At 33.3% G+C, this 115343-nt stretch carries 110 protein-coding genes, 2 tRNA genes and 2 pseudogenes (1 of these 114 running past the window's edge); 70 read left to right on the top strand and 44 right to left on the bottom strand.

What is annotated here, in order from left to right; genetic code table 11:
• Together DKT72_RS04035 and DKT72_RS04030 are read left to right on the top strand one after the other, a co-directional pair.
• Positions 1–1036: the 3' portion of a circularly permuted type 2 ATP-grasp protein gene (locus DKT72_RS04035; protein ID WP_111307440.1), read on the top strand. It extends 1520 nt beyond the left edge of the window; 1036 of the gene's 2556 nt are visible here — the last part of the coding sequence; its start codon lies off the left edge, out of view; it ends in the stop codon at positions 1034–1036.
• Between the two features lie 2 nt (positions 1037–1038).
• Positions 1039–1932: a transglutaminase family protein gene (locus DKT72_RS04030; protein WP_111307439.1), complete on the top strand. Its 894-nt coding sequence runs from the start codon at positions 1039–1041 to the stop codon at positions 1930–1932.
• A 136-nt stretch (positions 1933–2068) separates the two neighbouring features.
• Here DKT72_RS04030 and DKT72_RS04025 read toward each other — a convergent pair whose 3' ends face one another.
• The 5 genes from DKT72_RS04025 to DKT72_RS04005 form a co-directional block, all read right to left on the bottom strand.
• Positions 2069–3292 (bottom strand): ATP-binding cassette domain-containing protein, encoded by a 1224-nt coding sequence (locus tag DKT72_RS04025; protein ID WP_235841599.1) that lies wholly within the window; start codon positions 3290–3292, stop codon positions 2069–2071.
• Positions 3293–3535: 243 nt separating this feature from the next.
• Complete coding sequence (locus DKT72_RS04020; protein ID WP_111307615.1) at positions 3536–4402, bottom strand: N-acetylglucosamine kinase; 867 nt, start codon at positions 4400–4402, stop codon at positions 3536–3538.
• Between the two features lie 79 nt (positions 4403–4481).
• Positions 4482–5486, bottom strand: coding sequence for a type I glyceraldehyde-3-phosphate dehydrogenase (gene gap, locus DKT72_RS04015; RefSeq protein ID WP_111307438.1), 1005 nt, complete (start codon positions 5484–5486; stop codon positions 4482–4484).
• Positions 5487–5503: 17 nt separating this feature from the next.
• On the bottom strand, positions 5504–6490 hold the full coding sequence (gene pfkA, locus DKT72_RS04010; protein ID WP_111307437.1) for a 6-phosphofructokinase: 987 nt from the start codon (positions 6488–6490) through the stop codon (positions 5504–5506).
• Between the two features lie 154 nt (positions 6491–6644).
• Entirely contained in the window at positions 6645–11063 is a 4419-nt protein-coding gene (locus DKT72_RS04005) for a translocation/assembly module TamB domain-containing protein (RefSeq protein WP_235841598.1), read from the bottom strand.
• A 246-nt stretch (positions 11064–11309) separates the two neighbouring features.
• Between DKT72_RS04005 and tsaD the strand changes: the two genes are divergently transcribed.
• The 6 genes from tsaD to DKT72_RS03975 all read left to right on the top strand — a co-directional run bounded on the left by tsaD (position 11310) and on the right by DKT72_RS03975 (position 16840).
• A complete protein-coding gene (gene tsaD, locus DKT72_RS04000; RefSeq protein WP_111307435.1) occupies positions 11310–12332 on the top strand; it encodes a tRNA (adenosine(37)-N6)-threonylcarbamoyltransferase complex transferase subunit TsaD in 1023 nt (340 codons plus the stop codon).
• 291 nt (positions 12333–12623) lie between these two features.
• Complete coding sequence (locus DKT72_RS03995; protein ID WP_111307434.1) at positions 12624–13328, top strand: 16S rRNA (uracil(1498)-N(3))-methyltransferase; 705 nt, start codon at positions 12624–12626, stop codon at positions 13326–13328.
• 1 nt (position 13329) lies between these two features.
• A complete protein-coding gene (locus tag DKT72_RS03990) occupies positions 13330–13980 on the top strand; it encodes a DUF4159 domain-containing protein (RefSeq protein ID WP_111307614.1) in 651 nt (216 codons plus the stop codon).
• A 62-nt stretch (positions 13981–14042) separates the two neighbouring features.
• Positions 14043–14543 carry a TrmH family RNA methyltransferase gene (locus DKT72_RS03985; protein ID WP_111307433.1) on the top strand — a complete coding sequence of 167 codons (501 nt, stop codon included), beginning with the start codon at positions 14043–14045 and terminating at the stop codon, positions 14541–14543.
• Positions 14544–14565: 22 nt separating this feature from the next.
• The gene (locus tag DKT72_RS03980) at positions 14566–15654 is read left to right on the top strand and encodes an AI-2E family transporter (protein WP_111307432.1); all 1089 of its coding nucleotides are present in this window, start codon (positions 14566–14568) and stop codon (positions 15652–15654) included.
• A 7-nt stretch (positions 15655–15661) separates the two neighbouring features.
• Positions 15662–16840 (top strand): class I SAM-dependent methyltransferase, encoded by a 1179-nt coding sequence (locus DKT72_RS03975; RefSeq protein WP_111307613.1) that lies wholly within the window; start codon positions 15662–15664, stop codon positions 16838–16840.
• A 9-nt stretch (positions 16841–16849) separates the two neighbouring features.
• On the opposite strand, the gene acs is transcribed toward DKT72_RS03975, so the two are convergent.
• Genes acs through DKT72_RS03960 form a run of 3 tightly spaced genes read right to left on the bottom strand, consistent with a single transcriptional unit; the run spans position 16850 to position 20795 of the window.
• Entirely contained in the window at positions 16850–18757 is a 1908-nt protein-coding gene (acs, locus tag DKT72_RS03970) for an acetate--CoA ligase (RefSeq protein WP_111307431.1), read from the bottom strand.
• Positions 18758–18817: 60 nt separating this feature from the next.
• Positions 18818–20518: a sodium:solute symporter family protein gene (locus tag DKT72_RS03965; protein ID WP_111307430.1), complete on the bottom strand. Its 1701-nt coding sequence runs from the start codon at positions 20516–20518 to the stop codon at positions 18818–18820.
• 19 nt (positions 20519–20537) lie between these two features.
• Complete coding sequence (locus DKT72_RS03960; protein ID WP_111307429.1) at positions 20538–20795, bottom strand: DUF4212 domain-containing protein; 258 nt, start codon at positions 20793–20795, stop codon at positions 20538–20540.
• Positions 20796–20942: 147 nt separating this feature from the next.
• Here DKT72_RS03960 and DKT72_RS03955 point away from each other — a divergent pair, with 147 nt between their 5' ends.
• The 10 genes from DKT72_RS03955 to DKT72_RS03910 all read left to right on the top strand — a co-directional run bounded on the left by DKT72_RS03955 (position 20943) and on the right by DKT72_RS03910 (position 30566).
• Complete coding sequence (locus DKT72_RS03955; protein WP_111307428.1) at positions 20943–22031, top strand: heparan-alpha-glucosaminide N-acetyltransferase domain-containing protein; 1089 nt, start codon at positions 20943–20945, stop codon at positions 22029–22031.
• 86 nt (positions 22032–22117) lie between these two features.
• Positions 22118–22540, top strand: coding sequence for an META domain-containing protein (locus tag DKT72_RS03950; RefSeq protein WP_111307427.1), 423 nt, complete (start codon positions 22118–22120; stop codon positions 22538–22540).
• Positions 22541–22556: 16 nt separating this feature from the next.
• Entirely contained in the window at positions 22557–23015 is a 459-nt protein-coding gene (locus DKT72_RS03945; RefSeq protein ID WP_111307426.1) for a hypothetical protein, read from the top strand.
• A 9-nt stretch (positions 23016–23024) separates the two neighbouring features.
• Positions 23025–23933 (top strand): NADP-dependent oxidoreductase, encoded by a 909-nt coding sequence (locus tag DKT72_RS03940; RefSeq protein ID WP_111307425.1) that lies wholly within the window; start codon positions 23025–23027, stop codon positions 23931–23933.
• Positions 23934–24318: 385 nt separating this feature from the next.
• Positions 24319–25755 (top strand): nucleoside hydrolase-like domain-containing protein, encoded by a 1437-nt coding sequence (locus DKT72_RS03935; RefSeq protein WP_111307424.1) that lies wholly within the window; start codon positions 24319–24321, stop codon positions 25753–25755.
• A 170-nt stretch (positions 25756–25925) separates the two neighbouring features.
• A complete protein-coding gene (locus tag DKT72_RS03930) occupies positions 25926–28217 on the top strand; it encodes an nSTAND3 domain-containing NTPase (protein ID WP_111307423.1) in 2292 nt (763 codons plus the stop codon).
• A 60-nt stretch (positions 28218–28277) separates the two neighbouring features.
• Entirely contained in the window at positions 28278–29231 is a 954-nt protein-coding gene (locus tag DKT72_RS03925) for an alpha/beta hydrolase (protein ID WP_111307422.1), read from the top strand.
• A gap of 97 nt (positions 29232–29328) precedes the next feature.
• Positions 29329–29580 (top strand): type II toxin-antitoxin system ParD family antitoxin, encoded by a 252-nt coding sequence (locus tag DKT72_RS03920; RefSeq protein ID WP_111307612.1) that lies wholly within the window; start codon positions 29329–29331, stop codon positions 29578–29580.
• Complete coding sequence (locus DKT72_RS03915) at positions 29573–29872, top strand: type II toxin-antitoxin system RelE/ParE family toxin (RefSeq protein WP_111307421.1); 300 nt, start codon at positions 29573–29575, stop codon at positions 29870–29872. The genes DKT72_RS03920 and DKT72_RS03915 overlap by 8 nt, the downstream gene beginning before the upstream one ends.
• Before the next feature lie 397 nt (positions 29873–30269).
• Positions 30270–30566 carry a GIY-YIG nuclease family protein gene (locus DKT72_RS03910; RefSeq protein WP_111307420.1) on the top strand — a complete coding sequence of 99 codons (297 nt, stop codon included), beginning with the start codon at positions 30270–30272 and terminating at the stop codon, positions 30564–30566.
• Between the two features lie 417 nt (positions 30567–30983).
• On the opposite strand, the gene DKT72_RS03905 is transcribed toward DKT72_RS03910, so the two are convergent.
• From DKT72_RS03905 to DKT72_RS03890, 3 genes are all read right to left on the bottom strand, one after another.
• Positions 30984–31931, bottom strand: a complete 948-nt coding sequence (locus DKT72_RS03905) for a phosphoribosylaminoimidazolesuccinocarboxamide synthase (protein WP_111307419.1) — start codon at positions 31929–31931, stop codon at positions 30984–30986.
• Between the two features lie 279 nt (positions 31932–32210).
• Positions 32211–32729 (bottom strand): hypothetical protein, encoded by a 519-nt coding sequence (locus DKT72_RS03895; RefSeq protein ID WP_111307417.1) that lies wholly within the window; start codon positions 32727–32729, stop codon positions 32211–32213.
• A gap of 281 nt (positions 32730–33010) precedes the next feature.
• Positions 33011–33967 (bottom strand): PhoH family protein, encoded by a 957-nt coding sequence (locus tag DKT72_RS03890; protein ID WP_111307416.1) that lies wholly within the window; start codon positions 33965–33967, stop codon positions 33011–33013.
• Between the two features lie 246 nt (positions 33968–34213).
• Here DKT72_RS03890 and DKT72_RS03885 point away from each other — a divergent pair, with 246 nt between their 5' ends.
• From DKT72_RS03885 to dnaN, 5 genes are all read left to right on the top strand, one after another.
• A complete protein-coding gene (locus tag DKT72_RS03885; protein WP_111307415.1) occupies positions 34214–35101 on the top strand; it encodes an SAM hydrolase/SAM-dependent halogenase family protein in 888 nt (295 codons plus the stop codon).
• A 56-nt stretch (positions 35102–35157) separates the two neighbouring features.
• Entirely contained in the window at positions 35158–35877 is a 720-nt protein-coding gene (gldF, locus tag DKT72_RS03880) for a gliding motility-associated ABC transporter permease subunit GldF (protein WP_111307414.1), read from the top strand.
• Entirely contained in the window at positions 35874–36359 is a 486-nt protein-coding gene (locus DKT72_RS03875) for a hypothetical protein (RefSeq protein ID WP_111307413.1), read from the top strand. Before gldF ends, DKT72_RS03875 begins: the two co-directional genes overlap by 4 nt.
• Positions 36352–38019, top strand: a complete 1668-nt coding sequence (gene gldG, locus DKT72_RS03870; protein ID WP_111307412.1) for a gliding motility-associated ABC transporter substrate-binding protein GldG — start codon at positions 36352–36354, stop codon at positions 38017–38019. Before DKT72_RS03875 ends, gldG begins: the two co-directional genes overlap by 8 nt.
• Before the next feature lie 173 nt (positions 38020–38192).
• On the top strand, positions 38193–39311 hold the full coding sequence (gene dnaN, locus DKT72_RS03865) for a DNA polymerase III subunit beta (protein ID WP_111307411.1): 1119 nt from the start codon (positions 38193–38195) through the stop codon (positions 39309–39311).
• A gap of 96 nt (positions 39312–39407) precedes the next feature.
• Here dnaN and DKT72_RS03860 read toward each other — a convergent pair whose 3' ends face one another.
• The 11 genes from DKT72_RS03860 to DKT72_RS03810 all read right to left on the bottom strand — a co-directional run bounded on the left by DKT72_RS03860 (position 39408) and on the right by DKT72_RS03810 (position 50786).
• The gene (locus tag DKT72_RS03860) at positions 39408–39746 is read right to left on the bottom strand and encodes a DUF4870 domain-containing protein (RefSeq protein ID WP_111307611.1); all 339 of its coding nucleotides are present in this window, start codon (positions 39744–39746) and stop codon (positions 39408–39410) included.
• A gap of 67 nt (positions 39747–39813) precedes the next feature.
• Positions 39814–40002, bottom strand: coding sequence for a YgaP family membrane protein (locus DKT72_RS03855; protein ID WP_111307410.1), 189 nt, complete (start codon positions 40000–40002; stop codon positions 39814–39816).
• A 6-nt stretch (positions 40003–40008) separates the two neighbouring features.
• The gene (locus tag DKT72_RS03850) at positions 40009–40320 is read right to left on the bottom strand and encodes a hypothetical protein (protein ID WP_111307409.1); all 312 of its coding nucleotides are present in this window, start codon (positions 40318–40320) and stop codon (positions 40009–40011) included.
• Positions 40321–40324: 4 nt separating this feature from the next.
• Positions 40325–43558 carry an efflux RND transporter permease subunit gene (locus tag DKT72_RS03845; RefSeq protein WP_111307408.1) on the bottom strand — a complete coding sequence of 1078 codons (3234 nt, stop codon included), beginning with the start codon at positions 43556–43558 and terminating at the stop codon, positions 40325–40327.
• 194 nt (positions 43559–43752) lie between these two features.
• Positions 43753–44826 carry an efflux RND transporter periplasmic adaptor subunit gene (locus DKT72_RS03840; protein ID WP_111307610.1) on the bottom strand — a complete coding sequence of 358 codons (1074 nt, stop codon included), beginning with the start codon at positions 44824–44826 and terminating at the stop codon, positions 43753–43755.
• Between the two features lie 8 nt (positions 44827–44834).
• The gene (locus tag DKT72_RS03835; RefSeq protein WP_111307407.1) at positions 44835–46145 is read right to left on the bottom strand and encodes a TolC family protein; all 1311 of its coding nucleotides are present in this window, start codon (positions 46143–46145) and stop codon (positions 44835–44837) included.
• 545 nt (positions 46146–46690) lie between these two features.
• The gene (gene cydB, locus DKT72_RS03830) at positions 46691–47767 is read right to left on the bottom strand and encodes a cytochrome d ubiquinol oxidase subunit II (protein WP_111307406.1); all 1077 of its coding nucleotides are present in this window, start codon (positions 47765–47767) and stop codon (positions 46691–46693) included.
• Position 47768: 1 nt separating this feature from the next.
• Positions 47769–49100: a cytochrome ubiquinol oxidase subunit I gene (locus tag DKT72_RS03825; protein ID WP_111307405.1), complete on the bottom strand. Its 1332-nt coding sequence runs from the start codon at positions 49098–49100 to the stop codon at positions 47769–47771.
• A 58-nt stretch (positions 49101–49158) separates the two neighbouring features.
• Positions 49159–49455 (bottom strand): thioredoxin, encoded by a 297-nt coding sequence (gene trxA / locus DKT72_RS03820; protein WP_111307404.1) that lies wholly within the window; start codon positions 49453–49455, stop codon positions 49159–49161.
• A gap of 10 nt (positions 49456–49465) precedes the next feature.
• A complete protein-coding gene (locus tag DKT72_RS03815) occupies positions 49466–49924 on the bottom strand; it encodes a cytochrome c family protein (protein WP_111307403.1) in 459 nt (152 codons plus the stop codon).
• Between the two features lie 10 nt (positions 49925–49934).
• Entirely contained in the window at positions 49935–50786 is an 852-nt protein-coding gene (locus tag DKT72_RS03810; protein WP_111307402.1) for a universal stress protein, read from the bottom strand.
• 184 nt (positions 50787–50970) lie between these two features.
• Between DKT72_RS03810 and DKT72_RS03805 the strand changes: the two genes are divergently transcribed.
• From DKT72_RS03805 to DKT72_RS03790, 4 genes are all read left to right on the top strand, one after another.
• On the top strand, positions 50971–51735 hold the full coding sequence (locus tag DKT72_RS03805) for a DUF3108 domain-containing protein (protein WP_111307609.1): 765 nt from the start codon (positions 50971–50973) through the stop codon (positions 51733–51735).
• A 12-nt stretch (positions 51736–51747) separates the two neighbouring features.
• Positions 51748–52089, top strand: a complete 342-nt coding sequence (locus DKT72_RS03800) for an FUSC family protein (RefSeq protein WP_111307401.1) — start codon at positions 51748–51750, stop codon at positions 52087–52089.
• Positions 52090–52216: 127 nt separating this feature from the next.
• Positions 52217–53272 carry a M28 family peptidase gene (locus DKT72_RS03795; RefSeq protein WP_111307400.1) on the top strand — a complete coding sequence of 352 codons (1056 nt, stop codon included), beginning with the start codon at positions 52217–52219 and terminating at the stop codon, positions 53270–53272.
• 45 nt (positions 53273–53317) lie between these two features.
• Complete coding sequence (locus tag DKT72_RS03790; RefSeq protein ID WP_111307399.1) at positions 53318–54334, top strand: M28 family metallopeptidase; 1017 nt, start codon at positions 53318–53320, stop codon at positions 54332–54334.
• A gap of 68 nt (positions 54335–54402) precedes the next feature.
• Here the strand turns inward: DKT72_RS03790 and DKT72_RS03785 are convergent.
• Together DKT72_RS03785 and bshB1 are read right to left on the bottom strand one after the other, a co-directional pair.
• Positions 54403–54478 (bottom strand) — tRNA-His (locus tag DKT72_RS03785).
• A gap of 114 nt (positions 54479–54592) precedes the next feature.
• The gene (gene bshB1 / locus DKT72_RS03780; protein WP_111307398.1) at positions 54593–55315 is read right to left on the bottom strand and encodes a bacillithiol biosynthesis deacetylase BshB1; all 723 of its coding nucleotides are present in this window, start codon (positions 55313–55315) and stop codon (positions 54593–54595) included.
• A 367-nt stretch (positions 55316–55682) separates the two neighbouring features.
• Between bshB1 and pckA the strand changes: the two genes are divergently transcribed.
• Positions 55683–57314: a phosphoenolpyruvate carboxykinase (ATP) gene (gene pckA, locus DKT72_RS03775; RefSeq protein ID WP_111307608.1), complete on the top strand. Its 1632-nt coding sequence runs from the start codon at positions 55683–55685 to the stop codon at positions 57312–57314.
• Positions 57315–57383: 69 nt separating this feature from the next.
• Here pckA and DKT72_RS03770 read toward each other — a convergent pair whose 3' ends face one another.
• A complete protein-coding gene (locus DKT72_RS03770) occupies positions 57384–57965 on the bottom strand; it encodes a TMEM175 family protein (protein WP_111307397.1) in 582 nt (193 codons plus the stop codon).
• Between the two features lie 39 nt (positions 57966–58004).
• Positions 58005–59269, bottom strand: a pseudogene (locus DKT72_RS03765) (MATE family efflux transporter).
• A gap of 339 nt (positions 59270–59608) precedes the next feature.
• Between DKT72_RS03765 and DKT72_RS03760 the strand changes: the two are divergent.
• Entirely contained in the window at positions 59609–60265 is a 657-nt protein-coding gene (locus DKT72_RS03760) for an HAD family hydrolase (RefSeq protein WP_111307396.1), read from the top strand.
• Between the two features lie 31 nt (positions 60266–60296).
• Here the strand turns inward: DKT72_RS03760 and DKT72_RS18350 are convergent, their stop codons facing one another.
• The 3 genes from DKT72_RS18350 to DKT72_RS03750 all read right to left on the bottom strand — a co-directional run bounded on the left by DKT72_RS18350 (position 60297) and on the right by DKT72_RS03750 (position 64216).
• Positions 60297–60461, bottom strand: coding sequence for a hypothetical protein (locus DKT72_RS18350; RefSeq protein WP_220628077.1), 165 nt, complete (start codon positions 60459–60461; stop codon positions 60297–60299).
• A 13-nt stretch (positions 60462–60474) separates the two neighbouring features.
• Positions 60475–63663, bottom strand: coding sequence for a cytochrome c biogenesis protein CcsA (gene ccsA, locus DKT72_RS03755; RefSeq protein ID WP_111307395.1), 3189 nt, complete (start codon positions 63661–63663; stop codon positions 60475–60477).
• A 163-nt stretch (positions 63664–63826) separates the two neighbouring features.
• On the bottom strand, positions 63827–64216 hold the full coding sequence (locus tag DKT72_RS03750) for a group III truncated hemoglobin (RefSeq protein ID WP_111307394.1): 390 nt from the start codon (positions 64214–64216) through the stop codon (positions 63827–63829).
• Between the two features lie 185 nt (positions 64217–64401).
• Here DKT72_RS03750 and DKT72_RS03745 point away from each other — a divergent pair, with 185 nt between their 5' ends.
• From DKT72_RS03745 to DKT72_RS03705, 10 genes are all read left to right on the top strand, one after another.
• Positions 64402–65172 carry a Rossmann-like and DUF2520 domain-containing protein gene (locus DKT72_RS03745; RefSeq protein ID WP_111307393.1) on the top strand — a complete coding sequence of 257 codons (771 nt, stop codon included), beginning with the start codon at positions 64402–64404 and terminating at the stop codon, positions 65170–65172.
• On the top strand, positions 65153–65662 hold the full coding sequence (locus tag DKT72_RS03740) for a KdsC family phosphatase (RefSeq protein WP_111307392.1): 510 nt from the start codon (positions 65153–65155) through the stop codon (positions 65660–65662). The genes DKT72_RS03745 and DKT72_RS03740 overlap by 20 nt, the downstream gene beginning before the upstream one ends.
• Before the next feature lie 102 nt (positions 65663–65764).
• The gene (locus tag DKT72_RS18485) at positions 65765–66016 is read left to right on the top strand and encodes a UbiA prenyltransferase family protein (RefSeq protein WP_235841597.1); all 252 of its coding nucleotides are present in this window, start codon (positions 65765–65767) and stop codon (positions 66014–66016) included.
• Positions 66017–66037: 21 nt separating this feature from the next.
• Positions 66038–66487, top strand: coding sequence for a UbiA family prenyltransferase (locus DKT72_RS18480; RefSeq protein ID WP_317048420.1), 450 nt, complete (start codon positions 66038–66040; stop codon positions 66485–66487).
• A 192-nt stretch (positions 66488–66679) separates the two neighbouring features.
• Complete coding sequence (locus tag DKT72_RS03730; RefSeq protein ID WP_111307391.1) at positions 66680–67261, top strand: Maf-like protein; 582 nt, start codon at positions 66680–66682, stop codon at positions 67259–67261.
• Positions 67262–67351: 90 nt separating this feature from the next.
• Positions 67352–67894 carry a mechanosensitive ion channel domain-containing protein gene (locus DKT72_RS03725; protein ID WP_111307390.1) on the top strand — a complete coding sequence of 181 codons (543 nt, stop codon included), beginning with the start codon at positions 67352–67354 and terminating at the stop codon, positions 67892–67894.
• 20 nt (positions 67895–67914) lie between these two features.
• Positions 67915–68982, top strand: a complete 1068-nt coding sequence (corA, locus tag DKT72_RS03720; RefSeq protein WP_111307389.1) for a magnesium/cobalt transporter CorA — start codon at positions 67915–67917, stop codon at positions 68980–68982.
• 189 nt (positions 68983–69171) lie between these two features.
• The gene (locus DKT72_RS03715) at positions 69172–71697 is read left to right on the top strand and encodes a PIG-L family deacetylase (RefSeq protein ID WP_111307388.1); all 2526 of its coding nucleotides are present in this window, start codon (positions 69172–69174) and stop codon (positions 71695–71697) included.
• 105 nt (positions 71698–71802) lie between these two features.
• On the top strand, positions 71803–73515 hold the full coding sequence (locus DKT72_RS03710) for a sodium:solute symporter family protein (RefSeq protein WP_111307387.1): 1713 nt from the start codon (positions 71803–71805) through the stop codon (positions 73513–73515).
• On the top strand, positions 73493–74485 hold the full coding sequence (locus tag DKT72_RS03705) for a Gfo/Idh/MocA family protein (protein WP_111307386.1): 993 nt from the start codon (positions 73493–73495) through the stop codon (positions 74483–74485). Before DKT72_RS03710 ends, DKT72_RS03705 begins: the two co-directional genes overlap by 23 nt.
• A 79-nt stretch (positions 74486–74564) precedes the next feature.
• Here the strand turns inward: DKT72_RS03705 and DKT72_RS03700 are convergent, their stop codons facing one another.
• Positions 74565–75416: a DUF2911 domain-containing protein gene (locus tag DKT72_RS03700; RefSeq protein ID WP_111307385.1), complete on the bottom strand. Its 852-nt coding sequence runs from the start codon at positions 75414–75416 to the stop codon at positions 74565–74567.
• A gap of 106 nt (positions 75417–75522) precedes the next feature.
• On the opposite strand from DKT72_RS03700, the gene DKT72_RS03695 reads away from it, so the two are divergent.
• Positions 75523–76167 carry an MIP/aquaporin family protein gene (locus DKT72_RS03695; protein ID WP_220628076.1) on the top strand — a complete coding sequence of 215 codons (645 nt, stop codon included), beginning with the start codon at positions 75523–75525 and terminating at the stop codon, positions 76165–76167.
• A gap of 513 nt (positions 76168–76680) precedes the next feature.
• Positions 76681–77583 carry an alpha/beta hydrolase gene (locus DKT72_RS03690; protein ID WP_111307383.1) on the top strand — a complete coding sequence of 301 codons (903 nt, stop codon included), beginning with the start codon at positions 76681–76683 and terminating at the stop codon, positions 77581–77583.
• A 17-nt stretch (positions 77584–77600) separates the two neighbouring features.
• Here DKT72_RS03690 and DKT72_RS03685 read toward each other — a convergent pair whose 3' ends face one another.
• Positions 77601–78026, bottom strand: a complete 426-nt coding sequence (locus DKT72_RS03685; RefSeq protein WP_111307382.1) for an MgtC/SapB family protein — start codon at positions 78024–78026, stop codon at positions 77601–77603.
• Between the two features lie 227 nt (positions 78027–78253).
• Between DKT72_RS03685 and DKT72_RS03680 the strand changes: the two genes are divergently transcribed.
• The 8 genes from DKT72_RS03680 to DKT72_RS03645 all read left to right on the top strand — a co-directional run bounded on the left by DKT72_RS03680 (position 78254) and on the right by DKT72_RS03645 (position 84760).
• Entirely contained in the window at positions 78254–78469 is a 216-nt protein-coding gene (locus DKT72_RS03680; protein WP_111307381.1) for a hypothetical protein, read from the top strand.
• A 184-nt stretch (positions 78470–78653) separates the two neighbouring features.
• Positions 78654–79193 (top strand): glutathione peroxidase, encoded by a 540-nt coding sequence (locus tag DKT72_RS03675; RefSeq protein ID WP_111307380.1) that lies wholly within the window; start codon positions 78654–78656, stop codon positions 79191–79193.
• Positions 79190–79651 carry a TspO/MBR family protein gene (locus tag DKT72_RS03670; RefSeq protein WP_111307379.1) on the top strand — a complete coding sequence of 154 codons (462 nt, stop codon included), beginning with the start codon at positions 79190–79192 and terminating at the stop codon, positions 79649–79651. Before DKT72_RS03675 ends, DKT72_RS03670 begins: the two co-directional genes overlap by 4 nt.
• A 3-nt stretch (positions 79652–79654) precedes the next feature.
• Entirely contained in the window at positions 79655–80116 is a 462-nt protein-coding gene (locus tag DKT72_RS03665; RefSeq protein WP_111307378.1) for an SRPBCC family protein, read from the top strand.
• A gap of 3 nt (positions 80117–80119) precedes the next feature.
• Positions 80120–81424, top strand: a complete 1305-nt coding sequence (locus DKT72_RS03660; protein ID WP_111307377.1) for a cryptochrome/photolyase family protein — start codon at positions 80120–80122, stop codon at positions 81422–81424.
• Between the two features lie 178 nt (positions 81425–81602).
• Positions 81603–83366, top strand: a complete 1764-nt coding sequence (locus DKT72_RS03655; RefSeq protein WP_111307376.1) for an SLC13 family permease — start codon at positions 81603–81605, stop codon at positions 83364–83366.
• 12 nt (positions 83367–83378) lie between these two features.
• The gene (locus DKT72_RS03650) at positions 83379–83705 is read left to right on the top strand and encodes a DUF202 domain-containing protein (RefSeq protein WP_111307607.1); all 327 of its coding nucleotides are present in this window, start codon (positions 83379–83381) and stop codon (positions 83703–83705) included.
• A 152-nt stretch (positions 83706–83857) separates the two neighbouring features.
• Positions 83858–84760: a poly(ethylene terephthalate) hydrolase family protein gene (locus DKT72_RS03645; protein WP_111307375.1), complete on the top strand. Its 903-nt coding sequence runs from the start codon at positions 83858–83860 to the stop codon at positions 84758–84760.
• Between the two features lie 393 nt (positions 84761–85153).
• Here the strand turns inward: DKT72_RS03645 and murA are convergent, their stop codons facing one another.
• The 3 genes from murA to DKT72_RS03630 form a co-directional block, all read right to left on the bottom strand.
• The gene (murA, locus tag DKT72_RS03640) at positions 85154–86464 is read right to left on the bottom strand and encodes a UDP-N-acetylglucosamine 1-carboxyvinyltransferase (protein WP_111307374.1); all 1311 of its coding nucleotides are present in this window, start codon (positions 86462–86464) and stop codon (positions 85154–85156) included.
• Between the two features lie 9 nt (positions 86465–86473).
• Positions 86474–87133 carry a DUF4290 domain-containing protein gene (locus DKT72_RS03635; protein ID WP_111307373.1) on the bottom strand — a complete coding sequence of 220 codons (660 nt, stop codon included), beginning with the start codon at positions 87131–87133 and terminating at the stop codon, positions 86474–86476.
• A 66-nt stretch (positions 87134–87199) separates the two neighbouring features.
• Positions 87200–87493, bottom strand: a complete 294-nt coding sequence (locus DKT72_RS03630; protein WP_111307372.1) for a DUF493 domain-containing protein — start codon at positions 87491–87493, stop codon at positions 87200–87202.
• A 134-nt stretch (positions 87494–87627) separates the two neighbouring features.
• Between DKT72_RS03630 and DKT72_RS03625 the strand changes: the two genes are divergently transcribed.
• From DKT72_RS03625 to DKT72_RS03605, 5 genes are all read left to right on the top strand, one after another.
• Positions 87628–88170, top strand: coding sequence for an AAA family ATPase (locus DKT72_RS03625; RefSeq protein WP_111307371.1), 543 nt, complete (start codon positions 87628–87630; stop codon positions 88168–88170).
• Positions 88170–90074 carry a RecQ family ATP-dependent DNA helicase gene (locus DKT72_RS03620; RefSeq protein ID WP_111307370.1) on the top strand — a complete coding sequence of 635 codons (1905 nt, stop codon included), beginning with the start codon at positions 88170–88172 and terminating at the stop codon, positions 90072–90074. Before DKT72_RS03625 ends, DKT72_RS03620 begins: the two co-directional genes overlap by 1 nt.
• A complete protein-coding gene (gene fmt / locus DKT72_RS03615) occupies positions 90071–91018 on the top strand; it encodes a methionyl-tRNA formyltransferase (RefSeq protein ID WP_220628075.1) in 948 nt (315 codons plus the stop codon). The genes DKT72_RS03620 and fmt overlap by 4 nt, the downstream gene beginning before the upstream one ends.
• A gap of 183 nt (positions 91019–91201) precedes the next feature.
• A complete protein-coding gene (locus tag DKT72_RS03610) occupies positions 91202–91474 on the top strand; it encodes an HU family DNA-binding protein (RefSeq protein WP_111307368.1) in 273 nt (90 codons plus the stop codon).
• A 122-nt stretch (positions 91475–91596) separates the two neighbouring features.
• Entirely contained in the window at positions 91597–92157 is a 561-nt protein-coding gene (locus tag DKT72_RS03605) for a YqgE/AlgH family protein (protein ID WP_111307367.1), read from the top strand.
• Here the strand turns inward: DKT72_RS03605 and DKT72_RS03600 are convergent.
• Both DKT72_RS03600 and DKT72_RS03595 read right to left on the bottom strand, forming a co-directional pair.
• Positions 92154–92996, bottom strand: a complete 843-nt coding sequence (locus DKT72_RS03600; RefSeq protein WP_111307366.1) for an aminotransferase class IV — start codon at positions 92994–92996, stop codon at positions 92154–92156. The genes DKT72_RS03605 and DKT72_RS03600 overlap by 4 nt on opposite strands.
• 68 nt (positions 92997–93064) lie before the next feature.
• Positions 93065–93454, bottom strand: coding sequence for an START-like domain-containing protein (locus DKT72_RS03595; RefSeq protein WP_111307365.1), 390 nt, complete (start codon positions 93452–93454; stop codon positions 93065–93067).
• A gap of 131 nt (positions 93455–93585) precedes the next feature.
• Here DKT72_RS03595 and DKT72_RS03590 point away from each other — a divergent pair.
• Positions 93586–93659, top strand: a tRNA-Met gene (locus DKT72_RS03590).
• 144 nt (positions 93660–93803) lie between these two features.
• Here DKT72_RS03590 and DKT72_RS03585 read toward each other — a convergent pair.
• Complete coding sequence (locus DKT72_RS03585) at positions 93804–94784, bottom strand: D-cysteine desulfhydrase family protein (RefSeq protein ID WP_111307606.1); 981 nt, start codon at positions 94782–94784, stop codon at positions 93804–93806.
• Between the two features lie 583 nt (positions 94785–95367).
• On the opposite strand from DKT72_RS03585, the gene DKT72_RS18170 reads away from it, so the two are divergent.
• From DKT72_RS18170 to DKT72_RS03555, 6 genes are all read left to right on the top strand, one after another.
• Positions 95368–95784 (top strand): response regulator transcription factor, encoded by a 417-nt coding sequence (locus DKT72_RS18170; RefSeq protein WP_162623231.1) that lies wholly within the window; start codon positions 95368–95370, stop codon positions 95782–95784.
• A gap of 252 nt (positions 95785–96036) precedes the next feature.
• A complete protein-coding gene (locus DKT72_RS03575) occupies positions 96037–96873 on the top strand; it encodes an RteC domain-containing protein (protein ID WP_111307363.1) in 837 nt (278 codons plus the stop codon).
• A gap of 243 nt (positions 96874–97116) precedes the next feature.
• Entirely contained in the window at positions 97117–97407 is a 291-nt protein-coding gene (locus DKT72_RS03570) for a helix-turn-helix domain-containing protein (RefSeq protein WP_111307362.1), read from the top strand.
• The gene (locus tag DKT72_RS03565) at positions 97404–98054 is read left to right on the top strand and encodes a hypothetical protein (RefSeq protein WP_111307361.1); all 651 of its coding nucleotides are present in this window, start codon (positions 97404–97406) and stop codon (positions 98052–98054) included. Before DKT72_RS03570 ends, DKT72_RS03565 begins: the two co-directional genes overlap by 4 nt.
• Entirely contained in the window at positions 98038–98694 is a 657-nt protein-coding gene (locus DKT72_RS03560; RefSeq protein WP_111307360.1) for a P-loop NTPase family protein, read from the top strand. The genes DKT72_RS03565 and DKT72_RS03560 overlap by 17 nt, the downstream gene beginning before the upstream one ends.
• 12 nt (positions 98695–98706) lie before the next feature.
• Positions 98707–99813, top strand: a complete 1107-nt coding sequence (locus DKT72_RS03555; RefSeq protein ID WP_111307359.1) for an exonuclease/endonuclease/phosphatase family protein — start codon at positions 98707–98709, stop codon at positions 99811–99813.
• A gap of 88 nt (positions 99814–99901) precedes the next feature.
• On the opposite strand, the gene DKT72_RS03550 is transcribed toward DKT72_RS03555, so the two are convergent.
• The 4 genes from DKT72_RS03550 to DKT72_RS03535 form a co-directional block, all read right to left on the bottom strand.
• Positions 99902–100903 carry a PD-(D/E)XK nuclease domain-containing protein gene (locus DKT72_RS03550; RefSeq protein ID WP_111307358.1) on the bottom strand — a complete coding sequence of 334 codons (1002 nt, stop codon included), beginning with the start codon at positions 100901–100903 and terminating at the stop codon, positions 99902–99904.
• On the bottom strand, positions 100900–101349 hold the full coding sequence (locus DKT72_RS03545; protein ID WP_111307357.1) for a response regulator: 450 nt from the start codon (positions 101347–101349) through the stop codon (positions 100900–100902). Before DKT72_RS03545 ends, DKT72_RS03550 begins: the two co-directional genes overlap by 4 nt.
• Positions 101346–104840 (bottom strand): hypothetical protein, encoded by a 3495-nt coding sequence (locus DKT72_RS03540; RefSeq protein ID WP_111307356.1) that lies wholly within the window; start codon positions 104838–104840, stop codon positions 101346–101348. Before DKT72_RS03540 ends, DKT72_RS03545 begins: the two co-directional genes overlap by 4 nt.
• 187 nt (positions 104841–105027) lie before the next feature.
• Positions 105028–105651 (bottom strand): N-acetylmuramoyl-L-alanine amidase family protein, encoded by a 624-nt coding sequence (locus DKT72_RS03535; protein WP_235841596.1) that lies wholly within the window; start codon positions 105649–105651, stop codon positions 105028–105030.
• A gap of 234 nt (positions 105652–105885) precedes the next feature.
• Here DKT72_RS03535 and DKT72_RS03530 point away from each other — a divergent pair, with 234 nt between their 5' ends.
• The 9 genes from DKT72_RS03530 to DKT72_RS03490 are packed head-to-tail and all read left to right on the top strand — an operon-like array spanning position 105886 to position 113120.
• On the top strand, positions 105886–106173 hold the full coding sequence (locus DKT72_RS03530; protein WP_100612823.1) for a hypothetical protein: 288 nt from the start codon (positions 105886–105888) through the stop codon (positions 106171–106173).
• Between the two features lie 34 nt (positions 106174–106207).
• Positions 106208–106480 carry a hypothetical protein gene (locus DKT72_RS03525; RefSeq protein WP_111307355.1) on the top strand — a complete coding sequence of 91 codons (273 nt, stop codon included), beginning with the start codon at positions 106208–106210 and terminating at the stop codon, positions 106478–106480.
• Positions 106473–108869: a TraG family conjugative transposon ATPase gene (locus DKT72_RS03520; protein ID WP_111307354.1), complete on the top strand. Its 2397-nt coding sequence runs from the start codon at positions 106473–106475 to the stop codon at positions 108867–108869. The genes DKT72_RS03525 and DKT72_RS03520 overlap by 8 nt, the downstream gene beginning before the upstream one ends.
• 53 nt (positions 108870–108922) lie before the next feature.
• Positions 108923–109495, top strand: a complete 573-nt coding sequence (locus DKT72_RS03515) for a TrbJ/VirB5 family protein (RefSeq protein WP_111307353.1) — start codon at positions 108923–108925, stop codon at positions 109493–109495.
• A gap of 2 nt (positions 109496–109497) precedes the next feature.
• A complete protein-coding gene (locus tag DKT72_RS03510) occupies positions 109498–110340 on the top strand; it encodes a hypothetical protein (RefSeq protein WP_111307352.1) in 843 nt (280 codons plus the stop codon).
• 17 nt (positions 110341–110357) lie between these two features.
• Positions 110358–110975 (top strand): conjugal transfer protein TraK, encoded by a 618-nt coding sequence (locus DKT72_RS03505; protein ID WP_111307351.1) that lies wholly within the window; start codon positions 110358–110360, stop codon positions 110973–110975.
• A gap of 2 nt (positions 110976–110977) precedes the next feature.
• Complete coding sequence (traM, locus tag DKT72_RS03500) at positions 110978–111907, top strand: conjugative transposon protein TraM (RefSeq protein ID WP_111307350.1); 930 nt, start codon at positions 110978–110980, stop codon at positions 111905–111907.
• A 10-nt stretch (positions 111908–111917) separates the two neighbouring features.
• Positions 111918–112751 (top strand): DUF4138 domain-containing protein, encoded by an 834-nt coding sequence (locus tag DKT72_RS03495; RefSeq protein WP_111307349.1) that lies wholly within the window; start codon positions 111918–111920, stop codon positions 112749–112751.
• Positions 112752–112757: 6 nt separating this feature from the next.
• Positions 112758–113120, top strand: coding sequence for a nuclear transport factor 2 family protein (locus tag DKT72_RS03490; RefSeq protein WP_111307348.1), 363 nt, complete (start codon positions 112758–112760; stop codon positions 113118–113120).
• A 5-nt stretch (positions 113121–113125) separates the two neighbouring features.
• On the opposite strand, the gene DKT72_RS03485 is transcribed toward DKT72_RS03490, so the two are convergent.
• The 3 genes and pseudogenes from DKT72_RS03485 to DKT72_RS03475 form a co-directional block, all read right to left on the bottom strand.
• Complete coding sequence (locus tag DKT72_RS03485) at positions 113126–114106, bottom strand: nucleotidyl transferase AbiEii/AbiGii toxin family protein (protein WP_111307347.1); 981 nt, start codon at positions 114104–114106, stop codon at positions 113126–113128.
• 89 nt (positions 114107–114195) lie between these two features.
• Positions 114196–114921 carry a DUF6088 family protein gene (locus tag DKT72_RS03480; protein WP_111307346.1) on the bottom strand — a complete coding sequence of 242 codons (726 nt, stop codon included), beginning with the start codon at positions 114919–114921 and terminating at the stop codon, positions 114196–114198.
• Between the two features lie 151 nt (positions 114922–115072).
• Positions 115073–115343 (bottom strand): annotated as a pseudogene (locus DKT72_RS03475) (invertase); the annotation flags it as partial.

Below are 115343 nucleotides of genomic sequence, written 5' to 3'. Positions count from 1 at the left end.
CAATGACTTACCAAGCAATACCGCAGAAAATTTGTATTGGTCGGGTAGATACCTTGGAAGAGCAATTGTAACTGCAAGGTTTATACGGATGGTTCTCAACCAAATGAGTAATTCCCAGTTTAGTGTTCAAAAAACTGAATCTGAAAATTTACATTTCTTGTTTCAATCGCTGACATCTATTACCTACACCTATCCTGGATTTGTTGGTGAAGAGAATGAAGAAGCCCTAAAAAATCCATTAAAGGAGATTCTTTCCGTGGTGATGGATGAAAAACGTCTTGGTACGTTAGCACAAACCCTAAATAGTTTTAACAACTCTTATTATTCATTAAGAAACTTATGGTCTAAAGATATGTGGCGTGTTTTTGATGGGATTCAAAAAATTTGGGGACGCTTTATAGACGAAAAAAATTATGCGCCTACAGACATCATAAAATTATTAGACAGAATCATTACGCGCTTAATAGCTTTTATGGGGCTTATTGAAGAAAGTATTTTGGTAGACCAAGGACTTTTGCTATATTTTATTGGTTTACAAACTGAACAAGCGATGATGACGATTTCTAAATGCAGATCGCTTTTAGTCTTTAATTTGGAAGAGCATTTACAATATGATATATTGGAGTCCCTTTTAACAAGTCATGAGAGTTTGAATATTTACAGATACAGTTACAGGTCATATCTTAGTGTAGAAAATGTTATCAATCTTATTTTACTTGACAAAGACTATCCAAAATCGTTAACTTATCAGCTCAAAAGAATTCAAAAAGATATTGACCGATTACCACATTCTAAAAATACAGCTGCTATTACAGAATGCCAAAGGTTGGTTAATGAAGCTAACTTAAAAATTGAAAGTTTAAATATCAGTAAGCTGATTGCATTGAATGGCGACAATACATTACGTGAAAATCTTGATAATGAGCTTTCAGACCTTGGTGATCTATTACACGAGATGTCGCTTTCCATATCAGATACTTATTTTAATCACACCTATCAACAAACGCAATTGGTTAATCAAAACTTCCCACTTTAATCATGGTATTTCAAATATCACATACTACCAGTTATTTATATGAAAGTGGCGTCACCTTTTGCCATAATATTGCCACTTTAAAACCAAAAGATATGGTGGGTCAAAAATTATTGGATTATCATTTGGACATAAGCCCCACGCCAAGTGAAATTTCTGAAAAACTAGACTTTTTTGGAAATACAGTAACTCGGTTCTCTATACAAAAATATCATAATGAACTAAAGGTAACCACTAATAGTATAATAGAAAGAAATTTTAGTTTACAACCTAATATCCATGATTCGGTTGTAGGTAACACCATCACGCTAACACAAGCCTTGTTAGAATTAAAAAGTTATGATGAAGAGATACTGGATGTACGGCAATTTACATTGGAATCTATACTTATTGCCAGAATAACACCCGAAATTAAAGCCTACGCCGAGGTATCGTTTAAACCAAACAGACCCATTTTTGAAGCAGCTTTTGAATTGATGCAACGTATTTATACTGAATTTGAATTTGATCCTGAATTCACAAACGTAGCTACGCCCATTCATGATGTGATGAAAGAAAAAAAAGGGGTTTGTCAAGATTTTGCTCAAATTGCCATTGCTTGTGTACGCTCGGTTGGGTTACCCGCCAGATATGTGAGCGGTTATATCGAAACCTTGCCGCCTCCAGGCAAAGAGAAACTTATTGGTGCAGATGCCTCACATGCATGGTTTTCTATATATATCCCAAAATTTGGCTGGATAGATTTTGACCCTACCAATAACCAAATACCAAAAAATCAACACATCACTGTAGCTTGGGGACGCGATTATTACGATGTACCTCCCTTGAAAGGTGTTATTTACAGCACTGGTAAAAACAAAATGAAGGTGGCTGTGGATATTCGACCTGCTACCGTTTAAAATTTAAATAAACTTACCGCCTTTTCATAAGTGAATTTATGAAAAAAAATCATCTAACTTCTTTTAAGGTTTGATGTAAAACATCTTTGCTAAACTTGTTTTCAACATCAAAGTTAATTGAAAATATTAAAACAGACTATTTTATCCGTTTCCCAACAGAACCACTTTCACTCGGCACCAATTCATAAACAAAATCAGGTTTCAATCCAACCTCTTTTCTGTGCGATACATACAAAATAGCGGTATCACTTTCTGAAGCAATTTTGTTGATTAACCGTACAAACAAATTGGCATCCACATCGTCTAGTCCGTTAGTGGGTTCGTCCAAAATTAACAATGGTGGATTTTTAACCATCGCTCTGGCAATCAACACCAAACGTTGATTACCAGCAGATAATGATAAGAAATTCTTGTTTTTAATTTGATACATGTCTAATATCCGCAACCACTTATACGCTATTATCTTTTGGTTTTCAGTTCGGTATTTATACAAACCAATAGAATCAAAAAAACCAGAAATAATCATATTTTCAATAGAATCTGAACGTAAAAAACCTCTTAGCATCTCCGATGAAAAATAACCAATATGTTTTTTAATATCCCAAACCGTTTCACCACTCCCCTTTTTCATACCAAACAAGGTGATATCTTGCAAAAACGCTTTTGGGTTATCGCCCGTTATCATGGACAAAATCGTGCTTTTTCCAGAACCATTAGGTCCAATGAGTTGCCAAAATTCTCCCGATTGTATTTCCCAATTAATAGTATTTAAAATTGGTCTGCCTTCATACTTAACAGAGACGTTTTTAAACGTTACTAACGGATTGATTTTGTTTAATGTTGGGTTGTAATGTTTTGGCAAAGAATCTATAAATACTTCACCAGAATGAGTATTTAAACGATCTATATCATCAATCAATACAAGTCGATTTTCTTGTAATTGGTACACCTTATCAATAAACGAAAGTATCTCTCCTTTCCTTGTTGTAATCTGAATTATGGGAGCTTTTAAGCTTAACTCCTTTAATAAATGTTCAATTTCAGTTTGGGCAGCTACATCTAAATTCCCAAAAACATTATCTGCAATAATATACTCTGGACTCTGTGAAATAAGATGATTTAGTAAAGCTTTTTTTCGTTCGCCTTCAGAAGATTTTTGAAGACTGTTTTTGGTTTTTGTTACAACATCAAAATGTCCATGAATCATTTCTTCTTCTATAAACTTATTCAATGTTATTTCGGAAAAAAGAACACCTTTTAAATTTGAAAATTCTTGAAAAAAGTAACCTTCTATAATCTGTTCAATAAGTAGATGTTTATCATCCTTATTTGAAATGTATATGGCAATATGTGGATTCAAATTATTTATTTTTAGTTATCCTTATCAGTTTGAGTAAAATACGAAGGCACGGTATATTTTGTATCGAGAACCATTTCAAGTTGTATGACGTCTCGATACCTTTTCCATGCTTCAAAAATCACTCTCAGGGACAATTCATATTAATTGTTTATTAGAATGCCCGTTCCAACTAACCTGCAAAATAAAAAAACCTTTAAACAACATATGGTATTTAAAGGTTTTTTCTCTAATAAACTAGACTATTTATTCCGATAAATTTTTGGTATGGAAGGCTACCAAACCTTCAATAGGTCGGCGTTCAAAATTCCCAACGACAAAGCCCATTTCTAAACCTACTTGTTTAATTTCTTCTTGTGAAAAATAAGCAATGGAGCCTGCAAAATGTACTGGAACGGTTTTAAGTTCTTCCTTGTATTGCATAATCATATTTTTTGCAAATATGCGGATCCCTTTTTTAATAAGTTCTACAATATATTCTGAGTCTTTGTTTAAAAACATAAACTCAGCAAAGTTTGCCAAATAAGCATTTGGGTTGGGTTGCTTGTAAATATTATATTTTATATAATCGGGTTCTAAGTTATATTTACTACCAAAAGCAATTTTAATAGATTCGGGCATTTGATTGAAATAATAATCCCTGATGAGTTCCTTACCATAATAATTTCCTGCAGCATCATCCATTAAAATATAGCCTAGAGATTGTACACGCTGATGTAATTTTTGTCCATCAAAATAACTGCAATTAGAACCAGTTCCTAAAATACAAACTACCGCAGCTTCCGTATCGTGGTTAATGGTTCCATACACAGCAGCCAACGTATCTTCTTCAACTTTTACAACAGCATTTAAAAACACCTCTTTTAGTACATTGCGTACCATCTCTTTACCTCTTTCCGTCCCGCAACCAGCACCATAAAAAAACACATGGCTCACCTCTTTTCTATGAGCTTTTAAATCTGGGTTCTTTTTTATTATCTTTTTAAGTTTGTCTTCTGTTAAGATTTCCGGATTAAGACCTTTTGTCCTTAACTTTTCTAAAAGTTGTTTTCCATTATTATCTACAGCAATCCAATCACTTTTTGTAGAGCCACTATCAACAATTAAAATCATGCGTTCTAAAATAAAAAACTCCACAGAATCTTGTCGTTACAATAAATCTGTGGAGTTATTAATACTATTATTTATTGAATTATATTTTACTGATATATTCAGCTAAGTCAACTAATTTAGTTGAATACCCAAATTCATTATCGTACCAAGATACTAATTTAAAGAAATTATCATTTAATGCAATACTTGCGTCTGCATCAAAAATACTTGTCATGGGCTCTGAAACGAAATCTTGTGACACAACAGCTTCTTCTGTATATCCTAAAACACCTTTTAAATCTCCAGATTCAGACGCTTTTTTCAAGGCAGCTTTAACTTCTGCCCAAGTTGCTGATTTTTCAGTTCTAACAGTTAAATCTACAACAGATACATCGGCTGTAGGCACTCTGAATGCCATACCTGTTAATTTTCCATTTAATTCCGGAATCACTTTACCAACTGCTTTGGCTGCTCCAGTTGAAGAAGGAATGATATTGATTAAAGCACTTCTTCCACCTCTCCAATCTTTTCTTGAAGGACCATCAACTGTTAATTGTGTAGCAGTAGTAGCATGAACAGTTGTCATTAACCCTTCTACAATTCCGAAGTTATCATTAATAACTTTAGCTAAAGGGGCTAAACAGTTTGTAGTACAAGATGCATTGGAAACAATCGTATCTGCAGCTGTTATTTTTTTGTTGTTTACACCCATTACAAACATCGGAGCATCTGCAGATGGTGCAGAAATAGCCACTTTTTTAGCTCCAGCAGTAATGTGCTTTTGGGCACCTTCCAATGTGGTAAAAATACCAGTACAATCTAATACAACTGTTGCACCGATAGCATCCCATTTTAAATCTTCTGGATTACGCTCAGCTGTAATTCTTATTTCTTTTCCATTTACTACTAAGTGGCCATTTTTAACTTCAACAGTACCATCAAAACGACCGTGAGTAGAATCATATTTTAATAAGTAGGCTAAATGTTCAACATCTAATAAATCGTTAATACCTACTACTTCAACATCTGGTCTACTAACTGCTACTCTAAAAGCAATTCTACCTATTCTACCAAATCCGTTAATTCCTAATTTTAATTTTGACATAATTTTGTTTATAAATGTTAAGTGCTCATAATATCTGAGACACGCAATAATTCTAAATTTATTTTTGTTTTTCCTTTAATAGCTCTTTCTAGTGGCGTTAACTCCATAACACCATTTAAAAGTCCAACCATATAATTGGTTTTGCCTTCTAATAGAGATTCTACAGCTTTAACTCCCATTCTGCTAGCCAAAACACGGTCGAAACAAGATGGTGAGCCACCACGTTGCATGTGTCCTAAAACAGACACTCTAACATCGTAACCTTCCATATTTTGATCCACATAATCTTTAAGCTCAAAAATGTTTTTCCCTATTTTATCTCCTTCAGCAACTACAACGATACTTGATGTTTTACCAGACTTTCTACTTTTATTAAGGGACTCGACAAGTCTATCTAAACCTAAATCCTCTTCAGGAATTAAAATTTCTTCGGCTCCACCTGCTATTCCTACATTCAAAGCAATGTGACCAACATCACGTCCCATAACTTCAACAAAAAATAATCGGTTATGAGAACTCGCCGTATCTCTAATTTTATCAATAGCATCTACAACGGTATTAAGTGCCGTATCAAACCCTAAGGTATGAGAGGTACCAACGATGTCATTATCTATGGTTCCTGGAATACCTATCACAGGAAAATCGAATTCTTCATTAAAAATCATGGCTCCAGTAAATGATCCATCACCACCTATCACGACAAGTGCATCAATGTTAGCTTCTGTCATTTTTTGAAATGCTGTTTGTCTACCTTCTTTAGTTCTAAATTCTTTAGACCTTGCAGACTTTAACATGGTACCCCCTTTGTTTATAATACCCCTAACGCTTCTAGCATCCATTTCTTCAAAATCGCCTTCTATAAGCCCTTCATAACCACGATAGATTCCAACACATTTGATGTTATGATATGCACATGTTCTAACTACCGAGCGAATAGCTGCATTCATACCGGGAGAATCACCCCCAGATGTTAAAACTCCTATTTTTTTTATTGTTTTTGGCATCTAATTTTTTTAATTATAGGTAAAATTACTAAAGAAAAATCAGATATCAGTAGCATTTATTCTATTTTAATGGGAGATATAAAACTATAACGTTTTAGTTAATAAAAAAGCGATTATTTTAATATATCTACAAAAAGATGCTTTTTTTACTAAATTATTTCTCTTTTTTAGGTGAAGCTTTCTGTGTAATAAAACCAGGTAACGAACTTTCTTTTTCTGTCCCTGTTTTTTCCTCTTCTTCTTGTGTTACACCTTCGGGATGGTCTTCTTTTTTAAACAAACTTTGAATTAATTCTTTAAAGGTATCAAAATCTACATTATAAGAAAGTCCTACACCTTGCGTATAACCAATCTTATCTCCAAAATTTCTAATACTGTTTTCTCTATTAAATACATTTGCTGTTAAAGTACCGTCTTCATTTAATAGAAAGCTTATTTCAACATCACCAGCGATCACAGTTTCATTGGCTCCTGAGCCTCCAACTGGAACCCCTACTTTACCATTTATAAGGACACGGTCACTTATTTGTGTTTGTAATTTTAAATCAAACCTACTATCTGTTTGATAGTCGGGTCTATTGGTTCCAGCTTCATAATTTAGACCTATATTAAGTTTACCATCTCCGTTTGAAAAAAAGCTATTAATAATCCCATTGAGTCTCTCTGCAATAGTTCCAGAAAAATTAAGTTCACTTAATCCTCTTGAAAAAGAGCCAGTAGATAATAGATATAGTGCTTGATTTTGCTTATCCTCATCGGACTCTAATCGGTATTGAAGTTCTGATTTGATAGTAGAATTTACATTTGGAAATTCAAACTGATAAAACGGAATAGGTTGTTCCAATTCTCCCGTTAAGCTTATATTAAGTTCTACAGGAATACTTCTGTTAATAGGATTATCCAACAAAGGAGACGGATTCGTTTCAGTTTTATAGACGGCTAGCATATTGATACGTGCTTTTAATGGTTCTCCATCCCAAGCAATCGTTCCTCCAGGTTTTACTAAAAATTCTTTTCTAATCAATCCTCCATACGCGAAATTATAAACTCCTTCAAACACCGAAAAATCTCCCCACATATTAAACTTCCCTTTCGTGTTGATTTCTATAAGAATATTTCCATTACCTCGACCTTTTAAGGCGTGGCCAGTATCTTTATTAATTATTATTTCCAACTCTGCATCTTCAGTAATATCTAAATCAAAATCCAATTCAAGACCCTTCACTTCGTTGAAAACCAAATCGACGCCTTTCTCTTTGGCTTCCTTCTCTTCTTTTGTTATGAAATGTATGAATGAATTATCTCCAAAAGATTCAGTATTATTTAAAGGTATTTTGAATACAGTCCCTTGTTTGGTTTCTCCTTCAACACTAATCACCAATTGATCTGTTGGCCCAACAATACTGGCAGTACCACCTATAAAACCTGTACCATAATACAAGGCTTCTTCCGTATCTTTAGTATCTAAAACCAATAATCTTGGAGTGCTGAGTTGCAAATCCAATCCCCATTTAGAAAAATTTGTATGGCTTAAACTACCATTCAACTGTCCTTTTGACTTAAATTTAGTATCTGTTAATTGAATTTTATTGAAAATAAAACTTTGGTCTTTTAATGTCACAGAAGATTTATCGGCAAAACTATAATCTACATTAAGATATGGAATACCAAATCCCGACTTGTTCATTATTAAATCCCCATTGATACCCGGTTTGCTTAAATTTCCTTTTACGCTAACATCTCCAGAAACACTTCCTCTAATATTGCTTAGAATATCTTGCAGTAATGGGTTTAATGGTTGCAAATTAAAATCATTTAAAACAACATTTACATCAATATTAGATTGTTTCCCTAAAACACTGATATCACCTGTAGCTCTAAATGTTTTTTTAATATCATCTTTAATGGAAACATCCACATTATAAGCAGTCAGGTTTTCATTTCCTGTAATGTTCGCATCAAAAGATCCTAAATCAAAATCATTGACCTTAAAATCATTTATTACAATGGTAGAATTTGGTAAATAATTGCCATTCTTTTGTAAAAGATCTAATTTACCATTTACATTTCCTGCTAACGACAAACTATCTATATCTGGAGTGATTTTAGCCAGATCCACATTTTTAAAACTTAGTTTTAAATCTTTTTGGGTAGAATCTTTTATGAATCCAGAAAGCCTTAATTCCTGATGGTCGTGATTGACATAGAGCTGATCTATATCAAAAAAGGTAAAACTATTATTAAATGTAAATTTATTAAATCTATCTTGCTTTTCATTGATATACCATTTCGTATCTTTTATGGTTATATCAGATTTTTTAAACCCGACCACCGATTGTTTTTCTTTATTAATGGTGTGATAAAAGCTTAGATTATAATTATCATTATTCTGTTTTCCACCTTTAAATTCAGCTCGCATAAATAAGGTATCACGAAGGGTTACATTTATCAAATTGAATTTAGAGGCGTTATAGTATTTGGTATTGATACTATCTACCTCTACAAACGTATTGAAAAGAGGATTGCTGTTATCTATTTGTAATTCTATATTATTAGCAAAATAATCATATACTTTTATTTCAGGAGACTTGAACGTCACCCTGAATTTTTCTTCGTCGGTTTCAACCCTTCCTTTTATAAAAGTATTTTTTCCGAGTTCAATTTCTGGATAGAACACCTCTATAATTTTATTGTAAATTTTAAAATTGAAATCTACATATTGGTTTGCTGCTACTTTACTGGGAACAAAATTTGTATAGATATGTCCTAATGAATTTTGCATTAATTTAGGCAAATCTTTAAATACAAAATGTCCATTTAAATTACCTTCTAAAATATCTGGCGAGTTAATTTCTACAAAATGAACTTGGTCTTCAAATCGAGAAGAAATGTCAAATTTGTCAAAATAATAGGTGTCGTTCTGGTTTTGATAAGAGGAGTTGTTGAATAAAATTTTACCATAGGCATCATCTAAAGTGCTACCATTAACATTCATTTTAACATCACTTTTAAAAATAGAAATACTGTCTTTTTTTATAAAGTTTAATGCATTTAAATTGGCGTAGGCAATATTCGCTTCAAAATCGTATTTATTTATTTTTCCCGAAAAATCTACTAACCCATTAAAATTGAGTCTTAAATTTTCATCATTAGAAACAAGATTTCCATCAAATATCTTGTTTTTCACATTTCCTTCAACCTTTATAGACTTGTAATTATATTTATTATATTCTATTTCAAAAATATTACCAACCACTTGTGTGTTAATTGTTTCCGGAACAAAACCTTTTCCCTTTACATCAAAATTTAAAGACGCCATTCCAATATTGGGGTCGTCTAAAAAGGTTCCAAAATCAAAATTTTCAAATACAACATTTCCTTTATAAAGGGCATTGTCGATATCGTTGATTTTTGTTATTTCTAATTTGGAATCTACATAACCTAAATCGGTATCTATTTGAATATTAGCATCCACGCCAGACGATGTGACCTGGGTTTGGCCTACAACATTAAATTTGCCAAGATTGTCAAAAGAGCTTGGAATAACCTCTCCCAAAACATTAGGCAATAATGCTTTTAAATCTCTATAGGTTGATGAAAGTCTTGAAAAAGAGCCATTCATATAAAAATTATCTGGCTCTTTATTAAATAAATTTTTAAAATTGATATTCCCGTAAACTTGGGTATTTGTACTTGTTTTTAATTCTAAATCACCAACCTTTAAATCATTTAAAGTCCCTGTTAAATCCACATTAAAAGCAGTATATTGATTTTTTCCAAATTCATTGTAAAATATATTTAATTCATCCAACAAGATGTTTGAATCCTTAAAATTGGCAATAATGTTTACTTTATCTGTAAACTCTTTAAAGTCTTTTCTATCATACGAGAATTGTAAATAGCCCTTTAATACAGAATGGGGCGTTTCAATATCCAAATTAGAAAAAATCATATTTGTTAAGGTATATGAAAAATTTGTAGACATATTTTTCATCTCAAAACCTCTACTATCTTTAAAAGCTAGTGTATTTATTCTAGCGCTTACATCACTACCATTAATTAAAAAATTAGTAGCATTAATATTCAAATTTTCAAATTCCAATAACTTAGTAGTTTCCTTGTTTTCATCCGTCATCCTAAAAACGCTGTTGTAAATAGACACATCACTAGAAGACAATAAAAAGCTACTGTTTTCTTTCCTTGGGTTATCGTCTTCAAATTTGGCTACAAAAACATCTAAATTGGTGTCACTTTCCCCTTTGTAGGTTTTAATATTAAACACCAATTCCATGATATCAATATCACCGAAATTCAACTTACCGTTAACTAAATTCCTGACACTTAAAATAGAGGTATTTAATTCGGCGATACTAATAAGCGTGTGTTTTTTGTAATCTTCAATATAAATTTGCTTAAGCTCTACATCACCATTAAATTGCAATCCTACTCTATCAATATAAATATGAGTACCAAATTCGTCATTAACACGCTTGGTTGCATATTTTCCGAGCTTAGTCTGTATGGCAGGAATAGATAATATTAACACCAAAATGATGAACAGAAGTAGCAGCACGGCCACAATTTTCGATGCTATTTTTAAGGCTTTTTTGATATATTTAAAAGATATTATTTTATTAAGAATGCATTACATTTTCTTGGCAAATACTCATTTAAATTAAAATGTTTAAGGAAAACTACTTAAACTATTTTACACATTCATTAAAAAAATAAATGAGTAGTTTTGCATATACGAACAATTGAAAATCATTGGATTTTAATTGTTTTCAAAATTAACAATTATTGTGCCTAATTTTAACTAATGTCTTCACAAAATATTTATATACTAGGAATTGAGTCTTCTTGCGATGATACAGCGGCTTCTGTAATACATAACGGGCGTATTTTAAGCAACGTTATTGCCAACCAAAAAATACATGAAGAGTATGGTGGTGTGGTACCAGAACTAGCTTCTAGAGCACATCAACAAAACATTGTTCCTGTAGTAACTCAGGCTCTTAAAAAAGCAAATATCACTAAAGATGAACTTCATGCTATTGCGTTTACACGTGGACCAGGACTTATGGGGTCGCTTCTTGTGGGAACTTCGTTTGCGAAATCTTTAGCTTACGGTTTAGATATTCCCCTTATTGATGTGAACCACATGCAAGGCCATATTTTGGCACATTTTATTGATGAAGACGGTTATAACAAACCCCCGTTTCCATTTTTGGCCATGACTATTTCTGGTGGCCATACACAAATTGTTAAAGTATCTGGTTACTTTGACATGGAAGTGATTGGGGAAACCATTGACGATGCCGTGGGTGAAGCATTCGACAAAAGCGGAAAAATACTGGGATTAGGGTATCCTGCCGGACCTGAAATTGATAAAAGAGCGCAATTAGGTAATCCAAAAGCTTATTCTTTTACAAAACCGAAAGTAGATGGTTTAAATTTTAGTTTTTCAGGATTAAAAACAGGGATTCTTTATTTTATCCAGAATGAAACCAAAGCCAATCCGAATTTTGTTGAAGAAAACCTAAATGATATTTGTGCGTCCATTCAATACACTATTATTGGTATTTTAATGGACAAATTGAAACTTGCCGTTAAGCAAACAGGAATAACCCATATTGCTATTGGAGGTGGTGTTTCGGCAAACTCAGGCATAAGAAAAGCGTTAAAAGATGGGGAACAAAAATTTGGATGGACTACCTATGTCCCTAAATTTGAATTCACTACCGATAATGCGGCCATGATAGCGATTGTAGGTTATTTAAAATATTTAGATAAGGATTTTGCTGAACAAAATGTCGCTGCTTCAGCCCGGTTGAAAATTTGATTAGCCACAAATACACGAATCTTTCAAATGACTTTTACAAAACCTCATGCTTATTTTTGGATAATTGCTCTTATCAGTTTACTCATTGGTATATTAATGTCAATATTAGATAAAAGCATGGTCATAAATATTCATGACACCTATTTTGTGATATCCTACTTTGATGTTTGTATCGTAATCTCTTTTTTATCTTTAATTATAGGAATTATCCTTTGGAGGATTTATAAGATTAAAAATCATTCCAAAAAAAATTGTAAATCGTAATTCCAAAATCATTTCTATCTTAGCCCTATGCAACTTTTTTACAATCCAGACATTACTGAAACCACCACTGAATTTTCTTTTTCAAAAGAAGAAAGCAATCATATTGTAAAAGTACTACGTAAAAACACAGGAGATACGTTAGATATTACAAACGGACAAGGTTGGTTGTTTCATGCAGAAATCACATTGGCAGATATTAAAAATTGTTTGGTTAAAATAGTTTCTAAATCCTTTCAGCCGAAAAAAAGCTATCATCTACATTTAGCGGTGGCACCTACAAAAATGAACGATCGTTACGAATGGTTTTTAGAAAAAGCGACCGAAATAGGGATCGACACCATCACTCCTATTATCTGCGACCACAGCGAACGTAAAATTGTAAAAACAGACCGTTTTGAAAAGATATTGCAATCGGCCATGAAGCAATCTTTAAGTTGTTATATGCCAAAACTAAACGCCCCTATACCATTTAAAGATTTTATAAATCAGGACTTTAATGGCGATTTATTTATTGCCCATTGTGAGGAATCAGATAAAAAATCTTTAAAAAATGAGCTTAAGCCACATTCCAATATCACCATTTTAATTGGTCCAGAAGGTGATTTTAGTGTTAAAGAAATTGAAATGGCTCTTAAAAACAAGTTTATTCCCGTAACTTTGGGAGACACCAGATTGCGAACAGAAACCGCTGCCATTGTGGCTTGCCACTCTGTAGCGTTTATAAATGAGTAATATGAAACATTTTATCATACTTTTCACTTTTAACTTTTCACTTTTAACTTTTAACTTATTTGCACAAGACATTGCTTTATTAAAATACAAAGGTGGCGGTGATTGGTATGCGAACCCCACATCCTTACCAAACTTGATTGCGTATTGCAACCAACATATCAATACCAAAATAAATCCTAAGCCACAAGAGGTCGAAGTTGGTAGCCCCGATATTTTTCAATATCCATTTTTACACATGACGGGGCATGGCAATGTTTTTTTTAGCGACACAGATGCCGAAAATTTGCGTAATTATTTAATCTCTGGCGGCTTTTTACATATTGATGACAACTATGGTATAAAACCCTATTTAGTAAGGGATTTGAAAAAAGTATTCCCAGACAAAGAATTAGTTGAATTGCCGAGCAATCATAAGTTGTTTAATATGGCTTATAAATTTCCTGAAGGCTTGCCTAAAATTCATGAACATGATGGCAACCGTCCTCAGGCATTTGGTATCTTTCATGAAGACCGCTTGGTATTATTATTCACCTTTGAAAGTGATTTAGGTGATGGTTGGGAAGATGAAGAAGTCCATAACGATCCTGCCGATATTAGAGAAAAAGCTTTGAAAATGGGGGCTAATATTGTTGAATATGTTTTTGAAAATTGAATTGACTTACGATTCAAGTGCAAAACAACTAAACAATTACACAATTAAACAACTCAACATCAGTGCAATTAACCCACTACAATACAACTTTTAAAAAACGTAATTTCCCTATAACCTTGGTTTGCGACAATGTAACCAATGCACCAAATATTGGGAGTTTATTTAGAATTGCTGATGCCTTTGGCGTTGAAAAACTAATCCTTTGTGGAGCAAACATAGTGCTAGGCAGAAAAATCACAAAGACATCGAGAGCCACAGAAAAATTTGTGCCTTATGACATTCACGAATCCGCTTCAGAAGTTATAACTGATTTAAAAACCAAAGATTATCACATCATAGCTCTTGAAATCACAAATTCCAGTCAACCCATTCATACCTATAAATTTTCAGGAGAAAAGCCTATCGCCTTAATTATTGGAGATGAGAATTTCGGGATTTCAGAATGGATTTTAAAAAATGCCGACGCCATCATTCATATAGATATGTTCGGACAAAACAGTAGCATGAATGTGGCGCAAGCCACAAATATTGCTTTATATGAAATCACGAAGCAATTTTTGTAATCGGTTTTATTATATTTACTAGATGAATTCCAAAACAATATCCAACGGTATTTTAAGGGCCTTTTCTATGATTATAGGAATCGCTTTATTGCTCTTTTTCTTATATAAAATACAATCGGTGATTGTTTATTTACTCATTGCCGCTGTTATCTCTTTAATAGGAAGACCCATTGTGCTGTTTTTAAGAAGTCGTTTAAAGTTGAAAAATATTTTAGCGGTTATTGTCACCATGCTTTTACTTGTTGGCATATTTATAGGTATTATGAGTTTGTTTATTCCGCTGGTCATTGAGCAAGGTCATAATTTATCTTTATTGAACATCGATAGTTTGCAACAAAGTATAGAAGATTTGTATATGCAAATTATTAGGAATTTCAAACTCAATGAAATGGAAGTTAAAGAGTCTTTAAAAGATTACGATTTACTATCTAAAATTGATTACTCCATCATTCCTGATTTTTTAAATTCGATGATTAGCGGGTTGGGCAGCTTTAGTATTGGGTTGTTTTCTGTACTTTTTATATCATTTTTCTTTTTAAAAGACAGTCAGTTATTCGAAAATGGCATACTCATGTTCATTCCTGAAAGCAAAGAAAGTAGATGGAAAAAGTCGACAATCAAAATAAAAGATTTGCTATCCAGATATTTTGTTGGGCTTATTCTTCAAATTTTAATTCTCTTTATTATTTATACCATAGTGCTTTTAATTTTCGGAATCAATAACGCCATCGTAATTGCTTTTTTATGTGCACTGCTAAATTTAATCCCTTATGTAGGCCCTTTAATAAGTGCTGTTTTAATGGTTATTTTAACCATGACAAGTAATTTGGGAGCCAGTTTTAGCGACGTTACTTTACCTAAAACCATCTATGTTATGATTGGTTTCATTATCGGACAATTGGTGGATAATTTCTTTAGCCAGCCTATTATTTTTTCAAAAAGCATGAAATCGCATCCCTTGGAAATTTTTTTAATCATCATTATGGCAGGGATTCTTTTTGGAGTAATTGGTATGATAGTAGCTGTACCAAGTTATACCGCTATTAAAGTGATTTTAAAAGAGTTTTTATCAGAAAACAAAATTGTTCAAAAACTCACTAAAGACCTTTAGTTTTACTTTGAATAAACTTATTTTAAATACTGATATACAAATTTTTATCAACAGTCATTTACATGCAAACATTTCTGAAATTCTATTAAAAGGAACCACATTTGAATCCGTTTCTACCAAAGATATTGTTGAGCAAATTGAAGCCAAAATAAAGTGCGAAAAGAAACTCCCTACTTGGTTTCAAACCCAAAATATTTACTATCCCAACAAGTTAAATATTGAACAAACCTCTTCTGAAATCACCGCAAAATATAAAGCCGGTTTAATAAGCGGAAAAACAATTATCGATTTAACAGGGGGATTTGGTATAGATAGTTATTATTTTTCAAAACGATTTGATACTGTAATTCATTGTGACATCGATGAAAATCTATCGGATATGGTTTCCCATAACTATAAACAACTTCAAGTTACAAATATTAAAACCATATATGGTGATGGATTGAAATATTTAGAAAACAGGAAGGAAATAGTAGATTGGATGTATGTCGATCCTTCCAGACGACATGATAGCAAAGGCAAGGTTTTCTTTTTAAATGATTGCTTGCCAAATGTTCCCGAGCATTTGGAGTTGCTTTTTAAGCATTCAAAAAACATCATGATTAAAACATCGCCGCTCCTGGACTTGTCTGTGGGTATTAGCGAACTAAAACATGTAAAAACAATTCATATCGTAGCTGTAAATAATGAAGTAAAAGAATTGCTTTGGATTTTGGATCGAGATTTTAATGGTGACATTCATATAGAGACCGCTAATCTAAAAAAAAAGGATGCTGAATATTTTAAGTTTTTATTGGACGACGAAAAAGTAACAGAATCTGCATACAGCAAGCCTCTCACCTATTTATACGAACCCAACGCAGCGATTTTAAAATCTGGTGGTTTTCACTCCTTATCAAAGAAATTAAATGCTTTTAAGCTTCATAAACATTCCCATTTGTACACCAGCACATCGCCTTTGGATTTTCCTGGCAGATGCTTTAAAATTGAACACATCATTCCTTATAATAAAAAGGATTTGAAGCAATTAAGAATATCGAAGGCTAACATCACAACCAGAAATTTTCCTGAAACCGTTCAGCAAATACGAAAAAAACTAGCCATTAAGGATGGTGGTGACTCTTATTTGTTTTTTACAACAGATGCAGACAATACAAAAATTGTTATTATCTGCATCAAATTGTAAATAATTATATCACAAAGCATTATCTATAATTTCCTGAACCACTTCTGGATTCAACAAGGTACTCGTATCACCCAAATTAGAGATATCTTTACAAGCAATTTTACGTAAAATACGGCGCATGATTTTTCCTGAGCGCGTTTTTGGTAAACCACTAGTAAATTGGATTTTATCCAGTTTAGCAATCGGCCCAATATGTTCCGTAATGATTTGGTTGATTTCTTTACGCACATTATCGTGTACACGAGATTCACCAGTATCTTTTAAAATCACAAAACCATACAAGGCATTTCCCTTGATATCATGTGGAAAACCTACAATCGCTGATTCCGCTACGGCTGGGTGCTCATTAATAGCGTCTTCAATAGGTGCTGTCCCTAAATTATGACCAGACACAATAATCACATCATCGACACGTCCTGTAATTCTATAATACCCCACTTCGTCACGCAAAGCACCGTCTCCTGTAAAATATTTATTTTCAAAAGCTGAAAAATAGGTGTCTTTATAACGCTGATGATTGCCCCAAATGGTTCGTGCCATACTCGGCCAAGGGAATTTAATACACAATCGTCCGTCTACCTGATTTCCTTTAAGTTCCAAACCAGTTTCATCCATTAAAGCGGGTTGTATTCCTGGAAATGGTAAGGTGGCATACGTTGGTTTTGTCGGTGTTACAAATGGTATAGGACTTATCATAATACCACCTGTTTCAGTTTGCCACCAGGTATCTACAATCGGGCTATTCTTTTTCCCAATATTATCATTATACCAATGCCAAGCCTCTTCATTAATAGGCTCTCCAACAGATCCTAATACTTTTAAAGAAGATAAATCATGTTTATCTACAAAATCCATTCCTTGTTTTGCTAAGGCACGGATGGCTGTAGGTGCGGTGTAAAATTGGGTCACTTTATGTTTTTCAACCACCTCCCAAAAACGTCCAAAATCAGGGTAACTGGGGACACCTTCAAACAAAACCGTTGTGGCTCCATTGGCTAATGGGCCATAAACGATATAACTATGCCCGGTAATCCATCCTATGTCTGCAGTACACCAATACACATCATTTTCTCTATACTGAAACACGTTTTTAAACGTGTAAGCCGTATAAACCATATACCCTCCTGTGGTATGTACCATCCCTTTTGGTTTTCCCGTAGAGCCAGACGTATATAAAATGAATAATGGATCTTCTGCATCCATGATTTCAGCTTTACAAACATGAGAAGCATCATCTAATAAAGGTTGTAACCATTTGTCCCTACCTACTTTCATGTCTATATCAGAATGGGTTCTTTTGGCGACCAATACTGTTTTTATGCACGGACAATCTTCCAGGGCATCATCTACAATCCCTTTTAAATCAATAGATTTTTCGCCGCGATACGAACCATCGCTGGTAATAACCATTTTACAATCTGAATCATTGATTCTGGTAGAAAGTGCCGTGGATGAAAAACCTGCAAACACCACAGAATGGATCGCTCCAATCCTGGCACAGGCCAACACCGAAACAGCCAACTCGGGAATCATGGGTAAATAGATACAAACTCTATCCCCTTTGGTAATACCTTCCGCTTTTAATACATTGGCAAACTTATTAACCCGTTCGTGTAATTGATTATAGGTAATATGTTCCGATGGATCATTCGGATTATTAGGTTCGAAAAGAATCGCTGTTTTATCACCACGAGTGGCTAAATGCCTGTCTATACAGTTTTCTGTAATGTTTAATTTAGCGCCTTCAAACCATTTTACTTCCGGTTTACTAAAATCCCAACTCAATACATTGTCCCATTTTCTCTGCCACATAAAATGTTCTTCAGCGACTTCTTCCCAAAAATTTTCAGGCTCCCTAACGGATTTTCTATAAACTTGATAATATTCTTCTAAATGTTTTATATGGTAATTACTCATTTAATTTACTGTTGATTTGTTTTATTGTTTAATGGATATCTTGTTTTAATAATTGTCTGTTTAATGTCCTGTGGCTTCTCCTGCACCGCTAGGAATCCTGATATTTTCAACGATGTCTTGAACATCTTGTGGTGGTGCTGGTGTAAATTTCATAATGGTAATAGAGACTATAAAATTTAAAATCATAGCTATACTGCCAAAACCTTCTGGTGATATCCCAAACCACCATTCACTTTTATCTGGAAGCACCTCATCAAACCAACCTAATTTATATTTCATCATATACAGCAACATAGAAATAATACCAACGACCATACCGGCAATCGCTCCTTCTTTATTCATTCTCTTATAAAAAATTCCAAGGATAATAGCAGGAAAAAACGATGCTGCTGCCAAACCAAAGGCTAACGCTACCACAGCGGCTACAAATCCTGGTGGATTGATTCCAAAATAACCAGCCACACAAACAGCTCCTACAGCAGATAAACGTGCCGCTACTAATTCCCCATTTTCGGATATTTTAGGGTTGATGATTTTTTTAATCAAATCATGGGACACAGAAGATGAAATCACCAATAACAATCCAGCGGCTGTAGATAAGGCTGCTGCCAAACCACCTGCGGCTACCAAACCAATAACCCAATTAGGCAAACTAGCAATTTCAGGATTTGCTAAAACCATAATATCGTTATCTATAGTGAGTTCATTTTGTTCTTTATTGGCAACGTATTGGATTATACCATCCTTATTTTTATCGGTAAAGACAATCAAACCTGTCTTTTCCCATTTTTTAAACCACTCGGGTACGGTGGCATAAGGCTGATTTGAAACCGTTTCAATTAAATTAGTTCTAGCGAAAACCGACACTGCTGGCGCTGTTGTGTACAGTATGACAATAAGCAACAAGGCAAGTCCCGCCGATTTACGGGCATCCTTAACATTTTTAACTGTAAAAAAACGAACGATAACATGAGGCAAACCTGCCGTACCAACCATTAATGCTAACGTGATGGCAAATACATCTATTACCGATTTTGAACCTGACGTATATTCAGCAAAACCAAGTTCGGTACTTAATCCATCTAATTTATCAAGTAAATAGGTACCTGAACCGTCTGACAACTGACTCCCAAAACCTAATTGGGGAATCGGGTTTCCTGTCATTTGAAGAGAAATGAATATAGCCGGTACCATAAACGCAAAAATCAATACACAATACTGAGCTACTTGCGTATATGTGATGCCTTTCATCCCTCCCAAAACAGCATAAAAAAGGACAATTATCATTCCTAAAATAACACCTGTATTAATATCGACTTCTAAAAAACGGGAAAATACAATGCCTACCCCACGCATTTGTCCCGCGACATAGGTAAAGGACACAATAAGCGCACAAAACACAGCGACCACACGGGCCGTTTTAGAATAATAGCGATCCCCTATAAAATCGGGTACGGTAAATTTTCCGAATTTCCTTAAATAAGGTGCTAACAATAAGGCCAAAAGCACATAACCGCCTGTCCAGCCCATTAAATACACGGCACCATCATAGCCTGCAAAACTAATAATACCCGCCATGGATATAAAGGAGGCCGCACTCATCCAATCCGCTGCCGTCGCCATTCCGTTCGCTAATGGAGACACACCGCCACCCGCAACATAAAATTCATTGGTAGAGCCTGCTCGAGACCAAATAGCAATACCTATATATAAGGCAAACGTTAAACCGACTAAAACATAGGTCCATGTTTGAACACCCATAGCTTCTATTAAAAACAAACTAGTCCTCATATCCGTATTTTTTATCAAGTTTATTCATAATACGCACATAAACGAAAATCAAAATCACAAATACGTACATAGAGCCTTGTTGTGCAAACCAAAAGCCAAGCTTAAAACCTGCAATTTTTATAGTATCTAAAGCATCTTTAAATAAAATACCGGCTCCATAAGAAACCAGAAACCAGATGGTTAATAAAATGATAAGGTATTTAATGTTTTCTTTCCAATAGGCAGTCGCCTTTTCTTGTTCGGTCATATTTAGTTTGGTTATAGGCTACTAATATATAAATTAAATTGTTTACATGAAAAGTGATATTTTTAGTTAAAAATCAATAAATTATAATTTTGCTACAAATAATTTTTAAAACTATCTTTATACCAGTAAAACTATAACTGAAACCTATTGCATTCTAATCGTCTTTACTTTATTGATGCTGTAAGAGCTTTTGCCATATTGATGATGTTACAAGGACATTTTATTGATACGCTTTTAGACCCTATTTATAGAGATGATACTAACATTTTTTATAATATTTGGTCGTATTTTAGAGGGGTTACCGCCCCTACTTTTTTTACTATTTCTGGACTTGTTTTCATGTATTTGCTATTAAAAGCAAAAGAAAAAGGGAATGATAAGGTAAGAATACGTAAAGGTCTTTATAGAGGCTTACTGCTTTTATTTATTGGCTACACCTTAAGAGTCGATTTTTTTGACTGGTTTCAAGGAAAGTTTTATCCTTACTTCTTAGTCGTGGATGTGTTACAATGCATTGGTTTGTCTCTCATTCTCATGGTTGCCTTATACTACGTTTTTAAAGCTAATACATATGTATTATCGATTGTTTTAGTTATCATAGGCTGCACCATATTTATAACTGAACCTTTATATAGAAACATTGTTTTACCAGATACGCCTTTAGTGTTTGCCAACTATATCTCTAAAAAAAATGGTTCTGTTTTTACCATTATACCGTGGTTTGGCTATTCGGCTTTGGGCGCCTTTTTTGCAACAGTATTTTTTAGGCATGTTCATAGAAAGGCCTTTAAAGCTCTAACCATCTGTACGTTTTTTACGTTTGGTTATCTACTAATCTTTCAATCTTCTGGATTTCTTCATAAAATAGGCGATGTTACTGGCTTAACTCTTTTTCATGCGGCAGCAAATTACAATTACTTGTTTTCTCGTTTGGGTGATGTTCTGGTACTTTTTGGTTTGTTTTACACCTTCGAACATTTTTTAAAACAATCTATCATTACCAGAATTGGCGAAAAAACATTGTCCATTTACACCTTTCACTTCATTATTATTTTTGGAAGTTACACAGGTATTGGATTAAAACATTTTTACTACAAAGCTTTAGACCCTTATCAAGCCATTTTTGGTGCCTTGGCTTTTATTCTTGTGGTGGTGGTTATCTCATTTTATTATGCCAAAACCAATGCTTTTTTGTATAATTTATTTCTGAAAATAGTAGATAGATTTAAATCTTGATCGTCTGTCATTAATAAAATTGTTTTTTATTCTTTTTAAAGACTTTAAAAGCTAAATTAGCTAACACGATTTCTAGATTAATAAATATGAAACAATTAAAGCTCTTTTGTTTATTTACCGTTATTTTAATGCTTAATGCCTGCAAGTCCACCAAAACCATGGGCAACACATTATATAATACCACTTGGGAATTAGAATATATTACGGGCCCTCGAATCGCCTTTAATGGATTGTACCCTGATAAAAAACCACAAATCACCTTCAATAAAACCACTAATAAAGTAGAAGGACATTCGAGTTGCAATGGTTATTCGGCGGACTTTTCCATACACGGTAATAGTATCACTTTTGGTGAACCTGGGCCTACCACCATGATGTATTGTGGGCAAGGCGAACAAGTATTTTTAAATACTATCAAAAAAGTAAACACATATAGTCTTGATGAAGAAGGTAAATTAATTTTAATCCTTGATGATGTTGCCATGATGCGATTCAAAAAAGTGAACTAATTTTAAATCATTAAAAATGAAAAAATTAATTATTCTATGCCTAATAACCTCTGTTTTCATCAGTTGTAAAAATAAATCAGAAACGGACAACACTAGGGAAACCGTTGATACCAATGTCCCGAGTCCCTTTTTAGAAGTTGGTTGCTATGCCTATAAGGGACATAATAATTCCATTGAATTAAAAATCACCGAAATGAATGACATGGTTGCTGGATACCTCAATTATCATTTAGCTGAAAAAGATGCCAATACAGGTACTTTTAGGGGGATTGTAGATGATGATGTCCTTTTGGCCGAATACACCTTTCAATCGGAAGGAACGACCAGCAAACGCGAGGTTATCTTTAAAGTCATAAACGATGAACTGATAGAAGGTTATGGAGAGATGGATGCCGAAGGGACACATTTCCGAAACACCGATCATGTCTCGTTTTCATCTACCATGCCATTAACCAAAACAGATTGTAATCATTAATAAACCAACATGAAAGCAGTAAGGATTTACGAAAAAGGAGCCATTGATAATATTAAAATTGAAGATATACCAAAACCCACAATAACACCAAACCAAGTATTGGTAAAAGTAAAAGCCTGCGGTATCAATCCAGTCGATTGGAAAAGTACCATACATGGTTATTTTGAAATGCCCTATACGGTAGGCACCGATATTGCTGGAATCATAGAAGCTGTTGGAACAGACGTTCACGATTATAAAGTTGGTGATGCCGTGATTGGTTCTTTGGAATGGGCCAAACAAGGTGCGTTTGCCGAATATGTAGCAACCGAAACCAAATATATTGCCTTAAAACCAAAAAACCTTAATTTTCAAGAAGCTGCAGCAGTGCCACTAGCAGCCTTAACTGCTTGGCAAGGTTTATTTGATAAATTGAGCTTAAAAAAAGGACACAAAATACTGATTCAAGCAGCTGCCGGTGGCGTTGGCCTGTTTGCGGTGCAATATGCCAAATGGACAGGAGCATTCGTGGTAGGTGTGGCGTCTCCAAAAAATGAAGCCTTTTTAAAATCAGTGGAGGTGGATGCTATTATTGATTACAAAACAGCCGACTTCTCTAAAATTACAGCCGATTTTGATGCCGTATTTGACAGTATGGCCAGTTCTGAACTCACGATCCCATTGCTTAAAAAAGGGGGGAACTATGTGTCTATCACCGCTAAACCTTCTGAAGAATTAGCTCAAAAACACGGTGTTACAGCTACCAACTTCCTGTTTCATTCGGATGCCGAACAGTTAAAAACCATTGCTTACCTTATTGAACAAGGACACGTTAAAGTCTTTATAGATAAACAATTTCCACTTTCCGAAGCTAAAGACGCTCTAGCCTACCAACATCAAGGACATTCCAAAGGAAAAAATATATTGATTGTTGATTAGAGTTGTCATTGACTTCGTCGAATCTTCGATTTCATGAGAAAGCAGGAATCCACATAAAACGTCATTGCGAACACGGTGAAGCAATCTCATAATACAGAACTATTGATAAACAGATTGCTTCACCGTGTTCACAATGACGATTATAAATATTGGCAAATACCAACATACACCTCCCTAAAAGCTATTAAAGTTAGTTTTTACCAACATATATTTTAGAAACAAAACCATAAATATTAAAAAATCGGAGCAAATCATATCTGAAATAAACAATACCGTACAACGCTGGAATGATTATGCAGATGCCGTACAGGTAAATACCAAATTGAGAGATGCTATTAAAAAAACATTACTAAATTTACAATAATAACATACCAACTAACCTATCATGAAACTATCTGCTTTATTTTTAAATCTAATACTATCCTCTCTTTGTATTAACTCTATAGTAGCTCAAGAAACCACAAAACACCGCGTTATTATTTTAACAGATATTGAAGCCGATCCAGACGATACCCAATCTATGGTGCGGTTACTGTTATACGCTAACCAAATAGACATTAAAGGTATTATTGCCACCACCTCGGTTTGGCAAAAGACCAAAGTACATCCTGAATCTGTTATAAAAATCATAAATGCTTATGGCAAGGTACAAGCGAATTTAAATAAACACGAAACTGGTTTCCCCGAAGCTAGCTCGCTGTTGGCCTTAGTCACACACGGACTTCCAAAATACGGCATGCTAGGCGTTGGCAAAGGACAGGATTCCGAAGGCTCCAATAGAATTATTAAAGAACTTGAAAAGAACGACCCTCGCCCACTCTATATCTCGGTGTGGGGTGGCGTGAATACCTTATCACAAGCACTTTACACCTTAAAAGACACCAAATCGAAGGCAGAACTGAAACGATTGCTGGATAAACTAAGAGTCTATACCATTTCAGACCAAGATGATAGCGGGATTTGGATACGCAATACTTTCCCCGAGTTATTTTACATTGTCAGTCCGGGAGACGATTATGGCACCTCTACATGGTCGGCCATAAATTCCGAAATAAAAGGCCTTCCTAATACGGAAATAAGCAACTCGTGGCTTGCAGAACACATTCAACAAGGCCATGGCCCATTGGGTGCTGTATATCCCGATGTGGCTTGGGGCATGGAAGGCGACACTCCCTCTTTTTTAAGCTTAATTCCCAACGGACTTAACAATCCGGAACACCCCAATTGGGGCGGTTGGGGCGGTCGTTACGAATTATACAAACCCGATGTTTCTAAACTTAAAAAAGGCCCTTCCGATGTGCCTTTAGCACCTGAAACCAGAGCCATTTGGACAGATGCCAGCGATGATTACATCCCTTTTGGCTTTAGTGAGTTTGGCAGAGTCGTTAAAAAAGATTCCACCAAAACCTATCATGATAATAAAGCCACCCTTTGGCGTTGGCGAACCGATTTTCAAAATGATTTTGCGGCACGTATGGACTGGTGTTTGGCAGATTACGCCCATGCCAACCATGCGCCCGTACCTGTACTGAGTAGCCCTGAAAACATTACGGTAAAATCTGGAGAATCCTTTAGTTTTGATGCCTCCAACTCCTACGACCCCGATGGTGATAGCTTTGGCTTTGTATGGTATCATTACCCCCAAGCAGGCACATATAAAAAAGAAGTGGTAATAACCCCAGAAAATTTTCCGGGCTTTACAGCGACTGCACCCATCGTAGATAAACAAGAAACGCTACATATTATTTTAAAAATGACCGATAAAGGCACGCCGAACTTGACTCGATATAAGCGGATGATTGTTACCGTGGTGCCGAAGTAAATTTACTTGTATTTATTGTACTACATGTTGATTTTGTGATTTTAAAAAACTAAATTCGCTTATTGACTGATTTAAATATTTGAAACGATTCATTGTAAATGTTGGCTTAAATTTAAACCAATCTCTATTTATATTAAGTAATCTAAATTTGAAAAAACTGTAGTAAAAATATGGAGTATGATTTTTCAAAACTTAATGACAGAGAGTTTGAAGCTTTAGGAGCGTCTATAATTGGAAAAATTTTAGGTAAAAGGGTTGAAGTATTTAAAGCTGGTAAAGATGGTGGTGTTGATGGCAGATTTTGGATTGATAATACCAAAGAAGGAATTATTCAATGTAAGCACTATGTTCAAACACCATACAGTAATCTAATTTCTAAATTAAAATCAGAAGAATTAGCAAAAGTTATTAAACTTAAACCTGATAAATATATTTTTATTACTTCAAAAAATCTATCTAGACAAAATAAACAAGAAATAAAAACGATATTTAATCCTTTCATAAAAAGAGAGGATGATATATTGGGGAAAGAAGATTTAAATGACTTTCTTTCAAAGAAAGAAAATCAAGACATTGTTGAACAAAATTACAAATTATGGATTACAAGTTCTTCCATATTAGACTTAATTTATAATAATGCTATTAAGGGTAGAAGTAAAAGTACAATAGGTGAAATTAAAGATAATGCATATAAATATGCCATAACAGAAAACCACAAAAAAGGGTTAAATATTCTTAAAGAAAACAATGTAGTAATAATGACTGGTGAACCAGGAATTGGTAAAACCACTCTTGCCGATAATTTAGCACTTTATTATACTGCCAAAGGATATGAATTTTGTGACATTGAAGAAAATATTAGTGAGGCTGAAAATATATTTAGAGAAAGTGAAAAAAAGAAAATCTTATTTTACTGTGATGATTTTTTAGGAAGCACTTTATACGATGCCATAAATAACAAAAGAGATTCACATATTGTTAAATTTATTAATAGAGTTCGTAACGATAATTCTAAAAAATTCATTCTAACGTCTCGAACAAATATTCTAAATAAAGCATATAGTTTAAGTCATAGATTCCAAAATGGGAAAATTCGTGATAATGAATTTTTGCTTAGAGTTGAAAATTTAACCAATATAGATAAAGCTAAAATTTTATATAATCATATTTATCATTCAAAATTAAATTATGAATATATTGAAAAGATATACCAAGATAAAAGATATAAAGAGATAATAAATCACCGGAATTTTAATCCTCGAATAATAGAATTTGTTACTGATAATATCAGAATTGGAAATGTTTTACCTAATGAATATTGGAAATACATTAAGAATAACCTAGACAATCCTGAAGATATTTGGTCAGACTATTTTCAAAACCAGACCGATGATTGTGTTAGGGCTCTTACATTTCTGACCGTTTACAATAATGGTAAAATCTTGGAGGAAGAACTAAGAAGCTCCTATTATACATTTCTTAAAACACATCCTGTAAATTTAGGTGATTTTACGGATAAGAGTTTTGAAGCTGTTAGAAAATTAGCTATAAAATCCTTGCTTAATAGAAATCAAATAGATAAAAACAAATATGAATATGTTCTATTTAATCCATCTATTACGGACTTTGTTCTTTATTCATATTCTGAAGAGATTGACTTAATTTCAAATATTTTTAAATCTTTAGAAACAGTGGCTTCTCTAGATTATTTACAAACCCTTTCTACATCCAAAAAAATTAATAGTCAATCCTCAAAAAGGATTCAAGAAAATTTATTTGATTGTTTTTTTGACAAAAAATTAATAGAAGAAGATTGGGATTTCTTAATTACACTTTCTTATTTAGACTTATTGAATGAAAAATTAAATAAGAGAATAGAACATTTTTTAAAATCCTTAATAATTTCTGATAAACCTATTGGAAATAGATTACGGGAACTTTTAATAATATTAACTGAATTTGAACCAAAAATAGAATATAGTGATTTTAAATTTTTATATGATTTTATTGAATACCCCCTAGATGAAGACACTTTAAAATATCTTCTAAATTTTATTGATAAATTTAATATTGAAGACGAACACATTTTATCTGAAGTAGAAAATCATATTGAAAATTATTTGGATGATGTTCTAAATAATAATGATTTAGGTATTGATTACAGAAGCTATATTAACCAGTATCATTACCCTGATGGTTATCCCGAATTTGATATTGACATACATGGGATAGAATCTGAAGTTTATGAAAGTCTTAATTCATTTTTAGATGGTTTTAATATAAATGTTTTAGATAAAATTGGATTCGATAAATCAAGAATTGTGTCAAACTTAGATCTGGAAAGAATGGCAATCTCCTATTTTGAAAGTTATGAGCCTGATGATGACAATGAATTAGAAGGAGGTTACCATTCGAATTTCTCATCTGAAGATGACATTGACGCAATTTTTGAACGCTCTTAAAATAATTAAATTATAGCTTTATAAATCATTTTTTATACCAACTAAACTAAAACCACCACCATGAAATTCTCATTAATACTGTTTTTATCTTTTTTAACATCCACATCCATGTTTAGCCAAATGGACATTAGAACCACTGGTTTAGAATTAACGGCAGAGCATTTTCCACAAGCAGGTGTGCCTAAAGGCGACTTTAAAGGGCCTTTTGAGTTTCATAGCAAGATTATTACGGGTACCGTTCGCCAATATTGGCTGTTTGTTCCTGCTCAATACAAACCAGACCAACCGGCCAGCGTTTTGGTATTTCAAGATGGTTTTCGTGCTAGTAATCCACAAGGGAGTATTAGAGCACCTCAAGTCATGGAAAATTTAATAGCCAAAGGCGATATGCCCGTAACCATAGGGATTTTTATAACCCCAGGAAACCGTTCTGAAACCTACCCCGATAATTTGGGGTCTTCCAACCCCAATAACCGAGCCAATGAATACGATGCCATGGATGACACTTACGCTAGATTTATAGTAGAAGAAATGCTTCCTTTAATTGGCAAAGATTACAATCTTACCAACGACCCAGAACAACGTGCCATTTGTGGGACAAGTAGCGGTGCCATTGCAGCCTTTACAGTCGCATGGCATTATCCCAATATGTTTCGAAAAGTGTTTAGTGCTATTGGTAGCTATACGTCCATTGGTTTCAGACCCAATGAAACACCTATTAAATTGGGTGGTCAAGATTATCCCGCATTGATTCGTCGGGAACCTATACGGCCCATGCGTATTTTTTATCAGGATGGTAGCCATGATTTGACTAACGAATGGGGCGATTGGTTTTTGGCGAATCAGCAAATGGTTTCAGCCATGACCTATGCCAATAAACATGCCGATGACATGAAGACTCCAGGCCCAAGATATGCCTTTAAAAAGGTTTGGACCGATGGCGAACACAGCGACAAACACGCTGGGGCTTTATTTCCGGAAGCTTTACGATGGTTGTGGGAGGATGGTAAATAAAGTAGCTTTAATAAGAATGAGTTTGAATACTTGTGTTTAGTTTGAAAATTTGGCAAACATACCAATTTTTGGTATATTTGAATCAAATGGTATTAAAATGAACAAAAACACATCCATATCACTCGGAAATTATTTTGATGAATTTGTACAGAGCCGAATAAAAGAAGGGCGATTTAAAAATGTTAGTGAAGTAATCAGAGCAGGATTAAGACTTTTAGAAGAAGAAGAAAACAAAGTAATGGCGTTGAAAAATGCCATTCAGGATGGAATCGATAGCGGAATTGACCACGATTTTGACCACAAAAAACATCTGGAATCTCTAAAAGCTAAAAAACGCTCAAATGGCTGAATTTAAATTAACGAATAAAGCTGTTGAGGATTTATCTAAAATTTGGGAATATACTTTTGAGGTTTGGTCTGAAAGTCAAGCGGACAACTATTATGAAATGCTAATTTCAAACTTTCAAGACATTGCAGATAATCCTCAAATAGGAAAAAACTATGATGGAATTACTCAAAGTCTACTAGGACTAAAAACAAATCGACATATCATTTTCTACAGAACTTTGAACGAAAATTATATTGAAATTACGAGGATTTTACACGAAAGAATGGATTTAAAAAAAAGAATAACTGAATAAAAATTATTGATATACTAGAATGTCACTTCGAGTAATTTTCGAAGTATGAGAAAATGGTGTCGAGAAGCAAAACTAACCAAAAGTTCTCGATACGATGCTCCTGCGTCGCATCACTCGAACTGACGAGCTAACTAAAAATTATATTGGTTCCCTAAATGTCACTTCGAGTGAATTTGTGTAGCCAAAGCGGAACAAATTTGTATCGAGAAGCAAAACTAAACAAAAGTTCTCGATACGATGCTCCTTGCGTCGCATCACTAGAACTGACGAGCTAACTAAAAATTATATTGGTTCCCTAAATGTCACTTCGAGTGAATTTGTGTAGCCAAAGCGGAACAAATTTGTATCGAGAAGCAACTCGAACTGACAGTATAAAAGAAACTATTATATTTAACCAATGAAAATCTACTACGTTTATATTTTAAAGTGTTCTGATGAAACCTATTATACAGGGTTCACTTCTAAACTTGAAGGTAGGTTTATAGAACATCAATCTGGCAAACATAAAGATAGTTACACCTACTCTAGAAGACCTCTGAGTTTGGTTTTTTATGCTGAATTTACAGACCCTAATATCGCTATTGAACATGAAAAGCAAATCAAAAAATGGTCGAAAGCAAAAAAAGAAGCTTTGATACGAAATGAGTTTGATAAGTTGCCTAATCTTGCCAAGAAAAAGTTTAATACTGAATAGTTCTCGATACAATACTCCTACGTCGCATCACTCGAACTGACGAGCTAACTAAAAATTATATTAGTTCCCTAAATGTCACTTCGAGTGGTTTTCGAAGCATGAGAAAATGGTGTCGAGAAACAAAACTAACCAAAAGTTCTCGATACGATGCTCCTGGGTCGCATCACTCGAACTGACGAGCTAACTAAAAATTATATTGGTTCCCTAAATGTCACTTCGAGTGGTTTTCGAAGTATGAGAAAATGGTGTCGAGAAGCAAAACTAACCAAAAGTTCTCGATACAATACTCCTACGTCGCATCACTCGAACTGACGAGCTACCTAAAATTTATATTGATTTCCTAAATGTCACTTCGAGTGAATTTGTGTAGCCAAAGCGGAACAAATTTGTATCGAGAAGCGATGATAAACTAATAGTTTATTTATTCAAATAAGCCAACACATTAGCTTCAATACGCTCTTGTATGTTACTAACATCAGCTTTAATAAACGTGTCGCCTGTAATGTTTTCGTAAAGTTCTATATAACGCTCACTAACAGTTTCAATATAATCGTCGCTCATAAAAGGCACGGTCTGCCCTTCCAAACCTTGAAAATGATTGGAAATTAACCATTGGCGAACAAACTCTTTACTAAGTTGTTTTTGGGCTTCACCCTTATCTTGACGGTCTTGGTAACCTTCAGCATAAAAATAACGGGATGAATCTGGTGTATGTATTTCGTCAATCAACACAATCTTCCCATCTTTGGTTTTTCCAAATTCGTATTTGGTATCTACTAAAATTAAGCCACGAGATGCCGCAATCTCACTTCCTCTCTGAAATAATTTTTTGGTATAATCTTCCAACACTACATAATCGGCTTCACTAACAATACCTCGTTTTAAAATGTCTTCTCTAGAAATATCTTCATCGTGGTCGCCCATCTCAGCTTTAGTCGCTGGGGTAATCATCGGCTCAGGAAATTTATCATTTTCCTTCATACCTTCTGGCATGGTCACTCCACACAACATGCGTTTGCCTGCTTTGTATTCGCGTGCCGCATGTCCACTCATATACCCACGAATCACCATTTCAACCTTAAATGGCTCGCATAAATGCCCCACGGCTACATTCGGATCTGGTGTGGCGACTAACCAATTAGGTACCAAATCTTCGGTATCTTTCATCATTTTAGTCGCAATCTGATTCAGTATTTGCCCTTTGTAGGGAATACCTTTTGGCATGACAACATCAAAGGCCGAAAGCCTATCGGTAGCGACCATCACCAACAGATTATCATGGATATTATAAACCTCTCTTACTTTTCCTTTGTAAACACTTTTTTGACCTGGAAAATTGAAATTTGTAGAAGTAATGGTGTTCATGATAAGGTAGTCTATGGTTTATTATGCAAATGTAATTTGTTTACTAATAATGCCAAACAAAAAAAGGAGAAATAAACTTTCTCCTTTTTTAATTCAAAATGCTTTTATTTTGAAAATTGTAAATGTGCGTTTTATAACGCTACTAACTGAGGTTCTCGATACAAAATACTCCGTGCCTCCGTATTTTACTCGAACTGACCCATAGGAACTAAACTGTCCCTTCGAGTGGATTTGTGAAGGGCAACGGAACAAATTTGTATCGAGAAGCCTTATTTTAATTTATTTAAATCGGATGTTATAAGTAACACCTACACCAACGGTTTGTAAATCAAGATCGTTTTCGGCAAATGTATTTTGGAAATAGCCATAAATATTCCAATCTCTATTGTGGTAACCAATTTGTGGGTTAACATATAGACCCCCAGAATTATTCACAACATTTGTTAAAAAACCATAACCTAAATCGGTACCTATAAATAAGCCTTTAGGTGCAAAATAATAACGTGCAAATCCAGCAACAGGAATCACTCCAAAATCATCTAAACCATCTTTACCAAAAAAATGGTTATAACCAGAAGCCACACCAATAGCAAAATTTGGATTGAACAAATATTGCCCTCTTAAATCTACACCTAAATTAAAAGATGACACATCGCTCGCATCACCTACGGGAACGCCAGCAGTTAGTCCTGCTTTTAGCCAAGAATTTTTTGGGGTGATATTTATCTCCGTTTTTTGTTGCGCAAAGATTGGACTTAGTCCTAATGATAATCCGATAATTAAAAATACTTTTTTCATTTTGTTTTTTTTAAATGTTTATGGTGCAAAACTAGACGATTTAAGTCTATAATCTTTACATAATTTTTGTTAATTTTTATAGATAAAACAGGCCATTTCAGCATAAAAACACTTAACTATTTGATTGTGTGACGAAAGCATATATTTAAATAAAAAAGCCAATTAAATTAATAATTGGCTTTAAACTTTATTCGGCATTATTAAGGAATGTAAAACCGAAATCATCTATTTATGTTTAGCTCAAAAATCGTGAGATGACTTCGCTTGGTCCACCATGACAATTACTGCTCCACGTTTTCAATATGCTTGTAAGCATCAATAATCTTTTTAACCAAACGGTGACGAAGGACATCTTTATCATCTAAAAAGATCATCCCCACACCTTCTATGTTTTTTAAAATCAATAAAGCTTCTTTCAATCCAGAAATGGTACGGCGTGGTAAATCGATTTGCCCAGGATCTCCCGTCAATAAAAACTTCGCGTTTTTCCCCATACGGGTTAAAAACATTTTCATTTGGTTATGGGTGGTGTTTTGGCCTTCATCTAAAATCACAAAAGCATTATCTAACGTGCGGCCACGCATAAACGCTAATGGCGCAATTTGAATGGTGCCATTTTCTATATACAAGGCTAATTTTTCAGCAGGAATCATATCACGTAACGCATCGTAAAGGGGTTGCATATAAGGATCCAACTTTTCTTTTAAATCGCCCGGTAAAAACCCTAAATTTTCACCAGCTTCTACCGCAGGTCGTGTTAAAATAATACGCTTAACCTCTTTGTTTTTTAAAGCTTGTACAGCTAAGGCGACACCTGTATAGGTTTTACCGGTTCCAGCAGGACCAATGGCAAAAACCATATCGTTTTTACGCATAAGCTCAACCATTTTACGTTGGTTAGCCGTTTCGGCTTTTATAAGTTTGCCACCAACGCCATGCACCAAAACCTCTCCACTTTTTTGTGAGGTAGTGTATTCATCACTACTTTGGCTGGTTAAAACACGCTCGATCACATTTTCGTCCAACTTATTGTATTTTGTAAAATGTTTTACAAGCATAGTAACGCGGCGATCGAATTCCTCTAGCAATTCATCATCGCCAAAAGCTTTGACTTTATTACCTCGTGCTACAATTTTAAGTTTAGGAAAGTACTTTTTTAGAAGTTCAATATGGACATTTTCTGGTCCAAAAAATTCTTTTGGAGTGATTTCTTCAAGTTCAATAACAATTTCGTTCAAAGGCAGTTATTTTAGTTTTATTATCAGCTAAGATGAACAAAAAGGATGTTTACCCAGATGACATGATTTAATTAGTTGTATTCCGTATTCTTTATTTTATCAAATAAGACTAGATGAACCCACATTTTTCATTTAAATTATAAAAACCAAAACGAAAATTTATGTAGGTTTGTAAAACAATCTTGTAAAACTCAAAAATACTAATTTTGAGTAACCAAACATTAAAAACATATCAACAATTTGCCAATGGCGATTATCACATTAACTTCAGATTTTGGTGAAAAAGATCACTTTGTAGGTGCTATAAAAGGCGCTATTTACTGTGAATTGCCAGAAGTGAAAATTGTTGATATCTCACATTTTATCTCACCCTTTAACATTCCTGAAGCGGCGTATATTATCCAAAATGCCTATAGAAGTTTCCCGAAAGGCAGTGTGCATATTATTGGGGTAGATTCTGAAATAAATCCTGAAAACAAACATATAGCCATCAAGTTAGATGAGCATTATTTTATTTGTGCCAATAATGGAATTATGAGCATGCTGTGTAGTGAGATTGCCCCTGAGAAAATTGTTGAAATCAATATACATAATAAAATACAAAGTAGTTTCCCTGTGTTAGATGTATTTGTTAAAGTGGCTTGCCATATTGCCAGAGGTGGCACTTTAGATGTTGTTGGAAAAACTATTGGCACCATAAAACCTATAAAAAATCTGGTGCCTTTTATAAATGAGGAGAAAACCCAAATCATAGGAAGCATTATTTATATTGATAATTATGGAAATGTAGTGACCAATATTAAGCAAGCTTTTTTTGAAAACGTACAGAAAGGACGTGATTTTGAAATTTCGGCACGTAATCATAAATTTAAAACCGTATTTTCAAAATACAGCGATGTGGTTAATTTTGATATCCCTGAAGATAAACGCCATGATGAAGGCAGAGGTTTGGTGGTTTTTAACTCTGGTGGCTTTTTAGAAATTGCCGTATATAGAAGCAACCCAACCACGGTGGGTGGCGCCTCAAGTTTGATGGGCTTAAATTTGATGGATACGGTGAGTGTTAATTTTGTAGCAACACCCCTAATTCCTAAAGGAAAAGAAAGTGTCAGCAGTTTTCAAGACTATGAATAAATAATTTTTAGATATTTGTCATCAATAAATCCATACCTTAAACTTTAAAAGTATTCATGTTCGCCATTTTAAAAAAAGAAATCAATTCATTTTTTGCTTCCCCCATAGGGTATTTGGTCATCGCTATCTTTTTAGTTTTAAACGGGTTGTTTTTATGGGTTTTTAAAGGTGATTTTAATGTATTGGATTATGGTTTTGCTGATCTATCCTCGTTTTTTTTATTAGCCCCTTGGATATTGATTTTCCTGATTCCTGCTGTGACCATGCGGAGTTTTTCAGATGAAAAAAAACAAGGAACTTTAGAGCTGTTACTCACGAAACCCATCTCGCATTTACAAATTGTCCTTGGTAAATATTTTGGATCGCTCATTCTTATCATCATGGCACTTTTACCAACCTTACTGTATGTATATACGGTTTACGAACTTGGAAATCCTGTTGGTAACTTAGATATGGGAAGCACCTTAGGTTCGTATTTCGGATTGTTATTTTTAGTGGCTTCATATACTGCTATTGGCCTTTTTACTTCTACGGTATCCGATAATCAAATCGTGGCTTTTATACTCTCCGTTTTTCTATGCTTTCTATTTTATATAGGTTTTGAAGGGATTTCGGAATTTTCATCTAGTACATTTATAGAAGCATTAGGCATGAGTTACCATTTTAAGAGTATGAGCCGAGGGGTACTGGATACTAGGGATATTGTTTATTTTTTAAGTGTTTCCATATTCTTTTTAATGCTTACTAAACTCAATTTAAATAGAGAAAACAAATGATTATTACGCCACTTTTTGTTATTTTTTTATTGCTTGTTTTTATACTCGTATGGATATTTGCCAACACAATTGACAAACGTAAATGGGTAAGTTTATTAATCAGTTTAATAGCAACACCTATTGTTTATTTTTATGTATTTTATCCTTTTATAAATATCTTTTTTAGTTACCACCATCAAAAACATTTTGATTCGGAAGCATGGAAAGAAAAACCAGCTTTGCGATATGAAATGAGCACCGAAGTCGTAACTAAAAACCTGTTTCTTGGGAAAACAAAAGACCAAGTAAAACAAGTTTTAGGGAAAAGTGAATGGTACAGTTGGGATGATTCTATTAAGGCCAACTCCCCAGAAATGTGGAACTATAATTTAGGTTTTAAACCAGGCGCCTTTAACATGACCCAAGAATGTTTGGAGCTTGTTTTTAAAGACAATAAAGTAACGCGTATTTCGCAATACCAAATGGAAAAAAAGTTTGAATAAACACATAAAATACATACTAATTCTTTTAGTGGTCTTAATAGGTATTAACTATGTAAGCAGCAAAGCTTTTAAACGTTTTGATTTAACCGAAGACAAACGCTACACATTAAGCGAAGCGGCCATCAATACCATTAAAGACGTAGAATCGCCTATGGTGATTGATGTGTTTTTAAAAGGGGATAACTTCCCTTCGGAAATTAGACGCCTTCAAAATGAAACCAGACAGCTTCTTGAAGAGTTTTCAGCAAAAAACAGCCATATTGTTTTCAGTTTTATCAACCCTTTGGAAGATGAATCGACGCGCGATCGCAATATGCAACAACTCATGGAACGCGGATTAACGCCCATGCAATTGAGTGTTCAAGAAACAGGAAAATCCTCCCAAGATGTTATTTTTCCTTGGGCTTTGGCTAGTTATAATGACCAAACCGTTATCATTCCACTCGTGAAAAGTAAAATTGGAGCGTCCCAGCAAGAATTAGTCATCAATTCTGTTCAGCATTTAGAATACGCTTTTGCCGATGGTTTTAATAAATTGACAAAACCTAAAAGTAGAAAAATAGCCATTTTAAGAGGCAATAAAGAACTGGAAGATAAATACATTGCAAACTTTGCCAAAAAGCTAGGTGAATACTACTATTTAGCACCCTTTACTTTAGATAGCGTTGCCACCAATCCACAAAAAACACTTAAAGATTTAGAAGTTTTTGATTTAATAATTGCTGCAAAACCTACAGAAGCATTTACTGAAGAAGAAAAATTAGTGTTAGACCAATACACTATGAACGGTGGAAAAAGCCTGTGGTTGATTGATGCCGTAGCTATGGAAAAGGATAGTTTATATAATGACTCTGGCAGCAATTTTGCGGTGACCAGGGATTTAAATTTGACTGATTTCTTTTTTAAATATGGCATTCGTATTAATCCTGTGTTGGTAAGCACCCTCTACTCTGCCCCCATAACTTTGGCCATGGGAGACGGAAGTGAATCGCAATTTCAACATTTAAGATGGCCGTATTCCCCATTAGCATCATCAAAAAACAACCACCCTATTGTTAATAATTTGAATTTGGTAAGGTTTGATTTTGCCAACCAAATCGATACTCTTAAAAACAGTATTAAAAAAACCATTCTTCTACAAACCGAACCACTTACAAAACTAGAAGGCACCCCTAGGCAAATCAGTTTAGAAGTGGTTACCCAAGAACCTGATCCAGCCTTATTTAACAAAGGCAATCAAACTCTGGCTGTCTTATTGGAAGGTGAATTTTCATCTGTCTATCAAAACAGGATAAAACCTTTTAAATTATCTGGAGAAAAAGATAAAAGTACACCAACCAAAATGATTGTGATTGCCGATGGTGATGTGATTAAAAATGATGTTTCAAGAAATGGCCCACAAGAATTAGGCTTTGATAAATGGACAGGACAAACCTATGGAAACAAGGAATTCTTACTGAATGCCGTCAATTATTTATTGGACGATGACGGACTTATAAACATTCGTTCCAAAGAAATAACGGTAGCCTTTCTAAATCAGGAAAAAATTACCGATGAAAAAACAACTTGGCAACTCATAAACATCGCATTCCCACTGGTATTATTAAGTCTTTTCGGTTTTGCTTTCAACTACTTCAGAAAGAAAAAATACAGTGCCTAAATGTTAATAAGTTTGTTTCCTATTTTAGGATGTATGGGATATATTTGTAAGTAGTATATTTTCAATCAAAAACGTATTAATTTTCAGCGAACAAAGTCTTATTTAGCTTTTTATAAAGAAAACGAATGAGGCTTCGTTACACCTAATCAACAACAAAAAATAAAAATTTTCAAATGAAATTTATAGTATCAAGCACATATTTATTAAAACAATTACAAGTTTTAGGCGGTGTTATTAATAGTTCGAATACCTTACCTATTTTAGATAATTTCTTATTTGAATTAAATAAATCTAAACTGACGGTATCTGCCAGCGATTTAGAAACGACCATGTCGTCCTCTCTTGATGTTGAAAGCGATAGTGCAGGCAGCGTAGCGATTCCTGCTCGTTTATTATTAGATACTTTAAAAACATTTCCAGAACAACCTTTAACCTTTGTTGTTGAAGACAATAATACCGTTGAGATCAGCTCTAACCATGGTAAATATGCATTGGCTTATGCGAATGGTAATGAGTTTCCAAAAGCAGTAGCTCTGGAAGACCCAAGCACCACCATTGTAACAGGAGATATTTTAGCAACTGCCATCAGTAAAACCATTTTTGCGGCAGGAAATGATGATTTAAGACCCGTTATGAGTGGGGTGTTTTTTCAATTTTCAACGGAAGGATTGACTTTTGTGGCAACCGATGCCCATAAATTAGTGAGATACAAACGTGAAGACGTTAAAGCCAATCAAGTAGCGGAATTTATCATGCCTAAAAAACCTTTAAATCTTTTAAAAGGTATTTTAGCCGCTAGTGAAGATGACGTGAAAATTGAATACAATGATTCTAATGCGAAATTCACCTTTGAGAATTCAGAATTGATTTGTCGTTTAATAGATGGCAAATACCCAAATTATGAAGCGGTGATTCCAAAAGAAAATCCGAATAAATTAACGATTGACAGAACCCAGTTTTTAAATTCTGTACGCCGTGTGAGCATCTTTTCAAACAAAACAACGCATCAAATCCGACTTAAAATTGCGGGTGCTGAATTAAACATTTCTGCGGAAGATATTGATTACAGTAACAAAGCAGAAGAACGTTTAACTTGTGATTACCAAGGTGACGATATGCAAATTGGATTCAACTCTCGTTTCTTAACTGAAATGTTGAACAACCTAAGTTCAGATGACGTACAATTAGAAATGAGTTTACCAAATAGAGCTGGTATTTTAACCCCTGTTGATGGCCTTGATGAAGGTGAACAAGTTACTATGTTGGTGATGCCTGTAATGTTGAACAGTTAAGTATTATTTATTGACTAAAAAAATCCCAGCCTTGGCGGGAATACAAATAAAAAAGCTCACCAAATTGGTGAGCTTTTTGCTTATCTCGTCACTAAACTAACTAATAAAATTAAGAGATAAAGGATATTTTGGAGTTTCCCCATGACTCGCTTTTATGGCATTAATAATAGGAAATACGATGGATATGATACCTAAAACGATAAAGCCTAAAATACCAAGTCCTAAAAGCAAAATTAATGGAATACATATAATAAAGTAAAGAATAAGGCTTAACTGAAAGTTTACAATATTTTTACCGTGTTCGTCCATATGATATACTTTTTCTTTTTGGGTGATCCAAAGTATCAATGGAACGATTAAGCTTCCAAAACCAGTAACCAATGTGATTAATTGGCTCAAATGGGTAATGACTATTAGTTGATTATCTTGTCTCATGGTTGTTGTGTTTTGATTGATACCAATATGACGCACAAGACCTTAAAATGTTACAAATAGTTTTCAATTAATTTTTAACTTTAAAGACCTTCTCTAAAATAGTATCCATCAAACACCATTTGGTTAAAGAAGATTGCAACAAATTAGCACCCACAAAAGCAGTAAACCAGAGCCAATTTGGGCTGACATATATAGCAAGTAATAAACTAATAAGTATAAAAGTTCCCGCAATACCCCTAACGATTCTATTTTTCATTGTTATTTAGTGTTCATTTGATTTTTCTATGTTTATTACTGCCACATGAATCTGTGACAAAGTCTTTTGCTGGCTATTGAAATCACTAATCAATTCAAAGAGCCTATCGACATTTTCCTTTTTAACAAAAGCATAAAAAAGAATAGAGTCCATTTGATTCATTTCACTCGAAAACCAATTCGATTCCACAGCATCTTCAGTGCTATCCCTATATCCCGTAACGTCTCTAAATGAAAAGGTTTTAACATCTGCGCTTTTCAATTGAAGTTTAATATCTTTTTCAAATGCTTTAATGGCCGTAATAATAACTAGTTTCATGGGCTTATGTATTTATGTCTTCTTTATTGTCTTGAATAGCGGCATCTTTTTCCCATTTTTTACGTTCAACGATGTAATAAATTAATGGGACGACGAGTAATGTCAGTATGGTTGAAACAATCGCTCCAGCGACTAATGAAATGGCCAATCCTTGAAAAATAGGATCGAACAATATAATAGATGCCCCAATAACCACAGCACCAGTTGTTAGTAAGATGGGCGTCGTTCTCACGGCTCCTGCATCAATAATCGCCTGTTTTAAAGGAACCCCATCATTCAATCTAATTTCGATGAAGTCAATTAACAATACCGAATTTCGCACCATAACACCCGCCAGAGCAATCATACCAATAAACGACGTTGCCGTAAAGAAAGCTCCCAAAATCCAGTGTCCTAAAACAATACCCACTAACGAAAGCGGAATGGCTACCATCATAACCAACGGTGTTTTAAAGTTTTGAAACCATCCCACAATCAACATGTAAATGATAACAATTACTATTAAAAAGGCAGCCCCTAAATCACGGAACACTTCCAACGTTATTTGCCATTCGCCATCCCATTTTACGGTAAAATCAGTTTCTTCTGTAGGGGCATCCATGTACAGTTCGTTGATTTTATATCCTTTGGGAAGTTCTATCTGTTGAAGCTTTTCTTCCATGCCTAAAATAGCATATACTGGACTTTCCAAGGCACCAGCCATATCTGCCAATACATACACCACTCGTTTTTGGTCTTTTCTGTAAATGGTTTTTTCTAAGGTTTCTTTCTTAACAGAAACCAAATCCCTTACAGGAATCATATGACCCTGGAGTCCTTTAATTTTTAAATTCTGAATATCTTGAAGTGAGGTTTTGTCTTTATCATCCAAAGAAAGCACGATGCTCACATTGTCGTTGGAAGTTTCATCATACAAATTAGAAATAGGATATTCTTGAAGCAAATAGGTTAAATTACCAACCACTTGTTGGGGCACTATGCCATACAACATGGCTTTTTCTTTATCTACTTCCAAGCGGTATTCAATTTGAGCGTCTTCAACCATCCAATCGGTATCTACCACATCACTGGTGTTTTCTAAGATGTTTTTAACTTGGTCAGCCACTTTAATCTGCTCCTCATAATTAGGCCCGCCATACACCTCCGCAACCAAGGTTGAAAGTACTGGTGGCCCTGGTGGTACCTCAACAATTTTCACATTGGCTCCAAATTTTTTAGCTATTTTTTGAATGTTTGGACGCACTATTTTTGCAATATCATGACTTTGTAAATCCCGTTCTTCTTTATGTAAAAGATTCACTTGTATATCGGCCATATTACTACCGCCACGTAAATCGTAATGGCGTACCAAACCGTTAAAAGTTATGGGAGCCGACGTACCAATATAATTCTGGTAATCAACCACTTCTGGAACTGTTTTTAAATATTGTGTAATTTCTTGGGTAACCACTGCTGTTCTTTCCAAAGTAGTGCCTTCAGGCATATCAATCACTACCTGAAACTCATTCTTATTATCAAAAGGCAGCATTTTAACGGCAACCGATTTTGTAAAAAACATCAATACAGAACCCACAAGCAGCAACCCTGTAATGGCAAACATGAGATTTCGTTTTTTGGAACTATCTAAAAAAGGCTGCTCCATTTTTTTGTATATCTTATAAATCTTGCTTGTTTCGATACCTGTGTCTTCTTTATGAGCTTGCTTGTCTTTTTCCTGTAATAAATGGTATCCCAAATAGGGCGTGACCGTTAGAGCCACAAATAATGACAATAGCATGGCAATAGATGCTCCAATGGGCATGGGACTCATATAAGGCCCCATCATTCCCGATACAAACGCCATAGGTAAAATAGCGGCAATAACTGTGAAAGTGGCTAAAATGGTAGGGTTACCAACTTCGTTAATGGCGTAAATAGCCGCTTGCTTAAATGGCAATCGCTTCATCTTAAAATGACGGTGCATATTTTCGGCAATAATGATACTGTCATCTACCACGATACCAACCACGAACACCAAGGCAAATAGCGTGATTCTATTTAAGGTATAGCCCAACATATAGTAGGCAAATAAGGTCAATGCAAATGTTAATGGGACGGAAAAGAAAACGACCAATCCACCACGCCACCCCATGGCAAGCATCACTAAAATAGTCACCGCTAATATGGCAACCCCTAAATGCAATAACAACTCCCCTACTTTATCTGAAGCGGTTTCCCCATAATTTCTGGTGACATCTATATGAACATCTGATGGGATTAAGGTTTCTTTTAATTTGTCTACATGCAACAATATCTTTTCCGAGATTTTCATGGCATCAGCACCTTTTACTTTTGAAATGGAGATGGTCACGGCTGGATATTCTGATGTATTATTTTCATAGTCTTCATTAGCTTGTCCGTAACCAAAAGACACATACGAACTTGGAGATTCTGGGCCATCTTTTATAGTGGCCACTTGTTTTAAATAAACAGGCCTGTTTTGATTGACCCCAATCACTAGATTCTCAACATCTTCAGCGGTTTCAAGAAATTTACCTGTGGTAATTAAATACTCTGTATCGTTATTTACAAAACTTCCAGATTGTGAGCTGCTGTTATTGGCTTGAACCATTTGCATAATACCCAATGCATCCACGCCATTTCCTGCCATTTTATCTTTGTCTAAAACCACTTTCAGTTGTCGGTTTCTACCTCCAATGACTTTGGTGATGGATACATCTTTTACTTTTTCAATTTCAGAAGTCACTTCTTCAGCAATTTGACGCAGTTGAAAATCATCATAATTTTCACTCCAAAGTGTTAATCCCAACATGGGGACATCATCAATAGAACGTGTTTTTACCATGGGTTTGTAAACGCCTTCTGGAAACATATCCTCATGTTTCATCAACTCGTCGTATAATTTCACATAAGAGCGTTCGGTATCTTCACCAACATAAAACTGAACCACAAGCATGGCTTGTCCGTTCATGGCCATACTGTGGACATGCTCCACACCTTTAATATTCGAAATAATCTTTTCCAAAGGTTTTATGACCCTACTTTCAACCTCGGTTGGATTTGCTCCTGGATACCCGACCATGACATCGGCCATGGGCACGTTTATTTGTGGTTCCTCCTCTCTTGGAATGAGAAACGAACTATATACCCCAATAATCATCAAACCAATCATCAACAAAATGGTCAGCTTGGAGTTGATAAAAAAATGGGCGATTTTACCCGAAATTCCTTCTTGCATGTTTATTATTTTTTGGACGTTTTAACAGGCTGTTCGTTACAATCTTTTTTTGATTTGTCATTGCGAAGTAAATTTTTCATTTACTGTGGCAATCTGTCTAATAACAAGCAGATTACTTCGTCGCTATTGCTTCTCGTAATGACGTTTCTATTTCAAAAAAAGGATTTCCACGACCATCCTTAACGCATTTAATTTTATTTAATACTTACTTTTACACCATTATATAATTTCCCATCGGCTGAAATAATATAAGTTTCATAAGCCGATAATCCTGATAACACTTCTACTTGATTTCCAAACGTTCTACCTACACGTAACCAACGCAACAAGGCTGTATGGTTTTCACTCACGGTGTAAACACCCGATAGCTGTCCATTAGTAACCATGGCACTTACCGGAATTAAAACCATATCCGTTTGACCTTGTTTCTCAATAGGAAATTGAACGGTAACAAACATGCCCGATAAAACAGGAACATCCGTTTTATCTAAAGCTACGTTTACCAAGTATTGCCCGCCTGTGTTTTTAGCTGAACTACTCACTTCTGAAACTTTCCCGTTCACCGATTTATTCATTGATTTTATTAGAACCGTTACAGAAGTTCCTAATGCTATCTTTGAAATGTCACTTTCTGGAACATTTGTGATGACTTCAAAACTCGAAGGCATTTCCATAGCCACTAAAGGCATCCCAGGATTCGCCATATCTCCTTTTTTAATAAATGTGCCTGTGATAACACCATCAAATGGTGCACGGATATTAATGTAAGCAAATTGAGCATCTACCTCGTTTTTCATTTGTTTGGCTCCTTCCAATCTGGCTTTAGCCATGTTGTAATTCGCTGTCATATCGTCTAATTCCTTTTGTGACGCACTGCTTTCTGCAAACAAATTTTTAAATCTATTGTAATCTTTTTCAGCATTTGTGAAAGCAGCGGTTGCTTCCATAATGCCCGCATTTACTTGGGAGAGTTTAGCTTGTAAATCGGAATTGTTTATAGACACCAACAACTGCCCTTTTTTCACCTTATCGCCCACATTTACGGGAATATTGGTGACAAATCCCATCATGCGGGTACTTAAATTCGCGCTGTTAACCGCTTGAATCGTACCGCTTGCTGTTAAAAATGGATTGTTATTGTTTTCGCTAATTGAGCTTACTTTTACAGGAATAACAGTTGTATCTGCCATGGCTTTTTTTTCATCGTTACCACAACTTGTAACTAAAAAAGTTAGAGCTAAAAAGGCTATGGTATATGTAGTTTTCATCTTTTTCATTAGGCTTTAGTTAAAAAATTTAAATATGCTTGGGCATAGTTATACTCAAAAATGGTTTGATAATATTCTAATTGTTTTTGTGCAAATTGTGTTTCGGTTATTAATAAATCGGATGTTTTTTCTAGGCCTTCTTCAAAACGGTTCGTTCTAATCCTTAATGATTCTTGAGATTGCTCCATCGCCAATTTTGTAAGCTTTAATTTATTTTCGGCATCTATAAACATACGTTTGGCTTTATTTAATTCTAACTGACTTTGCGACACATATTGTTCGTATTGCAGTTTAGACTTTTCATAATCCGCCTTACTTTTTTGTGATTTTCCGAAACGTTTAGTACCATCTAAAATAGTCCAGCTTAACTGTGCCCCCACTACATACCCACTGGCGTCAGCTTGAAACGCTTTATCATCATACAGTTCGTAACTTCCAAAAGCATTTAAGGTTGGCAAAAAGCTCATATGATCTGCCTTGTGCATACTTTCATAAGCATGTGAAGCTAATTGCATGGCTTTAATGTCTGAACGTTCGGTTGAAATTTGAGAAGAAACCTCTGCATACAGATTATCAATCATCAAACTATCAGCAGGTTTGTAAATGGTACTATGGGTATCATTCATCAAAAAAGACAAGTAATTGGATGCGTTCTCCACATTACTTTTAGCCGTTTGCAGTTGGTTTTTAACCTCTGTAACCCTTACTTCTACAGCCAACACATCGGCACGTTGTAAATAACCTTGTTTAAAACTGTTATCAGCTAATTTTTTATTGGATTCGGCAGCTTTAAGTGCTTTCTCCATAACGTCCACTAATTTATAAGCCAATTGCAACTGCATGTAAGCTTTATCCACTTCAAAAACCAAATAATCCGTCGTTCTCTCGGTTTGTAAAGTCATAGCCTCCATCTTACTTTTAGCTGCTTTACGTTGTAAAAAACCATCCATATTAATCAATGGTTGTTTTACTTCGATTAATGTTGCAAAATTTTGGGTTTGTTTTGGATTGTTCAACAATGTTGGATCAAAATCAGCAGCCGTCAATATACCTTGATTTAATTTTGAACCAAAAGCCATTAAAGGATTGGTTGTAGAAATGCCTGTATGAGATACCGTGATATGTGGTAAAAAAATGGCGTTGGTTTGTCTATAATCTGCTCTAGCCGCATTAAAATCTTCATTAGAAATTTTAATAGTTTGGTTGTCTTCTGCTACCCTACTTAAAACCTCTTGTTTGGAAATTTTAATAATCTCTTGAGCATTGATGACAGATAAAAAGCTAAAAAAACCAACTGTTATAGTGTATAATTTGTTCATTGTTTTAAATTTTACATGACAAATTTAGGATAGATAAAAAGTATAGTTGGTAACTTATGTTACGGACTACTTATGTATAAAAATTGAAAATCGTTCTTTTTGTGATTTAAAATGGGTCGACTACAAGTGTGCTATGCCATCCATTCGCTTTTTTAATGGGCTTCCTTTCTGGGTTAATAAGCCTATAACAAAACCCTAAAATAAAAGGCATGGTCCACATAATGACTATCCATTCCCAAAAAATAGGGTTTTGCATTTTCACCATATATCAGCCAATGGTTTGATGCTGATATTCATGTGAATTCTAATTGAATTTACATGAATATTTAAAACAGGCTTATTCTATCTGTAGCTAGTTATTTGAAGGGTTCGGATGTTATTTTCCAATAAACCTTTTGTTATGATAGCGATCGAAAGGGTACCAACATGGTTATGCACATTTTATAAGGGACATATTAAGGCTATATTTAACTTATAACCATATATCAAACTATGGTATTTATATACTAATGATCAATACAAAAGATGATTTTACATATTTGATTTCAATGTTCACCATACCCCACATCGTCCATTTTACCTTTGAAAACTTTATATTGAATGGTAAAATAAATAATCACTAAAACAATGGCCACTATAAACCAATATATTCCTACTGACAAACCATAATCATCGGCAGCGACATTATAAATGGTTAAATCTGGATTCACGTCGTTTGTGGAAGGTAATACTTTAGGGAATATAGATGCTACTGTAGAGGTGATGCCTCCAAAAAGAAATAGTGAAGAGAAGAAAAATCCCATTCCATCCTTTTTAAATGCTTTAACTTTAAATAACCCAAAATGCCCAATAAAAAAAATGATTGGAAAAATAAATAACCAAAGATGCTTAAAAAAATTATGGAATGGTTTAGGCTCTATAATATGCCAAATTAACAATGAACATATTATAAGTGCTAAAAGTGCCAAATTTAAAACAAACACTACTTTTTTAAGCGTTGCATTTAAACTGGAATTCGTTTTAAAAATAATCCAGTTGGCACCATGAATGGTTAATGCTACAACGCCTATAACTCCCAATAATAAAGTAAACCAATCGATGATTCCTAAATGTTCTGCTTGTGGACTAAATGTTGGATTCCAAAGTGGCAAAAAGAAATAATGGGCTTCTTGCGTAGAAACACCATTAGTTACCATACCTAAATTAACGCCTCTTACAACATTCCCTAAGGCAATACCGAAAAATAAAGCTAAAAGCAAACTTGCTATTCCAAAGGCTTTATCCCATACAGCTTCCCACATCTTATTGTGTACTTGACCTCGTAATTCCAATCCTATAGCTCTAAAAACAAGCAGCCATAAAATCATAATCAAAGGCAAATAAAACCCGCTAAAAGATGAGGCGTACAAGGTTGGAAACGCAAAAAACAAGACACCTCCCGCTGCTATTAACCAAACTTCATTGGCATCCCAAAAAGGGCCAATAGCACTAGTTATGGCTTTTTTATCCTTTTCGGTTTTAGCAAAAAATAAATGAATGATGCCTGCTCCAAAATCGTAACCATCTAAAATCACATAAATGGCTAACATAGTCATTAAAACAATATACCAAAATAATTCCATATTAGTGTTTTATAAGTTCAGGTCCTTTATTGATAATTTTTCCAACAAGCAATAAAAAAAGAAGTCCTAGTAATAAATACAATCCAATAAATCCTAATAGCGTAAATAACGTATTTCCTGCAGAAACGGTGGGCGATGCTCCTGTTGCAGTTCTTAGCAAATTATAAACCAGCCAAGGCTGCCTACCTAATTCTGCTGTGTACCAACCTGTCGTATTGGCTATATAGGGAAACGGCAACATAAACAATAACGACCATAAAATCCACTTGGTGTTATATAATTTTTTTCTGAATAGTTGAACCGAAGCAATTAACAACAACCCAATAAAGATGGTTCCCAATCCCACCATAATATGATACGCATAATACAAGCCTGGAATATTTGACGGATATACATCTTCATCAAATTCATTCAATCCTTTAATGGTAGCATCCCATTTTTGATAGGTCAAAAAGCTTAATATATTTGGAACGGCTATTTTGTTGTCTAGTTTTTTTTCTAATGTATTAGGCTGCCCAATAAGTACAATTTCAGAACCTCCATCAACTGTTTCAAAAAGACCTTCCATTGCCGCAAAAGTCACCGGCTGATGTTTTACCACGTTTTTGGCAACCATATCCCCTGTTGGAAACGCTACAACAATACTCGATACCAATCCGAAAACAACCCCTGTTTTTACAAATAATTTTCCAAATTCATGGTGTTTATTATTTAGAATGTAGAATGCTCCAATAGCGGCAACCACAAAAGAAGCGGTGACTAACGATGCGGCTTGATTATGTAAATACGACGGCCACAACCATGGATTTGTAAACAACGCAGTGAAATTATTCAATACAAATTTTCCATTCTCCAAAATTTCGTAGCCGACAGGATGTTGCATCCATGAGTGGGTCGCAATAATTAAAAATCCGCTTGCCCATGAACCCAGAAACACTAAAAACCCTGTGATAAAATGAAGTTTATGCCCTAATAATTTCTCTCCAAAAATAAAAAGTCCCAAAAAAGAAGATTCCAAAAAGAAAGAGAACATGCCTTCCATAGCCAGCGTCTGCCCAATAATACCACCTGTTAACTCCGAGAATTTAGCCCAATTGGTTCCAAATTGAAATTCCATAGGAATCCCCGTAACAACGCCCATCGCAAAATTAAGAGCAAAAATCTTCATCCAGAATTTTGCAGCATCATTGTATTTTTTGACCTGTGTCTTTAAGAATTTCCATTTAAAATAGACTATCATTAATGATAATCCCATGGTCAACTGAGGAAATAAATAATGGAATGTGATGGTAAATGCAAATTGCATTCTATCATAAAAGAGCATGTCTTCCATGTGAAACTATTTTGTTTTCAAAAATACAACACAAAAAATGAAAGACGGGTAACTTTTATTACTTATTACTATTTAAGAGGCTAATTAAATCATTTTTTTGAACCACTCCAGATTGCCTCCAAAGCTGTTTCCCTTTTTTAAAAAGAATAAGTGTTGGAACACCCCTAACCTGATATTGAGAAGCCAAGGGTTGGTTTTTGTCTACATCTATTTTTATAATAGAAACGGTTTCTCCTAAACTATCTTTTACTTCTTTTAATATGGGTGCCATCATTTTACAGGGTCCACACCATTCAGCAAAAAAATCGACCAAAACGGGTTTATCTTGATTTATAATTTCTAAAAAACGACTCATAAATTATAATTTATTGACGCATCATCTGTCCTTTATTTTGATTGTAATGCTCTTTAAACCATTCTGGTTGTTCTATATCATTATCGAACATATAATCTGCAATTTGTTCTATAACGTCTTCTGGGTATGGTAAATTTTGCATGATGCCAAAACGTTTTACAGCACCGTACATTTTAACATTACTTTCAACAGGATTTTTTATCCAATTTTTCATACTGGCAATAAACTGTTTTTTGGTTGTATTTCCATTAATATATCGCATTTTAATGGCTATCATAGGCGGTGCAATTCGGTTGGCTTCACTTGTAGTAGCATTATGGCAAATATAACAATTGGTTTCCATTAGTTTTTTACCTGGATGCGTTTGATTTTTTGTTACCTCTAAATTTTTTGCATAATAAGTTTTATCAGAATTGTTACAATTAATAAACAATAAAACAAGGACAAGAACTATTGAAATAGTTTTCATTTTTATAAATTTAAGAAGTATGCTCCTTTTTATTCATAACCAAAAAAGGAGTATGCATTTTAAAACCAAAGGTTTCTACATAATGTGTTACAAACAAACGTTCAAAAAACGAATGTTTTTTATTAACCATCGCTATTAATTTAACATTGTTGTCAACAATATATTGATTAACAGATTTAAATAGATCATTAGAAGTTGAGTGTATATATTTTAGTGTTGGATTGAAAAAATGGGATTGAAAAAAGTCAATATCCTTGTCCATTTCTTCAGCATAATCAGTATCACATATGATATGCAAAATGCTTAAATGACTATGATTTAATGTGATCAAACTTTTTAATGGCTGCAAATCTTCAATATTGTATAGACTTTCAAAACTGGTAGTAAATGTAATTTCCTCTAAATTAGAATAAACACACTTGTCTGGAATGGCTAGAACAGAAACATTACAGCGTTGTATCACATGAACCGTATTGCTTCCAAAAATAGCTTTCTCCAGTCCAGAAGCACCTTTAGTTCCCATAATTATTAAATCTATATTATTGATTTGACAGATTTGGTTAATGGAATCAATCAAATTATCATAATCCACAACAGAATGAAAATGATGCTTCTCATTATGGTACTTTGTTTTTATTTTTGATATGACATTTTCAATAGATTTTTTAGCCGCCGAAATTAAAGTTTCATAAATAGTGGTTGAAGAAGACATCGCCATCATATCATCGGAAATAAATGAGGATGCTTTTTGAACATTTAGCAAATAAAAATCACACTCTACATCTTGAAACATATTCATAGCATACTCAATGGCATTGATAGAATTTTTAGAAAAATCCGTAGGAAGTAATATGGCTTTCATTTCAGAAAATATAAAATTACATGTAAATATAGATTAACATATCAAAAAAAACTATGACATATGTCAGTTATAGAAAAACCTAATTTCACAAAATAAAAAAATTAGAATAAGACCGAAAAGGTTTGTAATTTCGGCACGATAAATGATTAATTTTACCAGTAGTAAAACCTTTATTTTTTTTAAAATGCGTATAATATTCTTCCTTGTTTTTTTAACAACTATTTCTATTAAGGCTCAGAACAATGCTGTTGGTAAAACAGAGAAGCTTGTATTTACAGCTTCATACAATATGTCTGGTGTTCTTAATAATATAGCAGAAGTCACCATGGAAACTAGTGAAGCTAAAACTTCTAAAGCAACATTGTTAAGATTAAAATGTACTGCTGCCACATATAGTAAATGGGATAATTTTTTTAAAATTAGAGATTTATATGAAAGCTATGTAAACCCTAATAATTTAAAGCCATATCTACATAAAAGAGATGTTAACGAGGGAAGGTACTACAAAGCTATGAAGTATACATTTGACCCAAAAAGCAATACCGTTAAATCTGTGCAAACCAAAAGAAATAAACCAGAAGAAAACAAAAATCTTACCATACATACTGGCACTAAAGATATTGTATCTACTATATATAGCTTACGACTAATTGACTTTAAAAATATGCCAGTGGGAACTAAAAAAACCTTTACAATACTTTTTGATAGAGAAGAAATGAAAGGTATGTTTACCTATTTAGGGAAAGAGACAATACCTACAGCTGTTGGAAAAAAAGAATGTTACAAATTAGCTATAGGATCAAATCAGCCAGATGTACTTAAGGGTACCAATAGCAATTTTTTATGGCTTACAGCAGACGAAAACAAAATTCCAGTTTATGGGAAATTTAAAATTCCTGTTGGTAGCGGAGAGCTAAAAATAAAATCCGTTTCTGGATTAAAAAACTAAACTTATCCACTTATGAAACAAGTATTTATAATTTTAGGTCTTATAGCAGCTATATTAACAACTATTTTAGCCGTGTTACCCCTTTCCAATCTGGCTATATTTCCAGCAATAGCGGCTCTGATTTTTGGTTTGATTGCCTTTTACTTATCAAAAAAAGCTGGTTATGTAAAAAAAATAATCCAATTCACTTTTTTGCTAACTATTATATCTATTTCAATAACCATATATAAAGCCATATTCACTAAAGTTGAAGTTGAAAATACTGAAGAACTCCTTAATAAGGAAGTAGAATCTAAGCAAGAAGCAATAGAGGAATTGGAAGATTTAGATTTGGAAGATATAAATATAGAGTAGTCGTTTTATTACTTAGTTTTTTTTATATTTGGATTTGATTTTTTATGAAACGAACGTTCTAATAGTTTTTATCCATTTAAAATACTGATTATTTGCAAGTTACACATGAAACAACCTTAAAGAACACATGAAAACCCTTTGCATTCTCTCGGCATTCGCATTGGTTGGTACTTGTGCCACAACTAAATACACCACTAAAATTCAAAATATTAAAGATGGCATTCAAATTGTTGATAGTACATTAGTTGTAAATTATTTAAAAACTATAACAAGCCAAGAATTAAAAAAAGAACTTTATGAGTTTTCATCCGATACCTATGAAGGACGTGAAACTGGAGAAAAAGGACAGAAATTAGCAGCTCAGTTTCTTAAAGATTATTATATTAAAGAAAACATAGCCTCTCCTTTTGGAGAGGCCATGTATTACCAAATCATACCAGAATCTTTCTTCTCAAATAATATTAAAGCTTCTGAAAACGTATTAGCATATATTGAAGGCTCTGAAAAACCAAATGAACTTATAATAATTTCGGCGCATTTAGACCATCTAGGGAAAGATGATATTGGCAATATTTATCATGGTGCAGATGATAATGGCTCTGGAACGGTTGCTATTATGGAAATAGCACAAGCCTTTAATCAAGCCAAAAAGGAAGGACATGGTCCCAAACGAAGTATTTTATTTTTGCATTTAACTGGGGAAGAAATTGGTACAAGAGGTTCATTGTATTACATTCAAAACCCTGCATTTCCTCTAGAAAACACTATTGCCAACCTTAATATAGATATGATTGGTCGTGTTGACAATATCCATGTAAATAATAAAAATTATGTTTATTTAATTGGTGCTGATAGACTCAGCCAAGAACTTCACTATCTTTCTGAAAAAGTAAATAATGCATTCTGCCACATAAATTTAGATTACAGATATAATGCTGAAAATGATGAAAACCATTATTATTTCAGGTCCGATCATTATAATTTTGCCTCCCAGGGTATTCCTGTTATTTTTTATTTTAATGGAGAACATAAGGATTATCACAAAATTACCGATACTCCAGATAAAATAGATTATCAATTGTTAGAAAATCGAACTCGCTTGATTTTTGCAACCGCATGGCAATTAGCCAATCAATCACATACTTTGTTGGTTGATAAGAAGAATGAACTTCTTTTAAATTAAAATAATACATATATTTACGCACTTACCATATTATATAGAATTCAAATGAAAAAAATAGTATTCCTATTAAGCATCATGCTTTTAGTTACTAGTTGCTGTACCTCACAAACTGCTAGTCCAAAATCAAAAAAATCAACTCCAAATGTTTTAGAATTTGCTAAAACCATAACGGCTAAAGATTTAAAAGATATGTTATATACGTATGCTTCCGATGAGTTTGAAGGTCGAAAAACGGGAGAACCCGGTCAAAAAAAAGCCATCCATTTTATTAAAGAACATTATGTAAATATGGGGATTCCTTCACCAATTGCAGATGGAGATTATTTTCAAGAAATTCCAGAGGCATTTTTTAAAGGAAGAGCCAAAGCTTCGGAGAATGTCGTTGCTTATATAAAAGGTTCGGAAAAACCAGATGAAGTTCTAATTATTTCAGCACATCTTGACCACATAGGGATCAGTAACAATGGCGATATAAATAATGGTGCTGATGATGATGGATCGGGGACGGTATCTGTTATTGAAATAGCTAAAGCATTTAAAGTCGCTGTTGATGAGGGATTCAGACCAAAACGAACCATATTGTTTTTACATGTTACGGGAGAAGAATTAGGTCTTTTTGGTTCGCAGTATTATGCTGACGTAGACCCTATCTTTCCACTGGAAAATACGGTAGCCGACTTAAATATTGACATGATTGGCCGTGTTGATGCTAAGCATGAAAACAATCCTAATTATATATACTTAATAGGGTCTGATAAATTAAGTACAGAACTCCACGAACTATCGGAAGCGGTAAACAAAAAGCATTTCAATATGGAGTTTGATTACACTTATAATGATGATAAAGACCCTAACCGTTTTTATTACCGTTCTGACCATTATAATTTTGCAAAAAATAATATTCCTATTATTTTTTACTTTAATGGGACACACGAGGATTATCATAAACCAACAGATACTCCTGATAAAATCCAATATGAATTGTTAGCAAAACGTGCTCAAGTGATTTTTTATACAGCTTGGGAAATAGCAAATAGAGACGAGAGAATAAAATTGGATTAACTAATTTTAGTTCAACACTTTTGTAATACAAAAAAAGCCTTTCAATTTCTTGAAAGGCTTTTACTTTTGGGTGGAAGACCGGGCTCGAACCGGCGACCCTTGGTACCACAAACCAATGCTCTAACCAACTGAGCTACAACCACCATGTAGCACGCATCTTAAATGCGAGTGCAAATGTAACTGATTTCTGTTTTTCTACAAAACCTTTTTATAATATTTTAATCAATAAATTCTAAAATAAATAAAGCTAAAAACTAACTACTTCAAATTAAACAAACTATCAACAGCTACATGACGTTCTACAGTAAAGCCTTCACCGTATTCGACCCCTATCAATCTACCTAAATCATTTGCCCTATAACGTACACTATCAGCAAAATTCTTACTCGAAATGGGTGTTTGTGGCTCTTTACTGGTTTCGTCATAAAATTGTGTTTTATATGCAAAAACGGCACTTAATTTGGCATCCATAAATCCTGATACATCAACAATAACATCTGGCTGCAAATTTTTCCATTGAATGTAATGATATACTTGTTTTGGCCTCCATATCTCTTGAGCTTTAACATCATTCTCTAAATAGGTTTCAATTTTTATCAATCCGCTTAAAAAACAAGCATCACTAACCAATTTACTACCTTTACCATGATCTATATGTCTATCGTCAACGGCATTACAAATCACAATTTCTGGTTGATATTTACGAATCATTTTTATAAGTTCTAGTTGATGTTTTTTATCATTAACAAAAAACCCATCATCAAAGCCCATATTTTCTCTAACAAATACTCCTAATATTTTAGCAGCATTGGCAGCTTCTTGATGCCTTGTTTCAGCACTACCCCGCGTTCCTAACTCCCCTTGAGTTAAATCTACAATACCAACTTTTTTACCATTTGCTATTTCTTTCGCTATAGTGGCACCACATCCCAACTCTACATCGTCAGGGTGTGAACCAATAGCAAGTATATCTAATTTCATTTTAATTATTTTTTATTTAAAACTTACGTTTTAGGTGTTTTTTTTATGAATTTATTAAAATTTTTCCTTTTTAAACTTGATATAAAATCTAAAATAACGAAAAAGCATATCAAAATATTAAAACTTAATATTACGAATACGTTTTCGTGAAAACTTTCTTCACTTAAAATAATAAAACATTATGAATTGTTGAAAAATACTGTGTTTCAGCAAAGTATGACATTAGTCATAATTCCTAAAGTTCTTCGGCAGTAATTTTACTATATCATAAAAGCATTCATATTTAGTGCATGCAAATGTAAAATTAATTAACAAGAAGTAAACATATACATTAATACTATTAATGGGAACCTTAAAATTTAATAAAATGAAAGATTCAGCAACACTTAAACAAAAATCAGGATTAGAACCATATGGTTTGAAAGATGTGACAGCACATTGGAATTTATCTCCTGAAAAACTTCAAAAGATTACAGTAGAGAAAAAAATGGGTCGAGAAACCAAAAACGGTACTTTAGCTGTTAATACAGGTAAATTTACTGGTAGATCTCCGCAAGACCGTTTTCTTGTAAAAGATGAGTATACAAAAGATAAAGTATGGTGGGGAAAAGTAAACATTCCTGTATCTCCAGAAAATTTTGACAAACTAGAAAAAGAAGTTACCGAATATCTTTCTGGTAAAGAAATTTATGTAAGAGATGGTTATGTGTGTGCAGAACCCGAGTACAGAACAAATATTAGAACAGTTACCGAATTACCTTGGTCTAATCTATTTGTCTATAACATGTTTTTACGTCCAAGTGAAAAAGAACTTGAAAACTTTAAAGAAGATTGGTTGATTCTTTGTGCTCCTGGATATGTTTGTCCAAATCCAGAAGCTTACGGCATTCGTCAAGGAAATTTTTCAATCTTAAATTTCACTAAAAAAATAGCTTTAATAGGTGGATCTGCTTATACTGGTGAAATGAAAAAAGGGATTTTTTCTGCATTAAACTTAATTTTACCAACAGAGAAAAATGTATTACCAATGCACTGTTCTGCTAATGTTGGAAAATATGGTGATACCGCCATTTTCTTCGGATTATCTGGAACTGGTAAAACAACACTTTCAGCCGACCCAGACAGAAAATTAATTGGTGATGATGAACACGGTTGGACTGCGGATAATACGATTTTCAACTTTGAAGGTGGCTGTTACGCAAAAGTAATAGACCTTACTGAAGAGAAAGAACCAGACATTTTTAGAGCAATTAGACCAGGCGCTTTACTTGAAAACGTCGTATTTAAAGCTGATGGTGAAGTAGATTATATGGACGGCAGCATTACTCAAAATACTCGTGTTTGTTACCCAATTTATCATATTGATAACATACAAGAAACCCTTTATGCCAACAATCCGAAAAATATATTTTTCTTAACCTGTGACGCATTTGGTGTATTGCCTCCAGTATCAAAATTAACTCCAGGTCAGGCTGCTTACCACTTTATCTCTGGATATACCGCAAAAGTAGCTGGTACAGAAGCTGGGATTACAGAACCTGTTCCATCATTCTCTGCTTGCTTTGGAGCTCCTTTTATGCCACTTCATCCAACAGTTTATGGTGAAATGTTAAGCAAAAAAATGAGTGATGCCGGAGTTAATGTATGGTTAATTAATACTGGTTGGAGTGCTGGTCCTTATGGTGTAGGTTCTAGAATCAAACTAAAATACACAAGGGCTATGATTACTGCCATCCTTAATGGAGAATTAGATCATGTAGATTTCGAGCAAAATCCAATATTTGGTTTATTTATGCCTAAATATTGTCCTGGTGTTCCTACTGAGATTTTAGATCCTATGAATACTTGGTTGCAAAAAGGAGCTTACATTGGTAAAGCTATTCAATTAGCACATTCATTCCATCTAAACTTTGAAAAATTCGCAAATGAAGCTTCCAAACAAATTATGGAAGGTGGCCCTTTAATTGATGAACATCATCACTTAGAAGAACACATTTAATAAGATTTTTTTCAACCAAAAAAAAAGGAATTCCGTTTGGAGTTCCTTTTTTGTTATAGTCATAAGTGACTAGTTCTCATTCTTAAGTGCTTTCTCAATTCTTCTATCTGGAATGAGCCATATTATAGCGACACCTATAAATGCTATACCACTTATCCAAACATTAAAAAAAGATGCCACAATGCCTATAACATATAGAATTGGTGATATTTTCCCTTTAAAATCATTCCCCAGAGCTTTTGCTAAAACAGATTCCTTACCATGGCTTTTTATTATTAAAAACTGTAGCAAAACGTATGAAATAGCCGCACCCAAAAGTACGATTCCATATAAAAATACAGACGCACTGGTAAAATGGTTCTCCCCCATCCAACTAGTTACAAATGGCACCAATGACAACCAAAACAACAAGTGCATATTAGCCCATAAAATACTCCCAGTAACATGTTTGGCAGTTTGCATCATATGGTGATGGTTATTCCAGTAAATGGCTATATAAATAAAACTTAACACATAGCTTAGGAATATAGGCAACAATGATTTTAAATCCTCAAAACTACCTCCATGGGGCACCTTTAATTCCAATACCATAATAGTTATTATGATGGCCAACACACCATCGGTAAAGGCTTCCAATCTTCCTTTTGTCATAAAATGAATTTATTAAGGTTCTAAAATACTATTTTTAAACTAAACGTTTATTGTTTTCCAAGTTCCTTTTTTAAACCAAACAACGGCTATAATAGCGATTAAAACTTCAGCCAATGTAATTGCCCAAAACACACCGGAAGGGCCAAACTTCAATGTAATAGCCATAAAATACGCAAATGGCAATTGCAGTAACCAAAAGCAAACGAAGTTAATATAGGTTGGTGTTTTAGTATCTCCTGCACCATTAAAAGCATTAATAACGACCATACCGTAACCATAGAAAATATATCCCGAAGCCAAAATACGTAAACATAAACTACCATACTTTACAACATCGGGTGTGGTATTAAATAACACAATTATTTGAGAAGCAAAGACTAAATAAACAACAGAAACTATTCCCATAAAAATAGCACTATAACGCCCTGTTTTCCATACAGATTGTTCGGCCCGATCGGGTTTTTTTGCCCCTAAATTTTGTCCAACTAGCGTTGCTGCTGCATTACTTAACCCCCAGGCAGGCATCATAGTAAACATCATGACTCTAATGGCTATGGTATAACCCGCCAATACTTCACTACCAAATTCACTCATAATACGCATTAAAAACACCCAACTGGACGTTCCTATTAAAAACTGACCAATACCTCCTAAAGACAGTTTAATTAAGTTAAACATGATTCCAACACGAAACACCAAGTCTTTAAAGCCAATCTTAATTTTACTATAACCATAAAATAAAATGACCAATTGAAATAATACAGCACTACCCCTACCAATGGTGGTGGCAATAGCTGCTCCTTCAACGCCATAGGCTTTGATGGAACCGAATCCGAAAATAAAAATAGGGTCTAAAATAATATTGAGGGCGTTAGATAAAATAAGTGTCCACATAGCCACAGAGGCATTTCCCGCTCCACGAAAAACAGCATTAATCAAAAATAGCAGCATAACCGTCATATTGCCGCCTAATAGCACTTTTGTATATCCACAACCTTCAGCAATCAAATCGGGTTCCGCGCCCATTAGCCTCAAGATCTCTTTTGGATACATCATACCAAACACGCTAATTATAATAGACACAAAAGCACCAAGAAAAATGACTTGGACAGCAGCGTAGATGCGCCTTTTATATCATGTTCACCCACACGCCTCGCAACAATGGCCGTTGCAGCCATACTTAAGCCAATGGCTAAGGCATATACCAGCGTGATAACAGATTCTGTTAAACCAATAGTGGCTACAGCATTTACACTCACTCTAGATACATAAAGAATATCTACCAAAGCAAAAATAGATTCCATAAGCATTTCCAAAATCATGGGAATTGCCAGCATAAAAACCGCACGACGAATGCTACCCGAGGTAAATTCTTGTTCTTTTCCGGTAAAGGCTATTTTAAAATATTGAAAAAATTGTTTAAATGATATTTTATTTGATTGCATTTTGAAATGTATTAAAAGATAAACATAACCAAGCATACCAAATGCTCAGTTTCCTTTTTCGAGAGAATCTCGATGTCTGCCGTGAAGTCTATTTAAACAATCATAATAGCAAATATGTAAATTTTATTTAAAACTACAAACAGGTTTTTAGGGTATTATTTTCTATTAATCTATCTTCGCAAAAAAAAAAAAAATCAAATGCTTAAAGCTGTAATATTTGACATGGATGGGGTTATCATTGAAAGTGAGCCTTTACACTATATCGCTTACCATAAAATGTTTAAAGATGTTAATATAGACGTGCCCGATTCACTTTATGAATCATTTACAGGAAAATCTACACTAAATATTTGCAAACAACTGTGTGATATTTATAAACTAGAAGCATCACCAGAAACTTTAGTGGCTTTAAAAAGAAAGCATTTTGATTACGTATTTGAAAATGACACCACTTTTGATTTAATTGAAGGTGTTTTGGATGTGATAAAAGATTATCATAAAAATGGACTTACACTCGTTTTAGGCTCATCGGCTACCATGCCAAGTATTGAACGTATTTTTAAACGGTTTGATTTAAACCCATATTTTAAAGCAAAATTGAGTGGTGCTGATTTAAAAGAATCGAAGCCACATCCAGAAATTTTTATCAAAGCTGCCGAAGCCACTGGCTTTTCACGAGAGGAATGCATGGTTATTGAAGATGCCACAAATGGTATAAGTGCCGCAAAAGCAGCGGGCATATTTTGTGTCGCTTTTGATAGTTTTCATTCTAAGAACCAAGATTACAGTCAAGCTGACTTAGTCATAAAAAAGTTTGATGAGATTCTTTATAATAAGGTTAAAGACTTACTATAACTGCCTATAAAAAAATTACAGCCTTGCAGAACTAAAGCTTATTCCCTTTATGTTGTTCTTTGGCTTTTGTAATAATGGCCTTTAGTTTTTCTTTACGTAATTGCTCTTCTTCCTTCTTTTTATTCTTTTTTTGAGCCATCAACTTAGAGTGCTTTGCCTTATTTTTAGTGTTTTTATCTCGCCCCGTTTTCGCCATACATCACAGGAGGTTACTTTTTATAATATTTTGCATAACCACGATATGCAAAAAAGCCTAGGATAGCTACTAATCCAACTGATATTGCAATGGCATTAAAACTAGCAATTTGTTGCCCCGATTGGTAAGAATGTAATCCTGATAAATAAAAATTAACCCCAAAATAAGTAAATATAATAAACGGATAAGCTATGATAGATGATAGATTATACCACCAAACACTACGTAATCCAGGAATCAATCTCATGTGGATAACAAAGGCATAAATCATAATACTAATTAAAGCCCAAGTTTCTTTAGGATCCCAACCCCAATAACGTCCCCAACTTTCGTTAGCCCACATACCTCCCAAAAAGTTTCCAATAGTAAGCATCACTAAACCAACGGTTAAAGCCATTTCATTAATAATGGTAAGCTCTTTAATATTAAGTGCCATTTTCTCCTGATTTTTTTTATTTGTTAAAATCATAAGCAATAAGGTTACAACACCTAATATCATTCCCAACGTAAAAGGGCCATAACTCGCTACTATAACCGCAACGTGGATCATGAGCCAATAACTGTTCAATACAGGTTGTAAATTGGCAATAGCCGGATCCATCCAGTTCCAATGGGCAATCATTAAAAGCATGGCGGTTACAAAAGCAGTAGATGCAATCGTTAAATCACTCTTTCTGCCAAAAGCCAACCCAAAAAACATACTGGACCAAGCCACGTAAAGCATAGACTCGTAGGCATCACTCCAAGGGGCGTGGCCAGAAATATACCATCTAACTATCAATCCTGCGGTATGCAGAATAAATAAGCCAAGAACAACAAACTTAAAGACAGTAGCTAAGGTTTTTAGTGTTTTATTTTTATCTTTAAATATTTGAATGATAAGCACAATAAAAAGCAATGTCCCAGCATATAAATACCAACTAAACAGCTTTTTGAAAATATCATATTTGTTATATAATATCTCTGTATTTATTTTTTTATCAGAAAGCATAACGGATGCACCGTAACGAGTTTGTGTTTTCTTAAAAGCATCTAAAAACTTATTAGCTTCAGAGAAATCACCATTCTGCTTAGCTGTATTAACCATGTACAAATAAGTCTTAAAACCATTCGTTATAAAATTTCTATATAATGAATCTTGAACTTTTATAGTCTCATCATGTTTTAAATCGTATTCAGAAATCCATTTATTATTTTCGTCGTTTGGTAAAGGGAAAATTTTCAATGGCATCCCCTCCAGCGTATTGTACAGCAAGGTTACTCGCTGATCTGTTTCTTTTATTTGACTTTGATAACCATTTGGGGTGTTTGTTTTATAGACTTCTTCTAAATAAGGTGATAATTTATATTCCCCACTATCTGTAAAAAAGTCTGATAACATGACATAATTTTCAGTATTATCAACTCCAATAATGTGTCTAATGGAATCACCCTTTTTAAGAGCTAAATAAATAACAGGCACATTGTACCAAAGCAGAGGACTTTCTTGCATGGATAGAAAGACCTGATTGGCATCAAATTCTTCATAATCATCATGCTTGCTTAATTTACGAAGCATTTCTGAAGCATAGGTATTTACGGGCATCATACGCCCACCAATATCTTGAATGACCATGTGACCAAATGCTTCGGCATGTTCTTTAGGGGTTATATTTGCTTCTAATATAGAATCTATAACTGTTTTTTCAGGTCTATTATGATTGTGACCATCATGCTCGGTATGTTCTTGTGAAAACCCATTCAATCCAAAACACAAAAATAAAACCGCAAGTAGTTTCGCCTTTTTAGCCTTCACTTTTTCCAATTGTTTTTTTAAATCACCAAAACGAGAATGTTTAGCAAACAAAATAGCCATCAAACCAAAATACAATAAGAAATACCCTATATAAGTGATTAAAGAACCCCAGTAATCATGATTTACAGAAAGAATAGTTCCCTTTTCATCGGGATCAAAACTTGACTGAAAAAACTTGTAGCCACCATGATTTAAAATATTGTTCATAAATATTTTATAATCATAACTTCCTTCTTTTTCATCAATAACAGTGACTTCGCTTGAAAAAGAAGAATAGCCTTTTTCAGTTCCAGGATAACGTTCGGCTTCAAAATCATTTAATTTAATTTGAAATGGTAATTCCATCTCTTTAGAACCATATTTCAGGGCAAAATCCAATCCACCAACTTGCACCTGTTTAAAGGCATTTTGCATTCCTTTACCGCCAAGTACACCCACTCGTTTGGTTTCTCCCTTGGTTGTTATTTTAAATACCGCACCATCTTCATCATTCTTTAATATTTGTGATTTTTGAACAATATCAAAAACACCTTTTACAACAGGTTTTGGGAATACCATTTGCATATCGCCAATGATATAACGGGAACGCAATATTAAAGGTTGTAAACTATCTTTAACCAAAGTACCTTGGGTCATGGTTGCCATAGTTAAATACTCCCCTTCAAAAGGGGATTTTATGGTAAGTTCATCATTATTGTAAGTGATATTAATAGCGCCCTCAGTTGGCTTATTTAATGCAAACAAAACATTATGAATGCTTTGCACCTCACCTACTTTTAAAAAATGATTATGTGGCCCTCCTCCTCCAGATTCAACAACTTTTAAATAAGATTCACCAGTATCATTTGGAATAATATCTTCTTCTGCACCTTGTATGAATTTCTCTAATTCAATGGTCACGGGTTGTTGATTATATTTGGTTTCAATCTTAAAATCGTTATCCATTCGAGCAGAAAAATCCACTTCTTTTTCTATAGGTAAACGTTGTGGTATGCCATCAATTTCATAATCGCCATCAATATATGCGGTTACATAGGTTTTTTGAGATAAGAACGTGTTACTTGTTTCTCCTTCGCGAATAGCCATCATGCCTTCAAAACTGATATATCTTGTAATACTTGCTCCTATTAAGATAAAAATAAATGCTAAGTGCAAGATTAAAGTAGCCCATTTTTCTTTTTTATAAAGTCTAAACCTTGCAATGTTCCCTAAAAAATTAATTACAAAAAACACCATAATCGCCTCAAACCACCAAGCATTGTATATTAAGTTTCTGGTATATGCAGTTGGTGATGTTAATTGTCCTGCATCTAAAAAAGTACCTGTTACCATGGCGGCAGCAAATACGATAAATAAAATAGCAGTAAGACGCGTAGAAAAAAGAATATTGGCGAGTTTAGTTTGCATGATATAAGCCCTTTTAAGGTGGGGCAAATTTAAGTATTAAAGTTTATTTTAATGTGTTAAAGTTTGTGAAAAAGACTGGAAATTAGTTTCTGTTTAATCATAAACAAAGACTTTAATAAATTGAAAAACTATAAATTAGGTAAGTTATAAAACTTAAAACAAATTATTTAGCCTGCCTAGCTTCAAAAATTTTTAAATATAAAAATGTTCCCATTTTCCGAGCGCGTCGTTTTGCATTTTCGGCATGTTCACCTTCAAAAAGTTCATCAATAGTTTGAAACCATAGGTTTAACCATAGTCCGAAATGCAACTCGGTGATAATATTATTGTTTTCTTTATCAACCTTAACATGAGCTTCCAAAGGATTTCCCAAGTATTTGGTTTTTAAAAATAAACTCGATTCCCAAAAAGTGGTCAATCGGTCTAAATGAGTGTCCCAATCTACGATAACATCATTAAAAAAAGGACCTAAAACAGCATCTTTTCTAACTTTTTCATAGAAAGACGACACTAATAAAAATACGTCGTCCCTAGTTTTAATATCGTTCCTCATGGCATCAAATTTACGCTATTTTTTTTCAAATAAGTGGCAAAGTAGCAAAGAGACAAAAAAGTGTTTCATGTGAATTGCAAACCTCAACAGCATTTTGTCAACTTAAAAGCTTTGTAACTCAGAAACTTTGAAACTTTGGAACTTTTAATTTTCAACTTTCCACATATCTTCTGTATTTTAGCACCATGATTTCAGTAACTATTCTTGGTGCTGGTAATGTCGCCACACATTTATTTAAAGCTTTTCAAAAAACGGAACAAGTCTCTGTAAAACAATGGTATAATAGACATTTAAACCCTATTAAAGCATTTAAAACAGATGTAGATATTATAGATAACTTCAATCAACTTAAAGAAGCCGACCTGTACATTTTAGCGGTTAGCGATGATGCTATTAAAAGTATATCACAAAAACTACCTTTTGAGAACAGATTGGTAGTACACACTTCTGGAAGCGTCAGTCTTTACGATATCGATAAAAAAAACAGACGCGGTGTTTTTTACCCCTTACAGACATTTAGTAAAGAAGCTACTATCGATTTTGCCAATGTGCCCCTTTGTATTGAAGCCATAAAGAGTGAAGATTATCATACCTTAAAAAATTTAGCCATAAGTATCGGTAGTCCTACCAAACGAGTCAATAGCGACCAAAGACGTGTATTGCATTTAGCGGCCGTTTTTGTGAATAATTTCACCAATCAACTTTACAGAATCGGGCATGAAATTACTGAAAGTGAAGGCGCTGAATTTGATGTTTTAAAACCATTGATACTTGAAACTGCCAAAAAAGTTCAAGAATTATCACCTTATATGGCGCAAACAGGACCAGCGAAACGACATGACAAAAAAACGATCAAAAAACATTTAAAACTTTTAAATAACAATCCGCATCATAAAGCGATTTACGAATTACTAACCGAATCTATACAAATCACACATGGAAGAAAAAAGCTATAAAGAATACCTACAACATATTACTACTTTTATATTTGACGTTGATGGCGTTTTAACGGATGGCTCTTTACACGTCACCAATTCGGGGGAACTTTTAAGAATGATGAATGTAAGAGATGGCTATGCACTTAAATTTGCCGTAAATTCTGGATATAATGTCGCTATTATCTCGGCAGGCACTAATGATGGAGTTAAAATTAGGTTAGAAGGTTTGGGTATTAAAACAGTATATTTAGGAGCCTATAATAAACTTGAAAAGTTTTATGAATACATAGAAACCAATAATATTAAGCCAGAAAACGTACTCTATATGGGCGATGATATACCAGATTACCCTGTTTTGAAAGTAGTTGGATTACCTTGTTGTCCTCAAGATGCGGTCGCTGAAATTAAAGGCGTTTCTAAATACATCTCACATAAAAATGGTGGACAAGGTGCTGTGAGAGATGTTATTGAACAGGTGTTAAAAGTTCAGGATAAGTGGAAGTTTTAGTTATTGGTTGTTGGTTGTTGGTTGTTGGTTGTTGGAAATAAACAAAAATGCTTTTAACGATTCTATGAGTTTTTAGTTTTTTCACTTTTAATTATGAAGTAAATGCGTAGCATTTTAATCCTCATCCGTTGGAAAAACTTGCTTATGATTGCCTTGACGCAATTACTTATTAAGTATGCTTTGCTGGAACCTTTTGGAGCAACCACCAGCTTAGACACTTTTCACATGATTCTTTTAATTATGTCCTCCATATGTATAGCCGCTGCTGGAAACATTATTAACGTCATCAATGATGTAGAAACCGATTTCATTAATGAACCAAACAACATCATTGTTGGCAAGACCATTTCATAAAAAACAGCTTATAATCTTTTTATCATTTTTAATATTATTGGTGTTGGTATTGGATCTTACTTATCAAATGCTGTTGGCAGAAGTGGATTTTTCTCCTTGTTCGTTATCATTTCCGTCCTACTTTATGTCTACTCGACCTATTTAAAGCACCTGTTTTTAATAGGTAATTTGGTCATTTCTGTATTAGTTGCTTTAAGTATCGTATTGGTAGGTGTCTTTGAATTGATTCCAAATATTACCGAACAAAACCAAACCATTCAACTTATCTATTTTAAAACCATCTTAAACTATGCCTATATGGCTTTCATATTAAATTTAATGAGGGAAATAGCTAAAGACATGGAAAATATGGAAGGTGACGCCAAAACAGGCATGCATACCTTCCCCATAATTATCGGTATAGAAAAGGCTAGATATATGTTGTTTATTTTATCATATTACCCTGTTTATATTGGGATATTATGTTATTGATTCTTTATACAAAAACCTAGTAGCAGTTATTTATTTCTTGTTTTTCATTATTGCCCCACTACTCTATTTAAGCATTCAAATAGTAAGTGCTAAAACAAAAAAAGACTACACACATATTAGTAACATTCTTAAATTAATTATGCTTTTTGGAATGCTTTCCTTACTTTTATACAAGTATATTTTAATTAAATAATGCTAAACGAAAAATTAAAAAACCATCATATCATCCTCGCTTCGGGATCTCCAAGAAGACAACAATTTTTTAAAGAATTGGGATTAAATTTTGAAATTCGTTTAAAACCCATAAAGGAAGAATTTCCTTCCAGACTGAAACATTTTGAAATCAGTGATTATTTAGCACAGTTAAAGGCAATTCCTTTTAAAAACGAATTAAAAGAGCCTGATATTCTTATAACAAGTGATACCATTGTTTGGCATCAAGGAAAAGCCCTCGGGAAACCTTTAGATGAAATGGATGCCTTTGCGATGCTGAAATCTTTAAGCAATGTCACCCATGAAGTGATTACATCGGTTTGTTTTACTACTACTAAATTTGAGAAAACCTTAAATGATACCACTAGAGTCACTTTCAAAAATTTAACCGATCAAGAAATAGATTATTATATAAAAACCTGTAAACCTTTTGATAAAGCTGGAGCTTACGGCATACAGGAATGGATTGGACAAATTGGTGTTGCCAAACTAGAAGGGTCTTACTTTAATGTTATGGGCATGCCTACACATCTGGTATATCAAGTTTTAAATAGTTTTTAGGCTCTTTTTTGATAGCAAAGCATAACCTAAACCTTTCAATTAAATTGTCTCAGTTAATTTTGTAATGTATCTTTACAAAAAATCGTTACAATGAGAATTTTTAAGTTTTTTGAAAACCATCAAGAAGAATTCATTATAACCGGATTCGTTCTCATCTTTTTATTAATTGTTCGTTTTATCTTAACAACACTTATCACTAAAATATCAAGAAAAAACGGTATCAATTTAGCTCGTATCCATTTAATTAATAGATATGTTTCAGTAACATTGCTTTTAATAGGTCTCATAACCATCCCGTTTGTTTTTGGTACCGAAGTCCATGATTTAGTGGTTCTTTTCTCCTCCATTTTTGCCGTTATTGGTATTGGTTTATTTGCTATTTGGTCTATTTTAAGTAACATTACTTCAGGCATCATCATGTTCTTTTCATTTCCTTATAAAGTAGGTGACAAAATCCAAATACATGATAAAGACTTTCCGCTTGAAGGCATCATAGAAGATATTAGAGCGTTTCAACTCCATTTGCGATTAGATAATGGTGATTTGGTAACTTACCCGAACAACCTTATGCTACAAAAAGCCGTGACTTTAATTCAAAAGGATGCGATTGATGATGGTCTTGATTTTATGTAACTATTCCATACATTTATAACATGAGTAAGCATAAAAATAAAAAACGTTATAAAAAGTCAGGACTAGCGCCTGGCAGTGTTATTTATACAGGAGACAAATCATCAAAAAAATTATTTATTGAAGTTTTTGATTATAATAGTGAGCAATGTATTGATAAAGAACTAAATAATATTGAAGACATTTTTGATTTCAAGCATTCAGACTCTATGTCCTGGATCAACCTTAATGGCTTAAACCATGTTAATGAAATTGAAAAATTAGGAAATCATTTCAATTTACACCCTTTAGTTTTAGAAGATATTGTAAGCATTTCACAACGTCCAAAAATTGATGAATACGATGATTATTTATTCGTTGTTTTAAAAATGCTGTATCATGACAAAGAAGAAAACATCATTTCTGAACAAATAAGCTTTATCTTGGGTAAAAACTATGTACTGTCTTTTCAAGAAGCTGATGGAGATGTGTTTGATGCTGTTAGAGATCGCATTCGACAAGGGAAAGGTCGAGTTCGTACCATGCAAGCCGATTATTTACTGTATATTTTAATGGATGCTATTGTGGATCAGTATTTCAGTATTATTGAAACATTGGGTGACAAAATTGAAGATTATGAAACTCGCATTTTTTTAGGTGACGTCGATGAATCTATCAATAAAGATATTCAAGATTTAAAAAGGGAAGTATTGCGTGTGCGTCGTGCCATTTTCCCGCTTCGCGAAGTTATCAACCGTATTGAAAAACATGAGAGCCCCTTAATTCTAAAAAAAACAAAAACCTATTACCGCGATATTTACGACCATTTAATTCAAGTTACTGAAAATATTGATATTTATAGAGAAATGATCTGGAGTTTAATGGATATGTACATGACAACTATTAGCAATAAAATGAACGAAGTCATGAAAGTGTTAACCATTATGGCTTCCATATTTATTCCTTTAACTTTTATCGCCGGTATTTATGGTATGAACTTCGATTACATACCTGAACTCCATTACAAATACTCTTATTTTATTCTTTGGGGGGTCATGATTTTGCTATTTGTTGGAATGCTCATTTACTTTAAACGTAAAAAGTGGCTTTAGTTATGGCTGATGGTTAGTGGTGATTAATAGTTGATGGTTGGTAGTTGTGGTTTTTAGTTTTGGCGATTTCATTGAGTTTATATACAACCAATAACATAAACCAACAACAATTTTAACGTTAAAGAAACATTAAAACAATCACATTCCCCTATATAGTTTTATATATTTGACTATCAACTAACAAAATTTATGAGAAAACAGATACTCATTGTATTTTTATGTGCCCTTTTTTCCAGCATTATTCACGCACAACAACCTAAAAAACCTTCAACAGCCGACATTTATCAATCTATACAAAAACTAAATTTTTTAGGATCTGTTTTATATGTCGCAGCACATCCAGATGATGAAAACACATCGCTCATTTCCTATATGTCCAATCATGAAAAAGCTCGAACTGGTTATTTAGCCATGACACGAGGTGATGGCGGACAAAACCTTATTGGACCAGAGATTAGAGATTTATTGGGCGTTATAAGAACTCAAGAATTATTGGCTGCCAGGCGTATCGATGGTGGTGAACAGTTTTTTACAAGAGCTAACGATTTTGGTTTTTCAAAAGAACCAGACGAGACTTTAGCTATTTGGAATAAAGATGATGTATTAAGTGATGTGGTTTTAACCATTAGAAAATTTAGACCAGATATCATCATTAACCGTTTTGACCATAGAACTCCAGGCACCACCCACGGACACCACACCAGTTCTGCAATGTTAAGTTTTGAAGCTTTCGATTTAGCAAATGATACATCTTCTTATCCAGAATTACTTAAAATTGCTGATGTTTGGCAACCAAAACGCTTATTTTACAATACAAGTCCGTGGGCGTATTCCAGTCCAGAAGCTTTTGAAAAAGCCGATAAAACCAATTTAATAACTTTTGATGTTGGTGCATACTATCCGCTGAAAGGCTTATCCAATAACGAAGTATCTTCATTAGCGAGTAGTCAACACTTAAGCCAAGGATTTGGCAGGCTAACCAATAGAGGTTCACAAAACGAATATATTGAGTTTTTAAAAGGCGATACTTTAGCAAATAACCAAGATATTTTTGCGGGAATAGACACCTCTTGGAATCGTGTAAAAGGCGGAAAAGCCATCGGCGATATTCTACATAAAGTTGAAAAGGAATTCAATTTCACAAATCCATCGGTACATCTTACGGATTTAATGAAAGCTTACCAATTACTTCAAAACATTGAAGATGAGCATTGGAAAACTATAAAAACAAAAGAATTAAAATCAATTATAGAGGCTTGTGCAGGATTGTATTTAGAAGCCTCAGCTGAAACGAATTCAAGCACCCCAAACAGCCATATCCATATCAATATTGAAGCAATAAATAGAAGCAACGCTGCTATCGAACTGGTAAGCATTTCACAAACTGATGGAAAAACAGTTTCAAAAAATACAACACTAAAACCAAACGTTAGAGAAAATTTCAAAACGGACTATAGCATTTCAAAAGATGAAACCTATACTTCACCTTATTGGTTAAAAGAAAAAGGTACACTAGGTATGTACCAGGTGGATGATAAAAATTTAATAGGTTTACCAGAAACACCACGGCACGTCTCTGTCGATTTCAATTTAAAAATAAACAACTTGCCCATTCGCATTACCAAACCTGTTATTTATCGATATGGCAAGCCAGATAAAGGCGAATTGTATCGTCCATTTGAAATTGTTCCTGAAGCATCGGCAAAAATCCATGAAAAAGTTATCATTTTTGAGAATGACAAACAAAAAAATGTGGAAATCATTGTAAAAGCTGGAAAAGATAATTTAACGGGGTTTGTTGAAATCAATCATCCAAAAGATTGGAGTGTGTCTCCTGAAAAACAAAATATTTCTATTGCCCACAAAGACGAAGAACAAACATTGATTTTTACTATCATTCCACCAAAAAATCAAAGTGAAGGTTACATCCATCCTATCGTTCATGTTAATGATAATATATATACTAAAGAACTTATAGAAATTGATTACGACCATATCCCATTCCAAACGGTTTTAGAACCAAGTGAAAGTAAAATTGTACGATTAGACATTAAAAAGAAAGGGGATAATATCGCTTATATAGCTGGTGCGGGCGATGTCGTTCCAGAAAGTTTAAAACAAATTGGCTATAATGTATTAACAATCAATCCTGAAGATATTAATGCCGACATGTTAAGTCGGTTTGATGCTGTTGTAATTGGGGTTAGAGCTTATAATACGGTTGATGAATTGAAATTCAAACAACAATTATTATTCGATTTTGTGGAAAAAGGTGGCAATATGATTGTTCAATACAATACCAATTCTAGATTAAAAGTTGATAAATTGGCACCTTATGAGTTAAAATTATCTAGAGATCGGGTTACAGATGAAAATGCAGAGGTTCGTTTTTTAAATCCTGAAAACCCCTTATTAAATTATCCAAATAAAATAACCCAACAAGATTTTGAAGGCTGGACACAAGAGCGTGGTTTATATTTCCCTAGTGAATGGTCAAAAGAATTTACACCAATCTTATCTATGCATGACAAAAATGAAGCCCCTTTAGATGGTAGCTTATTAGTTGCCAAATATGGAAAAGGCTATTATATTTATACGGGATTAAGCTTTTTTAGAGAATTCCCCGAAGGTGTTTCCGGAGCGTATCGATTATTTGCTAACATGCTATCTATTGGTAAAGAAGATTTAAAACTAAAAGAAAATCTAAAACAATAAAACGGATGAAACATTATAAATGGAATAAGATGTATACCTTGGTTTTAGTAGCCAATGCTGTTTATATCATCTTATTTTATTTTTTAACAAAATCCATTTAAAACAATGCAAAAACTCTACTGGATAGATTGGATTGTTTTATTAGTCACCTTATTGGGTATTGTGGCTTACGGTACCTGGCAAACACGGGGAAGCAAAAATGTACAAGATTATTTAAAAGGCGGGAAAACGTCTAAATGGTGGACCATTGGTTTATCAGTCATGGCGACACAAGCCAGTGCTATTACATTTCTTTCTACCCCAGGTCAAGCTTTTAATGACGGGATGGGGTTTGTGCAATTCTATTTTGGATTACCCATAGCCATGATTGTTATTTGCATGGTTTTTATTCCTTTATATCACCGCTTAAATGTTTATACAGCTTACGAGTTTTTAGAAAATAGATTCGATTTAAAAACCAGAACGCTGACTGCTATTTTGTTTTTAATTCAACGTGGATTGGCTGCAGGGATTACCATTTTTGCTCCGGCCATTATTTTGTCCGTTGTACTAGGTTGGAATCTCATGCTTCTTAATATCATCATTGGAATTTTGGTTATAATCTATACGGTTTCCGGTGGTACTAAAGCTGTTAACGTGACTCAAAAGCATCAAATGGTCATCATCTTTTCAGGAATGTTGGTTGCTTTCTTTATCATAATCAGCAAATTGCCGCAAGATATTACATTTAACAAAGCACTGGAAATTGCCAGTGCCAGTGGAAAAATGAATATTTTAGATTTTTCATTTGATTTTAATAACCGTTATACTTTTTGGAGTGGTATTATTGGTGGTACATTTTTAATGTTATCGTATTTTGGAACGGACCAAAGTCAAGTGCAACGTTATTTATCTGGAAAATCTGTTAAAGAAATGCAATTGGGCCTCCTATTTAATGGTCTGCTAAAAGTCCCGATGCAATTTTTTATTCTTTTGGTCGGTATCATGGTATTTGTATTTTATCAGTTCAATCAAGCACCTATCAATTTTAATCCCAATGCCACGGAATTTGTATTACATTCTGAGTTTGCTAACGATTATAAATCGCTTCAGCAAGAAAGTGACGTCATTTTCAATAATAAACAAAAGCATATAACCTCTTATATAAATTCTGAAAATCCTGATTCTGAAAAATATATTGCATCAACAAATAATGCGAATGATGATGTTCGAAAAAAAGCGAAGTCATTGATTGCCAAAGCGGCTGAAAAACAAAATATTAAAATAGAAAATAATGATGTTGATTATGTATTCATTTATTTCATTTTAAATAATTTACCTAGGGGACTTATTGGGCTTTTACTAGCCGTTATTTTGAGTGCAGCCATGTCTAGCACCTCTAGCGAATTAAATGCTTTGGGCTCTACTACCACCATGGATTTATACAAGCGAAACACAGGCGAAAAAACCGAGGAAGAGATGGTAAAAGCCTCTAAGTGGTTTACATTTGCTTGGGGCATTTTAGCTATTTGCGTTGCTTGTATTGCCAATCTTGCCGAAAATTTAATACAGTTAGTTAACATTATTGGCTCCATATTTTATGGCAATGTGTTAGGCATCTTTTTATTGGCATTTTTCTTTAAATTTGTAAAAGGAAAAGCCGTATTTATAGCGGCATTAATCACGCAAATCATAGTCATTTCACTTTATTTTTTAGATTTATACGAATTTATTAATCTTCCTTTTTTGTGGTTAAATTTTGTGGGATGTGCTATAGTTATTACTATTGCAATGATATTACAACTAACTCATAAAAATGACAGAACAATCACAACTTAAAAAAATTAAATGGGGCATTATTGGCTTAGGAGGTATTGCAAATAAATTTGCTAACGACCTTTTAACCATTCAAGATGCCGAACTATATGCTGTAGCTTCAAGAACACAAGAAAAAGCAGATGAATTTGCTGAAAAATACGGGGCATCTAAAGCCTATGCATCTTATGAAGATTTGGCAAACGACCCTGATATTGATGCCGTTTATATAGCAACACCTCATGCCTTACATAAAGAAAATGCCCTGATGTGTTTAGAAAATGGCATCGCTGTTTTAGGTGAAAAACCTTTTGCGATGAATGCGCAAGATGTTGACATCATGATCGCAAAAGCAAAAGAGAAAAATGTACTTTTAATGGAAGCCCTTTGGACCTATTTCTTGCCTCACTATCAATACGCCTTAACAGCTTTAAAAAATAAAACCTTTGGTCATATTTTAAAAATTGAAAGTGATTTTGGTTTTAAAAGACCTTATAACACAAATGAAAGACTTTTTAATAAAGACGTTGGAGGTGGCAGTCTCTTAGATATTGGCATCTACCCTATTTTTGTGAGTTTATCAACATTAGGCATGCCTAATCATATAGATGCCAATGCTACTTTTTTTGAAAATGGAACAGATGCTTCTTGCGATATGACTTTCGATTACAACAACCTTGTAAAAGCTTATTTAAAAAGTTCCCTAAAAGAAATATTACCAACCGAAGCTATTTTTTATTGCGAAAAAGGGACCATCAAAATTAATAGAGAATTTCATTGCCCGAGTACGGTGACTTTAATTTCAGATGGCAGAGAAGAAACCATTGATTTCGGATATGATAACCATATTTTCGGTTATAAATACGAAACCATTCATTTCAATAAATTGCTTCAAGAAGGGAAAAAAGAAAGCGATATTATGACTTTTGATTTCAGTAGAAACCTTATCAAACTACTTGATGATGTTAGGGAAATCATTGGCCTAAATTATTAAGAATTAAAAAGCCTAACAAAATAAGTCTGTTAGGCTTTTTAATTTATATGAACAACTCTAAAAATTTTAAAAATCTAAATTACATGGCTCCCCACTCTTTTAAAGAGTCTTTATTCATTTTTACATAATCACCATTACCAGCAGTTTCAGCAGCAGCTAACGATTTTTTAGCAATAGCTATAGCTCCTTTTTTATCGCCTGCTTTAGCATAAATTAAAGATTGTTGTCTCAACTGATAATATGGCACTTTATCACCAGCCATGTTTATAGCTTTATCCATCCAAGTTTTAGCTTGTTCAATATCTTTATTTTCTTGTAAATAATAAACCGCTGCATTATAATAATCATTAGCAGTAGGTGTCGCATTCATAACATCATTGATACTAGCTAACACCATATCATCTGTTGGCACTTCAATTTTAACACCAACATAGACTTTTTCCCAAAGTATACCCAAAGTAGCACTTCCACTAGTTAAATCATCAAATGTCATAGTAAACGTTTCAACATCCATAGGCATTGGATATATTTCTGAAGTTACTTTTGCAGCAACTTTTGAATCGTCCCATTTAGATGGATTCCCCCAATTTGTTGTATCTGTATAAAATATAATATCCCAAGCTTTAGCATTTGGTATGGCATAAACCGCATAAGATCCTGATTTTAGTTTAGTACCACCAATGGTTACATCGGTACTAAAAGTAATCTTTGTATTCTCATTGGCTCCTAAACGCCAAACTTGACCATAAGGTACTAAATCACCAAAAATGGTTCTTCCTTTCATACTTGGTCTACTGTACTCCAAAGTCACATCTGTTAATCCAACTTTTTGTTCAATTTTAGAGTGCGGGCTTGGTTGTGGTGTTACAATTTGTGCATTAACCATATACACCGTAGTCATGGTTAGCAATAATACTAATAGTTTTTTCATCGTTTTTTTTTAGATTTTTAATGGTTTTAAAATTAAACATTCTTAAATTCTAATTTGTTAACAAAACCTTAAATTAAGGTATTGTATATTTACCCAAATTCCTGAAATGAAAAAATATTACGCTGAAATAATAGGCACCTTTGCTATGGTGTTTTGTGGCTGTGGTGCAATGACTATCAATGAAATAACCAATGGCGGCGTATCTCATGTTGGTATTGCTATTACTTGGGGACTAATTGTGATGTCTATGATTCTTGCTTTTGGTGAAATTTCTGGAGCCCATTTTAATCCTGCGGTCACCATTGGATTTGCTTTCGCAAAAAAATTTGATTGGAAAGAAGTCCCAAAATACATGTTAGCTCAAGCCATAGGTGCCATTTTCGCTAGTTTTATGCTTTGGTTTTTATTTCCTGAAAGTCAGTTTTTAGGTGAAACCACACCTGCTATAGGTTTTGAATCATACAAAGCCGCTATTTTAGAATGCATCATGACTTTTTTTTTAATGTTAGTGATTCTAAACGTATCTTCTGGCAGCAAAGAAATAGGAGTATTGGCAGCCTTTGCGGTTGGCGGTGTTATTTTATTAGAAGCTATGTTTGCTGGCCCCATGACTAAAGCCTCTATGAACCCCATTCGTTCTATAGCTCCTGCCCTTTTTACCTGGCATTTCCAATATTTATGGCTTTATATTATAACTCCTACTGTAGGTGCCATTCTGGGTGTTTATAGTTATAGATTATTAAAAAATTAGGTCTTGTTTTTTTTAATTGTTTCATAATACCTTCCATCATTTCAATTTGGACTTTTGAATATTAAGCAACTATCCTTTTCATACCATATTCTAATTTTCGCTTCCGATTTTTAATTCACCTATTTTCAACTGCTGTCAAAAGCAGTAATATTATCTACTAACCATTGGTCAAAAAGTGAATATTTTTGTCGATAAGGCATCTTGATTAAAGGATTTCAAAACATCTTTTTGCAAATCATCTCATTCCCTACTTCCCTAACCAAATAACTCGCAATATAATTTTGTCTGTATTGATTTAATTCTGATATAGACAAAATATCCCTTTGCATCAAAATCCGGATAATTTATTTTATCAAATTTAAAATAGACTTTCTAATACTTTCCTTGAAACCTTTTCATTTTCAAAAATTTATTTCTTTAAAATACTGTTAACAAATGCTTTCATAGTTCCTTTTTTAACACTTACTTTGGCGATTATTTTCATTCTTATAATTATTCAATCTATATCATAATATGAACAACAAGGTAGCAACATTTATATTGTTATTTTTTTCTTTTATTGCTCTATCGCAAACAAGATATATTGATCCTATATTCGAGACCGTTACAAGTAAAACTTACAATTATTCAGTTAAAGGAAAAGATACATTGAAATTGGATGTTTACGAACCTGAAAACGATTCATTAGTCGAAAAAAGGGCGCTATTTGTTATTGTACATGGTGGCGGTTTCAATTCTGGAAAAAGAAACGACCTATCTTTAATTAATTTAGCTGAAAATGTGTCAAAAAAAGGATATGTAGTTACTTCTATTGACTACAGACTATTAGGTAAAGGCGATTATTTTGGCTGTAATTTATCTGCTAACAAAAAAATAAAAATATACCAGAATGCGGCTGACGATTTACTAAGTGCCTTACAATATTTGGTTAATTATAAAGACAATTTTAGAATTGATGATTCAAAAATTGTTCTATTAGGGGTAAGTGCTGGTGCCGAAACAGCTTTAAATGTCGTGTACAATAGAGAATTGGTCATTAAAAATTCAGATAGATATGCCGATATTAAACCTGCTGCTGTTATCGCTGTTTCTGGAGCTATATTAAATGCCGATTTAATAAATAAAAACACAGTACCAAGTGTCTTTTATCACGGTGTTAATGATAAAGTTGTCCCTTATGGAAAAGGGGCGCACCATAATTGCGATTTAAAAAGTAAAGGTTTTTTAATTATTGATGGCTCAAAACGAATCGCCGAAAAATTAGAAAGTCTCAATTCTAGCTTTATACTTTACAGTTATCTAAAACAGGAACATAACGATTTCGACATTCCTAATGATGATATTAAGGAAGCCTTTGTTTTTGTTAAAGATATCGTATTCGAGAAAAAATTCTACCAAGCTAAAATTACTCAGTAATACAAATTAAAGGGTTTTTATTGTTTTCTATTTTTTAACCAAGTATCCAAAGGTTCTAAAAAAGAATTTACAAAAACCACTAAAACAGTACATATTAAAGTCTCTATAAGATAACCCGTTGCGGCCATACAACCAATAGCGGCACTACACCAAATGGTAGCTGCCGTAGTTAATCCGTGTACACTAGTCCCTTCTCTAAAAATAACGCCTGCTCCTAAAAAACCTACTCCAGTTACTACCTGAGCTATAATTCTGGTGACATCAATAGTTGGTTCAGCTACGGCCATTTTAATAGAAAGCAAAACAAATATGGCACTCCCCGTAGACACCAACATATTTGTTTTTAAACCTGCCGATTTGTGATGCCATTGACGTTCAAAACCTATAATTAAACCTGCTGCTAAAGCAATTCCTAAACGAACTATAAAATCCTTTAAACACATCTTGCCTTTTTATTTAAAAATATTAAAATTAATAATCAGCATCAAATACCCACAATTTTACACAATATATTTTCCGACTTAAAAAAGGAATTAAACTTATACAAATGCTAATATTTACTTAATATATCCATAAAAACAAAGAAAATATCGTGTAATTTATTATATTGTTACATTGTGGCAAAATGCCATTTTTATATCAAAATAAATAATATTTTAGACAAGAGCATATGGAAATTGTTAGTAAAGCACTAGAATTTGAACAACGCAAGCAAGTATTTAAAACAACTAGTGAGCGTATAGAAGCATCAAGAGAAGTAAAAGAACTTATTTTAGATTTGAATTCAGTTTATAAAACCGAAAAAGATCCAAAATTAATGGATCTCATGAAACGCCTTACAGCTATAAAACAAAAAATTGAAAAGCGTCTGAAAGGACGTCCATAAACAAATAAATCAAAGAATCATAAAATGGTTGAAGAGATTATAGAATGCCTTCCTCTTAAAAAAATCTTAAATTCTAATAAAGTTACATAAATGGCAGTATTTTTACTATGAGAAAAGGCTGCATCTATCTCTGGTAACGTGTTACAAATAGATTGTGGACTGTTATCATTTAAAATCTAATCCTATGAAAAAAATACTCTTATTAAGTTTAATTCTATTGGTCTCCACAAAATCTATGGCCCAATCAAAATCACAATCTATTTATGATATTAAATTAACAGCTTTAGATGGAAGTCCTATCGACCTAGCTGCTTTTAAAGGGAAACACATTTTGTTCGTTAATGTAGCTTCTAAATGTGGTTTTACACCGCAATATGCCCAATTGCAAGAGCTATATAATAAATACAAAAGCGATCTTATGGTAATTGGTGCCCCTTCTAATCAATTTGCGAATCAAGAGCCAGGAACGGCTAAAGACATAAAAGAATTTTGTACAGCTAATTATGGCGTTACTTTTTTAATGACCGAAAAATTAGATGTCAAAGGCGACAATCAACATCCATTATACCAATGGTTAACAAAAGCATCTAAAAATGGTAAAGTCGATTCTGAAGTGAAATGGAATTTTCAAAAATATTTAGTGGATGGTAAAGGTAATTTAGTAGATTATTATTTATCTGCCGTAACTCCTATGGATGCTAAAATAACTAAAAACCTATTGTGAAAATTCTAAAACCCTTATCTGTATTTTTAATCATCAATTTTAGTGCTTTAGGACTAGGCATTTTGTTGATGAACAATGGGCCTTTAACAACCTGGTACACCAATTTAAACCAAGCACCTTGGACACCACCAAACTGGGTTTTCGGGACTGCTTGGTCGTTTATAATGGTTTGTTTTTCGGTATATATGGCTTATTTGTATACGGCATTACCAACCAGTAAAGTAAAAACATTGTTCACCATTCAGTTTGTACTTAATGTATCTTGGAATTTTATATTCTTTAATCAACATTTAATAAGTTTCGGACTTTTGGTTATTGTATTACTCACCATAGTAATTGCCCTCTTTTTATTCACTTACATACATACATTAAAGTTAATAAGCATTTTAATACTTCCCTATTTTATTTGGCTGTGCATTGCGACGTCTCTTAACGCCTATATTCTTTTTAATAATTAATTAATGAAAGTCTATACGCTTCATAAAAAACAGAAGTTACCCATTTCAAGAGCGCAGGCTTGGGCCTTTCTATCAGATCCAAAAAATCTAAAAACCATAACACCAGATTATATGGGTTTTGATATTTTATCTGGGGCAGACAGACCCATGTTTGCGGGGCAAATTATTCAATATATTGTGACGCCTATTTGGGGCATTAAAACCAAATGGGTCACAGAAATCACTCATGTTGTTAATGACGACTATTTCGTTGACGAACAACGTTTTGGACCTTATGCCTTGTGGCATCACAAACATTTTATTAAAGAGATTGATGGTGGTATTGAAATGGAAGACCTTATCGATTATAAAGTGCCTTTTGGAATTTTAGGGCAACTCGTCCATCCTATTTTAGTGAAACCCAAATTAGAAGAAATTTTTAATTACCGAACCATTAAACTAGAAGAACTGTTTGGTAAATTTTAAATTATGAAAGCACCTATCAGCATTTTTTGGTTTAGGCGTGATTTACGTCTAGATGATAACAAAGGTTTTTATGAAGCTTTAAAACACCAAGAAAACGTACTCCCTATTTTTATTTTTGATAAACACATTCTTGAGGTACTACCAGAAGATGATGCACGTGTTAGGTTTATTTTTGAAACCCTTCAGAACATGCGAGACACTCTTAAAAATAAATATGAAAGTAATCTTGCTATGTATCATGGGAATCCTATTGATGTTTACAAGCAATTAATAGCTGATTATAACATTAAAGCGGTTTATACCAATCATGATTACGAACCGTACGCCATTAAGCGTGATGCGGATATTAAATACTTATTAGAAAAACACAACATCGCTTTTAAAAGCTTTAAAGACCAAGTTATTTTTGAAAAAAGTGAGATTGTAAAAAGTGATGGGAGTCCGTATGTGGTATATACACCATACATGAAATTATGGAAATCTACTTTTAAAACCATTACATTAGAGCATTACAATCCTTTAGAATATTCAAAAAACTTACTTAAGAATACCGAATTGCCCAATGTTTCCTTAAACAAAATGGGCTTTAAAACAGCCTCACAAACCATCGCAGCTTATAAAGTACCCCCAAGTTTAATTCAACATTACGAAGCCACCAGAAATTTCCCTGCACAAGATTCCACTTCCAAACTAGGAGCACATTTACGATTCGGAACGGTGAGCATTCGAAAGATAATTCAAAAAGCTGTTTCAGAAAAAAATGAAATCTTTTGGCAAGAACTTATTTGGCGCGAATTTTTCATGCAGATTCTTTGGCATTTCCCACAAACGGCAACACAAAGTTTTAAACCGCAATACGACCGCATTGTTTGGCGTAATAACGAAACAGAATTTAAAGCATGGTGCGATGGTAAAACGGGGTATCCCTTGGTGGATGCCGGAATGCGGCAACTGAACCAGACTGGATTCATGCATAACCGAGTACGTATGTTAGTTGCTAGTTTTTTGTGCAAACATTTATTGATAGACTGGCGTTGGGGCGAAGCCTATTTCGCTGAAAAATTACATGATTATGATATGGCTAGCAATGTGGGCAATTGGCAATGGGTTGCCGGTTGTGGCGTAGATGCTGCTCCGTATTTCAGAATTTTTAATCCAACGACACAAATAGAAAAGTTCGATACAGATTTAAAATACATCCATACTTGGGTACCCAACTTTCAAGAACTCACCTATCCACAACCTATAGTAGACCATGCTTTTGCTAGAGAGCGTTGTCTTAAAGTCTACAAAGAAGCCTTAGCTTAATTAACAAACACCTCATCCCGTTAAAATATAACATACTGATTTTATGTTAGTTACAATTTAAAATAATATCAAATTCACAAAAATCATTTTTTTTAAAAGTTAAAATCATAATTAGTTATGTAATAATTAGCTTTTATTCTATTTTAGATTACATATTATATTATTTGAGTTAACATCTATGGATTTATACATAACAGTAGGCATTATTGTCATCGGAATATTTTTATTTATTCGAGACTATTTTAGTATTGACACGACTTCCATCCTCATAATGACATTGTTCATAGTTTCTGGAGTGTTGAATCCTGAAGAAGGTTTTTCAGGATTTAATCATCCAGCTACACTTACCTTAGGCTGTATGTTTGTGGTGAGTGCCGCTGTTTTTAAATCCGGATTAATAGATGGTCTTAGTGCCAAAATTGTAAAAATTGCTAAAATCCATTATGTCATTGCTTTAATTGCTTTTTGTCTTATTTCGGCAACATTCTCCGCTTTTGTAAATGATTCTGCTATTGTTGCCATATTAATTCCTCTCGCATTATCTGTATGCAGAGATACTGGTATTGCTCCTTCAAAATTGCTTATTCCTATTTCGTTTGCGGCTCTTTTTGGAGGCACTTGTACACTTATCGGGACTTCTACAAACATATTGGTAAGCAGTATTGCTGCAAAAAGCGGACTGGAACCTTTTGGGATGTTTGAATTTTCATTACCCGCCTTGTGTTTATTGGGTATAGGCATGCTATACCTGTTTATAATAGCGCCTTTTATTCTTCCTAAAACAAAAACCAATGAGGCTAACAAATTTGCCAGTGTGGAAAAATATACTGCCGAAATTCGTATTGAAAAAGGTAATAAAGACATTGATAAGCCTATTTACAAATCCTATTTATCCAATGAGCTAAACGTAACTATAATGGCGATTTATCGTAATGGAAGTAATCTCACTGTTTTTGACAGAGAATCCATTTTAAAAGAAGGTGACCAAATAAAAATCATTATAAGTCCGAGTAAGTTAAGTGAATTAAAATCGAAAGAGTATTTTAAGATCGTTGGTAAAAAAGATAAAGAAAACGAAGAGAACACAGGTAAAATACTTTACGAAACCATGGTACCTGTTGGTTCCATATTAGCTGGTACTTCCCTTAGAAAAATGCAATTTCGAAATCTTTATAATTGCTCTGTTCTGGCCATACGCCATAGAAACGAAGTGATTCAGGAAAATATTTCAGATGTTATTATTAAAGCAGGTGATATGCTTTTAATTTATGGCACCAAAGAAGAATTGGAACAACTTTTGCGATATGAAATTGTCATTTTACTTTCAGAATACATGGAATCTAAAGTAAATTATAAAAAAGCCATCCCCGCTTTAATTATAGCGATTGGGGTGGTAACTGCAGCTGCATTTAACTTAACCAGTATTTTAATAAGTAGTATGGTAGGTGCTTTACTTCTGGTAACCACATCTATCCTCAAACCGAAAGAAGCCTATGACGCTATTGAGTGGAAAGTTATTTTCATGATGGCTGGAGTACTTTCCATGGGAACAGCTTTAGAAAAAACCGGTGGCTCTGAGATTATATCCGAGTTTGTTTTTAATAATATGGGGCATTTAGACCCTCGTATTACTTTAAGTTTAATATTTTTGATTACATTTATTTCAACAAACATACTTTCAAGCAAGGCTACAGCAGCTTTAATGGTTCCCATTGTTATTAGTTTAGCAGCAGCCATGCAGATAAGTGAAAAACCGTTTCTTATAGGTGTCATGTTTGCTTGTTCCCTAACGTTTATGACGCCTATGAGTTACCCTACAAACACTATGGTATACGCCCCTGGCAATTATAAATTTAGTGATTTTTTAAAGGTAGGAACTCCTTTAAATTTAATTATATGGATAGCAGCATCTTTTATCATACCGCTGTTTTTTCCTTTTTAAATGGTCAATATTATGGATCTTAAAAACATTTTCAATTTTTCAAATAGATTTCAAATTCAAGACGAAATAATTCTTCGTGATTATTTAGCCATGGAGAGAACTAAACTTGCTAATGAAAGAACCTTACTTTCCTATATTAGGTCATCTCTTTATTTACTACTTGGTGGCATTGCTATCATTCAATTAGAAGGATTCGAGAGGATTAAATTTTTAGGCTATGTATCATTAACCTTAACAGTCATCATCATTATTATAGGCGTTTACAGATTTCAAAAATTAAACAAACAATTAAAAACTTACTATAAACAAATTGAAGCTTTTAAGGAAAAAAGTGTTTAAGCTCTGAGTGATTTTGATTGATTGGTTAGGAGCCATTTGTATTGAAAAGCAGTACCCAATTCATTATTAAAATTATAAAGACCTGATATGTTATAGTTTCTATTTAAAAACATACTTTAGCTATTTACCAATTAAACTAAATTTAAATTATTATGAAAAAAATGAATTTGTGCTTTGTGCTTTTAATGGCAACAACACTCCGTTTTTTAAACCCATTACATACACAAGAAGCAAAACCCACTTCAAGAACAGTGGAAGATGGCGGCACTGGGCCATACAAGGCTTTAATGATTTCAGAAAGCAGCTTACCAACCCATACGGTATTTAGACCCAAAGACTTGAGTACTATTGGAAAAACCAACAAATTACCCATTATTGCTTGGGGAAATGGTGCTTGCGCCAACTCTCCTTGGGAACATATTAATTTTTTATCAGAAGTAGCCTCGTATGGCTTTTTAGTGATTGCTATTGGACCGATGCCACAAGAAGGCGAACAAGGCAGAGGGTCGTCTAAATCGTCTATGATGACCGATGCGATCGATTGGGCTATTGCTCAAAACAGTGATAAAAATAGTCCCTATTACAATAAAATCGACATCACAAAAATCGCAGTAAGTGGCATGTCTTGCGGTGGTTTACAAACTTTAGAAGTGGCTCCAGACCCACGCGTTACCACCGCTGTTATTTATAATAGTGGTATTTTGGGTGATCCAGGTGCCGGCATGGGTGGGATGCCAAATTTAGGAAAAGACCATCTTTTAAAGCTTCACACCCCTACGCTTTATGTTTTAGGTGGCGAAACAGATATTGCTTATAATAATGGTATGGACGATTATAAACGTATTAACCATGTCCCTGTATTTGTGGCTAATATGGATGTTGGTCATGGTGGCACTTATAGCAAACCACATGGTGGTGAATTTGCCAAAGTAGCTACGGCTTGGTACCAATTGCAATTAAAAGGTGATAAAGACGCTGGGAAAATGTTTACTGGAAATCCTCCAGGAATGTCAAAAATGGATATTTGGAGATTTGAAAAAAAACAAATGCCTTAATACTATAGCACTTCGTATTCATATGAAGTGACACACCTTATATCGAGATACTTATAACCAAAAAGTGTCTCGATTTTTTTTGTTATTTGTCACTTCGAGTAGTTTTCGAAGTATAAGAAAAGTGTATCGATAAATAGCAATTCTACCTACTATAGTCTATTAAAATTTAGCTCTTTAGGGTGAAATGAGATCATTCAAACTGATTATAATTTAAGGCATTTTTCTGGCTTAGGGTCTCAACTTGGAGTAGGTTTCTGGGAATTCTAACTGCTGGATTTTCAAACAATGCAAAAGATTTTTAAAACAGTTATTTTTATACTTGTTAGTACTAGTATCTTATTAATAACGTCATTTTTCAAGTGAATTCCTGCCTACGCAGGAATGACAAAAACCTTACTCCACCCGCTCAATATGAGCACCAATAGCACGTAAACGTTCATCTATGTTCTCGTAACCTCTATCTATTTGCTCGATGTTTTGTATGGTCGATGTGCCTTTTGCAGATAAGGCAGCAATTAATAACGATACCCCTGCACGAATATCTGGTGAGGTCATGGTCATCGCTTTTAAAGTGGATTTAAAATCATGTCCAATAACCGTCGCTCTGTGTGGGTCGCACAAAATAATTTTGGCTCCCATATCTATCAATTTATCCACAAAGAATAAACGGCTTTCAAACATTTTTTGATGAATGAGCACACTACCTCTAGCTTGTGTCGCTACTACCAAAATAATACTTAATAAATCGGGTGTAAAACCTGGCCAAGGCGCATCAGCAATGGTTAAAATAGATCCATCTATAAAACTTTGTATCTCGTAACCATCGTTATGCGCTGGAATGTGAATATCATCCCCTCGCCTTTCAACAGTAATGCCTAATTTTCTAAACACGGTTGGGATAATGCCTAAATCGTCCCAAGACACATTGGTAATGGTCAATTCACTTTTGGTCATAGCCGCCAAACCTATCCAGCTACCAATTTCAATCATATCTGGCAACATGGTGTGATGCGTACCACTTAATTTTTCAACACCATCTATAATCAACATATTAGAACCTACACCGCTAATTTGTGCACCCATGCGATTAAGCATTTTGCATAATTGCTGTAAATAAGGCTCGCAAGCCGCATTATAAATGGTTGTTCTGCCTTCAGCTAATACAGCAGCCATGACAATATTGGCGGTTCCTGTTACCGAAGCTTCTTCCAGAAGCATGTAGGCACCTTTCAATTTATCGGCTTCAACACCGTAAAATTGATCTTCTTTATTATATCTAAACTTAGCACCTAAATTAATAAGACCTTCAAAATGCGTATCTAAACGGCGGCGACCGATTTTATCACCTCCTGGTTTAGGAATGTATCCTTTCCCAAAACGCGCTAACATAGGCCCCACAATCATGATGGAACCCCGCAACCCACGACCATCTACTTTAAATTCCTCGGATTCTAAAAATTTTAAGTTAACATCATCCGCTTGAAAAGTGTAAGTCCCTTTGCTTATTTTTTCAATTTTAACGCCTAACTTTTTTAGTAAGCTTATAAGTTTATTAACATCTACAATATCTGGAATGTTGTGAATGGTCACTAAATCTGGAGTTAAAAGTACGGCACATAATATTTGTAAGGCTTCGTTTTTTGCTCCTTGAGGCTGAATACTTCCTTTTAATTGGTGACCTCCTTCAATTTTAAATGTTCCCATAAGTGTTGGTTAGTAACGTTTTCTAGGGCGATTGTTTGAATTACTTTTTCTTTGGTGTCCGTTCTTTTTATTATTGTTATTGGAGAATTTAGTTTTGCTACGCATTAAACTGGTTGCATCGGACAAATCTTCGTCTGAATTTTTTAAGTTAATCTTACCATCAGACAACTCATATAAATGCTGATAAATAACATCATCTTCCACCGTGTCTTTATTCCAATTTAAAAAACACTTTTTCATATGGTTAGCAATGGTAAAAATCAAGGCTTCTTTGAGGTCACCTTCTTCCCAAGTGTTCGCCACATCTATCATGGTTTTAATATTGTTTCCGTAAAAACGATATTTTGGGAAATTTTGTGGATATTTTAAAGGATTAGGACGTTCTTCCAACAATTCTCTGGATGGTTTCGGGTAGGGACAATCCACATCCAATTCAAAATTGGCCATAATAAAAAGTTGATCCCAAAGTTTATGCTGAAAATCTGGTACATCACGCAAATGAGGTTGCATATTTCCCATAACAGCAATGATAGATTTTGCTAATTTATTTCGTTCTTCTTGTGTATCACGGGTTTTAGCGTAATTAATCATTTTCTGCATATGGCGACCATATTCTGGAATAATTAGATGTTCACGCTCTGTATTGTATTCTAAATCGTCTATTGTCAAAATAAGTGTGTAGAGTTAAATGTTTCTGCATGTAGTTGTTATGCGTGCGCAAAATACAAAAAAAAATTAAAGGCTTATCACACCGTCTACTTTTTCTGTAACTTCGAGATACTTTTCTATAACAGCATCGGGATCTTTCATTAAAAGATTAATGGAAATACTGGTATAATTCCCATTTTTAGAACCCGTAGTATTAATAACGGCACCCATATTATCAAAAATAGCTTCCAAAATAGCTATTTTATGCACATCGGTTTTTATTATGAATTTATACAAATATTCAGAAGGCCACGTAGTGGTTTCCTGTAACTGCGTTTTTAATTTTTCGTAAAACTCATCCGAATTTGGAGGTGTACTCATAAATGTGATTGTATGGTACAAATATACGGTTTCATTTTAATTTATGAAGGTCTCTATAAGATTTGAGATAATTTTAACTCTAAATTGGTAGTCTTCATTTAAATTCCGATTTTTACAGCTAAAATCTTTCCCATTTGAATACGAAAAGAATTGTGATTACCGGCGGCCCTGGAACTGGAAAATCTTCCATAATAAATGACTTGATACAACGAGGTTTTACCTGTCTTGAAGAAATTTCCAGGGATATTATATTGGAAGCCCAAAAACAAGGCATAGACCAATTGTTTTTAACCGATCCTTTATTATTTAGCGAACAACTTTTGGAGGGACGAAAACAACAATACACAGAGGCTTCTCTTTTAAATACCGAACCTGTTTTTTTTGACAGAGGTGTTCCCGACGTGGTGGCTTATATGGATTTTAAAGGAGAAGGTTATCCGCAACACTTTATGGATGCTTGCCGGGATTGTCAATATGATTATGTGTTTATTTTAAAACCTTGGCAAGATATTTATACCAGCGACAATGAACGTTATGAAGATTTCGGACAAGCTATGCAAATCCATGAACATCTGTTAAATACGTATCAAAAATACGATTACAAATTGCTGGATGTGCCATTTGAAACGGTCGAAAATAGAACCAATTACATTTTAAAAACTTTAAATCTTCTTTAGTGACGCATCCTGTAAACATATTAGAACGCTACTGGAAGTTTACAGAATTCAGACCTTTTCAAGAAGACGCTATTAATGCGGTTTTGAAAGGCGAAGACACCTTTGTTTTATTACCTACAGGTGGCGGAAAATCCTTGTGTTTTCAAGTACCCGCCTTAATTAAAGAGGGCATTTGTATTGTTATTTCACCTTTAATTGCTTTAATGAAAGAGCAAGTACAAACGCTTCAAGATAAAGGGATTAAAGCGATGGCCTTGACCAGTGGAATTTCATACGCCCAATTAGACACCCTTTTAGATAATTGCATTTACGGAAATTATAAATTTTTATACCTCTCGCCCGAACGTTTACAACAAGAATTGGTGCAAGAACGCATCAAACAGATGAATGTAAGCTTCATTGCTGTTGATGAAGCGCATTGTATTTCGCAATGGGGCAACGATTTTAGACCGGCCTATAAGAATATAGCAGTGTTAAGACAACTACAGCCCACCGCTAATATGATTGCTTTAACGGCTTCCGCAAAACCAGAAGTGGTTGACGATATTATTAAAGAACTTGATTTTATAAACCCAAAAGTTTTTAGGCAATCCTTTTCAAGGGCTAATTTGGCCTATATGGTGTTTCATGAAGAGGATAAATACTATCGCATTGAAACCATTTTAAAGAAATATAAAGCAGCTTCTATTATCTATGTAAGAAATCGAAAACTAACATTGGAGCTAAGTTCCTTTTTGGAATCTAAAGGTATTTTGGCAACCTATTATCATGGAGGACTTTCTAATGCCGAAAAAGATACACACATGAATTTGTGGTTAAACAACCAAAAACAAGTCATGGTGGCGACCAACGCCTTTGGTATGGGCATTGATAAACCCGACGTCAAAACAGTGATTCATTTAAATTTACCAGAAAGTATGGAAAGTTATTTTCAAGAAGCTGGTAGAGCTGGTAGAAATGGTGAGAAAGCTTTTGCTGTCATTTTAAAAAATAATGGTGACGAAGTGCTGATTAAAAGTCAGTTTTTAAATGTGTTACCAACAGTCGATTTTATAAAACAGGTGTATAGAAAACTGTGTAATTATTTTCAAATTTCCTATGGCGAAGGTGAATACCTTACCTTTGATTTTGATTTTAATACCTTTTGTAAAACTTATGATTTCAATAGTGTTTTGTGTTATAATTCGTTGTTGGTCTTAGATAGAACTAGCATCATTAGTTTATCCAAGCAGTTTAAAAACAATATATCGGTTCAGTTTATCATCGCTAATCATGTGCTTTTTAATTATTTAGAAACACATCAAAATCTAGCTCTTATTGTAAAATCGATGCTTCGTATTTATGGCGGTATTTTTGATCATGACACTAAAATAAACACATTGAGTATTGCTGAAAAAGCGTCTGTTACCGAACCTCAATTAATTTCGGCATTACTACAATTGGAAAAAGACGAGATTATTAAACTGAATTTGGCGAAGACCGACGCACAAATCACTTTTATTGAACCACGGGAAGATGATAAAACCATCAACAGGATCGCTTATATCATAGAACAACAAAACGAATTAAAACAAAGGCAAGTAAAAGCCATGCTGGATTATGTTGAAAATGATTCGGTCTGCAAAAGCATGCAACTCCTCGCCTATTTTGGAGAAAAAAACACAGAATCTTGTGGCATTTGCTCGGTTTGTATCAGTACAAAAAAGACAAATATCTCAAAAGATGCTAACGCTATAAGAAATAGCATTATCGAATTATTAGAAACGGGAGATTATTCATCTAGAGCCATAAGCACACGTTTAGGCCTTTCAGAAAAAGATATTAAAAACACCTTGCAAATGATGTTGGAACACGACATGATTGCAATCACTAAAACAAATACATATAAACTGAGTCATTTATGAGGAATTTAAGAATTGTGTTTATGGGAACACCCGATTTTGCGGTGGCAACATTAAAAGCATTGGTCGAAAACCATTATAATGTCGTGGGGGTTATTACGGCACCAGACAAACCTGCTGGTCGCGGACAAAAATTAAATGAAAGTGCCGTAAAACACTATGCAAATTCTCAAAACCTAACTATTTTACAACCAACTAATTTAAAAAATGATGCCTTTTTAGAAGACCTCAAATCATTAGAGGCGAATCTACAAATCGTGGTTGCTTTTAGAATGTTGCCAGAAGTCGTATGGAAAATGCCAGAATATGGCACCTTTAATTTACACGCTTCTTTATTGCCAAATTACCGAGGAGCTGCGCCTATTAATTGGGCGATTATAAATGGTGAAACAAAAACAGGTGTTTCTACCTTTTTTATTGATGATAAAATAGATACTGGCGACATGATTCTCCAAGAGGAAATCCTTATAAATCCCGAAGAGAATGCAGGTAGCTTGCATGATAAACTTATGAAACTGGGTAGCGAAGTGGTTCTAAAAACGGTAGCCTTAATTGAAAAAGGGCAACCAGAAACCATCCCACAGAAAGACAACACCCATATTAAAACAGCATATAAGCTAGATAAAGACAACTGCAAAATAAATTGGAACGATTCCTTAGATACCATATATAATCATATTCGCGGATTAAGTCCTTATCCTGCTGCTTGGTGTACCTTAATAAATGGCAGTGACTCATTAGACGTCAAAATTTACAAAGTCGAAAAGGAGGTTGATTATCATTCCAAAGAGATAGGTCGCATAGTTTCAACCAAAAACGAACTAAAAGTGGCGGTCACTAAGGGATATATTATTATTAAAGATATAAAACTGCCAGGAAAGCGTACTATGGATATTAAATCACTTTTAAATGGTTATAAATTTGACGCAGATGCCAACATGCGCTAAACCCCCATTTTCATTGACTTTTTCAAATAATCGATGAAATGCCCTACTTTTATTAACAAATGAATTAAGTTATCAACAATAATATGGATTTCGCTTGTTATTACTTGCATGATTGCATAATCCGTATAAATTTGTAATAGGATTTAACAAAAACGTTTAACCTTTTAATTAAATTTTAATATTATGAACAAAACAGATTTAATCGACGGAATGGCAGAAAATGCTGGAATTAGTAAAGCTGCTGCAAAAAAAGCATTGGATTCTTTATTAATTGATATTGAAGGTGCTTTACAAAAAGGCAAAAGAGTATCTTTAGTAGGATTTGGTTCTTGGTCAGTTTCTAAAAGAGCTGCAAGAGAAGGAAGAAACCCTCAAACTGGAGCTACTATCAAAATTAAAGCTAAAAACGTTGTTAAGTTTAAAGCTGGTGCGGACTTATCAAATGCTATAAACTAATTATTTACAGCCTTAATATTAAAAAATGCCTTCTAAATTTTAGAAGGCATTTTTATTTTATATCACTTCGGTATTGTTTTTTTAATAAATAAATACTAGATTTAGTTAAAAATTACACTTGCATGATAACTATTAAACCTAAAAGAGGTGATTTATTAATAGCTGAACCTGCAATAATAGGCGATTCTTATTTCAATCGTTCTATAGTGCTCTTAGCAGACCATAACACCGAAGGCTCTATCGGATTTATATTAAATAAACCTTTAGAATACACTATTAATGATTTAGTACCGGAAATTGAAGTGCCTTTTAAAGTTTACAATGGAGGACCTGTTGAGCAAGACAATTTATATTTTATCCACAAGGTGCCAGAATTAATTCCAAATAGTGTTGAAATTTCATTAGGCGTATTTTGGGGAGGTGATTTTAATAATGTAGCGGAACTTATTGCTAACAAAAAAATAAAAGAAACAGACATTCGCTTCTTTTTAGGCTATTCTGGGTGGGAAGTAAACCAATTAGAAAATGAATTGAAAACAAATTCTTGGGTGGTTACCGAAAATATTTATAAAAACGATATCATTGCAAAAGATTACGAATCGTTTTGGAAAGAAAAAATGCTAGAATTTGGTGAAGCATACAGTATCTGGTCCAATGCTCCAGAAAATCCAAATTATAATTAATTCATTTTTATTTTTTCATTCAACCTATCCAGAAGCAAACTTGAAACCTCCTTTGTAAATGATTTTTTCCTGTATTTTGTTATGGGTTGAATCCCTACAATAACGTTGGTAATAAATAATTCATCAGCCTGTTGAAGTTCAAAAGGAGATATGGATGCTTCTATGAACGTATAGTCTGAAACACTTGCTATAATGTCAATAAGTTGCTTACGCATAACACCTTTTAAACAGCCATCCAAAATAGGCGGCGTTTTTATCGTATTCCCTTTTACTAGAAAGATATTGCCATTTAAAGCTTCAACCACCTGCTTTTCCGTATTTAAAAGCAGACAGTTTTGTAGTTTGTTTTCTTTGGCATAAATACTTCCAATTACATTTAAAGCTTTATTATTTGTTTTTAAAGTAGATAATAAACCGGGGGCTATAAAATAATCTTTAAACAAATCCACTTCATAGAGATCATCTTTAAACGAATACCAGTCATTTTCAAGAGATTTGGCTGTTATTATAAAGTGTATGGCATGACTATCGGGCAAATACAATCCGCCTTCGTTTCTATAAACAACTAATTTAACTCTTGCCGATGTATTTTGAAGGTTTGTAGCCTCTAAGATTTTAAGAATTTCCGCTTCCAAGAATTCCATAGTGAAATTCATAGGAATGTCCATTCTCATGATACGCATGGAAGCCATTAATCTAAAATAATGGTCTTCCCAAAACAATATGTTATTTTTAAGAACTTTTATTGTTTCAAAAAGGGCATCACCATAAGCAAAGCCTCTATTGTAAATAGATAATTTGGTTGTTTCTTGTAAAATAGTTCCGTGAAAATTAATCATAAAAATACCCTACTCCATTATTTTTTTGAAGTAGGGCAAAGATATAATTTATATTCCTTTTGATGGAATTAAGCTGATCCTAATACTTGTTTTAAACTGGAAATTTGGTTTTCCCATAGCATTTTAGATTCATCAATTTCATCTTCTTCCGCAAAATCGGTTATAATAATGGATACATCTTTGGTGATTTCATCTACTTGAATTCTAATTTCAAAATATACAGATTTATCGTCTTCATCGGCTATCCATCTGAACTTAACACGTTCATCGCTTTTTTTACTTAACAACTTCGCCTGTTCTTCACTATCGTCCCAAATAAATGTAAATAACTCACCTCTAGAGTTTACGTTGTCTGAAAACCATTCAGACAAACCCGAAGGTGTAGAAATGTATTGGTATAACAGTTGAGGAGATGCATGTATTGGAAACTCAATATCAAATCTAATTTTTTCGTCCATAAGTAATGTAAATGTTTAAGTTGCTCAATATATACATTAATTGGTAAGATTAACAATAATTTTTAAAAATAATTTACATAAGTAATGTTTGTTGAGACCAATATTGTTTTTATATTTGCAGCCTCAAATTAGGCGAGGTAGCTCAGTTGGTTAGAGCGTCGGATTCATAACCCGGAGGTCGGGGGATCGTGCCCCCCTCTCGCTACAAGATAAACAAAGGAAAGTCAAGAAAAAAATTTCTTGACTTTTTTATTTGCTAAAACATAGCTAAAACATTTTGCTCTTTTTTACGCTATTATACCAAACATGCACAAATCATATCAAATTCTATTAAACTCTTATTATTTTCTTATATTAAGTCTTTAGAATAGTAAAAATTAGCTGGTAAACCTCCTGTATGCCAAAAAAGAACATTGGAATTCTTTTTTAATTTTTTGTTTTCGAGATGATCCAACATCCCATAAAATGCCCTTCCCGAATAAACTGGATCAAGTAAAATACCTTCGCTATGGGCTAATTCTTTTATTGCATTTTTTTCATTTGACGTTACAACGCCATATCCCTCTGAATCATAGCCTCTAATTAGTGTCGCATCTTCAATTGTGTATATTTTTTCAATAGCCAATGTTTTCTGGCCTTCCAGCAATAGTTCTAGTACAGCTTCATCCAATGTTACATCCCCATAACCCAATTTATCAATACTTATTGGCATTAACTTTACATCTAGCCCAAATAAATCTACTCCAAGTTTGAGCCCAGCCTGCGTTCCACCAGAACTTGAAGCAAAGAATAGATAATCCATTTTCAAGTTCATGTCAGATAGTTGTTCTTTTAACTCTTTTACAGCATCTACAAACCCATAAGCACCCAGTAAATTTGAGCCTCCATAAGACACCACATAGACTTTTTTGTTTTGTACCTCTAATTTTTTCTTTACAGACAATATATCCTCACCCTTTCTATTTTCTCCGGTAAAATGGATGGTTGCACCCAACAAATGTGATAACAACAAATTACCTGTGTAATTTTCTGGTTTATTTCCTCCTAACAATAAATGGCATTCTAAACCTGCCTTTGCACATGCTGCTGCGGTTTGCCTACAATGGTTAGATTGTTGTGCACCCGCAGTAATGATTGTATCATATCCATTATCCAAAGCTTCATAAATAAAAAATTGTAGTTTCCTTACCTTATTACCGCCAGACGCTAATCCAGAATTGTCATCGCGCTTGATATATAAATTATAATCAGTATATTTTTTTGATAAGTTTTCCATCTTCTCCAATGGTGTTGGGAAAAAACCTAGAGGATATTTTTTTGAAAGCATCATGGTGTTTTTATTCAATACTAAGATAAAACTTCTTTAATTGCAAATAAAATATTATATTAATATTTTGTAATTCAACACTTTAATGATTATTGTACAAAAAAAATATTATTATACCCCAGAGTATGAATATTCCTCATCAATGCATTGGATTGTACTTTTCATGTGCATTGTTATTAGTATCATAATCATCTATCAAATATTCAAAATTTCATTAAACAAGAAAAAAGCAAATAGGACATCTTACAGATATCTATATCTAGCTATCCTCTTTTTACTATATAATTTGCTGAATGGCTTATTGCCCGATGAATCATTGCCCGGTCCATTATTTCTTCAATACATTGCCACTTATAGCATATCAATTTTTATGTGTATCTATCTTGTATGGTATTTATATCAGGAATTTAATATAATAACTCCGAATTCATTTTTCAAAATTAAAAACCTAGCCATTGTTCTTTTCTTATGCTTTTTATTTCTTTTTATCATACCCTATTATTATACAAAGTCTCTTGACTTTGCTAGAAGTCTTTTCTTAATTATTCCAATATTCTTATCCGTAATATTCCTTATTTACTTTTTTATGACTATCAAAAAAGAAGTAAAGAGGCAGCGTTACTTCAAAATTCAAACCTATCTAGGTTTAACTTCTATTCTATCTATAATTCTTTTACCATTACTAACCTACTTTGGAGATTTTCAACCCATAACCCAACCCTTAGTAACCATGGCATTTTTTTTAGTTACAACTATGGAAGTAAACAGTTATATATATAGATTAAAAAACTCCTATATTTTAAAACGGAATATTGGTAAAGAATACAATTTTACAAACAGAGAAAATGAAATTGCTATCCAAATCATCAAAGGAGCTAGTTATAAAAAAATATCTGAAAATATGTTTATCTCTTATGGTACGGTTAGAAAACATGCCTCTAATATCTTTATAAAATCAAAGGTTGTTAATAGAGAAGGTTTGATGAGAAAATTTAGAAAATAGTAAATATTTAATGACTGTGAATAAAATTCACATTTAAAATACGCATGAAATACACATGTTTTGATTTGATTTTATAGATATTTTGAACAAATTGTTCAAAGAAATAGTAAATCTAAAATAAACCGAATCAATTGAAGACTATAAAATGAACGAAAAAAACAATATTTGTTTCTCTCATTTACTTCACCTATGATGGTCATATAAATTTCAAACTCCTCTCACAAATTACTATTTCTGCATTAGTTTATCGCAATGGATTTTGAAAAAAACAATAAAGAACTTATTAAGAAATTGGATGATGTAAAATATGAATCCAATGGCATTGTTGACCGTTCCAATCAATCAATTATTATCTGCCGAAATTATCTAAATAACTACAAAAAAGAAGTTGTTAAAAACGGATTTCAATCAATTGATAAAGAAATTGAATTTTTCAAAAGAACAAAACAGACTCCCTTGACTCAACTTATCTATTACTCAGAAATCCGTTCTTTCGAAATTCAATTCCCTAAAGTTGATACAACACAACAACGAAAATATGTAAAAAAGAAAATGAGCAAACTAAATCGTTTTTTTCTGTACAATATGGACTTTGCACAATATATAAAGTCAAACCAAACACATCTTGACAAACAATACTTTACAAGGGATTATTTTGATAATCTTCCTATTACATCTTCAAAATTCTACTTCCAAGATCCAGATTTCTGTACACCATATGATATGTTATTAGGTAAACTCACAGCATATAATAATTTTATTTCTTACCTCCAAAACAGATTAGTTAGCCCTAAAAAATCAAAACACTACAACGATTTGAAGGTGACGAATGAGGTGGAACTACAATGGACTTCAACAAAAACAGATCTAACTGAATTAATCTATGCCCTTCATCATAATAGAGTTATTAATAACGGTAAATCCGATATTAAAGAAATAGCTTCTGCACTAGAAAGGGTTTTACATTTTGACATTGGAGATTGCTACAAAACTTTTGCCGAAATAAAAACAAGAAAAATGAGCCGTACAAAATTTTTGGATGACCTATCAGATGGACTAACAACCTACATCAATAACTCCGAGGAATAATACTTCAAAATCACCGTAGTCGGGTACACCTCCTGTAATCGCTATTTTCTTTGCGGTTTTTTCCTTTATTCAAATAAAATAGTTCGTAAAGAACCTCAAAACACCGCAAAATCCATCATTTTTAAAACTGTTAAATTTTGACCCGACTACGGTTCAACTACTGCTTAAATATCATCAAAACTTATCAAATTTGCTAAATGAAAGTCAAATACCATCATAAATAATAATGCAATAAATCCTATCATGCCAACAAGTATCATCACTACAGACGACCTAAGAGATTTTAAAATTGAATTACTCAGTGATATTAAAAAGTTGCTGATAAAACAATCAGGTACAGGATTAAAGAAGTATTTAAAATCGTCTGAAGTCATGGATTTACTTAGCATTAGTGCTGGAACTCTACAAAATTTAAGAATGAATGGCACAATTCCATACACTAAAATGGGAGGTATCAATTTTTATGAAGCCGATGAAATCCAAAAAGTTATGATAGCAAATAGAGTTCAAATAAAATTGAGTGAAGATGTATGAATTATATAAAACATCTCAACGCCATATTTCAGCAATTTGCTATGGATTCCAATCTGAATCCTACACACATAAGCTTATACATGGCACTTTTTCAATTTTGGAATATCAATCGATTCCCAGAAACCTTTTACATAAACCGTGAAGAAGTAATGAAAATGGGGAAAATAGGATCTAAAGCAACATATCATAGATGTCTTAAAAACTTGAATGATTGGAAATATATACACTATTTACCATCGCATAATCCATACAAAGGAAGTCAAATTAAGATACTCAAATTTAATACAAGTAGTGAAACAAGTACAGAGTCAAGCAATAAACCAGCAGTGGGACAAGCGTTAGCACCTAATATAAACATTAATAAACAAATAGAAAACAGTATTAAAACTAAGCCGCCTAAAAATGAAAATGAAGTTTTAGATTTTTTTATAAAAAAAGGATGGACTGTTATTGAAGGTAAAAAATTCTATAATCATTATACTTCTATTGGATGGAAACTCGGTGGTAAAATAAAAATTGTCAACTGGCACGCAACCGCTGAAAATTGGATGCTGAAAGCAAACGATATAGAAAAGGTTGAAGCAGTGTCTCAAAACAAGGACAACCTTAAAACCTCTAAAATCAAGGATTATGACCAACCCCTCTAAAATAACCGAAGGTGGTGTAGAATTTTCCATTGGTACATTCGATGGAAAAGCTGTTACCTATGATTTTCAGAAAATACTAATTTATCTGGATGCTAAAGGAAAACTACTCTTTGGTAAGCATTTTAAAATCTACGAAGAAGACCATAACGTCATTATGAAACTTTGCCATTATTTTATAAAAGACATTGAAAATTGCGAACGACATGACATCGATCCAAACAAAGGCATCTTACTTTCTGGTCCAGTTGGTTGTGGTAAAACCAGTTTGATGCGACTTTTAAAATTCATTGTCCCACATCAACGTCCATACATTGTTGTGCCTTCTCGCAACATCGTTTTCGGGTTTAACCATGTAGGCTACAAAACCATTGAAGATTATGGCAACGGTCAGTTTTTTTGTTTTGATGATTTGGGCGTCGAACCCATTGGCAGACATTATGGAAAAGACTGCAACGTCATGGGAGAGATACTCTTATCCCGCTACGAAATTTTCTTAAAACACAACATAAAAACCCATGCCACAACAAACTTGAATGCCGAGGAATTGGAAGATTTGTACGGAAACAGAGTACGGAGTAGAATGCGACAACTATTCAACCTCATTGCTTTTGACAAGCACACAAACGATAAACGAAAATAAAACCAAAATATCATGAAAATAGCAACCTTTAACGTCCAGAATTTATTCCATCGCGATAAAAGCTTATTAGAAAAACCTTTCGGAAAAAATTTAACAGATTGGATAAACGAACTTGATGATTTAATGCGGAAACCATCCATTTCTTTAGTAGATCAAAACCGCATTAGGGAACTCTCTTTTTTAACTGGTTTTGAAAAATCCAGCCCACGACCTTATGCTGTTTTGCGTAGAAAAGCAGGGTTTTTATACATGAAAGGCTTAAACTATTCCACCGATTCCAAAGCCAGTGACCTCACAAAATGGAATGGTTGGATAGAATTGCAAACTACACCAATCATACCTGAAGCTACCGATAATAAAGCCCGTGTTATTGCAGCTGTTAATCCGGATATATTATTGCTTCAAGAAATTGAAGATAGAGCGTCTTTGGAAGAATTCAACCAATTGATTTTACCAAAATTTGATTGCAAGCCTTACGCACAATCTTTTGTTGTTCAAAGTGATACCCTTAAAGGTTTAGAATTGGGTATTTTATTTCGTAAAGATTATAAATTAGTTTCAATAAAAACACATTCCATAAATTGCCTTGTTGAATATGAAGTTCTAACACCCAATGACGTAATCATTCATATTTTATCAACTCAATTACAGAAACAAACAAAAGACAAAGATTTTACAGATGCCATAAGAAAAAAACAAGCAAACTACATTGCAACTATTTACCAAGAACGGATAGCGGAAGATAAAAGCAACATCATAATTGCAGGAACTCTTAATGCGCCGTCCTATTGCGATTCTTTATCGCCTCTGCTCCAACAAACCAATTTAAAAGATATTACAAAACACTTGTCCTTTGAGGTAGATTATGATACTGGAAATGACGCCACTTACCACCGATTAGGAGCCTATAGAAAAGGTGTTAACATCAAGCAAAAAGATTATATGTTACTATCTCCTGCCCTATTTGAAACCATGAAAGATAGTGGTTTAAACCGTAAAGCCGTATGTCCAGAAAAACGACCTCAATGGTCTGTTTATAAATCTGTTACTAATAAAAATGTGGCTGCTAGTGAGCATCCTTTGGTTTGGGGGAAGATTAGAGTTTACAATACTAAATAAAAAAATAATAACTTCTATGATAGCAATAAAAATCTTTAATTATAAATTACCTGATTTTACTTAAATATTAACAATGAATATTTGGTTATCATGATTTCAAATTGTTCTTAAATACCTTGGCAACTACTGTTGTTTCCGCAAATTGTGAACTAAAATCAGATTCTATCTTAAAATTATCAATTGAAATAGAGTCTTCAACTAAAATCATAAATAACAATAGCTTTACGTTAGCATTCATTTTATAGAACTCTTTCAGTCCCTCTAATGTTTTTAAAGTGTCATTTTTTTTACCTGTAGAATCAATGTACTTGACTTCTATTATTATTGAGCTACCATTTACTGAAAAATCTGCATTTTTTTTATTCCCATCATAAGTTATAGCGACATTTTCAGGCTCGGTATTTGGCAACCAAGGCCTTAGTATTAAGTGTATTAAGTTTTGAAAATCATATTCACTTGAAATTTTAAGACTATCTATATTAATGTTTTTTGCCTTGGCTCCATTAGAAAATTTAGATGGTACAAATAAAGATTTCTCTACTATATTCATTAAATTATTTCCAATAGTTAACCATTCTGCACCTAAAAATGTTATTGGTAAGTTTTTACTTTCTAATTCTGAAAAATACACATTCAGTTTATTCTCAATAGAAGTTCCTAAAAATTTTTGTCTAGTTTTAACAAGATGAAAAATTATTGAGTTTAATTGGTCTTGCCATGAAGTTGTGTCTTCTTCGTAGTCTATGAGATTCCATAATTTTTTTTTAAAATCATCATTGTGTTCTAGAACTTGTTCTTTATACCCTGATAATCCAACAATATGAATTGGAGGTATTATCGAAGGGCTAATACTTATCTCATTTAAAAATCTAATACTATTTAGAGCATCACAATTGCTGTTTTTTTCAATTGGTAGTACCAAATCTAAAATCATTAAGTCACATTCATTGGAATAGAGATGTTTTCTAGCTTCTTTGACACAATCAGCAATAGTAATATCAATCCCTAATATATCATGATTATCCAAAATTGTGTTTTTTATTTTATTTTGTTTAGATGGATTATCATCTACAATTAAGATTTGAATCATTTATTTATACCTTTTAAAAGTGTTTCCAATTTGTCTTTCCAATCTTCATTTATTTGAGAATAATAAGCATAACCAATATAATTCTCCGGAAATTCAGATTTTAAATTAGTATCCAGTTCAGTTATTTTAGTCCCATCATCAAAACTACCATGCATAGTAACCACTATAGCTTTTGTTGAAATATCCCTTAAAAACATTTCTTTCAGGATTTTTTTTCCTGCCAACGGCATCCAATCGCCTCCACTATCTTCTGATGAAATATCATAATTAGGCATACTAATATCTAGAAGTAGTATATCATATAAATGATGATTTTGGATTAATTCTTTCAATCCACTTATATAGGAATTTTTATTAGTGATTTCTGCATTAGAAAACTTTTCTTCAATAAATTTATTTATCTGTGCTTGTTTTAAAGGGTGGTCTTCAATAAATATTATTTTCATAAACTAATGCCATTTAAATTAATTTTAATAGAAACTTTGAATAAGTTATTCTCATTACAAATACTCGTCTGTAAACAATCAATGCTTTGATTTTTTAAGTCATATGTCAAGATTTTATAGGCTTTATGATATCCGGATTTTCCTTCACTTAATAATTTTTTAGTATCAAGTTTATTTCCTTGCCATGTATTTTTTAATAATTCTAATTTATCCAAATCAGTAATTTCATTTTCTATGACTATATCAAGGCTGTTCTTTTCAATAAAAGACGTGGAAATCTTACAGGGAATTTCGTCTATACCTTCATCTGAATGAATAATTATATTTTCTAAAAAGATTCTTAGCAAATCTGCAAAATGAGTCTTATATTCTCCTTTTATTTTACAATCAAATAGTAATTCTTTTGATAAGCTTAGATTTTTATAAGGATTACTTTTATTAGTATACTCAGATATAATATTTATTAATTCGGTTAATTGAAAATCTAATACTTTTAACTCACTTCTTTTAAACCATCTACTAATTTTTTGCATCACAGTTTGTACTTCCGTAGAGCAATCTTTTATTGATTTAATTAGTTGATGGCTATCATTCAACCCAATTTGGTTTGATAAATCAAGTTCTAACTCATTAAAATAACTATTGAACTGATTAAGTATATCGTTTAGAATTTTCCCTCTTATTGATTCAAGGTTTTGGTCTGTTTTTTGCCATAAAACAGCAAACACTTGTTGTATGAAATCAGGGAAATTGGTACAATAAATAGATGCAATAGAATGATACCATAGTGTATTACCTTCAAACTCATAATTAAACCAACCTTCCTCGTTAATTTCTGGTTTGTATACTTGCAAATGCTTCTTAATTAGATCAAAAATTAGTCCATCAATTTTACTTGAAAAATCATTTAATAATATTTGAATTTGTTCCTTTTTTTCATCGCTAAAATCTTTATAAATAAAATCCCAATAATAATTCCTTCTATATCTAGAAGATTTGCCTTCCTTTAAAGTAATTAAGTTATGAGTTTCAAATATTGGTCTTAATTCACCAACTAATACTCCATGTCTTATTCTAGTGCTTAAATAAGCAACAATACCAAACTGACTGTTTAAGAACTTATCTTTAACAGCATCAAACAACTCAATATAAATATCAAAAACAGGATTGTTAGAGTATTCAGTTTTTTCTAGTTCTGTATCCTCTTCTGAAGAATAAGTAGTTAATTTACCTCCTTCTAATAGTAATAGTTTGTTTTTATCAGCTATACCAGAAATAACTTTAAATCTTGCAAAAATAGCTTCATAATCTTGTAGTTCATTATCAATTATACCTTGCTCATTAACATATATTTTACTTTCATCTAAGTCAATTAAACCTTGTTGAATTACCAAGATATTTTCTATACTTTTAATTTCTGAATCAATTTCATTACTCGGACTTAATTTTTTTATGTGATAGGCTATAGCCAACCTTTCCTCTAATCTTTCTTTTGAATTCAAAATAAAAGTAGAATGGCGAAGTATTTTAGGGCTACAACTGTTTTTTAAATAATATAGAAGTTTATTCTTTTCGATATTAATTTCTAAACTTATTAATTCAGAGGGTTTTTCTATATTACAAGATTTGTTGAATAATTCAAAGGCTATATGCGTTTCAACTTCATCAGCGTTAACAATAGTATAAAATATGGGTAAATCTATTGTTCTAGAAACAGTTCTAAATCTATTTGAATTGATTTTAGAAATGAGGTCTTTTGTTTCAATTTTTTCAACAATATAATTATTAAAAAAATAACTATTTACGTATAATCTCAAGCAATCATCTAATCTGTTTAATGATAAATAACATTTAAATAGATTTATAATAGCAAGTTCGTAGATAGGAGTAGTATCTGAATAATTTTTTATGAGGTATTCCCATTCAGAAGATGCTTTTATATAGTCTTTTTTGTTCTGTAAACTATTAGCATATTCAACTTTAAACTTTGCCTCAGGAATTTTTTTCTCAAATTCCATTATATTATCTATTCCTTTGAGTTTTTCTTTGAAAAAATTAATAGTTAATGAATTTGGGAACTTACTTGATAACATTTCTAAAAATTCATTTTTATCTATATCTTCTGTGTAGATTTCATGAATAATTGGATTGGCAATATTGTATGATATTTTAGACAACAATTGTCTTTCTTTTTTTCCTTGAGTTTGATAATTTACAAAGTCAACAATTCCATAACTTAATATAGAACTTGAAAGATTGTTAGCTATTCTTAAAAGGTTTAATCCAGCTTGATTTGGATTAGACTGTACTGATGTTATGGTATATATATCCAAAAGTATACTATTCTGGATACTTTTTTTATTTCCAATTGGTTTAAAAGGTTTTTTTTGATAGATTAATGCTTTTATATAAAGCAAATATAAATCGAATTGTGTAGGCTTATTTAATAATAATTTAGGTAATATTTTTTCAGCTTCATCGTATAATCCACTAGTATATAAATCTATAACTTTAATATCTTCTATACTTTTTTCAGTATCGAAAGCAGGAAAGATGTCATTTCCAGAAAACAATTTTAATTTATAGAGAACTGGGTCGTCAACTTTTTTTAATATATAATTTATTCTGTTTTTTAAATATAGTTTTAAAACTTTATGCCTTTCATCTTTTTTTTCTAGATAACTAGATACAGCAAGTAGATTCGTTAATAATCGGGTTAAATTTAAATATCTATCAGTAATACTATGAATGAAATCTAATGCAAGAATACCTGAGTAACTTTCAAAATCTAAATGATTTAAATATGTTAGTTTAAACCTATAATAATCTTTAAAAGAGTTACTAATGAACTCGTTTTCAATCTTAATTCTACTCAACGCAATCTCTAAATCATTAATATATCTGTTTATTGATAAAGAATGTTCAGCTCGTAGGCTTAGATAGTGTACAATACGTTTTGTTAGTGTTTCAGATTCATTAATATTATTGAAGTCACTTAACAGTTCTTTGTTCTCTGACGCATTTCCAGACAACTCAGTTAAAACAAATCTATTCTCAAGTGTCCATAAAGAAAAGCATATCTCTTTTTCAATTTTAGATATATAATTTTCCGCTTGTTCATAATCTCCTGTTATTAATGCTTTCTCATAAGTATCTTTGTATGTTAAGAATAAATTAATTTCATATTTATATTTCCTTACACCAATTAAGCAGGAGTTTAGCTCAGCATCTATATTCTTAGTTAAGAAAGGTATATCATCTAATTTTCCTAATTCTTTATAACTTTTAGGTAAAGGGTTGCCAAATATTAATTCTTGCCTGATTTTAGGGATATTTTTTTCAATATAATCTACAGATTCACATAATTGAGAATAGTCTTGATTTTCTTTTAAATCTGACGCCGCTCTTTTTCGTTCTTTTGGCTTACCTACAAATGATTGATATTTATTTCTAGCATATGCTTTACCTGTTATATCGCTTTTTTTTTGCATCAAGTTTATTCCTATTTAATATCTTACAATTACCTGCTTTTTTTTGTTGTAAAAAAATTTGTTGTAAAAAAATATTACAAAGTTAATTAGATTTTTTTCCATTGCATAGACATCTTAACCATTTAAAAAAGAATTTGAAATAGGAGTGATAATTATCTTTGATACTTCAACTAAGCTCTTATCAAACTCAAAATAAAGCAATTTCTTTATTTAAAATTTTAATAGCTTGAAGCAAGGACAATGCAATCAAAAGTTGATATTCTTTAGAAGCCAAAAAAACCACTTCGTTAAGATTACTCAAAAACCCCAACTCCACCAAAACAGACGGACAATAATTAGTTGTTTCCCGCAACACCTGAAAATCCCCATACTTAACCCCTCTACTTTCAAAACCAAGCTTGGTTTTCATTTGCTTTTGTAATGCATAAGCCAAAAGAACAGACTCCTTTAAAAAATTACCACCTTCTGCATTCACATAAACTTCCACGCCCCTAGCCTTTGGGTTTTCAGATTGATTACAATGTAGTGAAATATACAAATCCGCTTTAAGAGTTTTTGCTAATCGTGTTCTGTCCGATAACGAAATCAATGTGTTTTTATAGCGTGTTAAATAGATTTCGAAATCACTTTTGGTATTTTTATTTAATCGAACCATCTCTTTTGCAATACTTAACACAATATCCTTTTCCATTATTCCATTTAGTCCAATAGCTCCAGAGTCAATTCCTCCATGCCCAGGGTCAATAACCACAATCATTTTTCCTCCAATATTTTGTGAATTAAGAGATAAAACCATGAGATGTAAACTCATGTTAAATAGTATTTTATAAAATGGTTTCAAAGTGTTCATCTTGATTATTGTTTGAACAAAATTCAAGAAATCAATCCCAACATTAAGAATCTTCCAAAGTTTAACAGGATGTTGCGTTAAAGTTTAGCCTTTTTCTTCTAGAAGCTTCAAATCATAATAGATTTCGCAAAAGTCTTAGCAGACGGCGAAGTATGACGTACTGCACGGATACTAAAAATTTAAAATCTATTCCTTATGAAAAAATCAATTCTATTATTAACTTTTCTGTTATTACTATCCGCACCAAGCTTTGCACAAATTGGAGGTATTGAAGACTCCGTAAATGATGTTTCAGACACCATTAGAACCATATTCCCAATCATCTTAGGGGTTATTTTCCTTATCGGGTTTCTATTTAATGCTGGTCACTTCTTTGGTGAGAATGCTGACCTTAAAAAAGGCATTACGCGTGTATTAGTATTTGTACTCATAGCTGGAGCCGTAGTAGGCATTTTCACTTACTTGATAAGCATCGTGGTATAATGACCCTCATCGAGGGTTTTATTGGAATAGCTTTATGAAGAAATACGAAATCTATAAAAACATAAGAAAACGGGCAATTATTTTTGGATTACCTATTTCACTGTTTGCGCTTATGATGATTGCCATTGTAGCATCACTTTTGGTTATCATCTTCTCGTTCAGCTTTATAGTTGTTATCGGCGTTTTAATATGCAATGCAACACTTTATATCGCACTAACAAAGTTTGCCCACAATCCTCAACTACTACAAATTGCTAGAGTTTTCCCTAAAATAATCAGCAATAAAAAATCAACAACATATGAATAAAATAAATCTTCTTTCATATTACCCCATTGTGGATATTCAAGAGCATGTTGTTTTTGCTAATAATGGCAATGTTGTTTTATGCTTTAAAGGCTCGTTACCAGAAATATACTCCCTTGCAGAAAAAGATTTTGAAGATATGCATGGCGCCTGGTTTCAAGCCATTAAATCACTACCAACTGGGTGTGTGGTTCATAAACAAGATGTTTACTTAAAAAAGAAATATACTTCGGAACAATTACCCAACAAAAACTTCTTAGAAAAAGCAACACATCAGCATTTTAAAGGTCGTGAATTTATGGAGCATCAATGCTACTTGTTTTTCATTCTAACCAAGAACAACGCTCTTAATAATAGTAAATATGTAAATCCCTTTAGAAAAGTATCAAAAAGTATTGTTAAAGAAATGGATGATACCATAAGCACTTTTATAGGCTCGGTAAGTGATTCTGTTTCTTTTATAAACAACAGCAGGAAAATGACTTTTACTCCCATGGATGCCGTTGGTATTCACGCATTAACAAATAACTTTTTTAACGGTTTTAATCATGGCTTTGATACTGACATTCTTTTGGAAAAAAATAGCACCAATATTGGAGAGCATTATTTTGACGTATTATCAGTCAATAGCGAATTATGTTTTGGGGAGAGTGTCCAAACTAGCAAAACGAATGAAAAGTTTACTTCAGACGATTTTGTGTTTCATCAAGGGTTTATAGATGGAATGGGTTTAGCACTGAATGAAAACCATATTGTAAACCAGATTATCTATTTAGACGACAAGCAAAAATGGCGCAAACAACTCGACAAGAAAGTTGAAGAACTAAACAAGAGTTCCAATTTTGGTTCGCAGAATAAAGTGGTGCTAAAAAAAATTCAGCATATACTCGACCAGATTAATGCAGATGATAAAGCACGCGTTATTCGTGGTCATCTCAACATTATATACTGGGATAAAAAACCAGAAAATTTAGAACGTATTGGTTCTAAAATCAAAACTGAGTTTAAGGAATTGGATATCATCCCTTATTACCCTCGTGGTGAAGAACGTAAAAATTATATTCTAAATAGTTATTTCTGTTTCTCATCCAATTTCTCAAATGATGATTTATATGTGACTGATTTAAAACACGCTTTGTGTTTATTAATCAATAATAGCAATTATAAGTCTGATAAAACGGGTATCATTTTTAATGACAGAGAGCACAATATTCCAGTTTTAAAGGATGTTTGGGACGAAGAAAAGAACCGCATTAAAGCTAGAAACTTTGCCATTTTTGCACCTACTGGGGAAGGAAAATCCTTTTTAGCAAACAATATCTTGCGACAATATTTTGAAAGCGGTGTGCGCTTGGTAATTATAGATTTAGGTGGTTCTTATACCAAATTCGCAAAACTATACCCCGAAAAATACACCGTTTTACGCTATGAAAGTGGCAAGAATTTAGGCATCAACCCTTTTTACATTAGTAACATAGAAGACCTTACTCCGGAACGTCTTGAAGATTTATCTGTGTTTCTTTTTGAATTATTTGCTTCCGATTTAAAAGTCACAAAAGCACAATCTGTTTCAGTAAAGAAAATATTGCGCCATTACTATCACCAAATATCGGAAGGCTTTTCACTAAATAGTTTTTATGAGTTTATTGAAACGAATAAAGACAGTCTTTTAGAGCAATTAAAAATCCATGAGGATTATTTCAATATTACCAACTTTCTGCACATCATGTCTGAATATGTTGGTGATGGTTTGTACAGTTTTCTTTTTGAAGTTAGCGAAGACCAAACTTATAAAATTGAAGACAAACGCTTGATCGTTTTTGAGTTGGATGAAGTTAAGGACAACAAAGAGATCTTGTCTGTTATGTTAAAACTCATAAAATCTGCCATACAGCGTACCATTTGGAAAAATAGGGCTGAAAAGGGCATCATCTTATTTGATGAATTTGCAAAGCAACTCAAATTTGAAAACGTACTGGAAAGTGTGGAGTTTTATTATCAAGCTATTAGGAAACAAAACGGTGCTATTGGCATCATTCTGCAATCTATCAACCAATTGCCCAATAATTCGACATCTGCAAGCATACTGGAAAACACCCAAGTTATCTACAGTCTTAATAATGAAAAAGGTTACCATGAACTTCAAAGCCGATTAAATCTCTCCAGCCATGATTTAAACCAATTAAAATCCATTAAGAACAACTTAACTGGACCACGAAAATACACTGAAATATTTATCAAAATTGGCAAAGAGAGCAACATTTTCCGATTGGAAGTTCCTAAACAAGTTTATGCCGCTTACCTCACTGATGGAAAAGAAAATGAAGACATCATGCGACTGTATGAAAAACATCAAAACATGGAAAAAGCAATCACTGAATATACATCTTAAAACAAAAAATTATGAAATCGAAGATTCACGAATACCAAAACAAATTTTTAGCTATGAGCAAAAAAACCATCTTAATTCTAATAATGGCAATCTTCTTAAGCTTCAAAATAAGCGCTCAAGGTATGCCAGTTTATGACAACACGAACTTTATAAGTCTTGCCAAATCGCTTATTGAATCGGCAAAACAAACGTCCCAATTATTAAAAACAGTGGAGTTTTTAAAGACACAGAAAGATAATATCGAGAAAGTAAACAATGTCATTCGGCAATTGAAAGCAGTTAGAGAATTGGCCCAAAACAATCAAAAACTTTTTGATGTGGTTAGAAATGATTTACGAGATATTCTAAACTCACCTTACATCAAACCTGAAGAAGTTACCCGAATTTCAGATTCGTTCAACTCAATTATTGAAAGCTCATTGGAAGATCTGGATTTTATAGAGCAAATACTGTCAAATGATTTTTTGAAAATGAATGATGCCGAACGTGCCGCTGTTCTTACAAAAAAAGAAGAAGCATCAAAAGAAATGGTAGCCGAAATCACAAAGAAAACGGAACGCTACAGAGATATTATTTCTTTCAGAAAAATGCAGGATAAAATAAATAATCGAGAAACAAACTATTAAAAATGGCAGCCACATTCTTTTTAGGGATCGGACTTGAATATATCGATACGGTATTTCAAACGATAAAAAACAGTGATTTTTCGCAATACACCATTACAGGAATGAAAACACTTGCTGTTCTGTTTTTTCTAGTCAACATCCTTAAAAAGTACAATGAAGGTATTGCCAATAAAGATGGCTACACTTGGGGATTGAGCCCCGGAGAGCTCGCAAAGAATTTTGCTGTGGTTCTCCTGGTCATTTTTTCAACACAGATATTAAGTGTTTTCGATGGTATTCTTGTTGCCATTGAATCTCAATATCGTAACACGGCTCCCGCGCTCCTTCCGCTTCAAATGCAAGATATGCCTCTTGAAGAAGATGTGGGCGTGTTGGAAGCCACCAAAAAAGCCATGGCACTCCTATATGATGCCTTAGTAACACCGCTATATGGTTGGAAGATTATTTCTTTTATTATCAGTCTTGGGCTTTGGATTTTAGACTTATTCATCTACCCGTTGTTTTTAGCTGAACGCTATTTTCTTTTAGGTATTATGCAAGCCTTTTTTCCATTAATACTAAGTCTAGCCGTTTTTGAAAAATTTCGGTCTATGGCATACACTTTTTTTAAACTTTATGTAGCGGTATATATGCTTGTGCCAGCCTTCTTTTTGGTGAATATTTTTATCAATGCCATTTACACAGAAATCAATACAAACTTTTGGATAAACCTTTTCGGAACAGATGTTGGGAGTCGATTTTTTGCACCGGTAGTACAGCTCGGTTCTGTGGTATTTATTGTGTTTTTAAAATTCAAACTCTATAAGCGTGCTACCTCATTTACATTAAGGCTATTCACTTCATAAAAACCAATTCAAAACAAATGAAAACATCATACAAAAACATATATGCTATTTTGAATATCAACCGACTCATTGTTGTTTCTGTCGTTTTATGTGCATTAGGATCTAGTGCTTTTTCAGGATGGATCGTTTATGACATTCATAAAAAAGCCCTCAATAACGCCTTTGCAATCAACACGGATGGTTCTGTTATACCTTTAAAATGGATCACTCAAAAAGAAAATTTTAAAGTGGAAGCATTAGCACACTTAGAATTATTTCATACTTACTTCTACAATATTGATGCTAGTAATTATGAAAAGAATTTGGAAAAAGCTTTATGGCTTGGAAATAGTTCTGTCGATAATCTCTATCGTCAAAAAAAAGCCGATGGTGTTTATAATCGTTTACTGCAATATTCATTAATACAAAAAGTATTGAGTATTGAATCGCAGTTAGATACACAAATTGAACCTTATCAATTTAAAACAACAACTGTTTTTGAAATAAACAGGGGAACTGTCGTCGACACTTACGAGCTGGTTTCAACTGGAAACTTGATAGTTGTTGATCGTAACTACCCGAATAATACTCATGGCTTGTTAATTACAAATTACTTTGAAAACACTTTAAAAAAGGTCCAAAATGGACACCAATAATTATGAAAATAGAAAAGAATAAAATCGTTTTTGGATCTGTATTAGCTGTTATCTTAATTTTTCTTATTTCCTATACTTTTTTACTAATGGGAGATGATGAAAAACAAAATGACAATCTTAAACAGACCCTTGTACCAGAACTTGAACAAGAACAGGAAGATTACTCATCAAAGTTAAAAGCAATTGACGATCTGAAAGAAGTACGCGAAACCAATGCTCCAAGCATTTATGATGAAAAATTAATAGATTCACTAGGTTTTTATGACCCAGACTTATTAGAGAAAGACAAAATACGTATTGTTGATAGCATTTATAATTTAGGAAGAATAAACTATACTGAAAACCAATATCGAGAAACAAATCCAAAGGCTTCTGATATCGTTACTAAAAAGAAAACTGATTCCATTATTTCCGTTGATTATAAAACCACTGCTCCAAAAGAAATTGGATTAGCACATCAACTATTCTTTGCATCTAATCCTAAAAAGAATACAAGTTCAAATATTTTAAAAACAGATTCCACCATATATGTTGTAGTGAACGGAAACCAAACAGTTAAGAAAGATTTCCGTTTAAAAATGCGTTTGGAAAAAGATGTTATTATCAATAACCGGTTTATCCCAAAAAACACCGTTGTTTATGGCTTCATTAGTTTTAAACCCAATAGAGCAATAATAGACATTGAAAATATTTTACATCAGCCTGTGAAATTAAAAGCATTCGACTTTCAAGATGGCAGTGAGGGCATTTATGTAGAAAATAGTTTTAGGGCCGATGCTACAAGCGAAGTTGTTGATGATGTTGTTGATGATATTAACATCGCTGGAGTTCCTCAAGTTACGGGTGTAAAAAAAATATTCCAACGTAGTAATCGGCAAGTAAAAGTTACCATAGTCAACAACTACAAACTCATTTTAAAACCACAACTATAAATTTAAAATTATGAAAAAGCACTTAATATTATTCAGTTTTATTTTGGTTTCAACATTTGTAAAAGCACAGCCAAAAACAGTTATAGATACCATTTATGCCAATGACCATAAAAATGTTGCCTTATTCTTCCCTAACCCAATCCGTCAAGGGATTACGGGTTCAGAAAATTTCGTTTTTACTTATAACAGAGACAAAGAACAGTATTTTGGACTGCTTCAAGCAACACCAGGAAAAGAAAGTAATTTGCTGATAATCAATAATAATGGTTCAATTTTTTCGTATATTGTAAGATATAAAGAGCAACTTAAAACTTTGAATTATTTCATACCAGATTCGACATCTATTGGTAATGAAAAGCCATTTACTGAAGCTGCTGATAACGAAAATAAACCGATTGAGCACTTTGACTTTAAAACCAATTATTATGAACGCTTTTGTTCTTATCTAGTTAAAAGAAGACAACTCATTGGTAAACTAAAAAAACAACATGATGGTATTATTCTAAAGATTGAAAATATCGTCTTTGACAAAGATGAATTATATTTTGTAATGACTATTGAAAATAAATCAACTTTAGATTATGATGTGAATTTCTTAAACTTAACTATACAAACCCTTAAGAAGGGCAAGAAAAAATCATTACAAAGTCTTTATTTAAAACCTGTTTTTGAATATAATGTTCCATTAAAAATTAAAGAAAAGCAAACTGTGAAATTAGTATATGTTATCCCTAAGTTCTCTTTAAGCAATGAACGGAAAGTTGTTTTAGAACTCAATGAAAAAAATGGAGAACGCAATATAAAACTTAACATGTCAGATAAAACTATTAATAACCCAAATTAAAATAGCATGAAAAAGATGATTATTTATTTACTGATTTCATTTGTAATGAGTTGCGGTCAAACCCAATTATCACATACCGATACGGCAAAGATTGTTGTTGAGAGTTTCTATAAAAATGACAATTCCAAATTAAAAAAGTACACCACTCCAGAAAGTTATGCTTCATTTATGGCAATTCAAGCTATGGTTGCTCCTAGTAATGATAGTCCGTCAAACTTTAAATTAATTGAAGAAACAGTTGATGGAGATATAGCTTGGGTAAAGTTCTCAACATCCTATGAAGAAAAACCAGAAACCTTTAAATTAATAAAAGTTGATGGGCAGTGGAAAGTAACTGAAAAAGGATTGAGGGAGAAAGCGCCTTTTTAAAAGTATTAAATAATATCCCATTTAATTTCATTTAGCCTTGACCCAATCCTGAACAAGGATTTGAGTACATCCTTCTCATCAGGCAATTCTCCTGTAAGTAACTCCTTAAAAGAGCCTGAATAAGTTTTGCTTACAGTTTCCCATACTTTCTCGGTCTCACTAAAAAACAATGATTCTGATGGGTGTTTGGAAAGCCATTCTTTATCATTTGGAATGGCCTTGTCATCATCCTTTCCTACTTGTATAAGCATTGTTTCAAAATCATCTGATTTTAAAAATGTAGATATTCTCTTTTCCTGTAATAATTGATGTAAATCATAAGTATGTCGGACTTTATTAGCTAAATCCTGTAATGGATTTGCGGTATATGAAAATCTAACAAGACTTATTATTTTTTCACAAAAAGTACGCTCGATGCTGATTACAGTTACCTTAAATGGTTCCAATTGGTATGCTTTAATAAGGTCCAGGTTGTTAGTTGTAGCTATAAATTCTGTAATCATTGAATGTATTTTGACTTTTTCAGAAGGCTGCGAATTTCCGAGACTCGAAACTTCCAATACAATTTGATCTCTCACTTGCCCAAACGTTCCTTTAACACCTACCTTGTCATAACCATAGACTATTTTTCTAATCTTCCCTCGCTTATTCTCTAACAGATGATTTGGAATTTCGGTCATAATAACTTCTAAAGCATTGGTTACTTTTTTTAGTTTTCGCTTCAAAGAATTGTCTGTTTCGCCATCTTCCTTAATGACCACCATATCTATGTCTTCAGAAAATCGGTCAATAATACCGAAGCATTTGGAAAGGGATGTTCCGCCTTTAAAAACAGCAATATCTTTAGAATTAGCATCCGTAAATATTTGTTTGAGAGCTAAGGTTACCCAATAATCTTTTTCAATATAGACTTCGGAAATTCCAAAATGTTGTGCAGTTGCGACAATGGCACCTTCAAAGGCATCTTTATAGTTGTGTAATTTCATCTGTTAATATTTATTGTTTTTTAATGCTCAGATGCTGTTCGCTATTAATCATTCGGTTGTGTGCTAAAATTTTTAACATGCTCGTTTCATTAGGTAATGTTCCAGTTTGAGGCAGTAGATAATGTTTTTTCAGATATACCAAATTCGTAACTGCTCAAATAATTAATGGTTTCTTTAAGTGATTCACTCAAATCTTCAAGTAAAAGAGCTTCAAGAATGGCTCCCAATAAAGCCCTAACTTTTGGCGGATAGGATTTTGCAAAACCGGTCAACTTATCTTTATCTTCATCCGAAAGGTTTTCTATCTTTTCTTTCAGAAAAGAAACACCTTTCTTTTTATCCATGTCAGGAATGTTCTTAAAATCCTTTATGACGTCCAAGAGTTGTAGTAAGGGTACATTTTTTTTTGTAACCGAAACGTAACTCTTTGCAGGCTTTATAATAAGGTTTCCAATTTTTGTCTTTATCTCTTTATCCTTACTTGCCAATCTCACAACGTTAGGAACTTGAGTGGTTAGACCAAGTTGATTATATAATCTAACACCGGTTATATAAGCAATCTGTTTATCATTTTCAAAGAGGTAATTTTTAAGCAATACATCTTCTCTTGGTTTTAGTTCTCCAAAAACAGTTTGCTTGGGTTTATAGTACATCCCATTTTTATATCTCTTTATAACTCCATTAGCAACCAATCGGCTTAAAGCTTTAGCTGCAGCAGAAAATTCACTTTGAGGAATAGACAAAGTATCGTATGTAAATACTTCTCCAGTATCTATACGAGCAACTTTAGTTTTTATGGATGTTGTTATATTCATAGTTCTAATAGTACAAAGATAATCATTTTAAATATTATTTGTCAAGTTTTTTCTACTATTTACTTGACTATCGGATACAATAACTGTTCCATTATTAGTTTATCTATGAGGTTCATATATTAGAAATTGGTTTAACGCAAAAAATCCCAATTCAAGCCACACTAATCTTATTTCTCACGAAACTACTGACCGTAAGACGATGCACACCAAGTATTCTGCCTATGGCACTATAAGAAACGTTTTTATCTAATAACTCTTGAATTTTCTTTTCTTGTCCTGAAAGTTTTGTTTTAGATGATTTGCTTCCTTTTGGACGTCCAAGGATTACTCCTTCTGCTTTTTTTCTCGCTAATGCTTCCTTTGTACGTTGTGAAATTAGATTCCTTTCTATTTCTGCGGAAAGTCCAAATGCAAATGCCAAA

It is taken from the genome of Confluentibacter sediminis (genome assembly GCF_003258355.1).
GTDB classification, from domain to species: Bacteria; Bacteroidota; Bacteroidia; order Flavobacteriales; family Flavobacteriaceae; genus Confluentibacter; species Confluentibacter sediminis.
This window is presented reverse-complemented; position numbering and strand designations above follow the sequence as displayed.

Excerpts from the sequence above, each read along its gene's own strand:
- DKT72_RS04030 (WP_111307439.1), top strand. The coding sequence starts at position 1,039 with ATGGTATTTCAAATATCACATACTACCAGTTATTTATATGAAAGTGGC.
- DKT72_RS04020 (WP_111307615.1), bottom strand. The coding sequence starts at position 4,402 with ATGATTTTAATTGTTGATAGTGGCTCTACAAAAAGTGATTGGATTGCT.
- gap (WP_111307438.1), bottom strand. The coding sequence starts at position 5,486 with ATGTCAAAATTAAAATTAGGAATTAACGGATTTGGTAGAATAGGTAGA.
- pfkA (WP_111307437.1), bottom strand. The coding sequence starts at position 6,490 with ATGCCAAAAACAATAAAAAAAATAGGAGTTTTAACATCTGGGGGTGAT.
- tsaD (WP_111307435.1), top strand. The coding sequence starts at position 11,310 with ATGTCTTCACAAAATATTTATATACTAGGAATTGAGTCTTCTTGCGAT.
- DKT72_RS03995 (WP_111307434.1), top strand. The coding sequence starts at position 12,624 with ATGCAACTTTTTTACAATCCAGACATTACTGAAACCACCACTGAATTT.
- DKT72_RS03990 (WP_111307614.1), top strand. The coding sequence starts at position 13,330 with ATGAAACATTTTATCATACTTTTCACTTTTAACTTTTCACTTTTAACT.
- DKT72_RS03980 (WP_111307432.1), top strand. The coding sequence starts at position 14,566 with ATGAATTCCAAAACAATATCCAACGGTATTTTAAGGGCCTTTTCTATG.
- acs (WP_111307431.1), bottom strand. The coding sequence starts at position 18,757 with ATGAGTAATTACCATATAAAACATTTAGAAGAATATTATCAAGTTTAT.
- DKT72_RS03965 (WP_111307430.1), bottom strand. The coding sequence starts at position 20,518 with ATGGGTGTTCAAACATGGACCTATGTTTTAGTCGGTTTAACGTTTGCC.
- DKT72_RS03960 (WP_111307429.1), bottom strand. The coding sequence starts at position 20,795 with ATGACCGAACAAGAAAAGGCGACTGCCTATTGGAAAGAAAACATTAAA.
- DKT72_RS03950 (WP_111307427.1), top strand. The coding sequence starts at position 22,118 with ATGAAACAATTAAAGCTCTTTTGTTTATTTACCGTTATTTTAATGCTT.
- DKT72_RS03945 (WP_111307426.1), top strand. The coding sequence starts at position 22,557 with ATGAAAAAATTAATTATTCTATGCCTAATAACCTCTGTTTTCATCAGT.
- DKT72_RS03940 (WP_111307425.1), top strand. The coding sequence starts at position 23,025 with ATGAAAGCAGTAAGGATTTACGAAAAAGGAGCCATTGATAATATTAAA.
- DKT72_RS03935 (WP_111307424.1), top strand. The coding sequence starts at position 24,319 with ATGAAACTATCTGCTTTATTTTTAAATCTAATACTATCCTCTCTTTGT.
- DKT72_RS03930 (WP_111307423.1), top strand. The coding sequence starts at position 25,926 with ATGGAGTATGATTTTTCAAAACTTAATGACAGAGAGTTTGAAGCTTTA.
- DKT72_RS03925 (WP_111307422.1), top strand. The coding sequence starts at position 28,278 with ATGAAATTCTCATTAATACTGTTTTTATCTTTTTTAACATCCACATCC.
- DKT72_RS03920 (WP_111307612.1), top strand. The coding sequence starts at position 29,329 with ATGAACAAAAACACATCCATATCACTCGGAAATTATTTTGATGAATTT.
- DKT72_RS03915 (WP_111307421.1), top strand. The coding sequence starts at position 29,573 with ATGGCTGAATTTAAATTAACGAATAAAGCTGTTGAGGATTTATCTAAA.
- DKT72_RS03910 (WP_111307420.1), top strand. The coding sequence starts at position 30,270 with ATGAAAATCTACTACGTTTATATTTTAAAGTGTTCTGATGAAACCTAT.
- DKT72_RS03905 (WP_111307419.1), bottom strand. The coding sequence starts at position 31,931 with ATGAACACCATTACTTCTACAAATTTCAATTTTCCAGGTCAAAAAAGT.
- DKT72_RS03895 (WP_111307417.1), bottom strand. The coding sequence starts at position 32,729 with ATGAAAAAAGTATTTTTAATTATCGGATTATCATTAGGACTAAGTCCA.
- DKT72_RS03885 (WP_111307415.1), top strand. The coding sequence starts at position 34,214 with ATGGCGATTATCACATTAACTTCAGATTTTGGTGAAAAAGATCACTTT.
- gldF (WP_111307414.1), top strand. The coding sequence starts at position 35,158 with ATGTTCGCCATTTTAAAAAAAGAAATCAATTCATTTTTTGCTTCCCCC.
- DKT72_RS03875 (WP_111307413.1), top strand. The coding sequence starts at position 35,874 with ATGATTATTACGCCACTTTTTGTTATTTTTTTATTGCTTGTTTTTATA.
- dnaN (WP_111307411.1), top strand. The coding sequence starts at position 38,193 with ATGAAATTTATAGTATCAAGCACATATTTATTAAAACAATTACAAGTT.
- DKT72_RS03860 (WP_111307611.1), bottom strand. The coding sequence starts at position 39,746 with ATGAGACAAGATAATCAACTAATAGTCATTACCCATTTGAGCCAATTA.
- DKT72_RS03855 (WP_111307410.1), bottom strand. The coding sequence starts at position 40,002 with ATGAAAAATAGAATCGTTAGGGGTATTGCGGGAACTTTTATACTTATT.
- DKT72_RS03850 (WP_111307409.1), bottom strand. The coding sequence starts at position 40,320 with ATGAAACTAGTTATTATTACGGCCATTAAAGCATTTGAAAAAGATATT.
- DKT72_RS03845 (WP_111307408.1), bottom strand. The coding sequence starts at position 43,558 with ATGCAAGAAGGAATTTCGGGTAAAATCGCCCATTTTTTTATCAACTCC.
- DKT72_RS03840 (WP_111307610.1), bottom strand. The coding sequence starts at position 44,826 with ATGAAAACTACATATACCATAGCCTTTTTAGCTCTAACTTTTTTAGTT.
- DKT72_RS03835 (WP_111307407.1), bottom strand. The coding sequence starts at position 46,145 with ATGAACAAATTATACACTATAACAGTTGGTTTTTTTAGCTTTTTATCT.
- cydB (WP_111307406.1), bottom strand. The coding sequence starts at position 47,767 with ATGGAATTATTTTGGTATATTGTTTTAATGACTATGTTAGCCATTTAT.
- DKT72_RS03825 (WP_111307405.1), bottom strand. The coding sequence starts at position 49,100 with ATGGAAGACATGCTCTTTTATGATAGAATGCAATTTGCATTTACCATC.
- trxA (WP_111307404.1), bottom strand. The coding sequence starts at position 49,455 with ATGAGTCGTTTTTTAGAAATTATAAATCAAGATAAACCCGTTTTGGTC.
- DKT72_RS03815 (WP_111307403.1), bottom strand. The coding sequence starts at position 49,924 with ATGAAAACTATTTCAATAGTTCTTGTCCTTGTTTTATTGTTTATTAAT.
- DKT72_RS03810 (WP_111307402.1), bottom strand. The coding sequence starts at position 50,786 with ATGAAAGCCATATTACTTCCTACGGATTTTTCTAAAAATTCTATCAAT.
- DKT72_RS03805 (WP_111307609.1), top strand. The coding sequence starts at position 50,971 with ATGCGTATAATATTCTTCCTTGTTTTTTTAACAACTATTTCTATTAAG.
- DKT72_RS03800 (WP_111307401.1), top strand. The coding sequence starts at position 51,748 with ATGAAACAAGTATTTATAATTTTAGGTCTTATAGCAGCTATATTAACA.
- DKT72_RS03795 (WP_111307400.1), top strand. The coding sequence starts at position 52,217 with ATGAAAACCCTTTGCATTCTCTCGGCATTCGCATTGGTTGGTACTTGT.
- DKT72_RS03790 (WP_111307399.1), top strand. The coding sequence starts at position 53,318 with ATGAAAAAAATAGTATTCCTATTAAGCATCATGCTTTTAGTTACTAGT.
- bshB1 (WP_111307398.1), bottom strand. The coding sequence starts at position 55,315 with ATGAAATTAGATATACTTGCTATTGGTTCACACCCTGACGATGTAGAG.
- pckA (WP_111307608.1), top strand. The coding sequence starts at position 55,683 with ATGAAAGATTCAGCAACACTTAAACAAAAATCAGGATTAGAACCATAT.
- DKT72_RS03770 (WP_111307397.1), bottom strand. The coding sequence starts at position 57,965 with ATGACAAAAGGAAGATTGGAAGCCTTTACCGATGGTGTGTTGGCCATC.
- DKT72_RS03760 (WP_111307396.1), top strand. The coding sequence starts at position 59,609 with ATGCTTAAAGCTGTAATATTTGACATGGATGGGGTTATCATTGAAAGT.
- DKT72_RS18350 (WP_220628077.1), bottom strand. The coding sequence starts at position 60,461 with ATGGCGAAAACGGGGCGAGATAAAAACACTAAAAATAAGGCAAAGCAC.
- ccsA (WP_111307395.1), bottom strand. The coding sequence starts at position 63,663 with ATGCAAACTAAACTCGCCAATATTCTTTTTTCTACGCGTCTTACTGCT.
- DKT72_RS03750 (WP_111307394.1), bottom strand. The coding sequence starts at position 64,216 with ATGAGGAACGATATTAAAACTAGGGACGACGTATTTTTATTAGTGTCG.
- DKT72_RS03745 (WP_111307393.1), top strand. The coding sequence starts at position 64,402 with ATGATTTCAGTAACTATTCTTGGTGCTGGTAATGTCGCCACACATTTA.
- DKT72_RS03740 (WP_111307392.1), top strand. The coding sequence starts at position 65,153 with ATGGAAGAAAAAAGCTATAAAGAATACCTACAACATATTACTACTTTT.
- DKT72_RS18485 (WP_235841597.1), top strand. The coding sequence starts at position 65,765 with ATGCGTAGCATTTTAATCCTCATCCGTTGGAAAAACTTGCTTATGATT.
- DKT72_RS03730 (WP_111307391.1), top strand. The coding sequence starts at position 66,680 with ATGCTAAACGAAAAATTAAAAAACCATCATATCATCCTCGCTTCGGGA.
- DKT72_RS03725 (WP_111307390.1), top strand. The coding sequence starts at position 67,352 with ATGAGAATTTTTAAGTTTTTTGAAAACCATCAAGAAGAATTCATTATA.
- corA (WP_111307389.1), top strand. The coding sequence starts at position 67,915 with ATGAGTAAGCATAAAAATAAAAAACGTTATAAAAAGTCAGGACTAGCG.
- DKT72_RS03715 (WP_111307388.1), top strand. The coding sequence starts at position 69,172 with ATGAGAAAACAGATACTCATTGTATTTTTATGTGCCCTTTTTTCCAGC.
- DKT72_RS03710 (WP_111307387.1), top strand. The coding sequence starts at position 71,803 with ATGCAAAAACTCTACTGGATAGATTGGATTGTTTTATTAGTCACCTTA.
- DKT72_RS03705 (WP_111307386.1), top strand. The coding sequence starts at position 73,493 with ATGACAGAACAATCACAACTTAAAAAAATTAAATGGGGCATTATTGGC.
- DKT72_RS03700 (WP_111307385.1), bottom strand. The coding sequence starts at position 75,416 with ATGAAAAAACTATTAGTATTATTGCTAACCATGACTACGGTGTATATG.
- DKT72_RS03695 (WP_220628076.1), top strand. The coding sequence starts at position 75,523 with ATGAAAAAATATTACGCTGAAATAATAGGCACCTTTGCTATGGTGTTT.
- DKT72_RS03690 (WP_111307383.1), top strand. The coding sequence starts at position 76,681 with ATGAACAACAAGGTAGCAACATTTATATTGTTATTTTTTTCTTTTATT.
- DKT72_RS03685 (WP_111307382.1), bottom strand. The coding sequence starts at position 78,026 with ATGTGTTTAAAGGATTTTATAGTTCGTTTAGGAATTGCTTTAGCAGCA.
- DKT72_RS03680 (WP_111307381.1), top strand. The coding sequence starts at position 78,254 with ATGGAAATTGTTAGTAAAGCACTAGAATTTGAACAACGCAAGCAAGTA.
- DKT72_RS03675 (WP_111307380.1), top strand. The coding sequence starts at position 78,654 with ATGAAAAAAATACTCTTATTAAGTTTAATTCTATTGGTCTCCACAAAA.
- DKT72_RS03665 (WP_111307378.1), top strand. The coding sequence starts at position 79,655 with ATGAAAGTCTATACGCTTCATAAAAAACAGAAGTTACCCATTTCAAGA.
- DKT72_RS03660 (WP_111307377.1), top strand. The coding sequence starts at position 80,120 with ATGAAAGCACCTATCAGCATTTTTTGGTTTAGGCGTGATTTACGTCTA.
- DKT72_RS03655 (WP_111307376.1), top strand. The coding sequence starts at position 81,603 with ATGGATTTATACATAACAGTAGGCATTATTGTCATCGGAATATTTTTA.
- DKT72_RS03650 (WP_111307607.1), top strand. The coding sequence starts at position 83,379 with ATGGATCTTAAAAACATTTTCAATTTTTCAAATAGATTTCAAATTCAA.
- DKT72_RS03645 (WP_111307375.1), top strand. The coding sequence starts at position 83,858 with ATGAAAAAAATGAATTTGTGCTTTGTGCTTTTAATGGCAACAACACTC.
- murA (WP_111307374.1), bottom strand. The coding sequence starts at position 86,464 with ATGGGAACATTTAAAATTGAAGGAGGTCACCAATTAAAAGGAAGTATT.
- DKT72_RS03630 (WP_111307372.1), bottom strand. The coding sequence starts at position 87,493 with ATGAGTACACCTCCAAATTCGGATGAGTTTTACGAAAAATTAAAAACG.
- fmt (WP_220628075.1), top strand. The coding sequence starts at position 90,071 with ATGAGGAATTTAAGAATTGTGTTTATGGGAACACCCGATTTTGCGGTG.
- DKT72_RS03610 (WP_111307368.1), top strand. The coding sequence starts at position 91,202 with ATGAACAAAACAGATTTAATCGACGGAATGGCAGAAAATGCTGGAATT.
- DKT72_RS03605 (WP_111307367.1), top strand. The coding sequence starts at position 91,597 with ATGATAACTATTAAACCTAAAAGAGGTGATTTATTAATAGCTGAACCT.
- DKT72_RS03600 (WP_111307366.1), bottom strand. The coding sequence starts at position 92,996 with ATGATTAATTTTCACGGAACTATTTTACAAGAAACAACCAAATTATCT.
- DKT72_RS03595 (WP_111307365.1), bottom strand. The coding sequence starts at position 93,454 with ATGGACGAAAAAATTAGATTTGATATTGAGTTTCCAATACATGCATCT.
- DKT72_RS03585 (WP_111307606.1), bottom strand. The coding sequence starts at position 94,784 with ATGATGCTTTCAAAAAAATATCCTCTAGGTTTTTTCCCAACACCATTG.
- DKT72_RS18170 (WP_162623231.1), top strand. The coding sequence starts at position 95,368 with ATGACTATCAAAAAAGAAGTAAAGAGGCAGCGTTACTTCAAAATTCAA.
- DKT72_RS03575 (WP_111307363.1), top strand. The coding sequence starts at position 96,037 with ATGGATTTTGAAAAAAACAATAAAGAACTTATTAAGAAATTGGATGAT.
- DKT72_RS03570 (WP_111307362.1), top strand. The coding sequence starts at position 97,117 with ATGCCAACAAGTATCATCACTACAGACGACCTAAGAGATTTTAAAATT.
- DKT72_RS03565 (WP_111307361.1), top strand. The coding sequence starts at position 97,404 with ATGAATTATATAAAACATCTCAACGCCATATTTCAGCAATTTGCTATG.
- DKT72_RS03560 (WP_111307360.1), top strand. The coding sequence starts at position 98,038 with ATGACCAACCCCTCTAAAATAACCGAAGGTGGTGTAGAATTTTCCATT.
- DKT72_RS03555 (WP_111307359.1), top strand. The coding sequence starts at position 98,707 with ATGAAAATAGCAACCTTTAACGTCCAGAATTTATTCCATCGCGATAAA.
- DKT72_RS03550 (WP_111307358.1), bottom strand. The coding sequence starts at position 100,903 with ATGATTCAAATCTTAATTGTAGATGATAATCCATCTAAACAAAATAAA.
- DKT72_RS03545 (WP_111307357.1), bottom strand. The coding sequence starts at position 101,349 with ATGAAAATAATATTTATTGAAGACCACCCTTTAAAACAAGCACAGATA.
- DKT72_RS03540 (WP_111307356.1), bottom strand. The coding sequence starts at position 104,840 with ATGCAAAAAAAAAGCGATATAACAGGTAAAGCATATGCTAGAAATAAA.
- DKT72_RS03535 (WP_235841596.1), bottom strand. The coding sequence starts at position 105,651 with ATGAGTTTACATCTCATGGTTTTATCTCTTAATTCACAAAATATTGGA.
- DKT72_RS03530 (WP_100612823.1), top strand. The coding sequence starts at position 105,886 with ATGAAAAAATCAATTCTATTATTAACTTTTCTGTTATTACTATCCGCA.
- DKT72_RS03525 (WP_111307355.1), top strand. The coding sequence starts at position 106,208 with ATGAAGAAATACGAAATCTATAAAAACATAAGAAAACGGGCAATTATT.
- DKT72_RS03520 (WP_111307354.1), top strand. The coding sequence starts at position 106,473 with ATGAATAAAATAAATCTTCTTTCATATTACCCCATTGTGGATATTCAA.
- DKT72_RS03515 (WP_111307353.1), top strand. The coding sequence starts at position 108,923 with ATGAGCAAAAAAACCATCTTAATTCTAATAATGGCAATCTTCTTAAGC.
- DKT72_RS03510 (WP_111307352.1), top strand. The coding sequence starts at position 109,498 with ATGGCAGCCACATTCTTTTTAGGGATCGGACTTGAATATATCGATACG.
- DKT72_RS03505 (WP_111307351.1), top strand. The coding sequence starts at position 110,358 with ATGAAAACATCATACAAAAACATATATGCTATTTTGAATATCAACCGA.
- traM (WP_111307350.1), top strand. The coding sequence starts at position 110,978 with ATGAAAATAGAAAAGAATAAAATCGTTTTTGGATCTGTATTAGCTGTT.
- DKT72_RS03495 (WP_111307349.1), top strand. The coding sequence starts at position 111,918 with ATGAAAAAGCACTTAATATTATTCAGTTTTATTTTGGTTTCAACATTT.
- DKT72_RS03490 (WP_111307348.1), top strand. The coding sequence starts at position 112,758 with ATGAAAAAGATGATTATTTATTTACTGATTTCATTTGTAATGAGTTGC.
- DKT72_RS03485 (WP_111307347.1), bottom strand. The coding sequence starts at position 114,106 with ATGAAATTACACAACTATAAAGATGCCTTTGAAGGTGCCATTGTCGCA.
- DKT72_RS03480 (WP_111307346.1), bottom strand. The coding sequence starts at position 114,921 with ATGAATATAACAACATCCATAAAAACTAAAGTTGCTCGTATAGATACT.